General features: G+C 39.2%; 72 protein-coding genes. 37 read left to right on the top strand and 35 right to left on the bottom strand.

What is annotated here, in order from left to right; genetic code table 11:
* Nucleotides 1-210: 210 nt before the first annotated feature.
* Nucleotides 211-1368, bottom strand: coding sequence for a retropepsin-like aspartic protease (locus KHS79_RS22860; protein WP_212722384.1), 1158 nt, complete (start codon nucleotides 1366-1368; stop codon nucleotides 211-213).
* 435 nt (nucleotides 1369-1803) lie between these two features.
* Here KHS79_RS22860 and KHS79_RS22855 point away from each other — a divergent pair, with 435 nt between their 5' ends.
* Together KHS79_RS22855 and KHS79_RS22850 are read left to right on the top strand one after the other, a co-directional pair.
* Nucleotides 1804-2856: a methyltransferase domain-containing protein gene (locus tag KHS79_RS22855; protein ID WP_212722382.1), complete on the top strand. Its 1053-nt coding sequence runs from the start codon at nucleotides 1804-1806 to the stop codon at nucleotides 2854-2856.
* 108 nt (nucleotides 2857-2964) lie between these two features.
* Nucleotides 2965-3435 (top strand): hypothetical protein, encoded by a 471-nt coding sequence (locus tag KHS79_RS22850; protein ID WP_157365570.1) that lies wholly within the window; start codon nucleotides 2965-2967, stop codon nucleotides 3433-3435.
* Between the two features lie 27 nt (nucleotides 3436-3462).
* Here KHS79_RS22850 and KHS79_RS22845 read toward each other — a convergent pair whose 3' ends face one another.
* The 4 genes from KHS79_RS22845 to KHS79_RS22830 form a co-directional block, all read right to left on the bottom strand.
* On the bottom strand, nucleotides 3463-4572 hold the full coding sequence (locus KHS79_RS22845) for an alkene reductase (RefSeq protein ID WP_212722380.1): 1110 nt from the start codon (nucleotides 4570-4572) through the stop codon (nucleotides 3463-3465).
* 149 nt (nucleotides 4573-4721) lie between these two features.
* Nucleotides 4722-5336 (bottom strand): TetR/AcrR family transcriptional regulator, encoded by a 615-nt coding sequence (locus KHS79_RS22840; protein ID WP_212722378.1) that lies wholly within the window; start codon nucleotides 5334-5336, stop codon nucleotides 4722-4724.
* Between the two features lie 315 nt (nucleotides 5337-5651).
* Nucleotides 5652-6392 carry a PEP-CTERM sorting domain-containing protein gene (locus KHS79_RS22835; RefSeq protein WP_212722376.1) on the bottom strand — a complete coding sequence of 247 codons (741 nt, stop codon included), beginning with the start codon at nucleotides 6390-6392 and terminating at the stop codon, nucleotides 5652-5654.
* An 872-nt stretch (nucleotides 6393-7264) separates the two neighbouring features.
* On the bottom strand, nucleotides 7265-9292 hold the full coding sequence (locus tag KHS79_RS22830) for a methyl-accepting chemotaxis protein (RefSeq protein WP_212722374.1): 2028 nt from the start codon (nucleotides 9290-9292) through the stop codon (nucleotides 7265-7267).
* A 359-nt stretch (nucleotides 9293-9651) separates the two neighbouring features.
* Between KHS79_RS22830 and KHS79_RS22825 the strand changes: the two genes are divergently transcribed.
* Nucleotides 9652-10821, top strand: a complete 1170-nt coding sequence (locus tag KHS79_RS22825) for an AAA family ATPase (protein ID WP_094788967.1) — start codon at nucleotides 9652-9654, stop codon at nucleotides 10819-10821.
* A gap of 142 nt (nucleotides 10822-10963) precedes the next feature.
* On the opposite strand, the gene KHS79_RS22820 is transcribed toward KHS79_RS22825, so the two are convergent.
* The gene (locus KHS79_RS22820) at nucleotides 10964-11767 is read right to left on the bottom strand and encodes a substrate-binding periplasmic protein (RefSeq protein WP_212722372.1); all 804 of its coding nucleotides are present in this window, start codon (nucleotides 11765-11767) and stop codon (nucleotides 10964-10966) included.
* A gap of 405 nt (nucleotides 11768-12172) precedes the next feature.
* On the opposite strand from KHS79_RS22820, the gene KHS79_RS22815 reads away from it, so the two are divergent.
* The 3 genes from KHS79_RS22815 to KHS79_RS22805 all read left to right on the top strand — a co-directional run bounded on the left by KHS79_RS22815 (nucleotide 12173) and on the right by KHS79_RS22805 (nucleotide 16013).
* Nucleotides 12173-13657: a SulP family inorganic anion transporter gene (locus KHS79_RS22815; RefSeq protein WP_212722370.1), complete on the top strand. Its 1485-nt coding sequence runs from the start codon at nucleotides 12173-12175 to the stop codon at nucleotides 13655-13657.
* 3 nt (nucleotides 13658-13660) lie between these two features.
* Complete coding sequence (locus KHS79_RS22810) at nucleotides 13661-14527, top strand: universal stress protein (protein ID WP_212722368.1); 867 nt, start codon at nucleotides 13661-13663, stop codon at nucleotides 14525-14527.
* Between the two features lie 223 nt (nucleotides 14528-14750).
* The gene (locus KHS79_RS22805; RefSeq protein WP_212722366.1) at nucleotides 14751-16013 is read left to right on the top strand and encodes an ABC transporter substrate-binding protein; all 1263 of its coding nucleotides are present in this window, start codon (nucleotides 14751-14753) and stop codon (nucleotides 16011-16013) included.
* A gap of 149 nt (nucleotides 16014-16162) precedes the next feature.
* On the opposite strand, the gene KHS79_RS22800 is transcribed toward KHS79_RS22805, so the two are convergent.
* The 3 genes from KHS79_RS22800 to KHS79_RS22790 all read right to left on the bottom strand — a co-directional run bounded on the left by KHS79_RS22800 (nucleotide 16163) and on the right by KHS79_RS22790 (nucleotide 18754).
* On the bottom strand, nucleotides 16163-17368 hold the full coding sequence (locus KHS79_RS22800; protein WP_212722363.1) for an aminotransferase class I/II-fold pyridoxal phosphate-dependent enzyme: 1206 nt from the start codon (nucleotides 17366-17368) through the stop codon (nucleotides 16163-16165).
* 554 nt (nucleotides 17369-17922) lie between these two features.
* Entirely contained in the window at nucleotides 17923-18072 is a 150-nt protein-coding gene (locus KHS79_RS22795; protein WP_212722361.1) for a hypothetical protein, read from the bottom strand.
* Between the two features lie 205 nt (nucleotides 18073-18277).
* Nucleotides 18278-18754, bottom strand: coding sequence for a hypothetical protein (locus KHS79_RS22790; RefSeq protein ID WP_212722359.1), 477 nt, complete (start codon nucleotides 18752-18754; stop codon nucleotides 18278-18280).
* Between the two features lie 560 nt (nucleotides 18755-19314).
* Here KHS79_RS22790 and creD point away from each other — a divergent pair.
* From creD to KHS79_RS22775, 3 genes are all read left to right on the top strand, one after another.
* Nucleotides 19315-20643 (top strand): cell envelope integrity protein CreD, encoded by a 1329-nt coding sequence (creD, locus tag KHS79_RS22785; protein ID WP_212722357.1) that lies wholly within the window; start codon nucleotides 19315-19317, stop codon nucleotides 20641-20643.
* Nucleotides 20644-20937: 294 nt separating this feature from the next.
* On the top strand, nucleotides 20938-23571 hold the full coding sequence (gene tssI / locus KHS79_RS22780) for a type VI secretion system tip protein TssI/VgrG (protein ID WP_212722355.1): 2634 nt from the start codon (nucleotides 20938-20940) through the stop codon (nucleotides 23569-23571).
* Between the two features lie 36 nt (nucleotides 23572-23607).
* Complete coding sequence (locus KHS79_RS22775) at nucleotides 23608-24396, top strand: hypothetical protein (RefSeq protein WP_212722353.1); 789 nt, start codon at nucleotides 23608-23610, stop codon at nucleotides 24394-24396.
* Between the two features lie 621 nt (nucleotides 24397-25017).
* Here the strand turns inward: KHS79_RS22775 and KHS79_RS22770 are convergent.
* Nucleotides 25018-25872 carry a PEP-CTERM sorting domain-containing protein gene (locus KHS79_RS22770; RefSeq protein ID WP_212722351.1) on the bottom strand — a complete coding sequence of 285 codons (855 nt, stop codon included), beginning with the start codon at nucleotides 25870-25872 and terminating at the stop codon, nucleotides 25018-25020.
* Between the two features lie 1063 nt (nucleotides 25873-26935).
* On the opposite strand from KHS79_RS22770, the gene KHS79_RS22765 reads away from it, so the two are divergent.
* Entirely contained in the window at nucleotides 26936-27739 is an 804-nt protein-coding gene (locus tag KHS79_RS22765) for a substrate-binding periplasmic protein (protein ID WP_212722349.1), read from the top strand.
* 58 nt (nucleotides 27740-27797) lie between these two features.
* Here the strand turns inward: KHS79_RS22765 and KHS79_RS22760 are convergent, their stop codons facing one another.
* The gene (locus KHS79_RS22760) at nucleotides 27798-28784 is read right to left on the bottom strand and encodes a homoserine kinase (protein WP_212722347.1); all 987 of its coding nucleotides are present in this window, start codon (nucleotides 28782-28784) and stop codon (nucleotides 27798-27800) included.
* Between the two features lie 23 nt (nucleotides 28785-28807).
* A complete protein-coding gene (locus tag KHS79_RS22755; RefSeq protein WP_027708775.1) occupies nucleotides 28808-29098 on the bottom strand; it encodes a DUF2782 domain-containing protein in 291 nt (96 codons plus the stop codon).
* A gap of 489 nt (nucleotides 29099-29587) precedes the next feature.
* On the opposite strand from KHS79_RS22755, the gene polA reads away from it, so the two are divergent.
* Nucleotides 29588-32317 (top strand): DNA polymerase I, encoded by a 2730-nt coding sequence (polA, locus tag KHS79_RS22750; protein ID WP_212722345.1) that lies wholly within the window; start codon nucleotides 29588-29590, stop codon nucleotides 32315-32317.
* A 259-nt stretch (nucleotides 32318-32576) separates the two neighbouring features.
* Here the strand turns inward: polA and yihA are convergent, their stop codons facing one another.
* Complete coding sequence (gene yihA, locus KHS79_RS22745) at nucleotides 32577-33203, bottom strand: ribosome biogenesis GTP-binding protein YihA/YsxC (protein ID WP_027708777.1); 627 nt, start codon at nucleotides 33201-33203, stop codon at nucleotides 32577-32579.
* A 448-nt stretch (nucleotides 33204-33651) separates the two neighbouring features.
* Between yihA and KHS79_RS22740 the strand changes: the two genes are divergently transcribed.
* Complete coding sequence (locus KHS79_RS22740) at nucleotides 33652-34263, top strand: c-type cytochrome (protein ID WP_094789080.1); 612 nt, start codon at nucleotides 33652-33654, stop codon at nucleotides 34261-34263.
* A gap of 97 nt (nucleotides 34264-34360) precedes the next feature.
* Here KHS79_RS22740 and aguB read toward each other — a convergent pair whose 3' ends face one another.
* The 4 genes from aguB to speD form a co-directional block, all read right to left on the bottom strand.
* Nucleotides 34361-35230 carry an N-carbamoylputrescine amidase gene (gene aguB / locus KHS79_RS22735; RefSeq protein ID WP_027708779.1) on the bottom strand — a complete coding sequence of 290 codons (870 nt, stop codon included), beginning with the start codon at nucleotides 35228-35230 and terminating at the stop codon, nucleotides 34361-34363.
* A 7-nt stretch (nucleotides 35231-35237) separates the two neighbouring features.
* Entirely contained in the window at nucleotides 35238-37142 is a 1905-nt protein-coding gene (speA, locus tag KHS79_RS22730) for a biosynthetic arginine decarboxylase (RefSeq protein WP_212722343.1), read from the bottom strand.
* A gap of 105 nt (nucleotides 37143-37247) precedes the next feature.
* A complete protein-coding gene (speE, locus tag KHS79_RS22725) occupies nucleotides 37248-38129 on the bottom strand; it encodes a polyamine aminopropyltransferase (RefSeq protein ID WP_233468562.1) in 882 nt (293 codons plus the stop codon).
* 22 nt (nucleotides 38130-38151) lie between these two features.
* Complete coding sequence (gene speD, locus KHS79_RS22720) at nucleotides 38152-38619, bottom strand: adenosylmethionine decarboxylase (protein ID WP_212722341.1); 468 nt, start codon at nucleotides 38617-38619, stop codon at nucleotides 38152-38154.
* A gap of 735 nt (nucleotides 38620-39354) precedes the next feature.
* Here speD and KHS79_RS22715 point away from each other — a divergent pair.
* From KHS79_RS22715 to KHS79_RS22705, 3 genes are all read left to right on the top strand, one after another.
* Complete coding sequence (locus KHS79_RS22715; RefSeq protein WP_212722339.1) at nucleotides 39355-40068, top strand: thiol:disulfide interchange protein DsbA/DsbL; 714 nt, start codon at nucleotides 39355-39357, stop codon at nucleotides 40066-40068.
* A gap of 79 nt (nucleotides 40069-40147) precedes the next feature.
* A complete protein-coding gene (locus KHS79_RS22710) occupies nucleotides 40148-41026 on the top strand; it encodes an endonuclease/exonuclease/phosphatase family protein (protein ID WP_230413433.1) in 879 nt (292 codons plus the stop codon).
* A 159-nt stretch (nucleotides 41027-41185) separates the two neighbouring features.
* Nucleotides 41186-43018: a GGDEF domain-containing protein gene (locus KHS79_RS22705; RefSeq protein ID WP_212722337.1), complete on the top strand. Its 1833-nt coding sequence runs from the start codon at nucleotides 41186-41188 to the stop codon at nucleotides 43016-43018.
* A 157-nt stretch (nucleotides 43019-43175) separates the two neighbouring features.
* Here KHS79_RS22705 and KHS79_RS22700 read toward each other — a convergent pair whose 3' ends face one another.
* Genes KHS79_RS22700 through KHS79_RS22690 form a run of 3 tightly spaced genes read right to left on the bottom strand, consistent with a single transcriptional unit; the run spans nucleotide 43176 to nucleotide 45025 of the window.
* The gene (locus KHS79_RS22700) at nucleotides 43176-43730 is read right to left on the bottom strand and encodes a hypothetical protein (RefSeq protein WP_212722335.1); all 555 of its coding nucleotides are present in this window, start codon (nucleotides 43728-43730) and stop codon (nucleotides 43176-43178) included.
* Nucleotides 43731-43776: 46 nt separating this feature from the next.
* Complete coding sequence (locus KHS79_RS22695) at nucleotides 43777-44400, bottom strand: NUDIX domain-containing protein (protein WP_212722333.1); 624 nt, start codon at nucleotides 44398-44400, stop codon at nucleotides 43777-43779.
* A 40-nt stretch (nucleotides 44401-44440) separates the two neighbouring features.
* Nucleotides 44441-45025, bottom strand: a complete 585-nt coding sequence (locus KHS79_RS22690) for an adenylyltransferase/cytidyltransferase family protein (RefSeq protein WP_027708786.1) — start codon at nucleotides 45023-45025, stop codon at nucleotides 44441-44443.
* Nucleotides 45026-45528: 503 nt separating this feature from the next.
* On the opposite strand from KHS79_RS22690, the gene KHS79_RS22685 reads away from it, so the two are divergent.
* A complete protein-coding gene (locus KHS79_RS22685; RefSeq protein ID WP_212722331.1) occupies nucleotides 45529-46302 on the top strand; it encodes an EAL domain-containing protein in 774 nt (257 codons plus the stop codon).
* Between the two features lie 491 nt (nucleotides 46303-46793).
* The gene (locus KHS79_RS22680) at nucleotides 46794-47159 is read left to right on the top strand and encodes a VOC family protein (RefSeq protein ID WP_027708788.1); all 366 of its coding nucleotides are present in this window, start codon (nucleotides 46794-46796) and stop codon (nucleotides 47157-47159) included.
* A gap of 199 nt (nucleotides 47160-47358) precedes the next feature.
* On the opposite strand, the gene KHS79_RS22675 is transcribed toward KHS79_RS22680, so the two are convergent.
* Nucleotides 47359-48081 carry a helix-turn-helix transcriptional regulator gene (locus tag KHS79_RS22675; protein WP_212722329.1) on the bottom strand — a complete coding sequence of 241 codons (723 nt, stop codon included), beginning with the start codon at nucleotides 48079-48081 and terminating at the stop codon, nucleotides 47359-47361.
* A gap of 4 nt (nucleotides 48082-48085) precedes the next feature.
* Nucleotides 48086-48844, bottom strand: coding sequence for a M15 family metallopeptidase (locus tag KHS79_RS22670; RefSeq protein WP_212722328.1), 759 nt, complete (start codon nucleotides 48842-48844; stop codon nucleotides 48086-48088).
* A gap of 181 nt (nucleotides 48845-49025) precedes the next feature.
* Here KHS79_RS22670 and KHS79_RS22665 point away from each other — a divergent pair, with 181 nt between their 5' ends.
* The gene (locus tag KHS79_RS22665) at nucleotides 49026-49493 is read left to right on the top strand and encodes an Hsp20 family protein (RefSeq protein WP_212722326.1); all 468 of its coding nucleotides are present in this window, start codon (nucleotides 49026-49028) and stop codon (nucleotides 49491-49493) included.
* A 193-nt stretch (nucleotides 49494-49686) separates the two neighbouring features.
* On the opposite strand, the gene KHS79_RS22660 is transcribed toward KHS79_RS22665, so the two are convergent.
* Nucleotides 49687-50181: a hypothetical protein gene (locus tag KHS79_RS22660; protein WP_212722324.1), complete on the bottom strand. Its 495-nt coding sequence runs from the start codon at nucleotides 50179-50181 to the stop codon at nucleotides 49687-49689.
* Nucleotides 50181-51494: a phage tail protein gene (locus KHS79_RS22655; protein WP_094789092.1), complete on the bottom strand. Its 1314-nt coding sequence runs from the start codon at nucleotides 51492-51494 to the stop codon at nucleotides 50181-50183. The genes KHS79_RS22660 and KHS79_RS22655 overlap by 1 nt, the downstream gene beginning before the upstream one ends.
* Nucleotides 51495-51737: 243 nt before the next feature.
* Between KHS79_RS22655 and KHS79_RS22650 the strand changes: the two genes are divergently transcribed.
* Nucleotides 51738-52730, top strand: a complete 993-nt coding sequence (locus tag KHS79_RS22650; RefSeq protein ID WP_212722322.1) for a polysaccharide deacetylase family protein — start codon at nucleotides 51738-51740, stop codon at nucleotides 52728-52730.
* A gap of 84 nt (nucleotides 52731-52814) precedes the next feature.
* Here KHS79_RS22650 and KHS79_RS22645 read toward each other — a convergent pair whose 3' ends face one another.
* Nucleotides 52815-53516 carry a phosphohydrolase gene (locus KHS79_RS22645; RefSeq protein ID WP_212722321.1) on the bottom strand — a complete coding sequence of 234 codons (702 nt, stop codon included), beginning with the start codon at nucleotides 53514-53516 and terminating at the stop codon, nucleotides 52815-52817.
* A 135-nt stretch (nucleotides 53517-53651) separates the two neighbouring features.
* Here KHS79_RS22645 and KHS79_RS22640 point away from each other — a divergent pair, with 135 nt between their 5' ends.
* A complete protein-coding gene (locus KHS79_RS22640; protein ID WP_212722319.1) occupies nucleotides 53652-54920 on the top strand; it encodes a Y-family DNA polymerase in 1269 nt (422 codons plus the stop codon).
* Nucleotides 54921-54928: 8 nt separating this feature from the next.
* Here the strand turns inward: KHS79_RS22640 and KHS79_RS22635 are convergent, their stop codons facing one another.
* A complete protein-coding gene (locus KHS79_RS22635; protein WP_094789096.1) occupies nucleotides 54929-55243 on the bottom strand; it encodes a hypothetical protein in 315 nt (104 codons plus the stop codon).
* Nucleotides 55244-55604: 361 nt separating this feature from the next.
* On the opposite strand from KHS79_RS22635, the gene KHS79_RS22630 reads away from it, so the two are divergent.
* On the top strand, nucleotides 55605-55829 hold the full coding sequence (locus tag KHS79_RS22630) for a hypothetical protein (RefSeq protein ID WP_027709443.1): 225 nt from the start codon (nucleotides 55605-55607) through the stop codon (nucleotides 55827-55829).
* A 63-nt stretch (nucleotides 55830-55892) separates the two neighbouring features.
* Here KHS79_RS22630 and KHS79_RS22625 read toward each other — a convergent pair whose 3' ends face one another.
* On the bottom strand, nucleotides 55893-56429 hold the full coding sequence (locus KHS79_RS22625) for a GNAT family N-acetyltransferase (protein ID WP_212722317.1): 537 nt from the start codon (nucleotides 56427-56429) through the stop codon (nucleotides 55893-55895).
* Between the two features lie 250 nt (nucleotides 56430-56679).
* On the opposite strand from KHS79_RS22625, the gene KHS79_RS22620 reads away from it, so the two are divergent.
* The 3 genes from KHS79_RS22620 (at nucleotide 56680) to KHS79_RS22610 (ending at nucleotide 58091) form a co-directional block, all read left to right on the top strand.
* A complete protein-coding gene (locus KHS79_RS22620; protein WP_212722315.1) occupies nucleotides 56680-57072 on the top strand; it encodes an MmcQ/YjbR family DNA-binding protein in 393 nt (130 codons plus the stop codon).
* A gap of 67 nt (nucleotides 57073-57139) precedes the next feature.
* On the top strand, nucleotides 57140-57511 hold the full coding sequence (locus tag KHS79_RS22615; protein WP_325167590.1) for a DUF1294 domain-containing protein: 372 nt from the start codon (nucleotides 57140-57142) through the stop codon (nucleotides 57509-57511).
* A 22-nt stretch (nucleotides 57512-57533) separates the two neighbouring features.
* Nucleotides 57534-58091, top strand: coding sequence for a hypothetical protein (locus KHS79_RS22610; RefSeq protein WP_212722314.1), 558 nt, complete (start codon nucleotides 57534-57536; stop codon nucleotides 58089-58091).
* A 213-nt stretch (nucleotides 58092-58304) separates the two neighbouring features.
* Here KHS79_RS22610 and KHS79_RS22605 read toward each other — a convergent pair whose 3' ends face one another.
* Together KHS79_RS22605 and recQ are read right to left on the bottom strand one after the other, a co-directional pair.
* The gene (locus KHS79_RS22605) at nucleotides 58305-58769 is read right to left on the bottom strand and encodes a hypothetical protein (RefSeq protein ID WP_212722312.1); all 465 of its coding nucleotides are present in this window, start codon (nucleotides 58767-58769) and stop codon (nucleotides 58305-58307) included.
* A gap of 126 nt (nucleotides 58770-58895) precedes the next feature.
* Nucleotides 58896-61061 carry a DNA helicase RecQ gene (gene recQ, locus KHS79_RS22600; protein WP_212722310.1) on the bottom strand — a complete coding sequence of 722 codons (2166 nt, stop codon included), beginning with the start codon at nucleotides 61059-61061 and terminating at the stop codon, nucleotides 58896-58898.
* Between the two features lie 399 nt (nucleotides 61062-61460).
* On the opposite strand from recQ, the gene KHS79_RS22595 reads away from it, so the two are divergent.
* The 3 genes from KHS79_RS22595 (at nucleotide 61461) to KHS79_RS22585 (ending at nucleotide 64073) form a co-directional block, all read left to right on the top strand.
* On the top strand, nucleotides 61461-62552 hold the full coding sequence (locus tag KHS79_RS22595; RefSeq protein WP_212722309.1) for a glycosyl hydrolase family 18 protein: 1092 nt from the start codon (nucleotides 61461-61463) through the stop codon (nucleotides 62550-62552).
* Nucleotides 62553-62627: 75 nt separating this feature from the next.
* Nucleotides 62628-63188 (top strand): class I SAM-dependent methyltransferase, encoded by a 561-nt coding sequence (locus tag KHS79_RS22590; RefSeq protein WP_212722307.1) that lies wholly within the window; start codon nucleotides 62628-62630, stop codon nucleotides 63186-63188.
* Nucleotides 63189-63296: 108 nt separating this feature from the next.
* Nucleotides 63297-64073: a substrate-binding periplasmic protein gene (locus KHS79_RS22585; protein ID WP_212722305.1), complete on the top strand. Its 777-nt coding sequence runs from the start codon at nucleotides 63297-63299 to the stop codon at nucleotides 64071-64073.
* A 74-nt stretch (nucleotides 64074-64147) separates the two neighbouring features.
* Here KHS79_RS22585 and KHS79_RS22580 read toward each other — a convergent pair whose 3' ends face one another.
* Together KHS79_RS22580 and KHS79_RS22575 are read right to left on the bottom strand one after the other, a co-directional pair.
* Nucleotides 64148-65140 (bottom strand): hypothetical protein, encoded by a 993-nt coding sequence (locus KHS79_RS22580; RefSeq protein ID WP_212722303.1) that lies wholly within the window; start codon nucleotides 65138-65140, stop codon nucleotides 64148-64150.
* A 615-nt stretch (nucleotides 65141-65755) separates the two neighbouring features.
* Entirely contained in the window at nucleotides 65756-66280 is a 525-nt protein-coding gene (locus KHS79_RS22575) for a hypothetical protein (protein WP_212722301.1), read from the bottom strand.
* Nucleotides 66281-66745: 465 nt separating this feature from the next.
* Here KHS79_RS22575 and KHS79_RS22570 point away from each other — a divergent pair, with 465 nt between their 5' ends.
* The gene (locus KHS79_RS22570) at nucleotides 66746-68644 is read left to right on the top strand and encodes a TIGR00341 family protein (RefSeq protein WP_212722299.1); all 1899 of its coding nucleotides are present in this window, start codon (nucleotides 66746-66748) and stop codon (nucleotides 68642-68644) included.
* A 61-nt stretch (nucleotides 68645-68705) separates the two neighbouring features.
* On the opposite strand, the gene KHS79_RS22565 is transcribed toward KHS79_RS22570, so the two are convergent.
* The 4 genes from KHS79_RS22565 to ptsP form a co-directional block, all read right to left on the bottom strand.
* A complete protein-coding gene (locus KHS79_RS22565) occupies nucleotides 68706-69284 on the bottom strand; it encodes a hypothetical protein (RefSeq protein ID WP_212722297.1) in 579 nt (192 codons plus the stop codon).
* Nucleotides 69285-69603: 319 nt separating this feature from the next.
* A complete protein-coding gene (locus KHS79_RS22560; RefSeq protein ID WP_212722296.1) occupies nucleotides 69604-71397 on the bottom strand; it encodes a PTS fructose-like transporter subunit IIB in 1794 nt (597 codons plus the stop codon).
* Between the two features lie 19 nt (nucleotides 71398-71416).
* Nucleotides 71417-72349 carry a 1-phosphofructokinase gene (gene pfkB / locus KHS79_RS22555; RefSeq protein ID WP_212722295.1) on the bottom strand — a complete coding sequence of 311 codons (933 nt, stop codon included), beginning with the start codon at nucleotides 72347-72349 and terminating at the stop codon, nucleotides 71417-71419.
* Nucleotides 72349-75255 (bottom strand): phosphoenolpyruvate--protein phosphotransferase, encoded by a 2907-nt coding sequence (gene ptsP, locus KHS79_RS22550; protein WP_212722294.1) that lies wholly within the window; start codon nucleotides 75253-75255, stop codon nucleotides 72349-72351. The genes pfkB and ptsP overlap by 1 nt, the downstream gene beginning before the upstream one ends.
* A gap of 291 nt (nucleotides 75256-75546) precedes the next feature.
* Here ptsP and cra point away from each other — a divergent pair, with 291 nt between their 5' ends.
* The 9 genes from cra to KHS79_RS22505 all read left to right on the top strand — a co-directional run bounded on the left by cra (nucleotide 75547) and on the right by KHS79_RS22505 (nucleotide 81287).
* Nucleotides 75547-76539: a catabolite repressor/activator gene (gene cra / locus KHS79_RS22545; protein ID WP_212722293.1), complete on the top strand. Its 993-nt coding sequence runs from the start codon at nucleotides 75547-75549 to the stop codon at nucleotides 76537-76539.
* 443 nt (nucleotides 76540-76982) lie between these two features.
* Nucleotides 76983-77435: a hypothetical protein gene (locus KHS79_RS22540; RefSeq protein WP_212722292.1), complete on the top strand. Its 453-nt coding sequence runs from the start codon at nucleotides 76983-76985 to the stop codon at nucleotides 77433-77435.
* A 57-nt stretch (nucleotides 77436-77492) separates the two neighbouring features.
* A complete protein-coding gene (locus tag KHS79_RS22535) occupies nucleotides 77493-77873 on the top strand; it encodes a hypothetical protein (protein ID WP_212722291.1) in 381 nt (126 codons plus the stop codon).
* 147 nt (nucleotides 77874-78020) lie between these two features.
* Complete coding sequence (locus tag KHS79_RS22530; RefSeq protein ID WP_212722289.1) at nucleotides 78021-78407, top strand: hypothetical protein; 387 nt, start codon at nucleotides 78021-78023, stop codon at nucleotides 78405-78407.
* Nucleotides 78408-78495: 88 nt separating this feature from the next.
* Nucleotides 78496-78837: a hypothetical protein gene (locus tag KHS79_RS22525; RefSeq protein ID WP_212722287.1), complete on the top strand. Its 342-nt coding sequence runs from the start codon at nucleotides 78496-78498 to the stop codon at nucleotides 78835-78837.
* Nucleotides 78838-79116: 279 nt separating this feature from the next.
* Nucleotides 79117-79893 carry a hypothetical protein gene (locus KHS79_RS22520; RefSeq protein ID WP_212722284.1) on the top strand — a complete coding sequence of 259 codons (777 nt, stop codon included), beginning with the start codon at nucleotides 79117-79119 and terminating at the stop codon, nucleotides 79891-79893.
* 156 nt (nucleotides 79894-80049) lie between these two features.
* Nucleotides 80050-80511, top strand: a complete 462-nt coding sequence (locus KHS79_RS22515; protein ID WP_027710004.1) for a hypothetical protein — start codon at nucleotides 80050-80052, stop codon at nucleotides 80509-80511.
* A gap of 186 nt (nucleotides 80512-80697) precedes the next feature.
* A complete protein-coding gene (locus KHS79_RS22510) occupies nucleotides 80698-80901 on the top strand; it encodes a type II toxin-antitoxin system VapB family antitoxin (RefSeq protein WP_027710006.1) in 204 nt (67 codons plus the stop codon).
* Nucleotides 80901-81287, top strand: a complete 387-nt coding sequence (locus tag KHS79_RS22505) for a type II toxin-antitoxin system VapC family toxin (RefSeq protein WP_212722282.1) — start codon at nucleotides 80901-80903, stop codon at nucleotides 81285-81287. The genes KHS79_RS22510 and KHS79_RS22505 overlap by 1 nt, the downstream gene beginning before the upstream one ends.
* The last annotated feature ends 581 nt before the right edge of the window (nucleotides 81288-81868 follow it).

Below are 81868 nucleotides of genomic sequence, written 5' to 3'. Positions count from 1 at the left end.
ACGACTTGGTTGACTGCTTCTTGTTTAAATTCGCCTGAGTAACGGATACCTTTACCCATGATTTACCTCTTATGGTTTAAGTTACATTTTTACCATAAAAAGTGTCTAAGGTTTTCAGGCCGTACCAGGCTTTATCCAGCCGTTGGTAGTAATAACCAAAAAGTGAAGGTTTTTTAACATTTGAAGATGGGATTATAGTGCTTTAACTCTCTAGTGCTTTGGGTCTAAAAAAAGCAGGCTTTGCTCCTGATCTATCTCAAACTGAAAGAACTTGAGAAAATTCATTCCTAATAAACCCTGATATGCATTTGATTGGGGCATATCTACTACAGCAACGTTAATATCATTCAGCTTGCGTCCAGCAATGGTAATACTTTTAAAACGATACACAGGGGCAATAACTTGTCCCCCCGCAGTATTCATTCTTACCTGGTTTTGATATTGAGCTATGTTACCTCCAGACAAGTTTTGAAAAGATGCTTTTGAAATAACAGATAAACTTGCTCCGGTATCAATTAATAAACTTAACTTATGCTGACTATCGAGTTCAACCGGTACTATAAAGTGTTCACCATGTCGAGTTAATAAAATACCTTCTTTAGCTCTCATTTTTTCATTAATTTTATCTTTTAAACGCTTTGCTGCTGCGCCCCACTTAGAATCGCTTTGTAAGTAGTCTAGAAGACTCAAAGCCTGAGTATAATCCTTTAACTGTGCAAAAAGTTCAGCCCTTCGAAAAAGATAGCTGTAATTACTTTCATCAATAAAAGATAACTCCTCATAAAACTTTAATAGTTGAGGTAAAAGATTATTTTGAAGTAACTGCTGATCGTAAGCTTGGACGAGTAATTTAATTCTCGACTTAACTTTTTCGATAGCCTCATAATCATCAAGGTTAGTCTCAAGCTTATAGAGTGTTAAAATTGCTTGCCGTTTATCTCCTGTTTGCAAATAGCTTTCAACCAGTATATTCCAGGCACTTATCTCATGTGGATATGTTTTCAAAAACTCTTCCAATAAAGGGATAAGATATAAGAATCGCTTTGCGTTTAATTCTTCTTGAAGATATTCTCTCAAGCGAATATTCGCTTCTGCCTGCATTTCAGGATGGTTATATACCAATGCATGGTATGAGGAAATAATGAGTTGATTATCTCTAACATGCAGAGCACTTCTAAATGCCAGCATATTAGAGTCCTGATCAGAAGATACCTGTGAAGCTGCTGACTTACTAGGCTCACTTGTATCAAAAGCAGATATTAACTGTTGTCTATCATACGTACTAAGACCTTGCCAGAAAGAATGTCCATACCAACCTATTGTAAAACCTGCACTTAGCACTACTAAAAAGTTAAGTATTTTTCTCATTATATAGCTCATACTGATTGATAACAGTAATGAACACTATAATGATTGTAGATATACACAATTGCAACATTTTAGTCTAAACATACCTTATACTCTGTATAAATCATCGTCATACCCACAGAACACAAGAAGGGTGGGGGTTGTCACTTTATACTAAAGGCTTGTTATTTACTGGCTAGCTTCTTTAACCACCTCCTAACCTCCCCCTTAAATAAAGGGGAGGAACTCTTTATGAAAACCTGCAATAAAAGATGTTTACTATACCCAATACGAATGGCTTTTTAGATGCGACCATCAAGCGATGAAGCCCCATAAGCCAATATTAATAGGTGCTTGGGTTGAGGGATTAGGGGTGAGGGATGAAGATAACAAAACCTAGAAATCATTCGTGTATGGGTAAATACACTTCCAGAAAAAAACAACCAAAGAGACATCATGCAAGATCATATTAAAAACTACTATGGTAAAGTCTTAAAAAAGTCACAGGACCTTCAAACAGATGCCTGTACAACTTCTGACCAACCTACACCTGACATTCAGCAGGCAATGGCACTGGTTCATGAAACGGTAAAAAATCGGTATTTTGGTTGTGGGTTTATAGTCCCAGCGTTAATCAATGACTGCAAGGTCCTAGATCTTGGTTGTGGTAGTGGACGTGACTGCTATGTATTGGCTCATCTTGTTGGAGAAAAAGGTCAGGTACATGGTGTAGATATGACCGATGAACAAATTGCTGTTGCTAACGAATTTAAGGACTACCACCAAAAACAGTTTAGCTACGATAATAATAATGTGACCTTTTATCAAGGTTATATTGAAGATCTACTCTCACTAGGACTTATGCCTAACAGTTTTGACATTATTGTTTCTAACTGTGTCATTAATTTATCGCCAGCTAAAAAGAGAGTATTTGAACAAGCCTATCAACTACTTAAAGCAGGTGGCGAGCTTTACTTTTCAGATGTATACGCTAGTCGTCGAGTGCCACAAACGCTACAGAATGATAGCCAGCTTTATGGCGAGTGTCTAAGTGGCGCACTGTATTGGCAAGACTTTTTATCAATAGCCAAAAACTCAGGTTTTACAGACCCACGCTTAGTTAATGACCGACCTATTATGATTAAAAATTCGGAAATACAACAAAAGCTTAAAAACATTGGGTTTTATTCTGCAACTTATCGACTTTTCAAGTTACCTCTTTTGGATGATAACTGTGAAGATTATGGTCAGGCGGTAGTGTATAAGGGAACTATTCCTTACTTTGAAAGTTGCATAACTTTGGACAAACATCATATTTTTGAAAAAGGAAAAGTATACTCTGTTTGTGGCAATACATGGCGAATGTTAAATGAAACTCGCTTTAAACCACACTTTGAATTTATAGGTAGTTTTGACAAGCACTTTGGTCCCTATACAGAGTGCGGAATCGATATTCCTTTCGATAAAGCAATTATTAATGAAAGTACTGATCGTTTAGGATGCTGCTAACAATACCCAAATGGTAAGTTGTACCTCTAATAAGCTATTGATTTAAAAAGCATGAATCAACGAAGCAAGTACCTGATATCATTAACGCTTATTTTTACTGGTGTTATAATGACTTCGGCTTCTGCACTGCTAAGTGACCATATTGTTTCTAAAAATCAAAAAAGAATAGAAACACTGCAAAGCGATAGTCAGTCTAAAGAAAAACTTATAACCCAGCTTTGGCAAGACTACCAGGTACTAGAACAGAAAAAAGACACGCTGTTAATTCTTATAGCATCTAACTCAAGTCAGCATTATATAACTCTTTTTTCTGTAGAATTTTTAACATCTATTGGAGTAGAAAACCCAAAACAGACACTTTTAGCCAATGCTAATCGTATTTACCCTTTTACCATGGAAAATATGAATCGATACAAACAAGAGACTCTCCAAAAAATAAACAATATTTATGAGGAGAAAGTCTACTTAGACATGCAATCAAATCAATTAATAAGTAAAAATAGCCGTTACAATAGTATTGCGCTCTTCTTTCAAATATTTGGCTTAATTTTAGTACTTTCCAAACATATATTTGAATGACAACATGAGTTTGTATCGCTTTATTGTCTAAACAGCTGTTGTTTCAAGCATTGGATAGTCAATATAACCTTTAGCATCTCCACCATAGAAGGTATCAGGATCAGGCTCATTTAATTCTGAGTTATATTTAAAGCGATTAACCAGATCAGGGTTAGCAATAAAAGGACGACCAAATGCAACTAAATCTGCCCAGCCTGAAGTCACAACTTGTTCAGCGCGCTCTTTGTCATAAGCCCCACAAACAATAATTGCACCTTTGAAACTCTGCCTTAGTTTATCTCTGAATGTATTACTATAAGGCCGACCATTCGCCCAAGTTGGCTCATTTAAATGAAGATAAGCTATCTTTCGTTTATTTAACTCACTGGATACATATAAAGCAACTTCATCAGCCTCATCATCATCAATATCATTAAACGTACCCATTGGTGAGAGCCGAATTCCAAGTTTACCTGGTTCAAGCTGATCAATCATTTTATCCACTGTTTCTAAAAGGAAGCGAGCACGATTCTCGATGCTACCACCATACTCATCAGTACGTTGATTACTGTTTTTTGCTAAAAACTGGTCAGGTAAATAACCATTAGCAGCATGAAGCTCAACCATATCAAATCCAGCTTTCATGGCATTTATAGCAGCATTTACATAGTCAGCTTGAATTCCTTTTATTTCCTCTACTGTTAGAGCTTTGGGCAAGTCAGTACTTATCCGCGTCAATTTACCATTTATAAGATTATAACTGCGAGCACCTTCGGCTTTAATCGCTGATGGAGCAACAGGCAATTGGTTTTCAGGTTGTAAAATACGGTTAGAAATACGACCAACGTGCCACAGTTGGAGAGCAATCTTTCCACCCTCTTGATGGACAGCTTTCGTTACAGCTTTCCAGCCTTCTACCTGCTCATCAGTATAAATGCCAGGAGTACACGCATAACCCTTACCTTGAGGTGATATCTGACTGGCTTCCGTGATAATCAAGCCTGATGTTGCTCGCTGACGATAGTATTCAACCATCAATTGATTTGGAATATCGCCTGGCTGCGAAGCCCTGGAACGCGTTAATGGAGCCATAATGACTCGGTTTGGTAAAGTAATATCTCCCAATTGAAACGGTGTTAATAAGGGACTTTTTGCCATCTTAGACATCCTTTTAAATATATTTAGTAGACCAGTCGTCTATAAAGTAGTTAAAAAAATGAGGCTATTTTGGAGTAGATTCTATAGCCTCATTGAGGTCACACATTCATTTAAACTTTATTTAAGGGGTTCTCAAAAAGAGATTAATGCTAGGATTCTTTTTTAAACACCGAATCTGAAGCCAGCACTTGCTCTGTCATCATCATAGCCGTTTTTATGGCTGAATCATCTCGTCGCACTTTCGTCATCAGACTCGCCCCCATCCATTGCTGATACAACACAACTGCTGTAAGTCTTGCATCTAACATAGCGGGCAAAGAACTATCTCTTATACCAAGCACTACACACTCTTCAATTCGACCAATGATTGCATCAATACCTGATTTCAACATTAATCGCATATCATCCGATAAGTCAGAGACCTCAGCTGAAAGCTTGACTGCTAAGCACTGTTTATCACAACACTCATCTGTTTGTGTTTCAAACCAATGCTGCCAATACGACATCAGTCTTTCTTTGCCACTTTTTTCAGGTTGATTGAATAACTCATCAAGAACCTGCCCATAATGGCTGAAGTAGCGTCGAATTAACTCCACACCAAACTGCTCTTTTGACTTAAAATAATGGTAAAAAGACCCCTTAGGCACTTTTGCCTGAGCTAATATTTGGGACAATCCTACAGCTGAAAACCCTTTACTGAGAATCAACAACTCACCAGCTCTCAGGATTGTTTCTCGGGTATCTTGATGTTCACTACGATTCATTTTGTTAATACTAGCAGCTAATTAGACCGGTCGTCTAGTGATTTTTTAAAACCCATTATAACAATAACAAACATCCTAATTGAATCTGGTTATAATTTAGTACCAATATACATTACCTCTCTAAATCAACCTTATTTCGTATTATTTTTTGGTCTTGTATGTTAAATGATCATGTCACCAAAGCCATCCCTGGCCTCTCGCGTTAGCGTGGTCTAACCATACTTCAAAACATCCTGCGCTCTATACTTTAAAAAATTTCGATGGTTTAAAAGTCACGAACTATCATTAATTTAAATACACTTTACTTTAGATTAACTAAGCTCGATTTAACCTTTTTCTACTTCTCAGGCTAGCTAAGACCCCTATCGCAAATAGCATAAATGCACTCGGTTCAGGAATATCCCATGCCATGCCAGGAATTGTAGTATGTACATCAAGTACAGTATCCCAAGGTACATTAAACATATCCACAAGCTCAGGCGTATTTACAGTAACTGTTTGCCACATAAAAAACGGAATCCATAGTACATCATTTGCAGGAGGACCATTTTCAGGTGTTAACAGCATACTTAAAGGAATAGGATCACTCTCTGGACTGAAAATTGACATGTTTTCATCGAAAAGTTCAATTTCCACAAACACATCAAAAAACGAATTCCCAATTAATGTGCCCCCCACATTCTGCAAATCAGTAATTTGTCCTACAGAATTAAATAAATTATTGGTTCTTACCGAAAACTCACCACCGAGTATTGGCGAGCTACCACGTAAATCCATAGATATTATTTCGGTATCAATCGTCAACGGTGGTCCTGGAGGTACTGTGGTAGGTGCTTCAACCGTACCAAAATCAAAAAGACCATTTGAATCAAATCGAATTGTCGCATTCCCTGTTGCTATTGCTGTATCTCTTTCCCCAGTGATTGATTGTATATCCATTGTCCATTCCCAGTTATGAACATTTACATCAATCACTGTTGTTGCACTGGCATTAACCCAAGGTAATACTATTAACGAAGTTAATAGTGCCCCTCTCTTAAAAAAATTACCCAACATTATTGTTTCCTCTCAGTTTTAAATTGCACGAATAAATCAGCAATATCCACACCATTTAAAAACAGCTGAAGAAAAAATTACCTAAAAATAATACATTAAGCGTGAAAAAGCGCTTCAGGTAAAGACCGAATAGATTTAATCTGCTGTACCATTTGGGCATTACCCACAAGGGAGTATTTAAATAGCAAAATATAAAACTTAAAATCATTTATTTTTATCAGCCATGCACTAAGGTGGCATATTTAAAAACAATTACAACTCCTATAAACCAAAAACACTACTATACAAGCACCACACCAGTAGTTACATTCAACAGCCGCCATCAAAAAATAAAATTACGACTAACGTCTAATCATTTTACAGTTCAAAGCAGATACGATCACAAAAAAACATCAAAATAAACCCTGCCCAAGCAAAAGGTATAGTTTATTTTTTACACATATAATATTCCATGTACTTATTGAGCATTTAATTCATAATATAAATTATAAAATTGGTAAGAATATAAAAAATAATAATTAGCCAGACATATATCCAAAACGAAGGGTTTTTATACCCCAAGGGCACAAGGGGGTGGCAGTTAAACGCTCCTCGTCAATAGCTCCTGCATTGCTCTACTATATGACATCCATGTCATTATGCATAAACTGCATTCACACCATCCTTAGTGTTCAAGAGCACTGACAACAAATCCTACTAATGTGTCGGGAACACATTAGAACAGCTTTGCTGGCACGTTAGGGTGAGCGCTATGAATAGCGCACATAAAAATGATTCGTGAAGGGTATAGGTTACCCTGCCTTCGGCTATTCAACCCTACTATCGAAATATTATTATTGCTTATTTAAGAATAATCGGAAGGTGGCAGAGTATCAGTCAAATTTAAAGCCAGAAACAATTCCTTCAATGCTTTTGCTACGCGTATGTACAGAGTTTGCGTTGTCAGCAACTCGTTCAGCACTGGATACTAAATCAGATGCCGAGTTATCCACAGAGTCAATACAAGCGTTAATATCACTCGCCGTTGTTGCCTGTACATTGGCTGCTTCAGATACTTTCTGAAATGCTTCTGCGACCTGATGTGTAGCCTCAGTCACTTTTTGTAAGGCTTCTCCTGTACTACGTGTTCTTTCTTCACTCTCAGCAGCTTCTCGTGATGATGTTTCCATCACCTTCACAGCTTCTTCTGCAACCTGTTGCAAATTCAATATAGAGTCACTAATTTCATTAGTAGCATCTTGAGTTCGTGTTGCAAGTGTACGTACTTCATCCGCAACGACTGCAAATCCTCGCCCTTGTTCTCCTGCTCTAGCTGCTTCAATGGCGGCATTGAGCGCCAATAAATTAGTTTGCTCTGCTACTGCTTTAATAACATCAATAACATTACTGATATTATTAGCGCTATCCGCTAACCGAGTAATTTGCAATGCAGCTTCATTTATTTGCTCTGCCAGTTGATGACTAGCGTTTGCTGTCTTGATTGATTGTTGAGAGCTTTCTTGTGCTGAATTGTAAACCTGCTCCACATGATGTGTGGTTTCATGAGAAAGCGCTAACATTGATTGTGCAGAATCAGTGCTACTTCGAATTAGTTCGACGATATGACTTATTTGTTGCTTTTGATCATTACCGGACTGCTGGTTTGTTTTTGACTCGTGATCAAGCTCTTGAGCCGTTTGATTAAGTGTATTTGCTTCTTGTGCTAGCATTTTTACTTTTTGACGAAGCAAACTCATCGCTCGTCCAGTCGCATTGATCGCCTCAGAAAGTTCATCTTTCCCCTTAGTTTCAAGCTGTATATTTAAACGGCCAGCTTCAAGCGATTGAGCAGCATAGAGTAAACGGTTTATTGCTAATCGTGTATTAATTTGATAACAAACCAGTAAGTATAACGCTGACAACATGGTTAATGAAAAAATACCAACAACTATATTACGTTGCCTTATTGTTTCATTTAAATGTTTAGTTGCTCCCTGAATAAACAAATTTTCAATAAAATGGTAAAAATCCATTTGCGCACTGATTGCTTTACTTCCTTTTTCAAAAAACTGTTCAGATGAAACAGACTGAACTTGACCACCTAATAACTCGCGTTTACTAATAGCAACAAAATCATTAGTGGCCTGAGTAAGTTTATTTGCATAGGGTGTTATTTGGTTACGATATTCCTCAGAGTATTTACCTAATGCTGTTATTTGCGTTTCGACTTTATCATACACTTTATTAACCGTTTCAGTTAATCTAGTTACTTCAATAAATAACTCAGGTGTAAACTGACCTTGTGCAGCCACAAAGCCACCTTTACCTCGAAGTTTTCCTGTCGTTTCAGACAATAATGGAAGTTGGTAAACAAACATATCCATTGTTAAAAATGTATTTAATTTAGGGTCAAGAATTAACCCGCTCTCAGTAGCAATGATGTCAACTATGGTAGAAACTCGGTTAATCCAATCCGTATGTAATGAAAATGCAGTATTCACTGGTGTATTTTTTGACATCTGATTCATGATTGAATGCCAATCATCTGACAACGTATTAAGCTGCTGAGTAACGTCAGTAAAACCTAACTTTCTTGCAAGTCCTGCAGCCTTACTCATCGACTGCTCCAGTTTAGTTCTAACTTCTGGGAGACTGCTATAAGCAGAATCACTTCCTCCTATCCAAGCAACCATTTTGCCTCGATGTTGAGCCGCTAAAATACGTAGTGGATGAACAAGCGCAATGAGTTGCTGCCCCTCTAATTCTTTTTCCCAAACCTGAATATCCTGATGATGACTGGTCACTATTTGCCATAATGCATATAAAACAGGCAAAATTAGCAAGCCTAAAATAAGAAGAAACTTTTGTGTCAAACGTAAGTTACCAATTAACTTCCGTCCAAAATACCAAAAATTTATCATGAGTGGCATCCTTGTCAGTCTGGTATTTACATTCTTAATGTCATCATCACAGTTGGATGTTTAGGGCATAAGAGAGCCACCTCACTTCATTAACCAGAGCATGATAAATCAATTTATTACCTACTTTTAATTATTGTACATTCGTTTCATAATAGCATAGCGTTCCAACTGTTATGCTAATCATTTCCATGTATTTAAATGTATAAAGCGTATATCGTAAAAAAGGATATATACACGCCTAATAATTTATTAATTATACCGACTTATTGAATTAATATAGCGATGACATGTCTTATTACATTATGTATTTCATACTCACTGTACAGGCTCCCTTATAAACTACATATGCCCGATAGTTCATGATTACTACATTAGCCATTAACAATTACCGATCTATTCTTCAACTCACGACCTCTCTTGGTGCCTTAAATGTTATTACTGGACCCAACGGTAGCGGTAAGTCAAACCTTTACAGGGCATTACGTTTATTAGCAGAAACAGCGCAAGGAGGAGTCATTAACTCACTGGCTGCTGAAGGTGGTTTGGAGTCGACTTTTTGGGCTGGACCCGCCAACATTACTTCGCAAATGAAAAAAGGTACGGTACCTGTCCAAGGCACCGTTCGCAAAGAAACGGTTCGTCTACGTTTGGGATTTTCTACAGATATGTTAAGTTACTCAATCTCACTAGGACTCCCCAAACCTTCCAATTCATTTTTCTCACTCGACCCTGAAATCAAGCGTGAGTGTATCTGGGCTGGCCCAACATTTCGTCCAGCTAGTTTACTCGTGGATAGACAAGGTAATGTGGTTAAAGTACGCCCGCAAAACAAGTGGGAAATAGCAACGAAAACGCTGGGCCTGTTTAACAGCATGTTTGATGAAATCATTGACCCCAGTGCTATGCCTGAGCTTTATTCCATACGAGAATCAATAAGAAGCTGGCGCTTTTATGATCACTTTAGAACAGATAAACACTCTCCAATACGTCAACCACAGCTAGGTACCCGTACACCCGTGTTACACCATGATGGACAAGACTTGGCTGCAGCCCTTCAAACAATCCGAGAGATTGGTGATCACATTGCATTAGATGAAGCCGTTAATGATGCATTTCCTGGCGCGCAACTCCGAATAATTCAACACCATGATGGCCGTTTCTCCTTACAGTTTTCTCAAGAAGGTTTACTTCGACCATTGTCAGGTGCTGAGTTATCCGATGGAACGTTACGATACATTCTGTGGATTGCTGCACTCCTGACACCACGCCCTCCGCTATTGATGGTGTTAAATGAACCTGAAACCAGTTTGCATCCTGATTTATTACCTGCCTTGGCAAGGTTAATTCTTAAGGCTGCCGATAAAACACAAGTTTGGGTTGTAACACACTCTAATCGATTAATTTCCGCTTTGAGTGAACACCCTGACTGCAACCAAATAGCCTTGGAAAAGCAACTCGGTCAAACAGAAATCATAGGTCAGCATTGGTTATCGGAACCCGCCTGGCATTGGCCTGATAAGCATAGGTAATCTTCCTTTCACTTCGGCATTGAAGCCAGTTTGTGCTAACAGGGCAAATTCCACCACAGGTATAGCTTAACCTTGACTGTGTATGCATACTCTATGTTGACCAGACTAGCTTCCCTAAAAATAATGCACTGCAGATATAAAACTATTCTCTTCCACTTTCAACAAGAAAGTCATAAAACTCATGCTTTTTTCTTAACTCTTTTATTTTATTTTCTTTTTTTAGTAGATTATATCCCTGTTCAAACTCACTATACATCAGCTTAGAGTTGCTTAACTTTTTAGGAAATCCTAAGTGCACTGATAGCGTTGAAAGATCAACATTCTTTTTTAGATCATGCCAAGTTATTTTTGGATAATTACGGATTAAATAGTATTTTAAAACACGCCCATCGGCTGCAATCAAATCAACTCTGCCTGCCAAAAACATCGTTAGGTTTTTTTCTGTGCTCACTTCTTCATGTTTGGCTATGAATGGGGCATTATTAAACTCATTAGAATAGTGATAGCCTCTTACTACACTCACTTTATAACTTAGCAAGTCTTGTATTGTACTGCCATTAATACCTTTTGACTTCAAACTAAAGAGTGACTGTATGGAGTAGGTAATTGGCGAAGAGTACTTAAAGTAAACCTCTCGCTCCGGCACATAATAAATACCCACAACACCATCATAAAGCCCTGTTTTAGACCGTTCGTATGCACGATTCCAAGAGGTATAAAGGATGTGCACTTTCTTACCCATGCGCGCGTAGGATTCATAAATAACTTCAGCCACAAAACCTTCATCAGTTAATGCATGACCGTAATAAGGTGGCCACGACTCAGTGGCAAAAATGTAGTCAAACTTTGACTTATCAACTGCACATAGTATTGGAGCATAAACCAAACTAACAGTAACTATCAAAGCCTGTATAACTGTTATAAATATTTTTTTTAATGCTCGCATATAAATATCTATGGTTATAAATAAGCATTCATTAACGATTAAATACCCCTTCACAATGAAATAATAGACTATTGAGATAGAACGCTATTTTTTAATAATAACATCAACCTAAAACTCGATCGGAAAATTTTTGATCACTTGCTTACCCAGTAAAGGCCACGTAATGCTGACTGCGACAAACGCACACAAGTGTCAATTATTAAAAAATCATGCTCGCTATATATAGGTAGCAAAAACCGTAAAAAAATCATATAATCCGCTCCTTTTTTGCCTAGCCATAGCATGAAGCTTACTGAGATGCTCAAATCTTCCTTTAACGTCTTCCAGCTGTGGTTGAGGCAAGTCGTATTTTTAAAGGTTAACTATAGTTGCCTTTAAGGTTTATTTATCATTATCAGGGTTATTATGCTGCTGTACTCAAAAAAACATGACTGGCTTGGCAATATCAGAGCAGATGTACTCGCCGGACTCGTAGTTGCATTAGCACTTATTCCAGAAGCGATTGCTTTTTCAATCATCGCGGGTGTTGACCCCAAAGTGGGTCTTTATGCGTCTTTCAGCATTGCCGTTGTCACCGCCTTCGTTGGTGGCCGTCCAGGTATGATATCTGCGGCTACTGGAGCCATGGCATTACTAATGGTCACATTGGTAAAAGAACACGGCCTGCAATACCTACTAGCAGCTACACTCCTGACAGGGGTGTTACAAATTATTGCTGGGTACTTAAAACTGGGTGAGCTGATGCGTTTCGTGTCCCGTTCAGTTGTGACTGGGTTTGTTAATGCTTTGGCCATTTTAATTTTTATGGCGCAGCTACCCGAGCTTACTAATGTAACCTGGCATGTATACGCAATGACGGCTGCAGGGTTAGCAATCATCTATTTATTTCCTCTACTGAACAAGACTATTCCCTCTCCACTGGTGTGCATACTTACCCTAACAGCACTTTCCTTATGGTTAGGGCTTGATATTCGAACTGTGGGTGATATGGGCGAGTTACCGGATACACTGCCTCTCTTTTTATGGCCGGATGTTCCCTTTAGTTTTGAAACCTTATCGATCATTTTTCCATACTCAGCTGCTCTGGCCGTTGTTGGCTTGCTTGAGTCACTTATGACCGCCACGATTGTTGATGATCTAACTGATACCCCCAGTGATAAAAATCGAGAATGTAAAGGCCAAGGTATTGCCAACGTTGTCACAGGCTTTATTGGTGGTATGGCTGGCTGTGCCATGATTGGTCAGTCAGTGATCAATGTGAAGTCTGGTGGTAGAGGCCGCTTATCAACCTTGATTGCTGGGGTTATGCTATTAATCTTGGTGGTTTTCTTTAACCAGTGGGTTGCCCAAATACCAATGGCAGCGCTGGTAGCAGTGATGATCATGGTATCTATTGGTACCTTTAACTGGAGTTCTATTCGCGATCTTAAACACTATCCTCTCTCGACCAATATTGTCATGTTAACCACAGTTGTTGTGGTCGTCTGGACACACAACTTAGCATTTGGTGTATTAGCGGGTGTATTGTTAGCTTCACTTTTCTTTGCTAACAAAGTAAGCCACTTTATGTATATTGAGTCCAAGCTGGATGAAGCTACAGAAACAAGAACCTATCAGGTTATTGGTCAAGTCTTTTTTAATTCTGCAGATAAGTTTGTCGCCGCTTTTGACTTTAAGGAAGCACTTGATAAGGTAGTCATTGATTTACACCGAGCACACTTTTGGGACATAACAGCAGTCAGTGCTTTAGATAAAATTGTCATCAAATTTCGTCGAGAAGGTGCTGAAGTAGAGCTAATCGGCCTGAATGAAGCAAGTGCTACGATTGTAGACAGGTTTGGGGTACACGATAAACCAGAAGAAATAGAGAAAGTACTTGGGGGTCACTAACCAATGAATACGAAAGAATCCAAGGTGCTTGCGTGTATTGATGGCTCTCGTTATAGCACTGCAGTATGTGATTACTCAGTATGGGCCAGTCAACGAATTAATGCGCCCTTGAAGCTTCTCCATAATATTGAACACCATCAGATACCAGGAATGGTTGATCTATCAGGCAGTATCGGCCTAGGCAGCCAGGAAAAGCTACTCGATGAACTGACGACACTCGAACAACAGCGCAGCAAGTTATTAGTTCAACAAGGTAAAATCATGCTTGATGCTGCAAAGGCGCGCGCTGAACAAGCAGGTGTTAAAGACATTATTGCCAAGCAGCGTCATGGCAGTCTTACAGAGTCACTCATCGAACTAGCAGATGAAATTCGCGTCTTGGTGCTCGGCATTCGAGGTGAAGGCCATGAAAATGATGATAAACAGGTTGGCGCTCACCTTGAAACCATCATCCGTTCTTTACACAAGCCCATTCTCGTTGTGAATAAAGCGTTTAGCGAACCACAGCGCATCATGCTGGCTTATGATGGCAGTGAGGCTGCAGAAAAAGCACTGGATATGATCGCTCATCGACCGTTATTCAAAGGGCTGCCTTGTCATGTAGTTTATGCTAACCCCAACCCTGAAAAACACACTGCTAACTGCTTACCAAACGCCATTAGCAAATTAGAAGCAGCCGGGGTGGACGTCATTACCGCCGCATTAGAGGGTAAGCCAGAGGATGCTATCTGTGCATATCAAGCTGAGCACCAAATAGACTTAATTGTTATGGGTGCTTTTGGCCATACGCGCATCAGAGAACTATTACTTGGCAGCTTTACTGCCAAAATGTTATCTGCGACTCAAAAACCTCTGCTTTTACTGCGTTAAGAGTTCACTGTAAACACATGGGCTGACTCGATGTTAATTCGAGCTTAGCCCATGATCTCCAATCAGACCTTACCTCACCTCCAAACATCTTATCCGCAAAATCATCTACTCTTAATAAGACTGTTTGCTTCGTTATTCGATATCTGTAGTAATCCTTCAAGATGCATAAGTAACACGCGAAAAATGTGCATAAAAAGAGCTTTGCTTGATAAGGTATACTTAGTTGAAAATATTCCTTCTCATTGGTATTAAAACGCTTATAAGACAACTCATCATTTTTTTACTCGCCTTGCAAAGTTTTCAACTTAATGGATCACAGCAAAACTTTCTTGACGTCACAGTGCTTAATGTTGGCGCAGAACAAGGAAAAGCATATCGGTACTTAGCAAGAGAGTTTGAGCAACGCTACCCTTCCGTTAAAGTAAGAATACTGCCTGAAAGTGATGCCAACTATAAAGTAAAGTTGATGCGCTGGCTTACAGCAACAGAAGGACCTGACGTCATGTATTGGCAAGGTGGTGAACGACTTTTTAACCTAGTGAGAAAAGACCTTATTTTACCTATAAATGACTTATGGCAACAGCAACAGTGGGAGACAAGTTTTTCTCAGGGTATTAAAAATTTAGTTAAGTTCAACAATCAATATTATGCAATACCTGTGAGTTATTACCACTGGGGGATTTACTACAACGAAGCTGTTTTCAAAAAGTATCGTTTATCTCCACCAAATAATTGGCAAGGCCTCCTCAAAGTATGCGACACATTATCTAAAGCCGGTAAACAACCAATCATCATAGGAAACAAAGGGTTATGGCCAGCAATGGGCTGGTTTGACTACTTTAACCTGAGGATTAATGGAATTGATTTTCATAACAGACTATTACAAGGCAAAGAATCTTTCCTGCAACCTCAGGTGAAATCAGTTTTCACTTACTGGAAGCAACTTTTAGATAAACAATGTTTAGTTACAGACTATATTGACCAGGAGTGGTTTGATATTTTACCCGAAATCACTCGAGAAAAAGCAGCAATGATGCTAATTGGTCACTTTATTGTCGCCAGGGCAGGGGCATTAAAAAGCCAATTGAACTTCTTCCGTTTTCCAACCATAAACACCAATATTCCAGTTTATGAAGAAGCACCTACCGATTTGTATTTCATCCCACATAATACTAAGAATTTACTCTATGCAAAACGGTTTCTTGAAATGCTTGGGTCACCAGATATTCAACATCAATATAATCGTATAATAAAGAATATCCCTCCTCATTATTCAGCTCCGGTTGAGCCTTTAAGTCTTATACAACAGGGAAAAAACATGCTTGATAGTGCTGCAGGAATTACTCAATACTTTGATCGAGACTCACAAAAAGAGTTTGTTGAACTTGTTTTACCTTCAATAAATAATTTTCTTGAGCATAGAGATATTAGTCAGATCACATCTGAATTAGAAAAGTATAGAATAAAAATATTTAAACAGAATTAGCTATTAAAATATTGTTTCACTGATTATTATTCATGTATTGAGAGTAATCGCACCATGCCATTCCCTGGCAGTTATACCCTTCACGAATGACTTCTAGGCTTTGTTATCTTCACTCCTCACCCCAGTCACCTATTAACTTTCAGATACCATTAAGTTTCAGAGTCTGAGTTCAATACCTCATTTAATACAGCTGTAAACTCACTGATTTGTGAAGGGGTATGACGTGCTGTGAGAGTAAATCGTAATCCTGTATGCCGCTTAGGTACTACCGGGAACATGGCAACATTACAGTAAAATCCCCGCTCCATTATTTTTCTGGAAAGCCTCACGCCATTATCAGGATCACCTACTCCTACAAAAAAGATAGGTGTTAATGGATCAGAATACACTGGCAACCCATATTGCTCTAATAGCGCCTGACAGTGCTGTACATTCTTATTAAGTTTATCCTGAAATGTTACTAACTCATTCGATAAATGGATATCAGCACAAACAGTACCAGCACCCAGCCCACCATTAGAGATAGGTCCACCAAATACAATAGGCCCTCCCATCAATCTTATCAATTTACAGGTTTTTTCATCTTGACAGGTAAATACAGCCCCTTCTGCACCAAAGCCTTTTCTTAAAGAAGTTGCCACATACACTCTTGGGTGATTTTTCAAGCAACCAGATAAACTCCATCCTTGACCTTTATCCCCAAAGCACGACATACCATGTGCATCATCAAAGTAAATATGTAACTGCTCGTAGTTGTTTAATAATTCTAGTAGCTGGTGGTTTGGTGCACGATCACCAAACATACTATAAATGCCATCTGCAAAGTACCAAATCTTTGAATAACTACCTTTATTTTTATCTAATAAATTAGTAAGTTGATCCAAACGACTATGTAAAATATGCTTATTTTTAACACCTTGCCCTGTAAGATATTCTATAACAAACTGAACACTACGATGAACTTGTTGATCAGAAATTATTAAATCTTTTCTGCTTATTAATAAGGGTAACACAGCCATATGTATTAGGTGAGTGCTTTGTGCTAATACCACTGGTCGGCTAAATATTTTGGTGAGTTTTTCTTCTAAAGACTGATAAAGCTCTGATGAAATATAGGCTCGAGAACTCGATAGGTGTAAACCATGCTTATTAATTGCATTAATTGATGCTTCTTTTACTTTTGCTTCATGTTCTAAGCCTAAATAACCGCAGTTTCCCATATTTACCAAAGGTTTATTATCCTTATATATAATGACGCCTTCTCCGCCTCCATCATCAACTGTTAAATAACATATATCAGCACTTATTACTTTATCAGTATAGCTAAGTAGGCTATCTCGTAAGTTCTCATTCATGGCGCATTACCTTAGTTTGAGTTTTCCTTTATATGAACTCCTTATCATCCAATCCTATTTAACAAAACATGCATAATTCTACTGGTTAATTATCATGTTAGTTTGCTGCATTTGTTATAACTGCCCCCATACATATATTTATAACAAAGGGGATATTTTCAGTTTTTTTTACATCTTTACACAGCCTCTTTATTATCAAGCGCTTCATACTCGATATTTTCTTTTAATAATCAATCCCCAATTAAAAATAAAAGCTGCCCATATCTATTCAACAGCAAGATATACACCATTATTTAATGACCATACAGTATCAAGCAAAGACAGAACAACATTCATTGAACTCAAAAGTGATAGCTGTGCCGTCAAGCGATGAAGCCCCTGGGCAAGTTTACTGCTGTGAAACTTGCGGTAGCCACTTTTATTGATATAACAGCGCTGCTAGCCCGTTAGGGTGAGCGCTATGCATAGCGCACATAAAATTGGTTCGCGAAGAGTATATGTGATTTCCTTGAAGGTAAGGATACTAGGCTTTTATTTAATGCAACTTAACAGATTTAAACAATAGTATTTTGACTCAAAAATAAAATGATTAACCAGGCAATCAGCAATGGTACCGCTATGATTAAAATAATATCGCTTGCTACTTTCAATAACCACCGAGCAAAACCGTGATACTTAATATAACGTCGTCGATAGGAGTACATAGTTTTTACCTATTCAGTGCCATATATATTTCAGGCAAAATATAGGCCATTTGACAATGGTTGACATCTATAAATACCCACAGTAAAGGCATTTTCTTGCTGGTTTTAATACGTCCGCTTACCTGTAACTGGGCAATGTAAAACCATAAGGGGCTTCAACTGATGTGTTATATTAGCCACAGTGTCAAAATCGTCAACACTGTATTTACTGCTGGGGAACGTACTTTGAAGCAACCTGATATTGACAGCCAGCTATGGCAGGCTTAGCCTCCTCAACTGTTTGACGATTAATTTCTGTCTTTAGTGTAAGCCAGTTGCCGTCTAGAAAGGTGCTATTGTCCATACGGATATAATTCACTTGATTAGCTTTAACATTCACTGTCATTGACAGCTCGTCTTGCATATCTGGGCTATCCATAAACCAATGAGGCCAACTATGACTTACTGTATGCTGCCCAGACTTTGTTGTAAACACAGTGAAATAGCCCGCAGCAAGCGTTGTCACAGGCTTTTCATCCCACAGAAACAATGCCGAGCGTTCAGGTATTGCATCACTCACAGGACGATATAATACCACCATGGCTAATTCGCTATCACTACTGGTAGCGTCATATACTAATGTCGTACATCCTGAAAGCAATAAGACCGTACAAATAACACTTTTAATCACATACTTCATCATATATCCCGCTTGCATCAACCAGGCTACTGAATAGTTCTAACCCGACACAGATATATGACACAACTCACATATATATTCAACATAAATCACACTATTTATGTGTAATTCTTATATACCCAATACAAATGGTTTTCAGGTACGGCCATCGAGTGACGAAGCCACATGAGCTTATATTACCCATGAGCCTATATTAATAGGTGATTGGGGTGAAGAATGAAGATAGCAAAACCTAGAAATCATTGGTGAAGGGTATATTATTGAATCGCTTGTACTGTAAAAAAGTAGGACTATATAGCAATATCTATCTGCCACTAGAATGACACTTTTTATCTTCATTTTTGCACTTTTTTAGCGCATATTTTCACTTTTCACCAGTACAATTCCAAAATAATAAGGGCTATTGGTATCCCTTTAACAAGTCATTCATGTATAAAATAGTAACCACAAAGGACTTAACTATATCCACAGCAATATACCCACAGCAAAGGGTATAAGCTTTCTGTGAAATAATCCAGATCTTTGGCACACTCTCAAACTAGGTTTAATGGAATACTTCAAGTATGGCAACAAGCTTTCAACAATGGTTAAAACAGTCTCAGCTCTTAAGGATATTTATCCTAGGCATTTTGGTTTTGCTTTTACAGATTCCGTTATTTCAAATCAGTGATTTAGTCTATGAACGTGAATCTAGAAAAGAACAGACCGCTGGAGAAATTGCAAATAAATGGGGAAATAGTCAGATTTTATTTGGCCCAAGTATTTATATACCTTACACCACACACCATGTTAATAACGAGACAGGTAAGGTCATTAGCAAACATCATTGGTATGTTATTTTGCCCGAAGCTATGTCAACAATGGCTAATTTATCTATTGAAAAGCGTTATAGAAGTTTATATGAAATCCCTGTTTATCAAGCTGATGTTTCCATAAAGGGTCATTTCCAACTGCCAGAAACAACACCTGATGGCTTGCAATGGGACAAAGCAATTGTTGCTATCAAGCTTAACGATAGTAAAGCGCTTATCTCAGGTAAATTACAATGGAATAGCCATCCGCTAAACTTTCAGCCTGGCAGCCCTCACCTTCCTGGTGATATTCAGTATTTACACAGCAAACTCCAAATTGATGAAACATCAACCAGCCACACCTATAACATTCAACTTAAATTCAATGGAACGGATGAACTATATATTGCTCCGATTGGCAATGAGTCAACAATATCAATTGGTGGAAACTGGGCTGACCCTAGCTTTCAAGGAAACTGGCTACCCCAACAGCGTGATATCATTGATACTGAATTTAACTCTAAATGGCAGGTCCCCTTCTTAAGTAGAAATATTCCTCAATACTGGAACGATGCGAACGACTTCACTGACGCTTTAGCCAATAGTGTTGTGGGCATAAAGCTAACAACCCCGACAGATGTATATCGTCAGATTCATCGTGCTATCAAATACGACTTACTGTTTATTGCCCTCACTTTTATTGTCATTTGGTTGTGGGAAGCAATGGGTCGATTAACTGTCCACTATATTCAGTATCTACTGATTGGTGCAGGTTTATGTATGTTTTATCTTTTAACCCTGGCACTTGCTGAACATATTGGTTTTATTGCTGCCTATATCCTCGCCAGTAGCAGTGTAATATTAATGATTACCAGTTATGCCTGGTCTGTACTAAAAACACCATTCCGAGCATTATTACTGGGTATTATTCTTATTTGTCTTTATGGATTCTTATATACACTATTACAAGAACGCGACTACTCCCTACTATTAGGATCTGTCGGGCTGTTTGCAGCATTATCTGCAATCATGTTCTGTACCAGAAAAATAGACTGGAATAGCAAAGGTAACGAACTGCTCAATAGCAGTACACAGAAATAGTGCCAAGTTAATATCATTGCAAACATTTGGAAGGGACTTTAAATGTTTGCTTTTATAAGTAGTTATCACCTTTCACAAATCATTTTATTTAATCCAAAAAATCAGCCAAGCGGCCCATGTCTAAACGTCTTTCCCACCACGTTGTTGTTTGAATTGACGCATACACTATGATGCTTCTCTCACAATTACATAAAAATAACTTGCTATTGCATATCTACCACAGTTCCCTCTTTGGTATTACTGAAGCTATTCGCATAATACCCAACCTGTTTGAATTAACTGTAAGGGACAAGTATGGGTCTTGGAAACTCAAGCTTATTTATGTTTTCAGTCGAAGGCTGTAATGATGAGTTTCGTGTTGTTGAATTCAAAGGCAGAGAGCAAATTTCGTCTCCGTTTTATTTTACGGTGGCGGTAGCCTGTTCAAATTTTGAGCTTTCAACCAGTGCACTTATAAATAAGCCTGCTTGTCTCACCTTCAGCGCAGAAGAAGCTCCCAGATATGTACATGGCATAATTGTCAATATCGAGCTTATTGACACTGGACGTCGTTTTGCCAGTTATAAAGTTGTCCTGGCACCAAAACTCTGGCGGCTAGAAAAACGTACACAAATGAAGATTTTCCAACAGCAGGATGCTTCGCAAATCATTAAAACCCTATTAAAGGATGCAGGGCTGAAAGAAGGGGATGACTTCAAAATAGAAATCACAGGAGAACTCCCGCAGCGTACATATACAACACAGTATCTTGAAACAGATCTTGAGTTTTTTAATCGAATTTTAGCCGAGGATGGGCTTCACTATCATTTTATTTTTGAGCAAAACCGGCATGTGTTACTTATCAGTGACACACAGTATATTTTTAAACGCCTGCCGGTTACCCCAGAAATCCCTTATATCCGCCACACAGGATTATTAAAACGCGATTACACAATTCATGACTTCAACTTACAAAGCAAAGTGCAACCAAATAAAATTACAGTTAAAGATTATAACTTTACTAAACCATCTCTTAAACTTGAAATCAGTGAGCAAACAAACCAAGGAGACTTCGAGGTTTATCATCATGGCGGGCTATTCCAAAAGCCTGATATCGGTCAGAAACAAGCACAAACGCAACTTAAAGCTTTTCAAGCCTTAAAAGAAACAGGACTCGGAGAAAGTAACTGCGTTTATTTAAGTGCAGGTAAACTATTCAAGCTCACAGAACATAATAACCCCGCGCTCAATCAAGAGTATTTACTGTATGGCATAAGTCACTATGGTTCTCAACCCCAGTCACTAGAAGAAGGGGCTAGCGGAGGGCCAAGCGGCTACTCATCAAGCTTTATATGTATTCCTAATAATGTTGAGTTTAAAGCCCGAGCACCAAAGCCCACCATCAACAAGCGTAACCGCTTCAATGGCATACAAAACGCAATGGTAGTGGGACCGGCAGGGGAAGAGATTTACACTGACCAGTATAGTCGTATAAAAGTACAGTTTAACTGGGATAAAGACGGTAAATCTAATGAGAAATCATCCTGCTGGATCCGTGTAGCACAACCTTGGACAGGTGCATCTTGGGGAGCGGTTCAGATTCCACGTATTGGCCAAGAAATCCTGCTAAGCTTCGTCAATGGTGATCCTGACAGACCATTAATAAAAGGTGTGCTGTACAATGGCCGTAACAAACCACCTTACAAATTACCTGACCAAAAAACAAAAACAACAGTAAAAACATGCAGTACACCAGGAGGTCAAGGTTTTAACGAGTTACGCTTTGAAGACAAAAAAGCGCAAGAGCAAATTTTTATCCATGGTGAACGCGATCAAGATATAAAAATTGAGAACGATAAGGACCTCAAAGTATGCCATGATCGTCACCTCGTAGTAGATAAACAAAACCATATTCATATAAAACAGCTTCTCAGTGAAAGCATACACGGCACATGGAAAGAAGACTTGTGGAAAAAACAATTCATTACTGTAAAACAGAACTTTACTGAAAAATCTGCTAAAAATTATAACCGTGAAGCAGGAAAAGAAATCCATATCAAATCATCTGGTAAACTAGTGTTTGATGCTGGTATGCAGATGTCTGTATCTGGCTCAGGAAGTTACTTCACACTAGATCCCTCTGGAGTGAAAATTAATGGGCCTACAGTGCGGATGAATGCTGGAGGGAGTGCTACTAGAGGCACCAGTTCTGAAGAAAAAATACCTGAAAAAGCCGATGAAGCAAACGATAAAGTTGTTATTATACCTACTGGCCAAGGTAAAAAAAAGCAGGGGAAAGGGATAAACAAGCCTAAGCAACAACCTAATAAGGGTTCAGGAAAAAATCCAACGGCTCAAACTAGTAAAGTTGAGTCAAATAACTCAGACCGAAAACAAAAACCATCTCAAAATAATACAAATGATATTAATATTATAGAAGACACTATTCCATTAAATCGTTACTCAAGACCAGGAACTAAACTTAAAGATGTAAAAGGAGTTGTAATACATTGGGTAGCAGTACCCAAAGCAAAAGCAAAAACAATTAGAGATAACTTTGAGAAGATAGAAAGAGAAAAGAGATTTGCTTCGGCACATTTTGTTGTCGGCCTAGAAGGTGAAATAATAAAAGTTATTCCTGAAAATGAGGTCGCCTATCACGTTGGAGCTAAAATATACAAAAATGGAATTCAAAAAAAATTAGGTAACTATCCAAATGCACATACTTTAGGTATAGAATGCTGTCATCTGGATAGTAATGGGAGTATGGCCAAGGCCACATGGAACTCTTTAGTTTCTCTAGCTTCATCTTTACTAAAGAAATTTGGTTTAACTGAAAGTGATTTATACCTTCACCAAGATGTAACAGGAAAACCTTGCCATAAATATTTCGTCGATAATCCAATAGAATGGGCAAACTTTAAAAATGAAGTAAAAATAAAAATGTAGCCTATGGAAAGTCACTCATATAAGCAAAGGTTATCAATGAAAAACTATTTAGCCATTTTTATATTTTGTATTGCAAGCAGTTTGTGGGCAAAATCACCAAGTGTTAATAATAACTGTAACATGCAATCATCAGCATCAGATAAGCCTATCTCTAATCAGAATTTGTCAAGAGAGTATAATCGAAAGGGTATGGCTGCCTATCGAAGAAATAAACTTATAGAAGCAAAAAATTTTTTTTATTGTTCCCTTATCAAGGATTATAACTACGCTCTTGCTCATTACAACTATGCATCCACTCTAGCTCTACTTGACCAAAAGACTATTTCTGACCCTTGTTATAATCCTACTTTAGAAAACATGCAAAAGCACTTAGTTCGGTCTATTCAACTTGATCCTGGTCGAAGGCAACGTCTGAAGAATGATAACGATTTTGATAAAATAAGGGATAGCTATTTTTATAAATATGTTACTTTCGATATTAAGCTAGAAAAAATATCTGACTTATTTCACAAAGTTGGCACATGGCATGCACAAACTATAGGTGTTTTTCCTGTGGCAAAACTTATTTTTGAAAATGAAAGCAATGTGTTATTAAAAACTTATAATTTTAAAGCTTTAAGTCAAACTGCTGGTTGGTCAAAGGGAGTACCCGCTATATACTCTATTGATAGTAATACATTAAACATAGAGTTTAAAAATAAAAAGTCAGACTCACTTAGTGGAGAAATCAAATTTATCATCAAAAAAAATGTTTTACTTGACATAGAAATCTCTACTGATAAATTTGGTATTTTTAAAGGGTATCAAGATGATTGTAATGCATAAATAAACCCTTTGCTAATTGTATAGCTTTACTAAAAAATAGCCTCCAACTTTACCTTTGTAACTTTCCTAACAGTTTATTAAGCTTGATCTAAAAATAGGCATTATTTGTGAGCATCCAGGATTTATTTAATATTTTTCATTCTATAGCATTTGCACTAGCTGCTCATATGACAATTAAACTTCATGGCTATCTATTCACAAAACTCTCTTACGAGTGGCTTAAAACGCATTACCCATATCCTGTTGCTGTGCTCCTTCCGACTACCTAACTATACCCTTCACGAATGATTTCTAGGTTTTGTTATCATCATTCCTCGCCCCAATCACCTATTATTTATAGGCTCATGGGGTCTCGTTACTCGATGGCCGCACCTAAAAACCATTCGTATTGGGTATCGATTGCTTAATACTGCTTCGTAGTGCTTTACATTACTTAATCAGGTAACCATTCACTTTATATGGGAATTTTAGATTATTTGTAATTATTCTGATGTAAGTGCTTCACAAAATTCAGCGGGATTAATTAATACTTACCACTATTGATACTTACCACTATTGATACTTACCACTATTGATACTTACTGCTATTTACACTTTCTTATTTCAGTAATCCATGCACATTTATACTTTTAATGAAGTATTATTCCTATGTTTACGCGATATAACAGCGCCCAAAAAACCCAATAAAATAAGTAAAAACGAACTCGGTGCAGGCACAGGTGTTGGATCTAAACAATCGCTACACTCTGCAAGTGTAACATTAAACCAATCTTGATTAGGCAGATTACCATATTTTTGAGTTAATGCTGTTTTCCAATCATTCGAAGGATCAGGCATTTTCCATTCGAAGTTCGTTTTTGTTACTGTAAAATCCACTAACTCATCAACGCCTATCATACCTACATCATTATAAGCAATTTCATACCCCCATAGCCAACCAATCAATGGTGCAACTTGGTACGTATCATCTTTTGCGGTTTTAGCGTTATCTCCCATCTTTTCACTAATGAGGCATACTAGCCAAGTTTCGAACTGTAACTCTAGTTTATTATCTGCTTCTGTCTTTGCGTCAAGCATAAATGTACTTGGTTTATCGTAGAAAGTAGGGAATTCAGACTCATCATAATATGGTTTAAAGTCAAATGGATCACCTTGATATCCGCCAGGAGGAGTATCAATAAGTGGTACTGGAAGTGCAGACCCATCATGGTATTTTTTAGGGGTGGGGTCATCGAAAACATTGATCGATTGAATATAGTGGTATTCTCTATTGGTTTTAGTTGCCACAAATTGACCATCAATTTCAACCCCCGCTAACCACATTGTTTTATAGGGATCATATTTGTCAATTTCCATTGTCCCACATTTTACACCATCACAGAACACATCTTTTGTTTCAATAGGAACTGCATTAGCAACTAATGGGAAGCCTATCGCTGAGATAATTATTGACATATTTAACAATGATTTTTTCATAGCCAAGACCTGATTTCAGATATTTATTATTTTCCTTAAACTTAATATTTTGCTTCCATTTAAAACCTTTAAAATACAGACTTTAATACAACTTGCACTTAATTATTCTCGACAAGCTTGATCACCGATATAATACTTTTAAAAGTGAACAGCTTGATTATTACACAGCAGTCTCTATAGAAAATGCGATCAACACAAAAATAATAGTGTGCTGGAAGGTAACCATATTTCCAGATATATACCCTTCGTTTTGAGTATAGGAAGGCATACTTCATGCCATGAGGATCAACAGCTCAACTGGTAGCAGCTCAGAAAAAACTGGCATTCATTTCGACAAAATAATTGACAGAAAAAAGATCATCTTATTTTTGCATGTACCATTAAACTACATATCATTTTTATAAACGTCTTTTTTAAACTCTAAAAACATACTATTTAAAAATCATCACTCCCTCATACATATCAGCATATTTTCTACATTTGTTTGCAATAATTTTTACTTCTATACACTTACTGAATCTTTTTTATGCGCACTGTCCATAGCACTTGACCAACGGACCAACGTAGCTGTTCTAGTGTGCTTCTAGCACATAATTAGGGTTTGTGGCAGACTAAAATGCATCGTGATCAGTGCTTTTGAATACTAATGGTAGTAGGAATGCAGTTTACGCACAATGATATAGATGTCACACCATAGAGTAATGCCGGAGTAATTGCCTAGGATTATTTTACTTCCGCCGCAGTCGCTTATTAACCGTAAAAAAAGTGTTATTAATATAATAAGGACGCTGGTTAAAGTGCAGCATACTAAGAGGCTGTAGTTTAAATAAAGCGAACGCTTACCTCTTTAATAATACGCAATGAAGCAGTCTATGGTTTAATATTTAGAGGTAGCCTGTTTCACTACAAATAGAAAGGGTTATGGGATGACTGCTTGTTTAAAAATAGCAGTATAACCCCAACAAAGGGTATCCCTTCATAAGAGATATATCCTTCGTCTTGGGTATATATAAAGGCTTTTGGGCATTGTAAAAGAAGAGCTTCTGGAGGTTGTTCTCAAAAGATGATTTTCTTAAGAACATTGTACTTGATTGCCTCAGCAGCCTCACTGAGTGTAAGTGCTCAACAAACAAACTTAGCAGGTCAAACAATACACTTCTGTGGTGACGGTGCAGAATGGCCACCCTACCACTTCTGGAAGCGTGTAAATGGTGAAAAAACGAAAGAAATTACTGGCTATGATGTTGACATCATTACCGAAATTTTATCAAAGCATCAAATAAAGGCTGCATTCTTTCTTCCACCTTGGAAACGTTGCCTGCTTGAAGTAGAAAAAAACACTAAGTACCAGGTCGCGCTAAGCTCTTCCTATAGTGATACCAGGAATAAGCTTTTTTTATATAGCAACTCTTACTATTCGATTACACCTAAGTTTTTCTATTCAACAAAAAGGTATCCAAATGGTCCACCTAATATTGATTCAGTAAAACAGCTTCTGAGCTATGAAGTCTGTGGACTACACTCCTATAACTATACTGGTTTTGCAGAAGGTATTCGAAACGAAGATATTAATATGATCGCTAAAAAATTCGATCAGGTGATATCTTTGACACTTAAAAATCGATGCGACCTCTTTTTAGCGCGTTATGAAATTCTCTCTGGCTTTGCGAGCATTGGTGAAGACTATCTGAGTAGCGGTGATATTAAGGCAATGCCTATACCTCATGGCAAATCAGACCCTTTTTATTTGTTGATATCCAGACAGTTTAAGTACGCTTATGAACTTAAGGGAATTTTAGATGAAGGCTTTGCTGAATTAGAAAGGACAGGAAAAATGCAACTTATTTTAGATAAGTATATAAAGTAAAGTCTTGTCATTTATGTCGCTGTGGGCAACCTCTACCCACAGCGACATAAATGACACGTCAGTTCGGCAAGATCAATAAATGAGCGTTATCATAATGGCTTAGCATAAGATCCCTCATCTCATCAGGATTTTTACTATTAACAACAGGATTATCTGCCGTACTATGAGAGGAGTTTTCCTCAGGATGAACAAAGGTAATCAACCTTGAAACCCAAAATCGAAATGCTGCAAACTGCAATATAACTGGCCATGCAGTTCGTTCTTCCTTAGTAAATGGTCGAACGTCATGGTAGGCTTTTAATAATGCATTTGTTTTAACTTCATCCAATACTAAACTATCTTGCCGACACCAGTCGTTAACGGTTACAGCAATATCGTATAGCCAATAGTCGTAGCAGGCATTATAAAAATCTATGATTCCTGTAATACGATCCCCAGTAAATAACGCATTATCATGAAATAAGTCACCGTGAATAATACCTTGGGGGATATTCACCGAATCAAAAAACTGTTGGAAACGTTTTAACTGCTTGTTAAGTAACTCAGCATTATCAGAGGAAACTAAGGGTGTTAGACGTTCAACTTGAGTGGCCAACCAAGCCATTCCACGCTGATTTTCTTGTTTAAGCGGGCAATCAGTCGCAGCCTGATGAATCTTACCTAACATTTCACCAATAGCATGGCACTGTTCATGATTAGGGATAGGGCTATGCTTTCCTGCAAGACACACCTGTAGTAACGAAGGTTTACCATGTAAGTCATGCAATGCTTGATTTGAAGCATCTTTTAATGACTTTGGTACAGGTAGCGCTTTGTCAGCCAACAAATCCGTTAGACTGACAAAAAAAGGCATTACATCATGGGGTAAATATTCAAAAATAGTTAAAACATAACGCGTTGTATTATCATTGCACTTTAAATCAACAAAATAATTGGTATTTTCAACGCCAGCAGCAATGCCTTCATAGTGTACTAACTTCCCTAATGAATATTTACTAATAAAGTGTTCAACTTCAGTTTGGCTCAGGTGTGTATAGACCGACATAACTACTGCTCAAAAAAATTGACTTACCACTCTAAAATTTTCCAAGAAGGAATAAGCATCTCGGGACGATCAGTTCGAATATAATTACCTTCACCATCAGCAGCCACAAGAAAATAAGGCTTGCCTATCTTAGGTACAACTTTGATTGCGTACACAAAGCCATTGTGACGGTACTCATGAATAATTTTATCCTTACTTTCACGAATCACAACATCATTGCTAGGTCTTATTGGCTCATCTTCAGCAATCACTGCAGTATTCACAGCGCCAGTAAAGCAAAACGCAAGTAAAGCTTTAATGAGTAAACGTTTCATAGGTTACTCCACACGTTATATTGATATTCCTGTAGGGTGACATGAGTGTCATTGGACCACTAAGTATAAGCGTATCACTTTATAAACGTCACCTACTGCAGATCAAACCACTGGGTATGCAACACCTATTCTGTTAACACACTCAATAACTCATACAACACTCAATGGATTTTAAACCCAAAACTAAGGGTACGGCTGATTATCACAAATAATATACCTATAGCGAAGGATATATCTCAGAAATCAAAAACACTTCTGCAAAGAACCACATATTGCAATAAGCGTATTGCTGGTATCGTATATATTTGATGTCCTTACTTAAGTAAAATTGGCCTCTTTTGCCAACCATTCAGTGTGTGCCACAATATATAGCCACCAAAGTGTATAGCCAGTAAGAATGGTATAACGAGTATGAAGGGTGTTACACGCTTCATTAATGCACATGAATGTACTCTCCTCATCCATTATTAACGATCACTAATTGAATCAATGACCACGCAAACGACCAAAAAACCACTTGTTCTTGTTGATGGCTCTTCTTACTTATTTAGAGCTTTTCATGCCATGCCAGCTTTGACCAATTCTTCTGGGGAGCCAACGGGGGCAGTTCGCGGTGTAATTAGTATGATTCGCCGTTTACAAAAGGATTATCCCAATAGTTCTGTGGTGGTCATTTTTGATGCAAAAGGCCCTACATTTCGCAATGAAATATATGCTGACTATAAAGCACATCGCCCGCCTATGCCTGACGAACTTCGGCTACAAATAGAGCCTATTCACCAAATTATTAAAGCAATGGGCTTACCCTTACTGGTTATTGATGGGGTTGAAGCTGACGATGTTATTGGGACTCTCGCCAATGAAGCAACCTCAAAAGGTATTGAAGTTATCGTATCAACCGGGGATAAAGACCTAGCTCAGTTAGTCAGTCAGCATGTGACGTTGATTAACACAATGAATGATCGTACTACTACTGTTGAAAGCCTCCAGGAAAAGTTTGGCTTTGGTCCTGAACTGTTTATAGATTATCTTGCACTGATGGGCGATAAGGTCGATAACATTCCAGGTGTTCCTGGGGTAGGAGACAAAACGGCGCTCGCTTTATTGCAGGGGTTAGGCAGTCTAGATAGTATTTATCAACAGCTGGACCGCATTGCTGAGCTAAATTTTCGTGGCTCAAAAAGCATGGCGAAAAAACTCGAAGAGTACAAAGAACAAGCCTACTTATCCAGAACCTTGGCAACAATTAAAACAGATGTAGACCTCCCTATATCCCTTGAAACAATTAATATAAAAGATGCTGATAACGAAGCGTTGATAGCACTCTTTACCCAACTGGAATTTAAAGGCTGGCTTGAGGAGCTACTTGGCAATCAGCAACAAGAAGCACCAGCAGAAAGCAAGCAAGCCCCTGCTAACTATCAAACTATTTACACCAAAAAAGACTTCCAAGACTGGTTAGATCGACTGAAAAAAGCACCAATAATTGCATTTGATACCGAGACTACCAGCTTAAACTATATGGATGCAGAAATTGTCGGTGTGTCATTTGCGGTGCAAGCAGGTGAGGCTGCCTATGTGCCTGTGGCTCATACTTACCCTGGTTGTCCTGACCAATTAGATCGTGACTGGGTACTCGCTCAGCTAAAGCCTTTGTTAGAAGCTGAAAAACCAGGCAAAGTGGGTCAAAACCTTAAATACGACATGAGCGTCTTAGCTCGATATGATATCGAGTTACAAGGTATTGCCGCTGACACTATGCTGGAATCTTACGTACTAAATTCCACAGCAACACGACATGATATGGACAGCTTAGCGCTCAAATACCTAGGCTATAAAACAACCCACTATGAAGAAGTTGCAGGCAAAGGCGCAAAACAAATCACCTTTGACCAGGTTGGCATTGAGCAGGCTGCACCTTATGCAGCAGAAGACGCCGATATTACACTGCAATTGCATCATACACTGAAGCCAAAACTAGAAGCAGAATCTAAACTGGCATCACTTTGTGATTCGGTTGAAAAGCCTCTGATATCAGTACTGTCTCGAATGGAGCGCCATGGTGCGCTTATAGATTGTGGATTGTTAAACAAGCAATCAACAGAGCTGGCTAAACGATTGACCGAGTTAGAACAGCAAGCCTATGATGCTGCCGGGCAAACATTTAATCTTGGCTCACCGAAACAGTTACAAGAAATATTTTTTGAAAAACTCAAGCTACCTGTTATTAAAAAGACACCCAAGGGTCAACCTTCTACTGCTGAACCTGTTTTACAGGAGCTTGCACTGGACTACCCCTTACCCAAGCTTATTTTAGAGTATCGAGGTCTCAGTAAGTTAAAATCAACTTATACTGACCGGCTTCCAGAACAAATTAATCCCCACACTGGTCGTGTTCATACATCATTCCATCAAGCAGTCACAGCAACTGGGCGACTTTCGTCTTCTGATCCTAACTTACAAAATATTCCTATTCGCTCAGCAGAAGGCCGACGAATTCGTCAGGCGTTTATTGCTCCAGAAAGCTACAAAATTGTTTCAGCCGATTACTCACAAATTGAGTTACGCATCATGGCACATCTTTCTGCCGACAGTGGTTTAAAAAATGCGTTTGCACATGGCATGGATGTCCATAAAGCCACTGCAGCAGAAGTATTTGGCGTACCTCACGAACAAGTCACTGACAACCAACGACGCAATGCTAAAGCCATTAACTTTGGCTTGATTTATGGTATGTCTGCTTTTGGACTCGCAAAACAGCTGGGTATTTCTCGGCAATCTGCCCAAGAGTACATTGACCTGTATTTTGAGCGATATCCAGGGGTGTTGAATTACATGGAGTCAATCCGTCAACAAGCGGCTGACCAAGGTTATGTTGAAACGTTAATGGGCCGCCGTTTATACCTGCCAGAAATTCGCTCACGTAATGCAATGCAACGTAAAGCTGCTGAGCGCACCGCCATCAATGCACCGATGCAAGGCACAGCTGCAGATATTATCAAACAAGCCATGATCGCTGTTAACCAATGGCTGATGATGGAAGACATTAAAGCCAGCATGATTATGCAAGTACACGATGAGCTGGTATTTGAAGTCCAGCAAGATCACGTAGCACTTCTCACCGAAAACATTAAGTCACTGATGGAACAAACCACACAACTCGATGTTCCCTTACTAGTAGAAGTGGGTATCGGAAATAACTGGGATGAAGCGCACTAACGTGCGTTTCATAAAAACTCTGTGCTAACTCTACACATTTTTATACCGTTTATCGGGGGAAATATTTTTCTTCCAAAAAGAGGAACTTCTACCAACAGGCTTAGTCTTATCAATTAAGCGGTCGTGATGACTGACTTAACTACTCCTTATATGTTTAGTGTTGGCACTTCCTCCGTTAAGCCCCCAAGTTAGCGGAGTCTATGAAAGCTCCAGTTGCTGATCTCCCCCAAGTAACTGGAGCATTTTTTATGGGCTTCTATTAATTCTTTTCATCCAACAACCAAGTAGACAACTGCTGCTTTAACTCATCAACTCCCATCTTATTTAAAGAAGAAAACAACTGTAGCGTAACAAGATTGCCAAAAGGCTTTAACTCACGTTGTACTTTCAGCGCAGCTTGTTTGGCGGCTCCAAATTTTAACTTGTCACTTTTCGTCAGCAGGATATGAACAGGCTTTTGGTAGAACTCAGCCCACTCCAGCATAATTTGGTCAAACTCTTTTAGTGGATGGCGAATATCCATCAATAGTATTAAACCAATCAGCGAGTCACGCTTTTGTAGGTAATTTTCAAGGTGCTGCTGCCACTCAGCTTTCACTGCCTCAGGAACTTTTGCATAACCATAGCCAGGTAAATCCACTAAACGAAGTGTTTCAGTAAGACTAAAAAAATTGATTAGCTGAGTTCGACCGGGCGTTTTACTGGTTCGAGCCAGTTTCTTTGAGCCAGTTAATGCATTCAGTGCGCTAGACTTGCCCGCATTGGACCGTCCAGCAAACGCAACCTCACGGCCAACATCCTCAGGACATTGTGATAACTTGGCTGCACTTTTAATAAAGGAAGTTTGCTCAAAATTCAGGGGGTGTTGAGACTGTTCTGGACTCATACGTTTCTCAGTTAATAACAAGTTTCAAAGCTTTTCGGCACATTCTATTGATCTTATCCTAACACTCCATAGCTGAATAATATCCCGAAAAATAATACCTATTTGAAGACCGTTGTTGTATGTACGTTCCCGTTAAGTTGCAGATTAGTGTATAATCCATCCGCCAAGGCGTAAGCCACTATAAAATAATGTAATTTACGCGTATTATTCGACTTCCTGCAAGCTTACCCTCAGCGATGTAGTTGTTTAGTAAGATTGTCAAGCGCTGACAAAACCACTTAACACCTAACCGCGACGGGTAAAAGTCAGCTGTTGTGTGAGATTTTTTTAACACGCCATACAGCCATAGTCATACAGAGCAGGTGAGATCAATAAACAAGGCGGCCTGTAATGTATTAGCATTATAGGGATAAATAAACACTACGACTTGCTGGTACTGGATTAGCTGATGAAAAGAGTACTTTTTTTTAGCTGCATATTGACGATGGGGGTAACGGGTCTAGTTCACGCAGCTGAAGGTGATGTCACGGCAGGAAAAGCAAAATCAGCGGTATGTTCTGCTTGCCACGGTGCCACAGGCATCAGTGCTGCCCCAAACTTTCCTCACCTTGCTGGACAAGGACAACGCTACCTGCTTAAACAACTTATAGATGTTAAGTCAGGTGCGCGCAGTATTCCTGAAATGACTGGCTTTGTTGCTAGTTTATCTGAACAGGATATGGCCGATATTGCAGCTTATTATGCTTCACAAAAACCCCCTGTTGGCGCAGCAAAGGCAGACAAAGTTGCCTTAGGTGAACGTATTTACCGAGCAGGCCATAAAGAAAAAGGCATCCCTGCTTGTAATGCTTGTCATTCACCTACGGCTAAAGGCAATGAATTAGCAGGCTTCCCAATGTTATCTGGACAGTTTGCTGACTACACAGCCAAACAGCTTAGAGATTTTCGTGAAGGTGAGCGAACCAATGATGGTGATACGAAAATCATGCGCACTATTGCAGAAAAGCTAAGCAATAAAGAGGTTGATGCCGTTTCAAGTTATGTACAAGGCTTGCGATAACATTTTATGTAAAGCCCCAGATTCATATCTTTTTAGCAAAAATAAACCCGGCATCAGCCGGGTTTATTTTTTAGCTGTATAAATGACCTTTTAACGGCTAGTTACCATCAAAACCTGAGATTGCCCCATAAAACTCAGGACGACGATCCCGAAACAGTCCCCAGCTCTGTCTTGCTAAAGCCGCATCATCCAAATTAACCGTCGTTATAACTGTATGCTCTTGCACCCGATCAGCTTGTGCTAATACTTCTCCGGTATAACCAGTGATAAAAGAGCTACCGTAATAAGTAGAATTAAATGATGAGGCTGGCTCTTGACCTACTCGATTGGCAGCAATAACAGGCACCATATTTGCCGCACTATGTCCTTGCATGGTTCGTTGCCAGTGGGCTTGTGAGTCCAGTGTCGGATCTTGTGGCTCATCACCAATAGCCGTTGGGTAAAGTAGAGCTTCAGCACCCTGCAGTACCATGACTCGAGCAGCTTCAGGAAACCACTGATCCCAGCAAATACCCACACCTAAACACCCATACTGCGTTGACCAAACTTTAAACCCAGTGTCGCCAGGAGAAAAATAATACTTCTCCTGATAGCCTGGACCATCAGGTATATGGCTTTTCCGATAAATGCCCATGATCTCACCTGAGGCATCGATCATTGCTAACGAATTAAAATAGCTTTGCCCTGCACGCTCAAAAAAGCTAATAGGTAACACCACCTTAAGCTGCTTAGCCAATTTAGACATGTGCTGCAGTAAGTCACTATCCTTGGCCGTCTGCGCTTGTTTAAAAAACTCAGGCTTTTGCTCTTTACAAAAATAGTGTCCTGCAAATAGCTCTGGTAGCAGAATAACTTGTGCATCCTGTTTTGCAGCCGCTGTTACCAATGTTGAAGCATATTCAACATTTTTCGCATAATCATCACTGCATGCCATCTGAATGGCCGCAAATGTCACCAAACGACTCATGGCGTAATCACTCTTCTAAGTACGTATAGCCAGTAATTCCCTGGCACAGCTCGCTTAATAAACGCGCCTGCTCTTCCGCCGCAAGGTTAGACTGCTCCAGTTGCCTTTGGTAGGAGCTCATAAGCGCATCCGGTTGTTGATCAACATATCTCAACATGTTTTCAACAGTGTCACCGTGTTTAATTTGTTCAACCTGATAGTTCCCCTGTCCATCAACACGCACAGAAACAGAATCAGTATCCCCAAACAGGTTGTGCATATCTCCCAGGATTTCCTGATAAGCTCCCACCAGAAAAAAGCCAAGCAAATAGGGCTTATCTGCCTTATAGGTAGGAAGTGGCAGGGTTGACTCCAAGCCTTGGCCATCCACATATTGCTTAATCATGCCATCAGAGTCACAGGTAATATCCTGAATCACCCCGCGAACAGCAGGCGCTTGATCAAGACCTGATAGCGGTAAAATTGGAAAAATTTGTCCTATCCCCCAGGCATCAGGTAACGACTGGAAGAGTGAAAAGTTAACAAAAAACTTATGCATAAGCTTTTCATTAAGCTCATCAATAATGACGCGATGAGCACGATTACGATGATTCAAATACGTCACCAGCTGTGCACAAGTGGCGAAGTGTATTTCTTCTGCCAACGCTCGTTCCTGCAACGTCGTTACACCATGGGTAAATAGTGAGTTCACCTCAGCCATGTCATCCTGAGTGTCATGATAAATTTCAACTAAGGCACGGTCATTTCGACGCTGACTGAGTGTTGAAAAGTCATGCCACATATTATGTAGTAGTTGATGAGCATCATCACTAGGCTCAGCTGGCTGGGAAATGTTTGGTGCTTCAACGCCAATCACATTAGTGATTAATAGCGCATGATGAGCAGTAAGCGCCCGTCCTGACTCAGAAATTAGCCGTGGGTGTGGCAGGTCATGTTCACGGCAAATAGTGCTAAAGGCATAGACCACATTATTTGCATACTCCTGCATATTGTAGTTACTGGAGCAGTTACTTTGTGAGCGGGTGCCTTCATAATCAATGCTAAGTCCACCCCCAACATCCACTATTTTAATGGCTGCACCAAGCTGCTGTAATGCCATAAAAAAGCGTGAACACTCTCTTAAACCTGACTGAATATCACGAATATGCGCTATTTGACTGCCCATATGGAAGTGTAATAACTGCAAACAGCCAAGAGCATCATGGGTTTTTAGTTTTTCTACAACATCAAGTACCTGTGCTGCAGATAAGCCAAACTTTGATTTTTCGCCACAGGATGTTTCCCACTTGCCTCTACCCTGTGAGGCCAGTTTTGCACGAACACCAATACGTGGCGTTACATTAAGATCTGCAGCTTCTGATAAAATAAGGTCTAGCTCAGAAATTTTTTCAATAACAATATAAACTTGATGACCTATACGCTCACCAATCAAGGCCAGACGAATATACTCCCGGTCCTTATAGCCATTACAGATAATGACTGAATTACTCTCCGCCGCAAAACCCAAAACAGTTAATAGCTCAGCTTTACTGCCTGCCTCTAATCCCAGTTGTTTGACACTTGTTTCCGCCTGACTTGCCAGCAAGCCTTCAACAACCTGACGGTGCTGGTTAACCTTAATAGGGTAAACGGCAACATAATCACCTTCATACTCATACTGTGTTATTGCATTGTTAAATGCATTACATAGTTTGTGTACTTGGTTTTGTAAAATATCAGGAAAGCGCACAAGCACTGGGAGGCGGGTATTTTCCTGCTGAAGATCAGCCGTTAGCTCAGCTAAATTAACAGAGCTTTCTTTCGTTGGGTGAACAACAACATCACCTTGCTCACTTACCGAAAAATAGCCATTACCCCAAAATTGTACATTATACGTGTCTAGCGCATCAGACACAGTCCAATCATTGTTCACTGCAAGCCCCTTAATAAAAAAGGCGGATGGGGTTGAGTACGCAGAACGCACGACCGTTCATGAAGCGCACTCATTCTTGGTTTTTGGGTAAAGACCTGTGGTCTTTTATTTTATAGCTATTGCATCTAATGCCTGATGGATATACTGCGGCAATGCAAATGACCCACAGTGTATATCAGGGTTGTAATAACGAGTTTGTATATCACTCGCCTTAAATCGTTGTACGATATCCGCCGATGGCTGCTCACGTAGTTGAGTATTATTTGTAGCCCACGCGAAGGTCATGATCCCACCTATGTAAGTAGGTACGGCTGCACTATAAAAGCTCACATCCTTAAAATAAGGTGTTAAACGCTGATATGTGGTAGTCACTTCGCTTAACTGCATATAAGCCACCCCATTTTGGGTCACTAATATGCCGCCATCTTTTAAACATCGCTTACAACCATCATAAAAGCGAGAGCTAAATAAAACTTCACCTGGCCCCACAGGATCAGTTGAGTCAGAAATAATGACATCAAACTGTTCTTGTGTCGTATTAACGAAGTCAACACCATCGGCAATCACTAAATGAGTACGAGCATCATCAAATGCACCATTAGAGTGGTTTGGTAAATACTCACGACACATGTCAACCACTTGCTGGTCAATTTCAACCATAGTGACATGCTCTATGTGAGGATGCTTTAGCACTTCTCGTAACATGCCACCATCACCACCACCAATAATTAACACACGCTTTGCATTACCATGGGCCATTATGGGTACATGAGCCAGCATTTCATGGTAAATAAATTCATCTGCTTCTGTGGTTTGAATAATGCCATCTAATGCCATGACACGGCCAAACACCTTGTTTTCAAAGATAATAAGGTGTTGATGTTCCGTTTTGTTTTCAAATAAAACCTTATCTACCACAAACCCCTGCAAATAATGCTTGTGCAGCGTCTCCAGATAAGTTTCTCTCTGGTCAATCTTTGTCAGCATTTTTAATTCCTAGCGCACCGCGTTACTTAGAGACTTTACCACGCATCAGATCACTCACATCTGTTCGTGTAGGAGTAAAAGCTTGCTCTAGTATGGGAATGGCTTTATGAGGTTCAGCATCACCACACATAAAAACATCAAACGCAGCAAAGTTACGCTCGGGCCAAGTATGGACACTGATATGAGACTCTGCCAGGACAGCAACACCAGAAATACCCCCGTTTGGAGTAAAGTGATGTAGATGTATATGAAGCAGTGTTGCGCCTGCAACTTCTACAGCATCACGAAGTGTTTGCTCCATGAGCTGAAGGTCATCAAGCTTAGTAGCTTGCCATAAGTCGATAATAAGATGAGATCCCGCAAATGTTACACCATCTCGTGTAATAAAATGGTCTTGAGCATCAAGGGATTCAGGGTGAAGATTTTCGTGGGTGGGCCAGCAGTCAGTTGTAGCAGGAACAACTTGAGCGTGAGTAAGGGTGTTTGGCATTTAAACAAACTCCAATCAGTTATGTGCACAGTGCATCAGGATGATTAGCTGTGCACCATTAGACCTTTAGAACCATAGGTACCTTCTTTTGTGAATTTCAGTTTTCAGTTAAAGCAATCTTGGGTATCTACCCCATCAGTCAACTCGCCGAGTACTTCTCGATTGCAAGCTACTTTATATAAGATAGATTAACTCTTAACGAAAACACGTATCTTCAAATAAAATCTTCTTGCAAGCTCAGGTAAAACACCTGTTGGCTTTTAAGTAAAACAAGGGGAACGCTGAAAAACCAGGACCAAAGTATCACAGAAAAATTACTCTCTGTGTTAATACCTTGTGTGGTGAAGCCTTCCCTAGAGCATTTGTGTTAGAAGATTTTTCGCGGATTCTAAGCATAATCACTGTAAAATGCGAGTGCTTTTTTCGGTATGAACTTGCTTAATCGCGACACCGCATTAAAACGACAGGTGTTTTATAGCAAATAAAAAACGCTCCCCCCCTTTAGCACAAACAAATCGCTAGACAATAAGTGACATAGTAAGAAAGAAAAATGGAACTGCTCCTTTATTGTACCCCTGCAACTATGTCAGACTTTGCTGCGCAAAATACTGCTAAGCGGAAATTTAAGCGATGAAGTACCCTTCTCGCAGAGTATAGTGAGTGAGCTTTTGTAAAGTTTTGTGGTCCAACTCAACCTGAGGCAAACTGAACTCAACTACCAGGAGTGAACGAAGAATGATTAAAAGCTTGTCCCGTTTAATGCTTCCTCTCGTCATCATGCCCGTTATGGCAATGGCTGCTGAATCCTTCCAAGAAGGGAAAGACTATATTGTCTTAGACCAGCCAGTAAAAACCGCTAGTGCTAACAAGGTGAATGTTACAGAAATTTTTACCTATAGCTGCCCTCACTGCTACAAGCTTGAACCCTACATCAACAAGTGGGCTGAAACTCTTCCTGAAGACGTCGAGTTCAAGCAAATACCTGCTGTTACTAAAGGCTTATGGGGGGTGCATGCGCGTCTCTTTTTCACAGTTAATGCTCTAAAATTAGATAAGAACGTGCATGAAGCCATTTTTGAGGCATTTCATAATGAGGGCAATAAGCTTGCTGCCCCAGAAGCCATGGCTAAGTTCTTAACAAAATATGACGTTAACAAGGAAACATTTGAACAAACATTTAACTCTTTTGGTGTGAGCAGCCAAATGAACCTGGCTGCAGCTAAATTTCGTAGTTACCGGCTCACTGGCGTACCTGCCGTTTTAGTCAATGGTAAATACCGAATCAATGCTCCAAAAGAAAAGGTCACTGCTGTTGCTGACTTCTTAATTGAAAAAGAAAGAAAGTTACTGCAAGAAAAGGCAGCTCCTGCATCAACAGCCAAAGTTGAAACAAAAGAAGAAGGCAGTGATGAAGCAAACGTGAAGTCTTCAGCAGCCAAAGAAGACTAACCAATGGCACAATAGACCTGCTTCCCATTATTAAGACAATTTAATAAGCGCAGCAGGTAGCGCCAGGAATGAGGTTTTTATGCTTCAGACATCCGTTAGAACGTTAAAGCAACTGGTTACTTCCCGAGAGCAAGCCCAGCCTGCACGAGCAAATGTGATGTCTGAAAATACCTTACGGCCACCTGCTGTAGTGTTAAGCAACCGGCTTAGAATGTTGAGCTTTAATATCCAGGTAGGTATTAACACTCAGCACTATCGACACTATGTGACTCGCAGCTGGCAGCATGTTTTACCTTCACAGCGCCGTAATGAAAACCTCGATCAAATTGCATATCTGTTAAGAGAGTTTGACCTTGTTGCGCTGCAAGAAGTCGACGGCGGAAGTATTCGCAGCGGTTACATTAATCAGACTGAATACCTGGCACGAAAAGGGCATTTTCCTTATTGGTATCACCAGCTTAACCGAGACCTAGGCCGATTTGCTCAACACAGTAATGGCTTTCTTTGTCGTGCTAACCCCCAGCAAGTTGAAGACCATAAGCTACCAGGTCGCCTTCCTGGTCGAGGTGCAATTGTTGTGCGCCTGGGCAATGAAGAAGAGCATATTATTATCGTCATGATGCACCTCTCATTGAGTCAACGCAGTCGCAATCGCCAGCTTTCCTACATCTGTGACCTTATTGCAGAACATAAACATATCGTCTTAATGGGTGATATGAATACTCATGCAGAGCAGCTACTAGAAAAAACCCCATTACGCTACGGTCATCTGCGACCCGTTCATAATGGTGAGTTTACCTTCCCCAGCTGGCGTCCCTCCCGATCAATAGATCACATCCTTGTCAGTGACAAAATAAAAATAAACGAGGTAAGTGTCCTCAATAAGCGTCTTTCTGATCACTTACCTGTTGCCGTTGAAATAGAGCTACCTTTTGAGCTGACCTTCCCCCAAAAATAAGCCGTTTTAGCCGATAACTTTCCTACCTTAGCCTTTAGGCTCTTCGCTAAGCTGTTATGTTTAAGATTTACCTGCGAATCAGATCAAATGTGCCATGCTTGTAAGGGTGTTAATGGTTCGTGAAGGTTATTGAAAACTAATAAGCCACAGAGCTTTGGCATGAAACAACGCAACAAGTCAGACCATACCAATGAAGATACTTCAGCTGATGAGGCTCGCTTACGCGCCAAGTACTTAGATGCCTTGGAACAGCTTGATCGCTTGGAGCAACAAGCCACAGGCAGCATTGATCAACTGCGTAAGACCCTGCTCGTCACTATTGTTCTATGTGAGGGTATGGCCAAGCCTTTAGATGAGCAGCTACAAACACTAAAGCAAAGTCTTAGAGGAGAAACACTGCAGCTTAATATCAGCCAGCATGTGGATAATTTTCAGCAGCAAGCAGATCGAGTTATTCAAGCACAGCCTCTTGCCAAGTCTTCTGAGGGTTTGGAGGCCATCTTCAGACATCTTCGGGATCATCCAGCATTAGCCAGTCAAAATAAAACCATCAAAGAAAATATTAAACAGCTCCAAAAACAGTCTCTTTTTCTTGCAGAGTTCCCTCACTATATCCAGTCACTAAAAGAGCTGATCACGCAGATTAATGAGCAAGGGGTAAAACATACTGACTCAAAGTACTTGGACACCCCCTCAGAGGAAGAAACAAATGATCGCCCGCTATCATCAAGCACAGATCTTGAAATATCCTCGTCCGTAATTGAACACTTGGACACAGAAGAAAATGTTGTTAGAGAGGCAGAGAGTGATCACTCAGCAAAAACTTCTTTTTGGAAAAAGCTATTTAAGCCATCTGACAAAACCAGCTTACCTAAAGACTTGACACTCCAGCCTGCTGCATCATTAACAGAAACTATAAAAGGTTTACAACCAGCAGGTTCTGATAAACAGGAGCAGATGGTCTTTAAGCGAATTGAGTCTTTGCTTAAAGAGTTCATCAACAGGCTACCCGCTGTTGATTCACTTTCTGATGATATTGACCTATTGAAAACCTTGTTAAATCAACCTTTAACTTGGTATGAACTTCTTCCAACACTGGAAAGCTTGACCGCTGTTGTCATTACTGTCATTCATCAAAATAGGGAAGACTTCCAACACTTTTTGCAAGAACTCAATGACCGGCTCGGTGATTTTCAGCAGCGCTTGATACAAGCTCAAGCAGGTATGAGTGCATCCCTTGACGATATCGCAGCCTTACAGAGTTCTGTTCAGGACAATGTAGGTAGCATTCGCGAATCCATGTCTTCAGCTTCAGACCTGCAAAGTTTAAAACATACTGTCGAAAGCCGCTTAGATAACATCCTTTCTTCGATGGAACGTTACCACCAGCAAACATCAGATCGTACACAAGTAGCTGATCAGCTTAATGTACTGGTAGAGCGCATTGCGAGTATGGAGCAGCATACTAAAGAGCTACAGGCAGACTTAGTGAAAGAACGTGATCGAGCAACCAAAGATCCACTCACCGAGCTGGCGAACAGAGGTGCCTATGAAGAGCGCATTCAACTGGAATATGCTCGCTGGAAACGCTATCAAGCACCATTGGTCATATGTATTGCTGATATTGATTTTTTTAAGCGCATTAATGATCAATATGGCCATCTTGCGGGAGATAAGTTACTAAAAATTTTTGCTCAGCTATTAACCAAACGGCTACGTGAAGTTGATTTCGTTGCCAGGTACGGGGGTGAGGAGTTTGTCATCTTAATGTCCAGTACGCCTATTGAAGATGCTCAGCAAGTCATTGAAGAAGTTCGAAGGCTTATTGAAACCACACCTTTTCATTTTCAACAAAAAGAAGTAGCGGTTACCGCCTCGTTCGGTTTAACAGAATTCAAGCAAGGTGATGACCCTCACAGTGCATTTGCACGTGCTGATGATGCACTTTATAAAGCGAAGCAAAATGGACGCAATCAGTGTTGCATTGGATGATATATCCTTCACGAATGATTTCTAGGTTTTGTTATCTTCTCTCCTCACGCCAATCACCTATTAATATAGGCTTATGGGTAATATAGGCTCATGGGGCTTCGTCACTCGATGGCCGCACCTAAAAACCATTTGTATTGGGTATAAAGTCTGTGGCGTTTTAATCGGACACTTTAGGCATACTACTCATGAGCGTATTAAGCAATCCTCTTGCAGTATCATAAACAGTATCGCCTGGCTTGCCTGTTCCTGTCCCTGATACTGTCCAAATCACTTCATCGTCATCATCAGCCAAAGAAGTAATCGTCAGAGATAAAGTAACCACGGGTTGAGAGTTTTCCTCTCCCCGTTGCCACTCTGTGATTTCGCCACTGAGGTAATAATCAAATGCTTTCTTACGTGCCCATGATTTAGCATTTTGTAAGCGTGCTGCTTCATTCACAAATGAAGCCTCTTTATTGCTAGCAGGCTTTGCAAAATTATTCACCTGTCTTATACCATGAGAAGGCAGTAAAACTGTGATCATGCGTTCTACCTGCTCATCCGCATCCCCTTGATCGGTATAATTAACAAACGGGAGTAATGCCCACCGAGCATCAGCTGAAGGTTGACTCGGTCCAAATAAACCAGACCATGATAATTTTGATAACGAGCACCCTGAAAGCATACCTATCAACAGAGCACACAGCATAAAGCGCAAAGTAGAATAAGCCATCACTCACTCTCTTCTAACAATTGACTTGATGCCACTCAAGGGAAAATCAAGTCTTCAGAGCCTGTTGGCGCAAGTTAGGCAAATTTATCTGCAACCACTGCAGTGCAATAATGGCAGCTGCATTATTAATAACGCCTTTACCTAGCAGCGCAAACGCCTCATCTATTTTAACCACCTGAACACGAATATCCTCCCCTTCTTCTTCCAGACCGTGAATTCCTCCTAGGTTGGAACTGTCTACCAGACCACAAAATAATGTGAGCTTTTCTGAGCTACCCCCAGGGCTTGATAAGTACTCACAAATGGGCATGAGCTGTTGTACATCACAATTAGCTTCTTCTTTTGCTTCACGACATGCTACGTCTTCCAATGACTCACCTGGAGCGACAAGCCCGGCAACTATTTCCAATAACCACGGCTTGGTATCGGCTACCAGTGCGCCAACACGAAATTGTTCTACCAGGACAACACTGTCATGCTGTAAATCCAGTAAAAGTACACCCACTGCCTCAGGCCTTATAAATAGCTCCCTTTGTAAAACAGGGCTCCAGCCTCCTGCAAATAGCTGATGACGAAGCTGGAAGCGGTCAACTTTAAAAAAGCCTGAAAAAACACGTTCTTTTTTAACAACTTCGACACTTGATTGATCAAACGTAGATTGCTCACTCATAAATAAAACCACTTAAAATAGAGGTAACAAGGGTAGAGGCTTAGGCTTGATATAGCTGATGTTGCTGAATGTAATGTAATACGCCAGGCGTCAGTATTTTGCTCAACTGCTGATGTATATGAGTACGCTTTTCATCCTCAGCTTTATAGAAGCTTTGTAGCTTTTCACGTGCTAATGTACTCCGCACTGCTTCCTGTTCTTGCACAACAAATGTTCCCCACTGTTGCTTAATTTCATCAGCCTTATAAAACTTCTGCCAAACCTCAGGCCTTGCGTTGTCTGGCCCAAGAATAAACTGTACCTTGGCGCTGGGAGCATACTGTTCTGACAACAATTTTAGTACATCATAGGTATAGACTGGCTTTTGAGGATGGTTGCTCAACATATCCTGTTCTATACCGCATATCTCAATCTTACAGCTCAGTTTGGGTAAATCTTTTACAAAGCACTTGAGTAGCGCTAGTCGTGAGTGGAAGTCCAGCATCTGTTTATTAAAGGCATGCGCAGCTGCAGGTAACAGCAAAATGGTTGTAAAGTGCGGTGCGGCTTGCTTAATTGCATCCAAGTGACCACATGTGGGTGGGTTAAATGCCGAACCAAATACCCCTATACTGTCCTGAGTCATTCCTACAACCTTTATCTATTAAAGTATATCCACCACGCCAGATATAACTATTTGCTATTAAAATTATGTATCAAGCTGCTTCGACTTAAAGCCTTTCTACCAAAACATTACAAGCCAACTATGCTCGCAAGCACTGCACTCTGTAGTGTCAGAGGCATTAGTCGCTGTAAATCTCTTTACACATCTTAGCATTATATAAAGGAATTAAGTTCATTTTGCTAGGTGTATACCGAAATAACTTGGGTATATCTACTAATATGTGGTGACTAGTATTTTGGTAGGATTTGCGCTGTTAAGACACTCCTTAACTTTATGGAATTTCTTCAAACGCCCTAACACCCCCAATAGTTAGGGCTTTTTTTTGCGCTTAAAAAGTATATGGCATTTTTTTTACAACACCTTTGCCTTAATCTAACTTAAAAGTAGGCGCCTCCCTTAATAAGACGAGCACCTTAGAGATACCTGCCCACTAGCCCCTATCAGACAGAGTATGATGAGTTGTCATGTCTTCACTGGAATACCAAGGCATTAGGCTTAGTAGTAGCTTCCAGCCAATCATTAATGTCCGTCACCAGCGAGTAGTCGGTTATGAGGCATTTATTCGAGGCACTTCAAGACAACATCAATACAATACAACCAGTCCAACAATACTCTTCAACTTGGCGGCACAACTAGACCAGTTGGCAACCCTTGATCAGCTTTGCCGCTTATCACATTGCGAGTCATTTTCAACGCAAGATGCCACTGATAACTGGCTATTTTTCAAACAAACCGCAGATTTAGTCAAACAAGACATCCTTCACTCATATGCGCTTGAGCAGCTCCTTAAGCAAAGTCTACTGCCGCCTTATCAATTAATTATTGAGTTGAGTAAAAAGACATTCGGCGATGAAATGCTGTTAGTGGAGGCAGCCAGCATCTACAAAAACATGGGGTTACTCGTAGCAATTGACGATGTTGAGATTAACAATGTCAGTGCTTACCAGATTGAACGGATAAAACCCGATATCATCAAGCTTAACCTACACAACCACCACGAAACAGCAGGTCAGCATGATGCTAGCCACTTTTTTACAAATATAGTGTCTATCTCTAATGAAGTTGGTAGCCTCTGTATCGTAAGCACAGTAGAAACAGAAAAGCAGGCAGTTTTAGCACTGAGCAGTGGCATTGATTTGCTTCAAGGTAACTTACTCTCAATGCCATCACCCAGCTTATATGCTGGAAGTAGTGGACTTCATCAGCAAGCACAGCAGTTGCAGCATTACCTTTTATAATGACTACACTTGCAGTATTAGTAGGTAAATAGCACAGCGTGTTGCGTAAATCTACGGATTTTGACAAATAACTGGCTAAGCTAGTCTTATCAGACTTATTGAAGTTAACCCCTTTTTGTCTAAGGCAAAGTTAAGTAATATACCCTGACACTTCCCCAACTAAGGTCAGGGTTTTTTTTTGACTGAATCTTATGCCATCATACCTTCAGCGAGTGGCCTTAACGGGGCCAAATAATAAGTTACTCTTCAATGAAGGCCAAATAAAGGGCACCTCTAAACTGATCCGGTATCTGTTTTAGGTGTGATGCCGTTGGTGTTAACACAACACCACACTTAACGTCCACCGAACACAGTACACTTCCAGTGAAAAAACCCCTTTCATTTCATTTAATGCCTTGTATGCTTGATGACACTTGGGCCGTAAGTAAATTGCAACCTTACGTGATGCAGTATGTCTTTTTGAGGAAACATGATGTGGAGATAAACGGCGAATGTATACCTTGAATGCTGTCAGAATTTTTACCTACAACTTCAACCGAGCATTAGACTTTTACAAGCACCAATTAGGCTTACCGGTTGAAAACGTAAATATGGAGGCACAATTCGCTGTTTTTAATACTGGCGAAACCAAACTGGTTCTTGAAACCATCTCAGGTGACGCTTTGGATAAAAGCCAGTTTATCGGTCGCTTTACTGGCATATCGTTAATTGTCAAAGATATGCGTAAAACATTACGTCGTTTAAAACGAAAACACGTCAAACTACACAGTGCACCTGAAAAGCTAGAAGACGGAGTGAAACTGATTCATGTGTATGACCCAGACCAAAATATTCTAACGTTAGTTTCACCCCACTGACTTTGTTAAGACCCTACTATGTTAAGGCCTTACTACAGGTAAACAAATAACTATACAGTCAGTCAAAATCAGTACTTATCTTCAATACCCTTACCCAAATAAACACGTTAACGAAGCAGACCTAAACCACTTTCTCTACTTTCAGCTGCTTCGTTAGGTTATTCACTTCTCAACTAAGTGAATCAAAACCTGCCTCAGGTTAATCCCTCAGCGTAATAGATAATTGTTGGCAAAATAAACGCTCAGGAATAAGGGCTAAGTAGCCCATACTAATAGCTTGGTCGATAAGGTCTGCTTTGCTTTGAGCATTAAACTTGGTTTTCAGTTGATTAATATAAATTTCTACTGTTCGCGTCGATAAACCTAGTACTTGTGCGACTTCTTTTGCGGTTTTGCCCCTTATCAAGTAAAACAAACACTCTGACTGTCGCTCCGTTAGCTTTACTGCACCATAAGACTTATCAAGTATATAGCTGGATTGACTGATAAGATTATTTCCTTGGGCAGCACCCACTTGAATGCGCCCTAGAAGTGTACCAAGCTCAACAGTGGATGCAGATGTAATATCTGCGCCATGAAAAATAGTACCAATTATACAACCATTATCATCAAGTAAAGGGGTTTTAGTAAAGATATAAGCTTTCCACTCGCCACCGGCAAACGGGTGAATATCCAGTACTCTTAACCTTTTATTGGCTGTAATCACTTGCTGATCTTGACGCCGAAACTGCTCTGCACAATTAACCGTATCACAAGGCATATCAAAGTCTGTTCGACCAATAATATCCAAGTGATGATTGAGACCAATTAGTTTTGCATAATCTTCATTGGCATACATAAAGTTAGACTCGGCATCCTTGCATCCCCAGGCACCGGGTAATTGATCAAAAAAACGCGCTAACTTTGGATCAACCTTTTGCACAACCTTACTCCTTTAATGTTTGCACTTCTTGCTCCATTGATGGGTAGTACCAATCCATACCTAACTCATTGGCCCACAAGCAGTCACCTAAATCAAAATGCCACCACTCACAAGAAAAATTAACAAATCCGTATGACTTCATTAAGCCAAATAATAGACGGCGATTGTTGCGTATGGTTTTCCATTGTGACTCATTAAACAAGCTTTGGCTATATTCATAAGGTCGTTCAAAATAATCCGTCACAGCACGTGGCGTCTGTTCATCAAACCCTGATCCAAAGTTTAATTGCTTACCCATATTAATATCGAATAGCGCTAAATCAATAGCACCTCCCGAATTATGAGGAGGAATAGCAAAGCGGGATGGTTCATCAGGATGAGCAACAAATTTCCTGACCTCTGCATTTAGTTCACTTTCAGTCAATGCAGGATAACGACATTGTATTGCCTTTGAAATGGATTCAAAAAGCGAATGCTGCGTTGCTATAGATCGAAAGGCATCGAAAACGATAACCCCCATTGTTTCTGGCAGAACGGTTAATATTGCCTGTAATCGTTTTGCCACCGCTTCCCGGCAATACATATGTTCAGAACAACCGTAATGGCCCTCGTGGAAGTAGCAATTTGCTAACTTTAAGCGTGATGATTGCTTCAGCTCAACGGCACGCTCACATTGTTGTAACTTGATTAGCTGATCTTGATTAATGGTAGGATAATCATGCTCTATCGGTGTATTAATCAACGTTGATAACTTATCATCCATAATCTCTACCCCCATCTTACCGATTAAAAAAACAATCCTATACTATCGCTATTTTCTCTCTTGAAAAATAAATAAAAGGCCCTATATTAATTTTTGAGCGTGGCTCACTACGTCTTTTTAAGAGAAGTGTAGTCAACGCTGATTGGTTTTGTTTCGTATCGCTTCTAGAGGAGGATATGCGATGAACTCAATTGATTTTACTCCCCTTTACCGCAGTTCTGTAGGGTTTGATCGGTTAGCTTCGCTGCTTGACTCAGCTTTACATAATGACCATACCAGCAATACTTATCCACCCTACAATATCGAGGTTATTGATGATAACCGTTATACCATTTCTCTGGCTGTAGCGGGTTTCAGCCGAGAAGATCTCGATATTAAAATGGAGCAAGGCGTATTAACCGTAAAAGGTAAAAAAGCTGAAGAAAAAGCAGAAAGAAAGTACCTATACCAAGGTATAGCTAATCGGTCATTCGAGCGCCGTTTCAACCTGGCAGATTTTGTTGAAGTCACCGGCGCTGAGTTAGATAATGGTCTGCTGACCATTAATTTGGTTAGGGAAATACCAGAGGCAATGAAGCCTAAAACCATTGCTATTAATGCTGCTAACAAGGTCTTAGAGCATAAGACTGCTAAAGAAAAAGTAGCTTAATAGTTTTGCCCTCAACAAGGGGTATATACTTCATTACCTTTAGTGTGTATAGCTAACCAGCAAGAGGAGTCTTACCTGGCAGTGATACTATATCCTTCACTTTGGGTATATTGTCACTGCCGTTAATGTTTTTTATCTAAAAAACATTAATAGTTTCCTTATAACTAAAGGTTAAAAATAAGCTTACTCAAAATTAAGTATTAATTGTTGCTTCAGATGGAAAAGGATAACGCGCTTTTATTTCTTTTACCTTAGCAATCCATTTGTGCTTTTTTGCATCAGCATTACTTGGGTTCGCGATCAGATCATAATCATATTCATTTTTCAGAGGATCAGCTTCTCTTGTATAATCACTCCTTCGTTTAGCTTTAATACGATCTATTGTCTCATGATACTTATCACTATTATTTTTAATACGCCAAATATTATTATCTAAAATCAGTTCATCATCAAAATTACATACTAGCGGCTGCCAAGTTGGGTCATGTAAGATGATGTGCTTAACACCAGCTTCATCAATATAAAAATTTTTCATGGTTCTCGCATCAACAACTTTTAAGCCATCAAACCTCAACAAAGTAAGAGGAACACTAAAACTATCACCCTCAATACAAGATTTATTTTCACTTAAGCTTTGGTAAAATTGCGCACCCTCAAGAACAATATCATTTTCTATTAGATAGAACATCAATACCAACCTATAACTTTAATTTCAACATTTTTTAACATTGTTGCACCCTTACTGTTAACTCCCCAACCATCACCCAACATAACAATAGTACCTTCATTACTATGGTTAGACTTAGTGGGAACAGATATATGAAACTTCTTTTCTGTAAATGCAACCACAACCCCACCATAACTCTTACCTTCTTTATCATCGTCAGTGGTATTTGCAAATCCAGATAAATAAATCGCATCAATATTTCCCTGATTACCTTCCTGTCCATCCGCTTTAATTTGTGCCACCCACCGATTTGGAATACGACGCAAGTTATGCTTAGCTTCCTTATAAGAGTTTTTTCCTGCTTGAGCTGATATTTTAATCCATCCAGAGTCAAAACATGGCCTTGTCTTATCACTGGAAACTATTTCATAAATATCATTTTCTGGCAATAATGTTACCAATAAAATATCATCATAGTCTCCATCAAAATCTTCATTTATATGGCTTTGTTTTTTAGGATTATATTTACTATCTTCCAAGTCATTTAATGAAAACCCTTTCAGTGGATTCCATCTTAAGTGATATATTTTATTATTATCGATATTGAAAGTCCGCTGTGCTTCTGTATAACTTTCTGTAGGGAAGTCCTTATGCCCACGCCATCTGATTACCTGGCCTTTATCTATTGTTATAGTGCCATTCCCATTATCTGTAATTGTCAAACGATGCTCTTTATTTAATACTTCAGGATAAATTGGCAGTCTCGATAACTCTGTTGATATCAGTTTTTGGCTTGAATTATATATTTCCTTCTTTACATACTGATTATGAGGGTTGTTATCTTTGATGTGACTATCAAGTTGATCAAAAACAAAGCCCTGTGATGCCATAACAACTGAAGGATCAACTTTCAGCTGTACATTTTCTGCATTAGATACTTCAAAAAGCACTTTCAAATAAAGGCTACTACCTGATCCCTGGGTAAGTTTTGGTTTATAGGTTTTAGGATAACCTCCAATAACCACTAAATCGCCTTCATCATCGACAATACCAAACTCTGTGATATACCAACCACCAATATCTTCAGGAATAAACGCTTCAACAGATAAATAATTTTCATTTTTATTATCTACGTAAATACGGTTAATATTTCCTTCCCAACGTAGATTAACCAGCTTTGAGTCATCTTCTGTAGGAAAAACTGCTTTTCCTTTTTTATCGCCGCCATCACCTACTTGTATTTTTGACAAGTTAAGCGTTTTCCCAAGCACATGATAATTGACCAATTTGGCCTTACCCACCTGAGTCAACAGGCTATAAAACTGTTGTTCCATATATATTACCCAATCATTGCCTCAAATAGACATCACTTCGCCCTGCGTCTTGATGGGTCTTATTATTACTTCTTGAGACTCTGATTATCAGGTGAAATATTTCACAACTTTAACTGCCACCAAAGTGATTCCAGATCATCAAACAGCTTACACTCGATTTAGTAATACCTAAGCTTCCAAGCTTTATAATTTGCAGGTAAACTGCCGTGTGTTGTAACGGAATTCTGTACAAAGGAACTTGTCATGATAGTAAAGAAACCGCTCCAATTTGTTGTACACTTTTTTTTCATAGCCGTTTTCATGATGGTTGCACTGATTAGCCAAGCTCATGCCCAAGGCAAGGTGGTAGGTATCATCAGTGTAGATTGGGAGGGTCGAGTACTAGATGAAAAAAATTTAGCTGCAATGAAGTCCTTTCGGGAAGATTATCCACATATTGGGCTACTACACTTCTTAAATGCAGCGTATTACACCAAGCCAAATGCTGACTCTTTTGAAGTATCACAAAAAATTAAGCAAGTGCTGCGCAATAATGATGAGCATGGTTTACATGTTCATGCCTGGCGCTCTCTTGTTGAATACGCAAATGTTACGTTCAGACGATCCCCTAACTGGTCTTACCCTGGTCCAATATCACTTAATAGCTGCCACACCACTGGTGACTGTGGAGCTAATGTCCCCATTAGTGCTTATACAACGGATGAGTTAAAAGACATTATCAGTGTCAGTAAGCAAATTCTGATCAATAATGGATTTAATCAGCCCGTCAGTTTTCGTGCTGGTGGATGGATGGCAGAACCCAATGTAATAGCCGCATTATCTGCAGAAGGATTTTTATTTGATTCCTCTGCAACAGCGCCTGAGCTGCTAAAAGGGAGGCGTTGGTCTAATCGATTGTATAACTGGCTTAATGGTTTATGGACTACCATTACACCTGTCTCACAGCCCTATCTTATAGGTCCTATGTCTTCACCATTATGGGAAATTCCAGATAATGGTATTCTGGCAGATTATATTACTGGGCCAGAAATGTTGGCAGTATTGAAACAAAATATTGAAAAGTGGCGACAAGATCCTCAACAAACTATTTATGTTTCAATTGGCTTCCATCAGGAAACTGCAGCCAAATATTTACACCGTATCCGTGATGCAGTTGATTTGTTCGAAGCTTATGCTGAAGAGCAGCAAGTACCTTTTGAGTGGGTTCAGCTACCATTAAGCCCATCGACCTTCTAAATAGCTCTTTTATTCTTACTTTATAGCTTAAAATTCGCTAGCCAGATTTGGAAACAAACGGCTAGCGTTTTCAATTTTCATTGATTACTGAAACTTAGACCCAAAGCGCGCAATCACTTCTGGATCTTTTACATGATGCTCTCCTTTTATTTCACTAGATAGCTTTGCCATAAAGTCGATTAAATACTTTGCATTGTGGACTGCTATTTTCCGGCCTGTTGCAGTTTGCATCGTTTCAGGCAACGTTAATAGCTTCTGTTGAAAGTGATCAAGCGCATACTGACGGTCATTCAGCTCACGAGCATCAGCAAATAAGTCATTCCCATCAAATAATGCTTGTCCCATTAACCCACCAACATAGAACACTCTGGCCAAACCAATAGCCCCTAATGCCTCTATTCGATCAGCATCCTGAACAATCTTTGCTTCTATTGTTGTTGGCTGGATGCCTGCACTAAAACTATGAGTACAGATAGCATGCTCAACAGCTTCATAACACACCTTAGGAAAGTCCGGAAAACGTTCAGCTAAAATGGCAAGTGTTTTACGTGCCGCTAACGTCGATGACAAATGCCTATCAGGGCTATTTTTAGGCAAATTGACAATATCATGAAAGTAACAGGCGGTGATAACAACCAGTTCATTCCCCCCTTCTACCCCCAAAATTCCTTTAGCAGTATTCCACACCCGTTTTACGTGGTTTAAGTCATGCGACTTATCACCTGCTTCATTTAACTCTGTTTCCAGGAATGCTGAAAACCTATTTTCCCAATCTGTAATCTTCAAATGAACTACCTGTTATTGACCTATCTTGAGTTTAAAACATACTGCATTTAATACATTAAAGTAGTGCTCAAATATTGTTCAGCACCTTTACATTAGCTATACTGTATATAAGTACAGTATAGCTAATGTAAAGATATGACTATTGCTCTATGTGACGCCAATAACTTTTATGCCAGTTGTGAGCGGATATTCAGACCTGATTTAGCAGGCCAACCCATTGTTATCCTTAGCAACAATGATGGCTGTATTGTCGCACGCTCAGCAGAAGCTAAAGCCTTAGGTATTGGCATGGGCATTCCTGTATTCAAGGCTCGCCACATCATTCAGCAGCATAACATTGCTGTATTTTCATCCAACTACAGCTTATATGGAGCAATGTCTCAACGGCTTATGAGTATACTGGAAAGCTTTACACCTAATGTAGAAGTTTACTCTATCGATGAAGCCTTTTTAGACTTAACTAATCTCAATATAAACGCGTCAAACCTGACAAACTATGGTCAGCAGGTTCGTACCACGTTAGCGCAATATTGCGGTCTCCCGATGAGTATTGGCATTGCCTCGACTAAAACACTCGCGAAGCTTGCTAATCACTATGCTAAACAACATGTTGAGTACAATGGTGTGTATAAAGTTCTACCAGGACAAGAAGCAACGTTACTCAAAGCCATGCCACTTGGTGAGGTATGGGGAATTGGCCGTAAATTAACTTATAAACTGCAGGCTATGGGCCTATCTACAGCTTATGATCTAGCCTGTATTCCACCCAAAGTGATTCGCAAACACTTCAGTGTGTTACTAGAGCGCACAGTGAGAGAACTTAATGGTGAACCTTGTATTGATCTCATACTTGAAGCCCCAAGTAAGCAACAGATCATCTGTAGCCGATCATTTTCCAAGCGCGTCTTTAATTTAACCGACTTACAAGAAGCTATCAGTAGCTATACATCACGAGCATCCGAAAAGCTTCGGCAACAAAACTCTACAGCAAAAACAATAATGGTTTTCATTCGAACCAGCCCTTTTGACCATAATGGACAATACCGACGCAGTGCTTTTATACCAATGCCTTACCCTACTATGGACACTCGTATACTCATTACAAACGCCTTAAAAGGACTAAAAGCAATTTATCAACCTGGGTTCGCTTATGCCAAAGCGGGGGTTATGCTTTGCGAATTGAGAGAGGCATGCTCAGTTCAACATGACTTCTTTACAAAGCAATACGACACGACAAAAACACTACGACTTATGGATACTATTGATGCCATCAATAACCAGTTTAACAACGGTATTTTTTTGGCCAGCAATGGTATTCAACAAGATTGGCGGATGGCGCGCTCACAGTTATCACCAAACTATTTAAGCAATTGGAATCATGTCAAACATGTACTGGTTAAGTAAACACAAATTTAAAAGATATCGATTATTTCTCTGGTATGTTCATATAGTTTAATAAAAGTGCCATCTACATTAATAGTTATTGCACCATCTCTGCCTAAGGGTACAACTACTTTTCCTCGCACATAGATTGAGTCATCTAAAATATCACCTTTACCAAGTTTTTTCTGCCATCCTGGTGGTAAAGGCTTTCCACGGTTTACATTTTTCTGCAACCCAGGAGGTAAGCTATTATAGTTATCATGGTGCTTATCATTTTTAGCTAAAGCCGGACTTATCATTGAGTTTAAATAAATAATTAACAAACTTGTTAATAAATATTTCATTGTGACCACCTGCAAACTATAGTTTGACTATAAATACTGATATATTTTGAGGTAAAAATATATCCAGACAAATTCTAACATTATGGTTTAATTAGCTAAGAGTAGGGCATAAAGCACAGCTTTTCTAAACGATATTTTTAGATTGAAAAATAAGTGAGATTAAGGTCACATAACATTGATCATCAAGCTTATATTTTTCTACAACAGAATAACGATAAGCAATATGCAAACTGTTAGCATAATACGTAAACTTTAACAACTTAGAAATATACAAATAAACACAAAGATCATACTTTATAAGTAAGTCCTTCATGATAGAATGAGCGATTAGTGTAAATTGCTTTAAATAGAGGTAATAAGTATGTCAGGACAGGGTTCTGGCGGTAATGTCATAGCCGCATTGTGTAGCTTTTTCATTCCTGGCTTAGGTCAGCTGGTTCAAGGCCGCTTGTTAGCAGCTATCTTGTTCTTCATTTTTACGGGTGGTGCATATGGCTTATCATTTCTACTTATTCCTTTGATTGTTGCTATCCCATTACACATCTGGTGTATTATTGATGCCGCTATATTCAAATCTACAAGCTAATATCAATAGGAGATGCCAGGATGGCATCTATCCAGTATATAACAAAGAGTACAAACTAAGCCCTTATTCACGCCAATACTCAGCTCTATCCAGAGCGTCAGCACAGACCACCTTGGCTTCAACTGAACCTAGTATACCTGGCTTTAACGACTGAACCATCCAAGCATCAGCATGTTGCTCAGGTATAGGATAAGGGGCATGTAGGCCTTGACAGCCTGCTGGGAAAAAACCGTACCGAGGGTAGTAGCTTGGATGCCCTAGCACAAAAACAAGATCAGCCCCCCTGTCAGAAAGCGTTTCTAACCCTTGCTTTATTAACTTACCTCCAATACCCTGCTGCTGATGTGAAGGAATTACAGCAAGAGGAGCAAGTAATACAGAAGACACTTTTTGTACAGTATCGGACAAACGGCAGGTCGTAAATAAAATATGACCTACTGCGATATCGCCAACACAAGCCAAAAGTGAAAGAATTGGCTGGGCACTCTGATCATTAAATAAGTTAACAACAAGCTCTGCCTCTTTATCATTAGCAAAAGCCTCAGTATGTATATTAATAATGTCTGCCAAATCGCTATCAGTTGATTCTCTAATATACATATCACTAAAGTCCTTTAAACATTGTCATAGACCGATTATATTATTAAAAAAATAACTATGCTATTTAGCAGATACAAGTTTAATAGAAAGCCAGCTATACCCAAAACGAAGGGTTTTTAGTGGGGCTAGCTGGGCCGTCAAGCGATGAAGCCCCCGGAGCTTATATTAATAAGTGACTGGGGTGAAGAGTGAAGATATCAAAACCTAGAAATCATTCGTGAAGGGTATACTGACATTTAGGACAAGAAAAATGGAACTAACAGAGTCTATGCTTAAACAGTACATTTTAGAAAAGCCAGAAGCTGCGGAAGATTACCCTTTTGGACCTGATGTTGCCGTTTTCAAAGTATTAGGCAAAATGTTTGCATTAGTTTCATCAGAAGACGGTATTCTTAACATGAACTTAAAATGTGATCCAGTTGAAGCAGTCCAACTAAGGGACCTATTTAGCGCTGTGAGGCCTGGTTACCATATGAATAAAAAACACTGGAACACTGTAATCATTGATGGTTCACTACCTAACAGTGAAATAGAAAGAATGATTGATAACTCATACAGTTTAGTTGTAAAAGGTCTAACTAAAGCAGCACGAACAGGTCTGGAACTAAGACATGGTAAAGCAGTCATATACAAAACATCATAATGTCGCTCCCTCAATGTCTTTTATAAACTTGCTGATAAATAATGTGTAGTATAAGCAAAGCCGTACAATGAGAAAATACAGATTAGCAATAATTATAATTATGTCTTTCAGTGCTTTTATTGGTTACCTTGTTTTTCCCAATAAAATATTTTTTTACATTATGATCATGTATGCAACTTTAAGTGTGTTCACTTTTTTTATATACAAGATTGATAAGTCGGCCGCTGAAAAAGGTTCTTGGCGGACCAGCGAGAATACCTTGCATTTTTTAGCAACTCTTGGTGGTTGGCCTGGCGCTATGATAGGCCAGCAAGTGTTTAATCATAAAACCAAAAAAACATCCTTTCGTATTATTTTTTGGATATCCATACTGCTCAATATAAGCTTGTTAACTCTATTTTTAATATATACCCCGTGGTATAATTTTGCTTCTTATTAGCATTAATAAAGTGAACAAACTGATGCAGTTTAAAATAGCCGAAATTGAAGATATCGAGAGTACCTTAGCCCTTCACTATAAATACCAAATTGATTCTATTGAAGAACAAGATAAGGAAAGTGGCTTTGTAACAACCGCATTTACCAAGGAACAACTGAAACATCTAATAGAAAAAGAACAGGGTCTGTTTATTGCGAAAGATGACAATAAAGTAGTTGCCTACGTGATGGCTGCATCCTGGCAGTTTTGGTCTGCTTGGCCAATGTTTGCTCATATGATTAAGGATTTACCTAATCTAACGTATAGAGGTCAAACACTCTCCATCGATAACTCTTATCAATACGGCCCAATATGTATTGATAAGCATCTTAGAGGCCGTGGAACATTAGAAGCAATATTTGATTTTGCAAAACAGGAAATGTCGAAGCGCTATCCTATACTGGTCACTTTTATTAATAAAGTTAATTCAAGATCATTTGAAGCGCATACAAGAAAGCTTGGCCTTGATGTAATTCAAGAGTTTACTTATAACAACAACCATTACTACGAGCTTGCATGTCTCACACAGGAAAAGTGCTAAGTGCACTTTTCCTGTATTATGCCCTTCATAAAAAATCTTTACAATAAGAACAATATACCCAATACGAATGATTTCTAGGTTTTGTTATCTTCACTCCTCACCCCAATCACCTATTAATATAATATAGGCTCATGGGGCTTCGTCATTCGATGGCCGCACCTAAAAACCATTCGTATTGGGTATAGTAAACATATTCGCAATCTGAAAGTCTGTTTACTTTTTACTCAATAAAGCAAACCATAGTTCAGATGCTTCTGCCTCCTCAGATTCAGCATTATCTCTATTACAAACCCCACCAATTAGCTGAGGAGTATTATATTTTAAATTGACTTCAGTTTTAATCAGTGTGCCACTCGAACCTTTGTATAATGTATGTAACGTAACACCCAGTAATTTTTGACTAGGATCTTCAGGTTCACTAAACAGTTTACCGGTAATAACTAATTTATTCTCATTTTTTGTTGTCGAATCAACATTGAAACTTTTGTCTGGATCGACATTAATAATACTAACCAAATTATTTTTTATTTTTTTGTTTACTAAATCATCACCACCAAACAAGATCTCTTTACAGATTTTTTCACTACTCTCACTTACTTGATAAAACTTCAATACATCTGCCGATACAAATTGTGACAACAAAATGGTACTTATTAAAAATAATTTATAAATTTTCATAATCTTTTCATTGGCTATCAAATATGGATAAAACATTTCACCGAGAGTATCAATAATTACCTGTAAGACTTGATTTTTTGTTATTAATTCCAGTTCACTTTACTATTAAATAAAATATAATCTCTATCATGAAGCCTGAGCAAGGTAATAAACCCGTAAAATATGCAACTCGTCATAACTAACTTCTTCACTACAGGCTTGATAAACCGGCTTTAAACGTTCAAAGCCAACTTCTTTGAATAGAAGAAGCACTTGTTTCTGTTGTACCTCAGACAGCTCAGAAAGAGAAAGAAGGTCTTTATCCTGTCGCAACTTACCACCATCCATCATAAAATGATACAGATGACTTAAAATAGTATTTTGAGTAACATTTAGGTCATTTTTTAACTGATCAATTGTCTCTCCATGATTATATCGGTCACTAACCATAATATATTTTCGAGGCTCAATTTTACGTTTTTTTATTTTACTTGATGGTAATATACTTTTAGGTTTTTCTTGAATATTATTCTGTGTGCAGTAATGCATAATGATATCTAGAAAAGCATCACCATATTTTTCAAATTTTGCATCACCCACGCCATGGATAGTCAGCATGCTTGTTCTTGTCTGTGGATAATAGATACACATTTCCTGCAGTGATTTGTCTGAAAAAATGGTATAAGGTGGTACATCCATATTATCTGCTAATTCTTTTCGATAGTGTCTAAGCTGACTAAAAAGAATTTGATCGTAATTTAACTCATCTAACAGTTTATTACTGCGGCTTGACGTGGATACAAGTCTTGCTCGTACAGCGCGCTGTCCACGCATTACTTGCCAGGAATTTGCATTAAGTTTCAAACTACCTAAACGCAAGTCTTGAACAAGTATACCTTGCTGAATAAGCTGTCTCGCAAGTAGCATCCAAGTATCTTTATTGTATTCCAGTCCAATATTGTACGTAGATAACTGGTGATGATTATTACTCATTACTTTGGCTGAGCTTGATCCTCTAAGCACATCAATAATATAAGACGCGCCAAATATCTCACCCGTTCGTTTTACACAAGATAAAAACTTCTGAGCAGCGACTGTAACATCAGTTTTGGGCGTTTTTTCTTCTAAACAATTATCACACAGCTTACAGTTTTCTGTTGAATAGTCTTCGCCAAAATAATTTATGAGTATTTCACGTCTACAGTCTTCTGTTTCAGCATAGCCGACTATTGCTTGGAGATGTGTAATGGCATGAGCTTGTTCATGCTCAGTCATCCGTTCAATAAAGTATCTGAGCTTTTGGATATCACTATATCCAAATAATAATAGACAATGAGCAGGTAGACCATCACGCCCTGCACGCCCAATCTGCTGATAATAGCCTTCTATATTTTTTGGTAAGTCATAATGTAGAATAAACCGAATATTTGGTTTATTAATCCCCATCCCAAATGCTACTGTAGCAACGATAATACTAACATCGTCCCGGATAAACCTGTCTTGATTTGCTGCACGTTCCTCATCACTTAGTCCTGCGTGATAGGGCAATACCGAATAGCCCTGATAGTGAAGATGAGCAGTTAACTCATCTACTTGACGTCGGGTTAAACAGTAGATGATTCCTGACTGCTGCTTGAAACTGTCCAAAAACTGAGCTGTTTGCTGTAATGGGCTTTTTTTAGGCAATACCTGAAGATACAGATTAGTCCTATCGAAGCTGGCAATGAATGTATTTTGAGTATCTAAATTAAGGTTATTACATATGTCTTTTTGAACCTGAGGTGTTGCCGTTGCAGTGAGTGCCACATAAATGGCATGGGGAAATATACTTCGTAGCTGTAAGAGTTGACGGTACTCAGGTCTAAACTCATGTCCCCATTCGGAAATACAATGGGCTTCATCAATAGTTATACAGGCAATATCGATCGTAGATAACAATGACAGAATTTTTCTTTGCAAGAGTGTTTCTGGAGCTAGATATATTAACTTCACATCTTTTCGCAAAATCATATCAATATTGTGCTGATACTCTTGAACACTCAAACTGCTATTCAAAAATACCGCACTTACACCCAGTTGCTTTAGCTGTTCAACCTGATCTTTCATCAACGAAATCAGTGGTGATACGACAATCGTAATGCCTGAAAACAACAATGCAGGAATTTGGTAACAAAGTGACTTACCTCCTCCTGTAGGCATGATAACAAGCGTATCCTTACCAGATACAATATTGGTAATCACTTCCTGTTGTAGTGGACGAAAGTTGTCGTAACCAAATACATGCTTCAGAACATGTTGGGCTTGCTCTATCATAAGACTGTCAACTGAGATCCTTCGAAGCTCACATTGCTATTCTCGCCGCACTGAAGACCTTTTCCCAACGCAGCACACATTCCTGGCTATTATGCCACTCATTACTAATCAAGCCAAAGTGATTATTTTTTATCCAAGATCATTTGCATAAACTTCATTCCCACCATCCTTGATGCTCAAGAGTGCTGATCTCGATGTCCTCTATGTGAAACAAACCCTACTAATGTATGGGCTACACATTAGAACAGCTTAGCTGTCCCGTTAGGGTAAGGGCTGTGGATAACATGCATAAAATGATGCGTGAAGGGTATACTTAAAGTTTGGCTTGACAAATACACCACATATCTATCTTCTATAGCAATAAATCAAGGATATTATTAAAAATAACGGAATACAGGCATGATAAAAAAAATAATTCCATTAACCTACTTGCTCACTTATGCTTCTTTATCCATCGCATCAGATATTATCCGTATCGATAAACAATCCTGTCCAGATGATTATGTTTATGTTTCTTTGCGTGATGTAGCAGCAGAAAGAAGCAAGTATTGCCTTCTGCTTAATGACTGGGATATTGCTCGCATAAATAATAAGGCATCAATATCAGGTCCAGGTTATGGTTGTAAAGTAATTAAGCATGATACACGTCACTTAGGTACATCACTCTGTAAGCTTATAGATCAAGAGGAACCTCCTAAAAAAGATATGCTGAAAGTTGCTTACATTGAAGTAAATGATAATCCAATTCGTGATGCCGGGTGCTTTATCACAGAAAACGGTAAACCATTATTTGATATTGCAGTAATTTTTGCTGCAAATATCAACTACGATGGTGAAAAAGCCATTCTCCATTTTAACCCCCAAGTAAATGACTTATTAGAAAACAATATTCACCAAGTTCGAGAGCTTCAAGCAAAAGGCATTAAAGTTGTATTAGATGTACTTGGTAATCACCAAAATGCCGGATGGTCCTGCTTTGCCAACATTCAGCAAGCACGTGCGTTTGCAGAGGTATTAAAAAATGCTGTTGATAAATATGAACTTGATGGAATTGATATTGATGACGAATACTCAAAGTGCAACCAGGAATATGAAGACTCACTAATTAAAGTCACAAGTGCTCTTCGAGAAATTATGCCTAATAAAATTATTTCCAAAGCACTCTTTCATGATCAAAGATATTTTGAAACAGAATGGCAACATAAAAAACTCCATGAACAACTTTCGTATGGATGGGAAATGAGTTACTGGGCAGCAAGCTGTAACAGAGTAGCAACCTATTTAAACGCAGGTATGTCAAAAGAAAAGCTTGGTATAGGTGTATCAACTGTGATAACGCCACCATCCACAGCTAAAGCAATCTCGACATGTTTAAAATCTCAGCAACTTGGAGGCGGCATGATGGTCTTTAATGTAAACAAACATTCTGAATCGTTCCTACAAAGTATTTGGCCTGATGTAAAAGCAGATCAACGTTGCTTTAATGAGTAATCTTCGCCAATATTTGTCAAACAGTTATTGAGTATCCTGTACAAAAAATCCTTAATGAAGGTTTAGAAAAAAATTATGAGTAATTGGAATACCGAAACAGCTGAGTGGTATGCCAACAAGTATGGAGAATACCCCACCAATAAACTTGGTGTTGAAGCACTTAATTTACCTCCATCCTCAACAGTTATCGATATCGGGTGTGGCACCGGCTGCGCATTAAGGCACGCGGCTAAACAAGTTACAAATGGCCTATTAATTGGTGTTGATCCAGTCCAGCGCATGATAGAAATAGCCCGTGAAAAAACAGTTAATCACTCAAAGGAAAACAACATAATATTTAAAGAAGGTAGCGCCGAAAGCCTACCTATTGAAACGTCCTCAGCTGACTTTGTATTTGCTTTTGACTCTTTTGATCACTGGCTAGATCAGCAACAAGGCTTAAAAGAAGCTCATCGAGTACTAAAGCCTGAGGGGAATTTTGTTGTCATAAAAGATGGAGGATTACCCCATGGAACTGAAGCAAGGCGTACATTTCTAGCTGCATTAGCGAACACAGAGTTTGAAATAGTTGAAGAACAAACGATTGAAGATGATGAAGTTTCATTCACAATGTGGGTATGCTCAATAGATAATTAATACCTTAATTTTAAAGCATTTATTCACAAAAAAATGATTAATGGGTAATCATGTCCATACTTGATTACCTATAATAAGAAGAATGCCATAACTAACATTTTTTCAAATATGCATTTTTCAAATAAGATATTCGCTTTTATCCTTTTCAAGGTACTCCTATCTGTTGGGTTAAGCACAAAGGCAGATAATACAGCTATTCTTATCGCCACTGGAGAATATCCACCCTGGACCTCTCAACAAATTAAAAAAAATGGCTTTGTTAATCACGTCATATCAGAAGCATTTATGCGGCAAGGCTATAAAGTAGATTATATCTACTTACCATGGGCTCGAAGCTACGCTGATACTGAAAGTGGTAAGTATGCAGCTCTTTCTTACTGGGCCTGCACAGAAAAAGTCCAGCCAACTTTTTACTGTAGCGATTACATGCACAAAGAGGCTTACGTTTTTTTTCACGAAAAGACTTTACCTTTTCCTAACTGGGAATCATTATCGGATTTAACTGGGCTTCGTATTGGGGCAACACGAAGCTATACATATACGAAAGAGTTCTGGAACGCATACGAAGACAGATCTCTAAATATCATCATTAACAACGATGATAATATCAGCTTTAATATGTTAGTCAGAGGCAGATTAGATACCATTATAGTATCTTCCATTACAGGATCAATGATCCTAAACAAACAGTTTCCTCCAGAGATCATACAAAATATAACTTTCAATGACCGACCTCTTGTCGAGAATACCGCTCACTTATTGTTACCTAAAAAAATCAAATCCTCTCTAGAGCTACTTAAAGCATTCAATACAGGTCTTGCAGAAATCAAACAGGATGGAACATATGATAAGTATATGAATGATTTAATTATGGGGAAATATTAAATCTAAATCTTAAAGCAAAACAAAACCGATAATTTTATTACCGGCTTTACTCTAAAGAAAGCAAGCATAAAATATCAACAGCTAAGCTTACTCCAATTACCAATAATTGATTTTCTTCTATACAGTACCGCTAATAATAAGAAAGCAATTAATTGTACAAAAGGAGAAGGTGAGCTTACAGCTACAATGAAGTGCATAGCATCAAATGTAATAACCTGTTCAGCTACCGAGAGATCGGTAAAAGGAATATCAAAAAAAACTTCATCAGGTCCATTATATTCAAAAATAGATTCTGCTGCTGTAGACATATCTGTAAAATCACTTAATGTAATCGGTGAAATAACTCCAGAGCCAAAATTTTGTACATCTAATGCTCCAGTGGCACCATCAAGCGTTAAAAGCAAAGCATAAAAAATATTATCAGGTACACCCATGCTTAACTCGTCAGGCAAAACAGGTAAGACTAAAGATTCTAAAGACATTCCTTCAATTTCAGTAGAAAGTAATGGTTGATTCAACTCAAGAGTTGGTTGGTCACTTACAACAACACCATAAAAGGCCGTTGCAGGGTCCTTTGATCCTCTAACGGTTAAGCCTCCTAATGAAAATGATCCACTTGCTTTTACTAATCCCGTGCTAGCTAATGATCCATCTATTGCCGATGCTGCTGCACCACCTCTTGCGTAGGCACCTGCTGCTGCAAAGTCACCTTTAGAAGCATTGGCAAAAGCAGAGGCTGTCCCTCGAAATCCAAGTAGCCAGCTGGCACCAAATGCATTTGCAATAGCTGAATCATTCCCCGTTGGAAGTGGGTGAGCAAAAAAATCACTGCTATTACACGCTACTCCAGCACCTGTTACACTGAATTTTGGACCACACAAACCAGCTGTCGCTGCCCCAGTTCCCCCTAAAGTATGGGCGACTGCAAATGACATAGCAACTGACGTTTGATTTTTTACAACAAACTTCAAACCATCAAGCGCAACTTTGATTGGACCAGCATAGGAATAAATGGGAATAAAGCTAAAAAGTAAAAGTGAAATTAATAGAGATTTAAGTATTTTCATGATATATCCTCTAGCGTTAAATGTTTTAACACGAGTGCATATTCCATTCCATACCCTAAAACCCTATAAATATTTAAATTTATTTAATATATTCAACAAAATGTATGCTTAGCCAACATATTATTTTTATAAAACCCATCATATCTTAAGCTATCATTAAATATCGTATATTCAACAAAAATAAATTTTAAGCTCTATTTAATCAAAAAAACCATCCTCTCCTTATAACGCGCCAACATAAGTTATTTGCAACAATAGCTTACTTATTCATTAACTTGAAAATTCATGAGCTCAGCCTTTTTACTCATTGTTAAACATCTAAACACGCTCTACCATATAGCAATTCTAAAAACCCAAATTATAAAACCCTTTATTTTTCACCCGTCCTCTAAGCTAGAATTCAATCACCTAACTCTTAAAGCTATTTATTTTTGTTTTTAAATACCCATAAATAGGTAAAAAAACATACATGTTAACTGTTAAATTTACAATTTGAATGAAGAGTAATTAAACTACACATTATCTTGCTCGGAGCTACTACCTAAAAATAAAGATGTATATACCCAATACGAATAACTTCTAGGTTTTTCTTATTTTAGAGGCAGACAATTGTTTTCACTTACTGCTAGTGTTTTTTTCAACTTTATGCTCTTTCAAAAAAGTGACATTTTGTTTATGCACTGCTAAATGGTAAACATCCATTTCAACTCTTTTATTCAAAGAAAAAAGCGCTTTTTCTGCTTCACTTGATTTATTAAGTGCAGCTAAGAGTAAAATTGAAGATAATTGCTGTACTCTCTTAGCACTTTCATCAATATTTTTTAGCATACCCTGTGCAGCACGTAATGACTTTTTAGGAATCATAGGTGTCTGAAATATATAATTTTTTATAAACTTGTTTTTTATAAGAGCGTAGCGATAGTGTGGATATTGCTTTAGCCCCCAGTTATCTCCCGTTGGCAGCGGGTAGAATGTTTCAATATTAAGTTGATCACCCTTCAGTGCTACATAAGTCGTTTGTTGTTTTGAGAACGAAAGTACTGACTTTTTCGAGTGTATGTCAACCACGTCATAACTTGACGCTCGATAATCATGAGCTGATACTTCAATACCATTTCCGCAAAATATAAATGCATTCACTTGTAAAAATGGCTCTATCCCCGCTTTATGTAAATCAGACCCCGGGCATAAGCCTGCGTGTACATTTGTTGTATAACAATGCAGGATAACGCTCACTACTATTGCAAATGATCTCAACATCTTGCCACTTCCGTACTAATATACGGCTCCCCCGCTTAAATACACTATCACACATATAAACTATACCCTATTGAAGGGTATAACTATTTGAGTACAACCAAAGAAAGAAGATGCAGCTTGTAGTGAATTTATTGAAATAACGAGACACGACTTACAGTCTTGATAAGACTTAGATTTCATCTAATCAACACATTAAAAAACACTGAGAGCTATTCAGAACAACAGTTTGGGCTTCATCACATTTGGTTGAACGCTCGTAAACTTCTTTTATAGATATATACTTGGATGAGATACCCAAAACGAAGGGTAGAGTTGTGACGAGTTTAGCCTAAGCGAATTAATGCAATGGACACGAATACCCAAGAAATTCCAGAAACATATTATTTGATAACTGAAGATACAACACCTGACGATGCAGTCAGGTTAATTGCTTCACATGCTCCCCAATCAACTATTCAAATCCTCCATGCACACGACATAAAACATGAGTGGCTTGAACAATGTCCACCTCATACAATTTTAATATTATATTTATCTGACAACCTATTAAAACAAATAATTACCCAAGTAAGTGGTAGCCACTGTACTATCGCTATTCTTCCACACCCCGACTCTCCAAATGCAGTCGTTGGTTATGGCTTATCAACCAAAATGGCTGATGCTGTACACGATATCTTTAATCATGATACCCATAGCATAGACTTATTAGTATGTAATAATGAGGCCGTTCTTAACTCCGTAGAAATTGGTGACTTCTTAGGTCTAAAGCCTGTCAATATTGGCAGTGGTTCACTCTTCGACCGTTTAAAAGTATTTTTTCAGCAGTGGAGGAAGCTACTTGTAAAGCAGCCTTTTAAAATAACACTGGTAACCCAAAAAGAGAAGTCCATTTCTACCGCCGTATTAGCAATATCGATTGTTGAACATGCACGAAATACACGCTATATCCAAGAGCTGATTGGCGAAACAAATATCAACGACGGTTTATTTCACACATTTCTGTTCTCACCTCGTAGTATACGACAACTTATATTTGGCATGTTCTGCATCGCGATCAAGCCCTCAAGTAAATTACCTGAATTTATAGGGCATATTAAAGCAGGCGCCCTTAATATTACTTGTGAAAGTACGATTAACTACAGAATAGATAGTCAAAAAGCACAGGCTGAAGCACTGCAACTGAGCATAATTCCCCGCGCAATCAATTTGATACCAGGAAAGTATTTAACCATTGATAAGCCTGCAGCCACTCAAAAAGAAAGTTATCGAGTTCAACATTTACCTACTGGTGATACTGTAAATGAATTAGTTACCAAACACCTTCCCTGGCACTTGCATGCAGGAACAGACGAGTTCCGCGATATTTATAATGCACTGAAGGATAATGCGACATTATCTGCCAATTACTTAACGCTAATGGTTTTATCCACTTTGCTTGCGACATTGGGCTTATTTGCAAATGCAGCAGCGGTGCTAATTGGAGCCATGCTACTTGCACCATTAATGGGTCCCATTATCTCAGCAGCGATGGGGGTTGTACGCCAAGATTTCAGTTTAATATCACTGAGCTGCAAGGCTTTATTAGCCGGGTTATCGTTAGCGCTTTTCTTTAGTGTTGTATTAACCTTGATCATTCCACTACAGTTTATTACCACAGAGATGGCCGCTAGGGCATCACCAACATTGTTAGACTTGGGCGTAGCCATTATTTCAGGTATTGCAGGCGCTTATGCCCATGCCAGGGCTGAGATTGCCAAAAGTCTCGCAGGTGTTGCTATTGCGGTTGCCCTGATACCACCTATTGCAACAACAGGTATAGGTATTGGCTGGCTTGATTGGACTATAGTTTTTGGATCTTTCCTACTTTTTCTGACTAACTTGGCTGGTATTGTACTTGCGGCCGCAGCCACTTTTTTTTGGTTAGGCTTTTCACCCTTTACTCGTGCAAAAAAAGGATTACTGTTTTCAATTATGTTGACATGCTTTGTGGCTATTCCATTAGCTACAAGTTTTTATAAAATTGTTCAAAAAAACCGGTGGGAAATAGCTTTATCAACTATTCCTTTAAATAATGCAGACTTACGTAATGTCGTTATACGACGGAGTGATCCTTTATCTGTACACTTTGAACTGGTGACCAATCAGCCTCCTAAAAAAGAGGAGCTTGACTCAATAAAAAAATTGATGGAAGAGAAAATTCAGCAGCCATTACAAATTGAAATGACAGTGATCATTAAGTTTTAGTGAACAAACATTTATAGCACTCAGCAAACAGCGCTGAGTGCAAAAACTTACTCTAAAGTGTTTAGTGAGGCATGGGAGGCTCTACAATAAGAATGCCTGCCATGATGTCATCCAGAATTTGGATATGCTGATAGGACTTTTCTTCCGCAAGTGAAGTTGTGGGACCACAGGGAAATACTGTTGCAATATACTTGTCATATGCTTCTGTCTGCTCAACATTAGCATGTACAATATAGGTCTTTCCTTTTTCAAATGGATACTGGCTTTTAAATACATCGCCTCCAAACTCCGATTTTAACGTCAAGGTTAAATCACCGGTTTTTTTACCCATTTGCGTTTCAAATGCAGTATTGTTGTACAAGGTATTTTCCACTAAGAACTGTACTTTCTGCTCTCTTCGAAAAACACCAGAATCATCATATCCCTCTTTAACCAGCTCAGTAGACTTAACGGTACCAATAAATGCAATATTAGCATGCTCAAGGGCCATCGTTACTGAAAGAGGGTTCGCTTGCCAAGCTGACATCGTACTTGGAGCATCAGCAAAACAATACTGTGAAAATGGGTTATTACCTGCAACAGCTACAGAAGAAAAACCTAATACAGTGGAAAGCGATAGTGTGGCTAATTTTTTGAACATCAAATTATTCCTTTATATCGTTCAGTAAGTGTAGAAACGTTATTGAACAGACTCATCCTGAATGACCAAAACGTCACTATTAGAAATCTATTTCTTGAAAAAATCAATAGGCATCTTTCAGCTCTGTATACACAAAGTGAAGGGTTTTTTATGAGGCTATTTTGAGCAACAATAAACTAACTATAATTTTGCTTTTAGTGGTTTGTAACTTTATCAACTAGGAAATCAAAGCATTCAATAAATTCAGCAAAAAAAAGCCCCATCAATGATGGGGCAAATTACCACAGTGATTTATGGCAGTAAGGGTTAACTATAAAATCTACTCTTTTATTGGCTTCTTCATCAGCCATATCCCATAGGTAAACGCTGTAATTAAAGAACCAATACCGATAACCGCTGAGTACATTAAGACACTATTAACCGCATTAGGGATAAAGAATACAAAGATACCTCCATGTGGTGCCATCAGCGTTGCTCCTATCCACATGGAAAGTGCACCTGTGACAACACCACCTGCTATACAGCTCGGAATAACACGCAGTGGGTCTTTTGCGGCAAAGGGAATTGCACCTTCAGATATAAAACACAACCCTAGAACAAAGGAAGCTTTACCTGCTTCATGCTCATTTTTAGAAAAGCGCTTACGAAAAATAAATGTCGCCAAGCCCATTCCTATTGCAGGTACCATACCCGCTGCCATTATTGCAGCCATAGGTAAGTAGGTCTTACTTGCCAATAAGCCCACACCAAAAGTATAAGCAGCCTTATTGACTGGCCCTCCCAAATCAAAGCACATCATCGCGCCTAATATCGCGCCCAATAACACGGCGTTACCCGCTTCCATATTAGCCAGAAAATCTGTCATAAATGCCATAATACTGGCAACAGGCGTACCCACCACATAAATCATGATGAGACCCGTGGCTAGGGTTGCTAAAAATGGAATAATTAAAATGGGTTTTAAGGCAGCCAATGTATCAGGTAATTTAACTTTTTCATTAATCCAGCGTGCAATGTATCCAGCAATAAAACCGGCTGCGATCCCTCCTAAAAATCCAGAATTTAATGAGCTTGCTAACATACCGCCCACTAAGCCTGGTGCGAGTCCTGGACGATCAGCTATGGAAAAGGAAATATAGGCAGCAAGCACAGGAATCATTAACGCAAAAGCGGACCCTCCACCAATTTGCATAAGTGCAGCTGCTAGCGTGCCCTCTTCTTTAAATGCTTCAATACCAAAGACAAACGACAAAGCGATAATTAAACCACCCGCTACCACTACCGGTAACATAAAAGATACACCTGTCATCAGGTGCTTATATAAACCTTTGGCTGAGCTTTTATCTTCTGTTTGTTGTGCTGTACTTTTATTACCAGCCGCTGTACTACCACCTAAAATGGCAGCATCTTTTTGGGCTTTTTCAAATACCTGCTTCGACTGCTTTAAAGCCTGCCCTGTTGATGTGTGAAAAACACGTTTTCCAACAAAACGCTGGGTATCCACATCAATGTCTGTCGCGAGGATGACTAAATCAGCAGCAGCAATTTCCTCATCAGTCAGCGTATTTTTCGCTCCCACAGAACCTCTTGTCTCAATTTTTACGTCATAGCCAAGAGACTTACCCGTACTGGTAAGGGCTTCAGCAGCCATAAAAGTATGAGCGACACCTGTTGGGCATGCGGTTATACCCACGACTTTAAGCGGGGCGGATGAAGTGCTGCCCGTATTATTTTGGGGTGCTTTTTCATCATTAGACGTTGTATTTTCCACAAGACGCTCTATATTTGTAATAGCAGAATCACTATGCCTTGAAGCTTGTTTTACTGCATTTTCTAACCAGGCCTCTGGCGCTGCTAACACACCCTCTATAGCACCACGGTAAACAGGTAACCCTTCTAAGTGAGATAAATCTGTTTCACCCGCTCCCGCAACAATTACACAGTCTACTTGCTGTAATTGTTCTACCGATAGGGGTTCAAAAGGGCGTAAATGACTTCTACTTTCTATTAATACTTCCCAACCTAGCTTATTGGCCGCCTGCTGAATAGCATCAGCCGCTAAAAAAGTATTTATCACGCCACCCGGGCAATACGTTATTACTGCGATTTTCATCGTTATACTCCTCAGCCTACTAAACCTGCTGTTTTAGTTTTATGAGATGGCTTATCTGTTCTACTTGTTGATAGTCCTTTACACCAACCCCTACCTGCATCACTGCACATGCTGATAAGGCGGTTGCTCTTCTTAAAATAACCTCTGGTGTTTCTTGTTTCATCACACCATAGGCTATACCTGCTACCAAAGTATCTCCCGCTCCTACTGTGCTAATAACATCAACCTTAGGTGGTTGCGCCTGCCAATAATCTGCAGCAGTTACCCACAAAACCCCTTGAGCGCCATTCGAAATGACCACATGTGTTATGCCTCCTTGAATTAATTCTCTGGCCACCTTTATTTGCGCCTCAGGAGACTCCAATGAAAAACCCGCCCATTCGGCAAGCTCATTAGCATTGGGTTTTATTAACCATGGCTTTGCTTTAATACCCTCCGAAAATGGTAGACCACTGCTATCAAATAACACTTTTTTACCATGTGCTTTTAAATGGCTAATTAATTTAAAATAATAATCTCGTGGCAAACAGGCAGGTAAACTACCTGAAACTACCCACAAAGAAAAATCAGGCAACAAGCGTTCTATCGTATTTTCAAGCTGGTGGATTACCGAATCGCCAAATTCCAGTCCCGGAAAATTAAACTCGGTTATCTGATCAGCAGATATTTTTACATTTATACGCGTACTGCCAGGTACTACCAAAAACTCATCCTGAATATTACGATTAGTACAAAGGGTATTAAATGCTTGCGCATTTTCATCGCCTAAAATCCCTGTAGCAGCAACTGGAACATTCATATCTGCTAACACACAACTAACATTTACGCCTTTACCTGCAGGCCGTAAGGAAAAATCACGAATAGAATTAACTTCGCCAATCTGAACACACGACAGTTGCCCTGTTAAATCTAACGCGGGATTCATCGTAACCGTTGCAATGCCCTGCTGCATTATTTTTTCTCTCCGCTCAATACAGCCGTGATAGTTTCAACATAATCACCTGCCAACCCTCTTACTTGGTCAGCATCAGACAGACTAAGTGCACGTTCGGCCAGTTGCTGGCAATCTTTAAATGACATATGTCGTAAATATAATTTGGTACGAGGTATCGCCTTAGATGACACACTGACTTCATCCACCCCCAACCCAAGTAATAAGGCTAACCCTGCGGTATCCGCAGCCATTTCACCACAGACGCCAACCCAAGCTTGTCCCTGTTTTGCCCCATCGACAGTATGTTTAATAAGCTGCAAAACAGCTGGGTGAAGTGGATCAACACGAGCAGACAATTTAGGATGTCCACGATCCATAGCTAATGTGTATTGTGAAAGGTCATTGGTACCAATTGAAAAGAAGTCCACTTCTGATGCAAAACGCTCAGCAAGTAATGCAGCCGCAGGTACCTCAATCATTATGCCTAATTGCAAGTCTGCACAACTGTATTTAGCCTGAATTCGCTTAGCTATCGCTTTAATTTCATGCCACTCTGCAAGATCGGTAACCATGGGGAACATAATGCGTAGAGGCTGGTCTCCTGCAGCAGCCATTAACGCGCTTAATTGAGTTTCTAAGACATGTGGATGCTGAAGTGTTAGACGAATACCCCGCACACCTAAAAATGGATTCTCCTCTTTTGGTTGGGGTAAAAATGGCAAAGGCTTATCCCCCCCAACATCAAGGCAACGAGCAACAAGTGGTCGCCCAGCTAAGGCTTGGATAATTTGTTGGTAATACTGCTGCTGTTGTGCTTCACTTGGCTCCGTCGCATAGTGCATAAACACAAACTCTGTTCGCAGTAAGCCAACAGCTTCACCACCCAATTCCACGGTCTTCTCTGCTTCAGCTAAGTTAGCTATATTGCCAGCTACTTCAATTTTATGTTGATCCTGGGTAATCGCTGGCTGTTGGCATGAAGCTAACGCCCTGGCCTCTAATTGTTTTTGTCGTTCAGCGGTTTGTTTGGCTTGCTGAATACGCAATGCCTCTGGTGCAATTTCTAATAATCCTTTATCACCATCCAATATAGCCATCCATGGTGTTTCTAACGTTAACAGTGACTCGCCTAATCCAACCACTAAAGGAATACCTAAACTGCGCGCTAATATTGCAGCATGGGAATTTGCTCCACCATAAGCTGTTGCAATTCCTTTGACTAAAGCTGTATCCATTTCGGCGAGGGTAGAGGGTAATAATTCATCAGTTACCCAAATATGAGGTTCTTCTGCTGAGGAGGAAGCTTCATCATGCTTGGTTAACAGCTGCAAAACGCGTTCACCCACATCACGAATATCAGCTGCACGCTGAGCCAATAATGGGTTTGGCAGTGCCGCCTGGATATCAGCAAGCTTGGTAAAACTTTGCTGCCAGCTCCACTCTGCCTTATGTCCTAATTTCATTAACTGTTCGGCCTGATCTGACAGCTCAGGATCTTCAAGCATATCCCTATGCATCGACAATATGGCCACTAAGTCTTCTTGGGTTAGCCGTTCAACCTGTTTGCCAAGCTGTTGTCTGGCTGCATCAATGGCATATTGCAAACGCGGTATTTCTTCAGTGGGAGAATAGTGTTGAGCATCATCAACGATTGATGATCCAAGTGTATTGAAATGTAACTGCATAGGGGCAACAGCAATGCCTTGTGCTGCACCCACACCTTGTATAATTCCAGAAGTTAGTACCGTTTTTTCTAAGTGCTGTTCTTCCTGTGGTTTACTTGTTGAATCTACAACAGGTACCGTAGGCTCTCCTAACCCATCAAGGAAACCTTGCTCGATTACCTCTAAAGCTTTAACCGCTTGAGACCCTTGTGCAGTGAACACCAGTTTTTGCCCATGTACGACGCCTAGGCTCAGTAGCTGCGTTAAGCTTCGTGCATTGACAGGTAATACTGAGTGATCAGCAGGCTCAACGACTATTTGGCAATCAAGATTTTCCAATGATTTAACAAGTTGAGCCGCAGGGCGCGCATGTAATCCATCTGCATTTAATACTGTTACTGTTATATTTTTACCCTCAATCACATCACTACTAAGCAAACGAACCACTTCTTGGGGATTAACTGCATTAACAAGCTGAGATAGTGCACCTTTGAAGTGCAACTGCATTAAACGTTGTATGACCTGTTCATGTTGACGGTCAACCGCTGCAAACATGACTAGAAACTTAAAGGGTTGCTGCTTAAGTATGGTTGGCTCTACCAATTGAACAGCAGCGATTGCTGAACGTTTCACCCCCACCGATCCCCCTACAAGCCAAACTCCTTCTGCCAAGTAGCGTGGCTGCAATTCAGGTAATTGATGGGCAAACTCCCAGGATATTACGTCAGCATCAAGCAACTTTGTCATTGCTAAACTTGCTGCGCTGTTTAGTGAAGAAAGTGGTTGCTGTAACGCCACAAAGTTTCGGTCAAATTGCAGTTTTTGACTTGGCTGCTGGCCATTTAAAACAGCGGCAATCAGGCTAGGGTCATTAGTATCTTTCAGTTCAGCAGCAGTCTGCTCATCACCAATCACATGAGTTAAGCGTTGTAGAATGGTCAAATGCTCTTCTGACTTAGCCGCAATACCCACCACGATATAAGCAATTTGCCCATCTCCCCAGTCAACACCTTGAGGAAATTGCACAACACGAATACCTGTGTTTAATACTTCTGATTTACTGTCTGCAGTACCATGGGGAATGGCTATACCTTGACCTAAATACGTTGATATTTGCTTCTCTCTAGCCATCAGAGCATCAAAATACCCCGCTTTAACCAGGTTGCCATCAACCATGCTTTCTGCAACAAGCTGTAATGCTTGTGCCTTACTACTGGCCGAGGCATGTAAAGTTATATCCTGCGAAGTTAAGGTCAACATAGAAGCCATCCTATATCTAGCGTATTATTTACACGCTTAATGAGTGTGCTACTTAGGTTCATTTATACTGTTGCTTTGTTTATAGCCTTATACTGCTAGAAAGAACCTTGCATAAACGCCATAGAACCTTTTCACAGTCTCTAGTTTTAGTAATCGGTTATCGCAAACTTGTTTTTGCTTTATCGTTTCAGCTACTATGCTTAAACGATTCAGTTAAAAAATCAAGTCTCTTAGTAAAATGATTTGATTATGGTATGATCAAGCGCAATTTTTAGTGAGGATAACCGGTTCATGCGACTGGAAGAAATAGCCAAACTCGCGGGTGTATCCAAATCCACAGTCAGCTACGTCATCAATGGCAAAGCAGATAAGTACCGGATTAGTCAACGCACCCAGGAAAAAGTACTCTCTATCGTTAACCAATATGGTTTTCGACCGAATGATACTGCTGCTGCGTTAAGACGTGGTAAGAGTAATACCTTTGGGTTTATCACACCCGACTTTGAAAACCGAAGCTATTTACGGATTGCCAAGCGTCTGGAACAGTTAGCACGAACCGCTGGCTACCAACTGATTATCGCAAGCTCTGATGATAACCCTGCTACAGAGCTTGAAGTCGCTAAAATGCTTTCATCTCGTAATATTGACTTATTGATGGTGTCATCGTGCTTAGGGGATGAAGTTGAATACTACCAGCAACTGAACAAACAGGGGCTACCAATCATTGGCTTAGACCGCCCTTTACCTGATTCAGACTTCATCAGTGTGATTAGTGATGATCAGCATGGTGCAGAAATACTGGTCAGCTCGCTAGACTTAAAACAAGCAAAAAATGTTGTGATGCTAAGTGCAATGCCTGAACTGACCATCAGCAAACAACGAGATACTGGCTTTCGCAATGCACTGAAGTCATACCCCAATATTACTCCACACTGCTTCTATGGAGACCATTACAGCCGCTCTGTTGGTAAGACTCTGTTTCATAAAGCTGTGGAAAACCTGGGGTGCATCCCTGATGCCGTTATCACTACATCATACACCCTAATGGAAGGTATCCTTGCAGTCCTTGCGGATAGCACTTGGTTTGAAAAATGTCAGCACTGTCAGCTAGCCACCTTTGGTAATAGCAGAGCTTTAGACTTACTCCCTATTAAAATCAATTCCCTACCACAACAATACGACATAATTGCTGAGCACTCTTGGCAACTTGCTATGCAAGTAATCAACGGTGCTTATACACCACAACGTGAAGTAATTCCTCGCTCACTTATTGTTCGCCGTTAATGATTCATATATGCTTTTTAGGCAATAAAACAGCAAATATTTAAGTTTTATTGCCTTGAACATGTTTTAAATACTACACATTAAAGGCATATAAAGCGTCTTTCGACTATCCTTAACGAATACCATAAATAAGATAATAATCAGCCTATATACGCTTCAACTTAACAGACCACCTTTTCTTACCCTTTCAACTCTGTGTACTACACATATTACGTATTACCATATTTGGTATTATATTATCTTTTGATTGTAAAAATAGCCGATAACTCTAATTACCGGAAATTTTTTCGAGGGGGTTAGTATTCTGGGAGGGAGTAGGAGCACTAAGGGTACTGAGAGCCTTTAGTAGTAGAACATGTAACCTACTGGTGTTTTTATCTATAAACACATAATATGCCGCCAACTAACAAATAAATTAATATTTTGATTAATTTAAGTAGTTTATGAGAATTTTAAGTTGTTTTTTAATATTTCTTTTAAGTGGGTGCTCTACTTTAATTGAAAGAACAGGGGGTGTTGAGCACAGTAATCTATGCACTAGTATTGATGAGCTAAATAAGCTACTAGGAAAACCCAAATTAGTCTATGGGCATAACGATCACAATCTACCTAAACATATATTTTTACGAACAAATAATCTTTCATATGAAAAAATATTAGTGCATGAAATTAAGGGGAAGGTAAAAAAGGCATCAGATGGTGTTCCTCAAATGTATTTAGCAATACTAACGCTTGGTATCTCTGAAGTTATAGTGGTACCAGTCTCCACCGTCAAAAGGATAAGCAGTAATTTTGAAAAGCATGAGTATGTGTCAGTATACGACGAACATGGAAGATGTATATTAAGTGAAGTTTATGATACTAATGGTAATCAAATAATGACAGGGTGGTACTAAGTTAATAGATAAGAGCTGGACAACAAAATATGAAGCTTACAAAGTGATATTTGCCAAATGACAGAAGTAGTTTTTCACATATTTGGTGCTGTGTTTATGATAATAATGAGTTGGCAGTTTTTTTTAACGCCAATACTTATATCATTACTTTTAAGAAAACTAAAAAAAATTGATTCTCGTGAGTGGAAAAAAATGACTATTCTCTCTACTAACCCCTACATGATAGGTGGGGAAGAAAAACATCGTTTACAAGAATATCTAAAAAATAGAGCGTTTACTAAGCATAATTCAGAAGCTATTAATAAAATTGGTGTGATTACACGAGCTTCATTTTTGATATCCAACCGCCTTTTTTATAGCGTATTCTTAATTATTTTCGCAGCTGCTCTCATCATAGAGGGTGTTCGTTTCTTTTTTGATGAGTCATTTTTAATGTAGCCTCTTTTTTTCATCACAGGATGGCAAAAACCTCCTTTAAAGTTGGTTTTCGAATAGCGTATCGTTTTTTAATGGTTAGATTTAGCAGTTATGATTAGTTTATTCAGAAAGAAACGACTACTGAACACGGAACATTCAGCAGAAAGTGTGATAGATAGATTGTATTCCCTTAACAATAAATTTATAAGTAAGACAAAGTTTGTAGAAGTAAGGCGCAAAGGAGCAAGAACCTTTGGTCTCAGCTTCGATAAAAATATCGCGTCTTCGCAACTCAATTATTCAGTATCAAAAGAGATTTGGATTGAGAGCATAGACAAAGGAAGCAAAGTACATATTAAAACACGTCCTATAGGAGATATTTGGGCTTTTCTGATTTTAATGCTCCCAATGATTCCTAACGCTATTTACGAGTCTGGATTACAGGCGCTCTTAATGTTTATTGGGCCACTCTGCGTTTTGGAAGTTTTGTTTTTACATAAATCTACCAGTGAAAACTCAAAACTAGATAAACTTATTAATGAAGTGTTAATGTGATATATTATCCAGCAAGATCTAGCACCTGCCCACATCACTGGATACCCTGAGCCATAAGGCCTACAATGAAGCTAGGTTTTGCGTAAGAGTGTCGTTTATTAATAGTTATGCTGCCGGTAAAGCCATGAGGAAAGAGCGAGAAAAATCAATTTATACCGCATGGTGTTTAAAAGACGATACAGGGCCATGCATGCTAATAGCAGGCGATAAACCATTAACTTTCAATGATGGTAGCGTTGATCCAGATTGTCAGAAAAAATATTACACAATATCAGCCTGCACATGGGAAGAAGCTATGGCTATTTACTATCTTCGGCAAGGTTGGGATCCATACCGCCCAGAAGGCGAAGCAAAAGCTTGTCCTCAATGTGGGGCACTTCTCTATTCAGAAGGTAGTGGCCAATGCTGGTCATGCAATCATCAATGCTAAACAATAAATCACATAATCGACTAAGACTTACTCCCTAACCAGCCATATTCTTGATCGTTCCCTCCACCAAAATAGCGATAACCCTGCTTATCGATTAAAAAACAACCACTTTACATGCTCACTCAGTAATCCCTCTTCTCACTTCTAGCCTGTAGAGCATCAGTACTCATGATCTTTACAAAGTTATGTGTAACGGTTACTCGAAAGTGAAAATGTCAGTGATAAACTAACTGATTCTAAAGTGAAATTTGGCCATGAACTGGCTGAGGTGTAGTTATTGTGAGCAGTAAAGATAGAATTACTCAAAAAGAATTAATCATCAAAAGTGCAATATATGTCGCAGTTATATATCTTATGTTTCCAACGTTAAGTTTTTTTATTAACGTGTTTGGAGCGTTTTATGCCGCTATTTGTTTAGGCTTATGGCTCTCATTTTCACTACAGTTAAGACCAACAAACCTAGTTTATACTTTTCTTCTTTCGGCAGTGCTTTTTAGTGTGGAATTTTATACTAATATAGCAGGTTGGTTTCCTGCTCATACCGTATTTACACTGAATGCGATGCCTAAAGGCATAGAGTTTTTTAAGTATCTATTTAAAGTTCCTTTTTATATTACTCTTATCATCTTGCTAGAACTCATCATTAGATTATTTCAGCTAATTTTAGATAGACCAGATTCATTTTATACTAGGAAATCTTATTGCCTATACTATAACGTTATTTTTTGGATGGCGTTGTTTAACTGGGTACTATGGGCAGATCAAAATCATGTATATATGAACATAAATGATATGTGGGGTTTTTTAACATTATCAGCCTTGATGTCAGGCTATATGACGATTTTGTATTTTGAAAAGTCAATTTCGATGCTAACTGTCATTTTTGGCATAGCTGCAGTAGTGTGGTTTCTATCTTTTTCAGTATTTGCGCCAATTAGCGAAAATGACCTTTGGTATCAGCAACGTTGGAGTATAGAGCTTATTCTGATCGTTATACTATGTTGGAAAGGAGGAAAGCGTAGAGAAACTGCTGAGCCAACGGATCCAGACACCTAATGGGGGTCAATAATTAGTGGACGACCCTGCAAACAGTCCACTATAAGTATACCTATAATGCACTACCCCCAGACCAGTGCACTAACTATAGAAATCCCATGTATAATGCACTAGCTGGGTAATGTATGCGGGCGTTAGGCTATTTAAAGATTGAGAATGAAGATAGATCGAGTAAAACCTCTATACAGAAAAGTTAACACTAAAGCACGGGGTGTTCATCATCACTCTGGTAGTAGCTATCGTTACGATAGGAACACTAAAGACGCTGAATCAGTAAAAATGAAAAAGGATGTCCAGCGGGGTTTAGACTATACGCCATTGTTTAGATTCCTACTCTCTAAGGTAGGTAAAAGATGGGATTCCGTCTTTAGTGAGGCTGTAGCCAGACTCGATAAGCAAGAGCCAATTTTTTGGATGGTCTCAATGGATATTGAAGATGCAGACGACTACATTTTAACAAGTGAAAGCAGCTACTTTAGTGGTTTATATGTAGATAAAGACGGCCTATTGCAAGTGGTAGCACCTGAAATAGATGAGACAAGCCTTTCGCCAGCTTGCAAATGCTGTACGCACACTTTTAACGGTAAGCCGTTTACCAAAAAGTTTAAGTTGGAGTAGAGTTGTCGCCTAATCGGGTAAGAGCTGGTATCTAAACTGCTTCATTATTCTCCCCCAAAATAGCCAATAACCCAGCTTACCGGCTATGTAGATCCTTCCAAATTTTAAGTGCTGACTAATGAAAAACTTGCCAAGATTCAGATATTGATGCATATTATCATCACAATATGCATCAAGGCTTCTATTATGCGCACTACGGTTACTATTGACGATGATTTGTATGATAAGGCTCTCGAAATGGCCGACCCTGACATGGATAAGTCAGAGCTATTTCGAGAAGCCATCAAAACGTTTGTACGCGTTCAAGCAGCCAAACGTCTTGCTGCTCTTGGTGGCACTGCTCCCGATATGCAAGATATTCCACGTCGTCGAGAGGAGTCTAACCCATAATGAGTGTACTTGTTGATACATCGGTATGGGTGGATCACTTTAGAAACAGCAATAGTACTCTGATCAGTCTCATTCAAGCAGACTTAGCACTTACTCATCCCATGGTCGTGGCGGAAATAGCCTGTGGAACACCACCAGCTCCTCGATCCAGAACGCTTAGTGATATAGGGTTATTGCGTCCAGCAAACCAAGCAAGCTTAGATGAAGTGATGGAATTTATAGAGCGTGAAAAGCTCTATGGCCAAGGATGTGGGCTGGTAGATATTATATTACTTGCTTCCACACTAATTACCCCAGGTACAACATTATGGACGCTTGATAGACGTCTTGCAGGTTTGGCGGAATGCTTCCAGGTTGACTATCAAGCAGCTACTCAGTGGAATTAAATTACTTCTGCTTTTCACCAGAACCACCCAGCCTATGGTGTAAATATGTACCACAGGGTTAGTCTTGCTGAAGTATGCTTTAACCCAATACCCCCTGTAGTCATAACAAAACCCTTCCTCCTTTCTTAATCTATTGTAAATATTGATGTACATGGTTTGTATTCACTAACCAAAAAGTTCCGATAACTAAAGTTACCGAAAGTTTTTTCGAGGGGGTTAGTATTCTGGGGTGGGGTAGGAGCACTAAGGGAACTAGCACTAGCAATTACATCAACAGTTCCGGATATACAGCTTGCACTTTTTAAAATTTATTCAGTGATATAAAAAAGCCCTCAAATATAGGCGTATAGTTTATCAAAAATAATAGCCCTATTTATGTTTTGCTTTAATAATAAGTAGAAGCAAAATATAAATTGGTACTGTATACACAAAGGCACAAAATAAGGTGTACCAAACACCTATAGAGTCAGCAACATTTATTTTTTCCAAGTAGATTTCTAGAAAAAAGAAAAATACAAAAATAGAAATAAATGTAAAGAAACTTGATTTACTTGACATTTTGAGTTGCAGTTTCTGCTAAT

It is taken from the genome of Zooshikella ganghwensis, assembly GCF_018263875.1.
Classification (GTDB): domain Bacteria; phylum Pseudomonadota; class Gammaproteobacteria; order Pseudomonadales; family Zooshikellaceae; genus Zooshikella; species Zooshikella ganghwensis.
The sequence above is the reverse complement of the archived record's forward strand: the minus strand, read 5'-3'. Positions and strand labels throughout refer to the sequence as shown.

Bases quoted from the DNA above. Each gene is read 5' to 3' on its own strand.
- KHS79_RS22685 (WP_212722331.1), top strand. From the start codon at position 45,529: ATGTCTTCACTGGAATACCAAGGCATTAGGCTTAGTAGTAGCTTCCAG.
- recQ (WP_212722310.1), bottom strand. From the start codon at position 61,061: ATGATAGAGCAAGCCCAACATGTTCTGAAGCATGTATTTGGTTACGAC.
- KHS79_RS22570 (WP_212722299.1), top strand. From the start codon at position 66,746: ATGGACACGAATACCCAAGAAATTCCAGAAACATATTATTTGATAACT.
- creD (WP_212722357.1), top strand. From the start codon at position 19,315: ATGGCAACAAGCTTTCAACAATGGTTAAAACAGTCTCAGCTCTTAAGG.
- KHS79_RS22835 (WP_212722376.1), bottom strand. From the start codon at position 6,392: ATGTTGGGTAATTTTTTTAAGAGAGGGGCACTATTAACTTCGTTAATA.
- KHS79_RS22595 (WP_212722309.1), top strand. From the start codon at position 61,461: ATGATAAAAAAAATAATTCCATTAACCTACTTGCTCACTTATGCTTCT.
- KHS79_RS22615 (WP_325167590.1), top strand. From the start codon at position 57,140: ATGAGAAAATACAGATTAGCAATAATTATAATTATGTCTTTCAGTGCT.
- KHS79_RS22535 (WP_212722291.1), top strand. From the start codon at position 77,493: ATGACAGAAGTAGTTTTTCACATATTTGGTGCTGTGTTTATGATAATA.
- KHS79_RS22585 (WP_212722305.1), top strand. From the start codon at position 63,297: ATGCATTTTTCAAATAAGATATTCGCTTTTATCCTTTTCAAGGTACTC.
- KHS79_RS22630 (WP_027709443.1), top strand. From the start codon at position 55,605: ATGTCAGGACAGGGTTCTGGCGGTAATGTCATAGCCGCATTGTGTAGC.
- tssI (WP_212722355.1), top strand. From the start codon at position 20,938: ATGGGTCTTGGAAACTCAAGCTTATTTATGTTTTCAGTCGAAGGCTGT.
- KHS79_RS22840 (WP_212722378.1), bottom strand. From the start codon at position 5,336: ATGAATCGTAGTGAACATCAAGATACCCGAGAAACAATCCTGAGAGCT.
- KHS79_RS22590 (WP_212722307.1), top strand. From the start codon at position 62,628: ATGAGTAATTGGAATACCGAAACAGCTGAGTGGTATGCCAACAAGTAT.
- KHS79_RS22775 (WP_212722353.1), top strand. From the start codon at position 23,608: ATGAAAAACTATTTAGCCATTTTTATATTTTGTATTGCAAGCAGTTTG.
- KHS79_RS22860 (WP_212722384.1), bottom strand. From the start codon at position 1,368: ATGAGAAAAATACTTAACTTTTTAGTAGTGCTAAGTGCAGGTTTTACA.
- KHS79_RS22625 (WP_212722317.1), bottom strand. From the start codon at position 56,429: ATGTATATTAGAGAATCAACTGATAGCGATTTGGCAGACATTATTAAT.
- KHS79_RS22715 (WP_212722339.1), top strand. From the start codon at position 39,355: ATGATTAAAAGCTTGTCCCGTTTAATGCTTCCTCTCGTCATCATGCCC.
- KHS79_RS22650 (WP_212722322.1), top strand. From the start codon at position 51,738: ATGATAGTAAAGAAACCGCTCCAATTTGTTGTACACTTTTTTTTCATA.
- KHS79_RS22540 (WP_212722292.1), top strand. From the start codon at position 76,983: ATGAGAATTTTAAGTTGTTTTTTAATATTTCTTTTAAGTGGGTGCTCT.
- ptsP (WP_212722294.1), bottom strand. From the start codon at position 75,255: ATGTTGACCTTAACTTCGCAGGATATAACTTTACATGCCTCGGCCAGT.
- KHS79_RS22760 (WP_212722347.1), bottom strand. From the start codon at position 28,784: ATGTCGGTCTATACACACCTGAGCCAAACTGAAGTTGAACACTTTATT.
- KHS79_RS22825 (WP_094788967.1), top strand. From the start codon at position 9,652: ATGATTACTACATTAGCCATTAACAATTACCGATCTATTCTTCAACTC.
- KHS79_RS22855 (WP_212722382.1), top strand. From the start codon at position 1,804: ATGCAAGATCATATTAAAAACTACTATGGTAAAGTCTTAAAAAAGTCA.
- KHS79_RS22790 (WP_212722359.1), bottom strand. From the start codon at position 18,754: ATGATGAAGTATGTGATTAAAAGTGTTATTTGTACGGTCTTATTGCTT.
- KHS79_RS22560 (WP_212722296.1), bottom strand. From the start codon at position 71,397: ATGAAAATCGCAGTAATAACGTATTGCCCGGGTGGCGTGATAAATACT.
- KHS79_RS22515 (WP_027710004.1), top strand. From the start codon at position 80,050: ATGAAGATAGATCGAGTAAAACCTCTATACAGAAAAGTTAACACTAAA.
- KHS79_RS22670 (WP_212722328.1), bottom strand. From the start codon at position 48,844: ATGGATGATAAGTTATCAACGTTGATTAATACACCGATAGAGCATGAT.
- KHS79_RS22770 (WP_212722351.1), bottom strand. From the start codon at position 25,872: ATGAAAAAATCATTGTTAAATATGTCAATAATTATCTCAGCGATAGGC.
- KHS79_RS22635 (WP_094789096.1), bottom strand. From the start codon at position 55,243: ATGAAATATTTATTAACAAGTTTGTTAATTATTTATTTAAACTCAATG.
- pfkB (WP_212722295.1), bottom strand. From the start codon at position 72,349: ATGCAGCAGGGCATTGCAACGGTTACGATGAATCCCGCGTTAGATTTA.
- KHS79_RS22710 (WP_230413433.1), top strand. From the start codon at position 40,148: ATGCTTCAGACATCCGTTAGAACGTTAAAGCAACTGGTTACTTCCCGA.
- KHS79_RS22505 (WP_212722282.1), top strand. From the start codon at position 80,901: ATGAGTGTACTTGTTGATACATCGGTATGGGTGGATCACTTTAGAAAC.
- KHS79_RS22665 (WP_212722326.1), top strand. From the start codon at position 49,026: ATGAACTCAATTGATTTTACTCCCCTTTACCGCAGTTCTGTAGGGTTT.
- KHS79_RS22690 (WP_027708786.1), bottom strand. From the start codon at position 45,025: ATGACTCAGGACAGTATAGGGGTATTTGGTTCGGCATTTAACCCACCC.
- KHS79_RS22580 (WP_212722303.1), bottom strand. From the start codon at position 65,140: ATGAAAATACTTAAATCTCTATTAATTTCACTTTTACTTTTTAGCTTT.
- KHS79_RS22565 (WP_212722297.1), bottom strand. From the start codon at position 69,284: ATGTTCAAAAAATTAGCCACACTATCGCTTTCCACTGTATTAGGTTTT.
- KHS79_RS22510 (WP_027710006.1), top strand. From the start codon at position 80,698: ATGCGCACTACGGTTACTATTGACGATGATTTGTATGATAAGGCTCTC.
- KHS79_RS22610 (WP_212722314.1), top strand. From the start codon at position 57,534: ATGCAGTTTAAAATAGCCGAAATTGAAGATATCGAGAGTACCTTAGCC.
- KHS79_RS22810 (WP_212722368.1), top strand. From the start codon at position 13,661: ATGAATACGAAAGAATCCAAGGTGCTTGCGTGTATTGATGGCTCTCGT.
- KHS79_RS22680 (WP_027708788.1), top strand. From the start codon at position 46,794: ATGTATACCTTGAATGCTGTCAGAATTTTTACCTACAACTTCAACCGA.
- aguB (WP_027708779.1), bottom strand. From the start codon at position 35,230: ATGAGTCGTTTGGTGACATTTGCGGCCATTCAGATGGCATGCAGTGAT.
- yihA (WP_027708777.1), bottom strand. From the start codon at position 33,203: ATGAGTCCAGAACAGTCTCAACACCCCCTGAATTTTGAGCAAACTTCC.
- polA (WP_212722345.1), top strand. From the start codon at position 29,588: ATGACCACGCAAACGACCAAAAAACCACTTGTTCTTGTTGATGGCTCT.
- KHS79_RS22740 (WP_094789080.1), top strand. From the start codon at position 33,652: ATGAAAAGAGTACTTTTTTTTAGCTGCATATTGACGATGGGGGTAACG.
- KHS79_RS22845 (WP_212722380.1), bottom strand. From the start codon at position 4,572: ATGGCAAAAAGTCCCTTATTAACACCGTTTCAATTGGGAGATATTACT.
- KHS79_RS22815 (WP_212722370.1), top strand. From the start codon at position 12,173: ATGCTGCTGTACTCAAAAAAACATGACTGGCTTGGCAATATCAGAGCA.
- KHS79_RS22830 (WP_212722374.1), bottom strand. From the start codon at position 9,292: ATGATAAATTTTTGGTATTTTGGACGGAAGTTAATTGGTAACTTACGT.
- speD (WP_212722341.1), bottom strand. From the start codon at position 38,619: ATGCCAAACACCCTTACTCACGCTCAAGTTGTTCCTGCTACAACTGAC.
- KHS79_RS22820 (WP_212722372.1), bottom strand. From the start codon at position 11,767: ATGCGAGCATTAAAAAAAATATTTATAACAGTTATACAGGCTTTGATA.
- KHS79_RS22755 (WP_027708775.1), bottom strand. From the start codon at position 29,098: ATGAAACGTTTACTCATTAAAGCTTTACTTGCGTTTTGCTTTACTGGC.
- KHS79_RS22765 (WP_212722349.1), top strand. From the start codon at position 26,936: ATGATTTTCTTAAGAACATTGTACTTGATTGCCTCAGCAGCCTCACTG.
- KHS79_RS22660 (WP_212722324.1), bottom strand. From the start codon at position 50,181: ATGTTCTATCTAATAGAAAATGATATTGTTCTTGAGGGTGCGCAATTT.
- KHS79_RS22700 (WP_212722335.1), bottom strand. From the start codon at position 43,730: ATGGCTTATTCTACTTTGCGCTTTATGCTGTGTGCTCTGTTGATAGGT.
- speE (WP_233468562.1), bottom strand. From the start codon at position 38,129: ATGCTGACAAAGATTGACCAGAGAGAAACTTATCTGGAGACGCTGCAC.
- cra (WP_212722293.1), top strand. From the start codon at position 75,547: ATGCGACTGGAAGAAATAGCCAAACTCGCGGGTGTATCCAAATCCACA.
- KHS79_RS22640 (WP_212722319.1), top strand. From the start codon at position 53,652: ATGACTATTGCTCTATGTGACGCCAATAACTTTTATGCCAGTTGTGAG.
- KHS79_RS22800 (WP_212722363.1), bottom strand. From the start codon at position 17,368: ATGAATGAGAACTTACGAGATAGCCTACTTAGCTATACTGATAAAGTA.
- KHS79_RS22705 (WP_212722337.1), top strand. From the start codon at position 41,186: ATGAAACAACGCAACAAGTCAGACCATACCAATGAAGATACTTCAGCT.
- KHS79_RS22850 (WP_157365570.1), top strand. From the start codon at position 2,965: ATGACTTCGGCTTCTGCACTGCTAAGTGACCATATTGTTTCTAAAAAT.
- KHS79_RS22795 (WP_212722361.1), bottom strand. From the start codon at position 18,072: ATGTACTCCTATCGACGACGTTATATTAAGTATCACGGTTTTGCTCGG.
- KHS79_RS22620 (WP_212722315.1), top strand. From the start codon at position 56,680: ATGGAACTAACAGAGTCTATGCTTAAACAGTACATTTTAGAAAAGCCA.
- KHS79_RS22605 (WP_212722312.1), bottom strand. From the start codon at position 58,769: ATGAAAATTTATAAATTATTTTTAATAAGTACCATTTTGTTGTCACAA.
- KHS79_RS22695 (WP_212722333.1), bottom strand. From the start codon at position 44,400: ATGAGTGAGCAATCTACGTTTGATCAATCAAGTGTCGAAGTTGTTAAA.
- KHS79_RS22655 (WP_094789092.1), bottom strand. From the start codon at position 51,494: ATGGAACAACAGTTTTATAGCCTGTTGACTCAGGTGGGTAAGGCCAAA.